Source organism: Mycobacterium sp. smrl_JER01, from assembly GCF_048513595.2.
In the GTDB taxonomy this organism is placed as follows: Bacteria; Actinomycetota; Actinomycetes; order Mycobacteriales; family Mycobacteriaceae; genus Mycobacterium.
Genome location: NZ_JBLXXK020000001.1, coordinates 5139546 through 5254888, shown reverse-complemented (window position 1 = coordinate 5254888; position 115343 = coordinate 5139546). Strand labels below are relative to the sequence as shown.

108 protein-coding genes, 1 tRNA gene, 2 pseudogenes and 1 riboswitch (2 of these 112 cut by a window edge) are annotated in these 115343 nt (G+C 67.4%); of the genes and pseudogenes, 65 read left to right on the top strand and 46 right to left on the bottom strand.

The annotated features are described in order from the left end of the window. The 3 genes from ACNUDN_RS24685 to ACNUDN_RS24675 all read left to right on the top strand — a co-directional run. On the top strand, positions 1-55 hold the 3' end of the coding sequence (locus tag ACNUDN_RS24685; protein ID WP_419124341.1) for a TadE family type IV pilus minor pilin. 257 nt of this gene lie to the left of the window's left edge; only the last 55 of its 312 coding nucleotides appear in the window; the start codon falls outside the window, past its left edge; the stop codon is at positions 53-55. A gap of 16 nt (positions 56-71) precedes the next feature. Continuing rightward, positions 72-452, top strand: a complete 381-nt coding sequence (locus ACNUDN_RS24680) for an Rv3654c family TadE-like protein (protein ID WP_419124340.1) — start codon at positions 72-74, stop codon at positions 450-452. Between the two features lie 90 nt (positions 453-542). Then, entirely contained in the window at positions 543-1808 is a 1266-nt protein-coding gene (locus tag ACNUDN_RS24675) for a serine/threonine-protein kinase (RefSeq protein ID WP_419124339.1), read from the top strand. On the opposite strand, the gene ACNUDN_RS24670 is transcribed toward ACNUDN_RS24675, so the two are convergent. Together ACNUDN_RS24670 and sftH are read right to left on the bottom strand one after the other, a co-directional pair. Next, on the bottom strand, positions 1809-2909 hold the full coding sequence (locus ACNUDN_RS24670) for a PAS domain-containing protein (RefSeq protein ID WP_419124338.1): 1101 nt from the start codon (positions 2907-2909) through the stop codon (positions 1809-1811). It lies immediately after the preceding gene. A 46-nt stretch (positions 2910-2955) separates the two neighbouring features. Further along, positions 2956-5304: a DEAD/DEAH box helicase gene (gene sftH, locus ACNUDN_RS24665; RefSeq protein ID WP_419124337.1), complete on the bottom strand. Its 2349-nt coding sequence runs from the start codon at positions 5302-5304 to the stop codon at positions 2956-2958. Positions 5305-5583: 279 nt separating this feature from the next. Between sftH and ACNUDN_RS24660 the strand changes: the two genes are divergently transcribed. From ACNUDN_RS24660 to topA, 3 genes are all read left to right on the top strand, one after another. Then, a complete protein-coding gene (locus tag ACNUDN_RS24660) occupies positions 5584-5787 on the top strand; it encodes a cold-shock protein (protein WP_003882601.1) in 204 nt (67 codons plus the stop codon). A gap of 159 nt (positions 5788-5946) precedes the next feature. Then, a complete protein-coding gene (locus ACNUDN_RS24655) occupies positions 5947-6537 on the top strand; it encodes a hypothetical protein (protein ID WP_419124336.1) in 591 nt (196 codons plus the stop codon). Between the two features lie 135 nt (positions 6538-6672). Further along, a complete protein-coding gene (topA, locus tag ACNUDN_RS24650; protein ID WP_419124335.1) occupies positions 6673-9513 on the top strand; it encodes a type I DNA topoisomerase in 2841 nt (946 codons plus the stop codon). Positions 9514-9520: 7 nt separating this feature from the next. Here topA and ACNUDN_RS24645 read toward each other — a convergent pair whose 3' ends face one another. Beyond that, entirely contained in the window at positions 9521-11224 is a 1704-nt protein-coding gene (locus tag ACNUDN_RS24645) for an adenylate/guanylate cyclase domain-containing protein (RefSeq protein WP_419125296.1), read from the bottom strand. Between ACNUDN_RS24645 and ACNUDN_RS24640 the strand changes: the two genes are divergently transcribed. Both ACNUDN_RS24640 and ACNUDN_RS24635 read left to right on the top strand, forming a co-directional pair. Continuing rightward, a complete protein-coding gene (locus tag ACNUDN_RS24640; protein ID WP_419124334.1) occupies positions 11223-12437 on the top strand; it encodes a DNA polymerase III subunit delta' in 1215 nt (404 codons plus the stop codon). The genes ACNUDN_RS24645 and ACNUDN_RS24640 overlap by 2 nt on opposite strands. A 74-nt stretch (positions 12438-12511) precedes the next feature. Beyond that, positions 12512-12587: transfer RNA gene (locus ACNUDN_RS24635), tRNA-Thr, on the top strand. Positions 12588-12621: 34 nt separating this feature from the next. Here the strand turns inward: ACNUDN_RS24635 and ACNUDN_RS24630 are convergent. The 5 genes from ACNUDN_RS24630 to ACNUDN_RS24610 are packed head-to-tail and all read right to left on the bottom strand — an operon-like array spanning position 12622 to position 21968. Then, positions 12622-14403, bottom strand: a complete 1782-nt coding sequence (locus tag ACNUDN_RS24630) for a hypothetical protein (protein ID WP_431961185.1) — start codon at positions 14401-14403, stop codon at positions 12622-12624. After that, positions 14400-15392, bottom strand: a complete 993-nt coding sequence (gene galE / locus ACNUDN_RS24625) for a UDP-glucose 4-epimerase GalE (protein WP_419124333.1) — start codon at positions 15390-15392, stop codon at positions 14400-14402. Before galE ends, ACNUDN_RS24630 begins: the two co-directional genes overlap by 4 nt. Then, on the bottom strand, positions 15389-16675 hold the full coding sequence (locus tag ACNUDN_RS24620) for a hypothetical protein (protein WP_419124332.1): 1287 nt from the start codon (positions 16673-16675) through the stop codon (positions 15389-15391). The genes galE and ACNUDN_RS24620 overlap by 4 nt, the downstream gene beginning before the upstream one ends. After that, positions 16672-18018, bottom strand: coding sequence for a M1 family metallopeptidase (locus ACNUDN_RS24615; protein WP_419124331.1), 1347 nt, complete (start codon positions 18016-18018; stop codon positions 16672-16674). The genes ACNUDN_RS24620 and ACNUDN_RS24615 overlap by 4 nt, the downstream gene beginning before the upstream one ends. Continuing rightward, positions 18015-21968, bottom strand: coding sequence for a Pls/PosA family non-ribosomal peptide synthetase (locus tag ACNUDN_RS24610; RefSeq protein WP_419124330.1), 3954 nt, complete (start codon positions 21966-21968; stop codon positions 18015-18017). Before ACNUDN_RS24610 ends, ACNUDN_RS24615 begins: the two co-directional genes overlap by 4 nt. Before the next feature lie 220 nt (positions 21969-22188). On the opposite strand from ACNUDN_RS24610, the gene ACNUDN_RS24605 reads away from it, so the two are divergent. Then, the gene (locus tag ACNUDN_RS24605; protein WP_419124329.1) at positions 22189-23226 is read left to right on the top strand and encodes a TerC family protein; all 1038 of its coding nucleotides are present in this window, start codon (positions 22189-22191) and stop codon (positions 23224-23226) included. Between the two features lie 70 nt (positions 23227-23296). After that, a complete protein-coding gene (locus tag ACNUDN_RS24600) occupies positions 23297-23716 on the top strand; it encodes a hypothetical protein (RefSeq protein WP_419124328.1) in 420 nt (139 codons plus the stop codon). Here the strand turns inward: ACNUDN_RS24600 and ACNUDN_RS24595 are convergent. The 4 genes from ACNUDN_RS24595 to ACNUDN_RS24580 all read right to left on the bottom strand — a co-directional run bounded on the left by ACNUDN_RS24595 (position 23698) and on the right by ACNUDN_RS24580 (position 27207). Further along, entirely contained in the window at positions 23698-24876 is a 1179-nt protein-coding gene (locus ACNUDN_RS24595) for a serine hydrolase domain-containing protein (RefSeq protein ID WP_419124327.1), read from the bottom strand. The two genes, ACNUDN_RS24600 and ACNUDN_RS24595, sit on opposite strands and share 19 nt — an antisense overlap. A 1-nt stretch (position 24877) precedes the next feature. Beyond that, positions 24878-25909 carry an allantoicase gene (alc, locus tag ACNUDN_RS24590; protein WP_431960808.1) on the bottom strand — a complete coding sequence of 344 codons (1032 nt, stop codon included), beginning with the start codon at positions 25907-25909 and terminating at the stop codon, positions 24878-24880. Positions 25910-25936: 27 nt separating this feature from the next. After that, on the bottom strand, positions 25937-26458 hold the full coding sequence (locus ACNUDN_RS24585) for a 2-oxo-4-hydroxy-4-carboxy-5-ureidoimidazoline decarboxylase (RefSeq protein ID WP_419124326.1): 522 nt from the start codon (positions 26456-26458) through the stop codon (positions 25937-25939). A 263-nt stretch (positions 26459-26721) separates the two neighbouring features. Next, positions 26722-27207 (bottom strand): inorganic diphosphatase, encoded by a 486-nt coding sequence (locus ACNUDN_RS24580; protein ID WP_419124325.1) that lies wholly within the window; start codon positions 27205-27207, stop codon positions 26722-26724. A gap of 118 nt (positions 27208-27325) precedes the next feature. On the opposite strand from ACNUDN_RS24580, the gene dacB reads away from it, so the two are divergent. From dacB to ACNUDN_RS24555, 5 genes are read left to right on the top strand one after another with little or no spacing between them, the layout of a single operon-like run. Beyond that, on the top strand, positions 27326-28708 hold the full coding sequence (dacB, locus tag ACNUDN_RS24575) for a D-alanyl-D-alanine carboxypeptidase/D-alanyl-D-alanine endopeptidase (RefSeq protein WP_419124324.1): 1383 nt from the start codon (positions 27326-27328) through the stop codon (positions 28706-28708). After that, the gene (locus ACNUDN_RS24570; RefSeq protein WP_419124323.1) at positions 28705-29772 is read left to right on the top strand and encodes an Rv3626c family coenzyme F420 biosynthesis-associated protein; all 1068 of its coding nucleotides are present in this window, start codon (positions 28705-28707) and stop codon (positions 29770-29772) included. Before dacB ends, ACNUDN_RS24570 begins: the two co-directional genes overlap by 4 nt. Then, positions 29751-30710: a tRNA lysidine(34) synthetase TilS gene (gene tilS, locus ACNUDN_RS24565; RefSeq protein ID WP_419124322.1), complete on the top strand. Its 960-nt coding sequence runs from the start codon at positions 29751-29753 to the stop codon at positions 30708-30710. The genes ACNUDN_RS24570 and tilS overlap by 22 nt, the downstream gene beginning before the upstream one ends. Positions 30711-30744: 34 nt before the next feature. Beyond that, a complete protein-coding gene (gene hpt / locus ACNUDN_RS24560) occupies positions 30745-31323 on the top strand; it encodes a hypoxanthine phosphoribosyltransferase (RefSeq protein WP_419124321.1) in 579 nt (192 codons plus the stop codon). A gap of 45 nt (positions 31324-31368) precedes the next feature. After that, positions 31369-33603 (top strand): molybdopterin-dependent oxidoreductase, encoded by a 2235-nt coding sequence (locus tag ACNUDN_RS24555; protein WP_419124320.1) that lies wholly within the window; start codon positions 31369-31371, stop codon positions 33601-33603. Between the two features lie 27 nt (positions 33604-33630). Here the strand turns inward: ACNUDN_RS24555 and ACNUDN_RS24550 are convergent, their stop codons facing one another. Both ACNUDN_RS24550 and ACNUDN_RS24545 read right to left on the bottom strand, forming a co-directional pair. Further along, the gene (locus tag ACNUDN_RS24550) at positions 33631-34368 is read right to left on the bottom strand and encodes an SIMPL domain-containing protein (RefSeq protein ID WP_419124319.1); all 738 of its coding nucleotides are present in this window, start codon (positions 34366-34368) and stop codon (positions 33631-33633) included. Between the two features lie 18 nt (positions 34369-34386). Then, positions 34387-35334, bottom strand: a complete 948-nt coding sequence (locus tag ACNUDN_RS24545) for an alpha/beta fold hydrolase (RefSeq protein ID WP_419124318.1) — start codon at positions 35332-35334, stop codon at positions 34387-34389. A gap of 284 nt (positions 35335-35618) precedes the next feature. On the opposite strand from ACNUDN_RS24545, the gene ftsH reads away from it, so the two are divergent. The 11 genes from ftsH (at position 35619) to ACNUDN_RS24490 (ending at position 45557) form a co-directional block, all read left to right on the top strand. Continuing rightward, on the top strand, positions 35619-38006 hold the full coding sequence (gene ftsH, locus ACNUDN_RS24540; protein WP_419124317.1) for an ATP-dependent zinc metalloprotease FtsH: 2388 nt from the start codon (positions 35619-35621) through the stop codon (positions 38004-38006). A gap of 19 nt (positions 38007-38025) precedes the next feature. Continuing rightward, positions 38026-38634, top strand: coding sequence for a GTP cyclohydrolase I FolE (gene folE, locus ACNUDN_RS24535; RefSeq protein WP_419124316.1), 609 nt, complete (start codon positions 38026-38028; stop codon positions 38632-38634). Positions 38635-38660: 26 nt separating this feature from the next. Next, complete coding sequence (gene folP / locus ACNUDN_RS24530; RefSeq protein WP_419124315.1) at positions 38661-39512, top strand: dihydropteroate synthase; 852 nt, start codon at positions 38661-38663, stop codon at positions 39510-39512. Beyond that, a complete protein-coding gene (folB, locus tag ACNUDN_RS24525; protein ID WP_419124314.1) occupies positions 39505-39888 on the top strand; it encodes a dihydroneopterin aldolase in 384 nt (127 codons plus the stop codon). The genes folP and folB overlap by 8 nt, the downstream gene beginning before the upstream one ends. After that, positions 39885-40448, top strand: a complete 564-nt coding sequence (folK, locus tag ACNUDN_RS24520) for a 2-amino-4-hydroxy-6-hydroxymethyldihydropteridine diphosphokinase (protein ID WP_419124313.1) — start codon at positions 39885-39887, stop codon at positions 40446-40448. Before folB ends, folK begins: the two co-directional genes overlap by 4 nt. After that, positions 40439-40915, top strand: a complete 477-nt coding sequence (locus ACNUDN_RS24515; RefSeq protein ID WP_419124312.1) for a DUF3180 domain-containing protein — start codon at positions 40439-40441, stop codon at positions 40913-40915. Before folK ends, ACNUDN_RS24515 begins: the two co-directional genes overlap by 10 nt. Before the next feature lie 75 nt (positions 40916-40990). Then, positions 40991-42385, top strand: coding sequence for a DUF6779 domain-containing protein (locus ACNUDN_RS24510; RefSeq protein WP_419124311.1), 1395 nt, complete (start codon positions 40991-40993; stop codon positions 42383-42385). A 77-nt stretch (positions 42386-42462) separates the two neighbouring features. Then, entirely contained in the window at positions 42463-43410 is a 948-nt protein-coding gene (locus ACNUDN_RS24505) for a Rossmann-like and DUF2520 domain-containing protein (RefSeq protein ID WP_419124310.1), read from the top strand. Next, complete coding sequence (gene panC / locus ACNUDN_RS24500) at positions 43407-44345, top strand: pantoate--beta-alanine ligase (protein WP_419124309.1); 939 nt, start codon at positions 43407-43409, stop codon at positions 44343-44345. The genes ACNUDN_RS24505 and panC overlap by 4 nt, the downstream gene beginning before the upstream one ends. Beyond that, the gene (gene panD / locus ACNUDN_RS24495) at positions 44345-44752 is read left to right on the top strand and encodes an aspartate 1-decarboxylase (protein ID WP_419124308.1); all 408 of its coding nucleotides are present in this window, start codon (positions 44345-44347) and stop codon (positions 44750-44752) included. The genes panC and panD overlap by 1 nt, the downstream gene beginning before the upstream one ends. Positions 44753-44756: 4 nt before the next feature. Further along, on the top strand, positions 44757-45557 hold the full coding sequence (locus ACNUDN_RS24490; RefSeq protein ID WP_419124307.1) for a type III pantothenate kinase: 801 nt from the start codon (positions 44757-44759) through the stop codon (positions 45555-45557). Positions 45558-45567: 10 nt separating this feature from the next. Here the strand turns inward: ACNUDN_RS24490 and ACNUDN_RS24485 are convergent, their stop codons facing one another. Then, positions 45568-46836 carry an amino acid deaminase gene (locus tag ACNUDN_RS24485; RefSeq protein WP_419124306.1) on the bottom strand — a complete coding sequence of 423 codons (1269 nt, stop codon included), beginning with the start codon at positions 46834-46836 and terminating at the stop codon, positions 45568-45570. Positions 46837-46859: 23 nt separating this feature from the next. Here ACNUDN_RS24485 and lysS point away from each other — a divergent pair, with 23 nt between their 5' ends. From lysS to clpC1, 3 genes are all read left to right on the top strand, one after another. Continuing rightward, on the top strand, positions 46860-48365 hold the full coding sequence (lysS, locus tag ACNUDN_RS24480) for a lysine--tRNA ligase (protein WP_419124305.1): 1506 nt from the start codon (positions 46860-46862) through the stop codon (positions 48363-48365). A gap of 107 nt (positions 48366-48472) precedes the next feature. Beyond that, positions 48473-48814 carry a histone-like nucleoid-structuring protein Lsr2 gene (gene lsr2 / locus ACNUDN_RS24475; RefSeq protein WP_419124304.1) on the top strand — a complete coding sequence of 114 codons (342 nt, stop codon included), beginning with the start codon at positions 48473-48475 and terminating at the stop codon, positions 48812-48814. 326 nt (positions 48815-49140) lie between these two features. Then, a complete protein-coding gene (gene clpC1, locus ACNUDN_RS24470) occupies positions 49141-51681 on the top strand; it encodes an ATP-dependent protease ATP-binding subunit ClpC (protein WP_419124303.1) in 2541 nt (846 codons plus the stop codon). A gap of 72 nt (positions 51682-51753) precedes the next feature. Here clpC1 and ACNUDN_RS24465 read toward each other — a convergent pair whose 3' ends face one another. From ACNUDN_RS24465 to mhuD, 6 genes are all read right to left on the bottom strand, one after another. Next, entirely contained in the window at positions 51754-52542 is a 789-nt protein-coding gene (locus ACNUDN_RS24465) for an energy-coupling factor ABC transporter ATP-binding protein (RefSeq protein WP_419124302.1), read from the bottom strand. Next, positions 52535-53281 (bottom strand): CbiQ family ECF transporter T component, encoded by a 747-nt coding sequence (locus ACNUDN_RS24460; RefSeq protein WP_419124301.1) that lies wholly within the window; start codon positions 53279-53281, stop codon positions 52535-52537. Before ACNUDN_RS24460 ends, ACNUDN_RS24465 begins: the two co-directional genes overlap by 8 nt. A gap of 9 nt (positions 53282-53290) precedes the next feature. Then, the gene (locus tag ACNUDN_RS24455) at positions 53291-53656 is read right to left on the bottom strand and encodes an energy-coupling factor ABC transporter substrate-binding protein (RefSeq protein WP_419124300.1); all 366 of its coding nucleotides are present in this window, start codon (positions 53654-53656) and stop codon (positions 53291-53293) included. Positions 53657-53710: 54 nt separating this feature from the next. Next, entirely contained in the window at positions 53711-54430 is a 720-nt protein-coding gene (locus ACNUDN_RS24450) for an energy-coupling factor ABC transporter permease (RefSeq protein ID WP_419124299.1), read from the bottom strand. A 41-nt stretch (positions 54431-54471) separates the two neighbouring features. Continuing rightward, a riboswitch (cobalamin riboswitch) is annotated at positions 54472-54673 on the bottom strand. Positions 54674-54697: 24 nt separating this feature from the next. Continuing rightward, positions 54698-56059: a serine hydrolase gene (locus ACNUDN_RS24445; protein WP_419124298.1), complete on the bottom strand. Its 1362-nt coding sequence runs from the start codon at positions 56057-56059 to the stop codon at positions 54698-54700. Continuing rightward, positions 56034-56363 carry a mycobilin-forming heme oxygenase MhuD gene (mhuD, locus tag ACNUDN_RS24440; RefSeq protein ID WP_419124297.1) on the bottom strand — a complete coding sequence of 110 codons (330 nt, stop codon included), beginning with the start codon at positions 56361-56363 and terminating at the stop codon, positions 56034-56036. The genes ACNUDN_RS24445 and mhuD overlap by 26 nt, the downstream gene beginning before the upstream one ends. 39 nt (positions 56364-56402) lie before the next feature. Here mhuD and ACNUDN_RS24435 point away from each other — a divergent pair, with 39 nt between their 5' ends. Then, complete coding sequence (locus ACNUDN_RS24435) at positions 56403-57167, top strand: alpha/beta fold hydrolase (RefSeq protein ID WP_419124296.1); 765 nt, start codon at positions 56403-56405, stop codon at positions 57165-57167. On the opposite strand, the gene ACNUDN_RS24430 is transcribed toward ACNUDN_RS24435, so the two are convergent. Next, positions 57141-57392 (bottom strand): hypothetical protein, encoded by a 252-nt coding sequence (locus ACNUDN_RS24430; protein WP_419124295.1) that lies wholly within the window; start codon positions 57390-57392, stop codon positions 57141-57143. The two genes, ACNUDN_RS24435 and ACNUDN_RS24430, sit on opposite strands and share 27 nt — an antisense overlap. Positions 57393-57464: 72 nt before the next feature. On the opposite strand from ACNUDN_RS24430, the gene ACNUDN_RS24425 reads away from it, so the two are divergent. From ACNUDN_RS24425 to sigJ, 3 genes are read left to right on the top strand one after another with little or no spacing between them, the layout of a single operon-like run. Beyond that, positions 57465-58445, top strand: a complete 981-nt coding sequence (locus ACNUDN_RS24425) for a GlxA family transcriptional regulator (RefSeq protein ID WP_419124294.1) — start codon at positions 57465-57467, stop codon at positions 58443-58445. Positions 58446-58503: 58 nt separating this feature from the next. After that, positions 58504-59691 (top strand): NAD(P)/FAD-dependent oxidoreductase, encoded by a 1188-nt coding sequence (locus ACNUDN_RS24420; protein ID WP_419124293.1) that lies wholly within the window; start codon positions 58504-58506, stop codon positions 59689-59691. Beyond that, entirely contained in the window at positions 59688-60590 is a 903-nt protein-coding gene (sigJ, locus tag ACNUDN_RS24415) for an RNA polymerase sigma factor SigJ (protein ID WP_419124292.1), read from the top strand. Before ACNUDN_RS24420 ends, sigJ begins: the two co-directional genes overlap by 4 nt. Here sigJ and ACNUDN_RS24410 read toward each other — a convergent pair whose 3' ends face one another. Further along, the gene (locus tag ACNUDN_RS24410; RefSeq protein WP_419124291.1) at positions 60591-61493 is read right to left on the bottom strand and encodes an iron-sulfur binding domain-containing protein; all 903 of its coding nucleotides are present in this window, start codon (positions 61491-61493) and stop codon (positions 60591-60593) included. Between ACNUDN_RS24410 and ACNUDN_RS24405 the strand changes: the two genes are divergently transcribed. Beyond that, positions 61492-62112 (top strand): carbonic anhydrase, encoded by a 621-nt coding sequence (locus tag ACNUDN_RS24405; RefSeq protein ID WP_419124290.1) that lies wholly within the window; start codon positions 61492-61494, stop codon positions 62110-62112. The two genes, ACNUDN_RS24410 and ACNUDN_RS24405, sit on opposite strands and share 2 nt — an antisense overlap. Before the next feature lie 59 nt (positions 62113-62171). Continuing rightward, a complete protein-coding gene (locus tag ACNUDN_RS24400; RefSeq protein WP_419124289.1) occupies positions 62172-62939 on the top strand; it encodes a hypothetical protein in 768 nt (255 codons plus the stop codon). A gap of 37 nt (positions 62940-62976) precedes the next feature. Here ACNUDN_RS24400 and disA read toward each other — a convergent pair whose 3' ends face one another. From disA to ACNUDN_RS24385, 3 genes are all read right to left on the bottom strand, one after another. Further along, positions 62977-64098, bottom strand: coding sequence for a DNA integrity scanning diadenylate cyclase DisA (gene disA, locus ACNUDN_RS24395; protein ID WP_419125295.1), 1122 nt, complete (start codon positions 64096-64098; stop codon positions 62977-62979). A 28-nt stretch (positions 64099-64126) separates the two neighbouring features. Then, the gene (gene radA / locus ACNUDN_RS24390; RefSeq protein WP_419124288.1) at positions 64127-65515 is read right to left on the bottom strand and encodes a DNA repair protein RadA; all 1389 of its coding nucleotides are present in this window, start codon (positions 65513-65515) and stop codon (positions 64127-64129) included. 63 nt (positions 65516-65578) lie between these two features. Continuing rightward, positions 65579-66169, bottom strand: coding sequence for a copper chaperone PCu(A)C domain-containing protein (locus tag ACNUDN_RS24385; protein WP_419124287.1), 591 nt, complete (start codon positions 66167-66169; stop codon positions 65579-65581). Positions 66170-66430: 261 nt separating this feature from the next. Here ACNUDN_RS24385 and carD point away from each other — a divergent pair, with 261 nt between their 5' ends. The 4 genes and pseudogenes from carD (at position 66431) to rlmB (ending at position 69917) form a co-directional block, all read left to right on the top strand. Further along, positions 66431-66919 carry an RNA polymerase-binding transcription factor CarD gene (gene carD / locus ACNUDN_RS24380; protein WP_011892341.1) on the top strand — a complete coding sequence of 163 codons (489 nt, stop codon included), beginning with the start codon at positions 66431-66433 and terminating at the stop codon, positions 66917-66919. A gap of 36 nt (positions 66920-66955) precedes the next feature. Continuing rightward, a pseudogene (gene ispF / locus ACNUDN_RS24375) lies at positions 66956-67408 on the top strand (2-C-methyl-D-erythritol 2,4-cyclodiphosphate synthase); the annotation flags it as partial. 163 nt (positions 67409-67571) lie between these two features. Further along, positions 67572-68975: a cysteine--tRNA ligase gene (cysS, locus tag ACNUDN_RS24370; RefSeq protein ID WP_419125294.1), complete on the top strand. Its 1404-nt coding sequence runs from the start codon at positions 67572-67574 to the stop codon at positions 68973-68975. After that, entirely contained in the window at positions 68976-69917 is a 942-nt protein-coding gene (gene rlmB, locus ACNUDN_RS24365) for a 23S rRNA (guanosine(2251)-2'-O)-methyltransferase RlmB (RefSeq protein ID WP_419124286.1), read from the top strand. Positions 69918-69921: 4 nt separating this feature from the next. Here rlmB and ACNUDN_RS24360 read toward each other — a convergent pair whose 3' ends face one another. Continuing rightward, positions 69922-71163 carry an SLC13 family permease gene (locus ACNUDN_RS24360; protein ID WP_419125293.1) on the bottom strand — a complete coding sequence of 414 codons (1242 nt, stop codon included), beginning with the start codon at positions 71161-71163 and terminating at the stop codon, positions 69922-69924. Then, the gene (locus tag ACNUDN_RS24355; RefSeq protein ID WP_419124285.1) at positions 71154-72068 is read right to left on the bottom strand and encodes an MBL fold metallo-hydrolase; all 915 of its coding nucleotides are present in this window, start codon (positions 72066-72068) and stop codon (positions 71154-71156) included. Before ACNUDN_RS24355 ends, ACNUDN_RS24360 begins: the two co-directional genes overlap by 10 nt. Positions 72069-72224: 156 nt before the next feature. Between ACNUDN_RS24355 and ACNUDN_RS24350 the strand changes: the two genes are divergently transcribed. Further along, positions 72225-72500: a type B 50S ribosomal protein L31 gene (locus ACNUDN_RS24350; RefSeq protein WP_419124284.1), complete on the top strand. Its 276-nt coding sequence runs from the start codon at positions 72225-72227 to the stop codon at positions 72498-72500. Here ACNUDN_RS24350 and mrf read toward each other — a convergent pair. The 3 genes from mrf to ACNUDN_RS24335 all read right to left on the bottom strand — a co-directional run bounded on the left by mrf (position 72487) and on the right by ACNUDN_RS24335 (position 75562). Further along, positions 72487-73746, bottom strand: coding sequence for a ribosome hibernation factor-recruiting GTPase MRF (mrf, locus tag ACNUDN_RS24345; protein ID WP_419124283.1), 1260 nt, complete (start codon positions 73744-73746; stop codon positions 72487-72489). The genes ACNUDN_RS24350 and mrf overlap by 14 nt on opposite strands. 86 nt (positions 73747-73832) lie before the next feature. Continuing rightward, positions 73833-74567, bottom strand: a complete 735-nt coding sequence (locus ACNUDN_RS24340; protein ID WP_419124282.1) for a TIGR03943 family putative permease subunit — start codon at positions 74565-74567, stop codon at positions 73833-73835. Continuing rightward, the gene (locus ACNUDN_RS24335; protein ID WP_419124281.1) at positions 74564-75562 is read right to left on the bottom strand and encodes a permease; all 999 of its coding nucleotides are present in this window, start codon (positions 75560-75562) and stop codon (positions 74564-74566) included. The genes ACNUDN_RS24340 and ACNUDN_RS24335 overlap by 4 nt, the downstream gene beginning before the upstream one ends. A gap of 65 nt (positions 75563-75627) precedes the next feature. On the opposite strand from ACNUDN_RS24335, the gene ACNUDN_RS24330 reads away from it, so the two are divergent. Together ACNUDN_RS24330 and ACNUDN_RS24325 are read left to right on the top strand one after the other, a co-directional pair. Continuing rightward, complete coding sequence (locus ACNUDN_RS24330) at positions 75628-75912, top strand: DUF1490 family protein (RefSeq protein WP_419124280.1); 285 nt, start codon at positions 75628-75630, stop codon at positions 75910-75912. 5 nt (positions 75913-75917) lie between these two features. Continuing rightward, complete coding sequence (locus tag ACNUDN_RS24325; RefSeq protein ID WP_419124279.1) at positions 75918-78065, top strand: heavy metal translocating P-type ATPase; 2148 nt, start codon at positions 75918-75920, stop codon at positions 78063-78065. Positions 78066-78102: 37 nt separating this feature from the next. On the opposite strand, the gene ACNUDN_RS24320 is transcribed toward ACNUDN_RS24325, so the two are convergent. Beyond that, entirely contained in the window at positions 78103-78867 is a 765-nt protein-coding gene (locus ACNUDN_RS24320; RefSeq protein ID WP_419124278.1) for a class I SAM-dependent methyltransferase, read from the bottom strand. 68 nt (positions 78868-78935) lie between these two features. On the opposite strand from ACNUDN_RS24320, the gene ACNUDN_RS24315 reads away from it, so the two are divergent. The 3 genes from ACNUDN_RS24315 to ACNUDN_RS24305 are packed head-to-tail and all read left to right on the top strand — an operon-like array spanning position 78936 to position 81834. Then, the gene (locus tag ACNUDN_RS24315; protein ID WP_419125292.1) at positions 78936-79973 is read left to right on the top strand and encodes an ABC transporter substrate-binding protein; all 1038 of its coding nucleotides are present in this window, start codon (positions 78936-78938) and stop codon (positions 79971-79973) included. Then, positions 79970-81061, top strand: a complete 1092-nt coding sequence (locus tag ACNUDN_RS24310; RefSeq protein ID WP_419124277.1) for a FecCD family ABC transporter permease — start codon at positions 79970-79972, stop codon at positions 81059-81061. The genes ACNUDN_RS24315 and ACNUDN_RS24310 overlap by 4 nt, the downstream gene beginning before the upstream one ends. Then, positions 81061-81834 (top strand): ABC transporter ATP-binding protein, encoded by a 774-nt coding sequence (locus tag ACNUDN_RS24305; RefSeq protein WP_419124276.1) that lies wholly within the window; start codon positions 81061-81063, stop codon positions 81832-81834. Before ACNUDN_RS24310 ends, ACNUDN_RS24305 begins: the two co-directional genes overlap by 1 nt. Positions 81835-81853: 19 nt before the next feature. Here ACNUDN_RS24305 and ACNUDN_RS24300 read toward each other — a convergent pair whose 3' ends face one another. Both ACNUDN_RS24300 and ACNUDN_RS24295 read right to left on the bottom strand, forming a co-directional pair. After that, positions 81854-82213, bottom strand: coding sequence for a hypothetical protein (locus tag ACNUDN_RS24300; protein ID WP_419124275.1), 360 nt, complete (start codon positions 82211-82213; stop codon positions 81854-81856). Between the two features lie 90 nt (positions 82214-82303). Then, positions 82304-83494, bottom strand: a complete 1191-nt coding sequence (locus tag ACNUDN_RS24295; RefSeq protein ID WP_419124274.1) for an MFS transporter — start codon at positions 83492-83494, stop codon at positions 82304-82306. Between the two features lie 100 nt (positions 83495-83594). Here ACNUDN_RS24295 and ACNUDN_RS24290 point away from each other — a divergent pair, with 100 nt between their 5' ends. Then, positions 83595-83927 (top strand): ArsR/SmtB family transcription factor, encoded by a 333-nt coding sequence (locus tag ACNUDN_RS24290; protein ID WP_419124273.1) that lies wholly within the window; start codon positions 83595-83597, stop codon positions 83925-83927. Here ACNUDN_RS24290 and ACNUDN_RS24285 read toward each other — a convergent pair. Then, on the bottom strand, positions 83924-84688 hold the full coding sequence (locus ACNUDN_RS24285) for a LamB/YcsF family protein (protein WP_419124272.1): 765 nt from the start codon (positions 84686-84688) through the stop codon (positions 83924-83926). The two genes, ACNUDN_RS24290 and ACNUDN_RS24285, sit on opposite strands and share 4 nt — an antisense overlap. A 180-nt stretch (positions 84689-84868) precedes the next feature. Continuing rightward, a complete protein-coding gene (locus ACNUDN_RS24280) occupies positions 84869-85489 on the bottom strand; it encodes a hypothetical protein (protein WP_498450167.1) in 621 nt (206 codons plus the stop codon). Between ACNUDN_RS24280 and ACNUDN_RS24275 the strand changes: the two genes are divergently transcribed. The 3 genes from ACNUDN_RS24275 (at position 85467) to ACNUDN_RS24265 (ending at position 89236) form a co-directional block, all read left to right on the top strand. After that, the gene (locus tag ACNUDN_RS24275; protein ID WP_498450166.1) at positions 85467-85724 is read left to right on the top strand and encodes a hypothetical protein; all 258 of its coding nucleotides are present in this window, start codon (positions 85467-85469) and stop codon (positions 85722-85724) included. The genes ACNUDN_RS24280 and ACNUDN_RS24275 overlap by 23 nt on opposite strands. Positions 85725-86788: 1064 nt before the next feature. Next, a complete protein-coding gene (locus ACNUDN_RS24270) occupies positions 86789-88513 on the top strand; it encodes a hypothetical protein (RefSeq protein ID WP_419124269.1) in 1725 nt (574 codons plus the stop codon). 336 nt (positions 88514-88849) lie between these two features. Next, positions 88850-89236 (top strand): hypothetical protein, encoded by a 387-nt coding sequence (locus tag ACNUDN_RS24265; RefSeq protein WP_419124268.1) that lies wholly within the window; start codon positions 88850-88852, stop codon positions 89234-89236. Between the two features lie 199 nt (positions 89237-89435). Here the strand turns inward: ACNUDN_RS24265 and ACNUDN_RS24260 are convergent. Next, positions 89436-90194 (bottom strand): annotated as a pseudogene (locus tag ACNUDN_RS24260) (class I SAM-dependent methyltransferase); the annotation flags it as partial. A 40-nt stretch (positions 90195-90234) separates the two neighbouring features. After that, complete coding sequence (gene aztA, locus ACNUDN_RS24255) at positions 90235-90891, bottom strand: zinc ABC transporter ATP-binding protein AztA (RefSeq protein WP_419124267.1); 657 nt, start codon at positions 90889-90891, stop codon at positions 90235-90237. A gap of 20 nt (positions 90892-90911) precedes the next feature. Between aztA and aztB the strand changes: the two genes are divergently transcribed. From aztB to ACNUDN_RS24235, 4 genes are all read left to right on the top strand, one after another. Continuing rightward, positions 90912-92909 (top strand): zinc ABC transporter permease AztB, encoded by a 1998-nt coding sequence (aztB, locus tag ACNUDN_RS24250; protein ID WP_419124266.1) that lies wholly within the window; start codon positions 90912-90914, stop codon positions 92907-92909. Continuing rightward, positions 92906-93817, top strand: a complete 912-nt coding sequence (aztC, locus tag ACNUDN_RS24245; RefSeq protein WP_419124265.1) for a zinc ABC transporter substrate-binding protein AztC — start codon at positions 92906-92908, stop codon at positions 93815-93817. Before aztB ends, aztC begins: the two co-directional genes overlap by 4 nt. A 378-nt stretch (positions 93818-94195) precedes the next feature. Further along, positions 94196-95392 carry a zinc metallochaperone AztD gene (gene aztD / locus ACNUDN_RS24240; RefSeq protein WP_419124264.1) on the top strand — a complete coding sequence of 399 codons (1197 nt, stop codon included), beginning with the start codon at positions 94196-94198 and terminating at the stop codon, positions 95390-95392. Positions 95393-95451: 59 nt separating this feature from the next. Next, on the top strand, positions 95452-96261 hold the full coding sequence (locus ACNUDN_RS24235; protein WP_419125291.1) for a sulfurtransferase: 810 nt from the start codon (positions 95452-95454) through the stop codon (positions 96259-96261). A 6-nt stretch (positions 96262-96267) separates the two neighbouring features. Here the strand turns inward: ACNUDN_RS24235 and ACNUDN_RS24230 are convergent, their stop codons facing one another. Then, entirely contained in the window at positions 96268-96651 is a 384-nt protein-coding gene (locus tag ACNUDN_RS24230; RefSeq protein WP_419124263.1) for a hypothetical protein, read from the bottom strand. A 107-nt stretch (positions 96652-96758) separates the two neighbouring features. On the opposite strand from ACNUDN_RS24230, the gene ACNUDN_RS24225 reads away from it, so the two are divergent. From ACNUDN_RS24225 to ACNUDN_RS24215, 3 genes are all read left to right on the top strand, one after another. Next, positions 96759-97619, top strand: a complete 861-nt coding sequence (locus tag ACNUDN_RS24225) for a mycofactocin-coupled SDR family oxidoreductase (protein WP_419124262.1) — start codon at positions 96759-96761, stop codon at positions 97617-97619. 296 nt (positions 97620-97915) lie between these two features. After that, positions 97916-98908, top strand: a complete 993-nt coding sequence (locus ACNUDN_RS24220; protein ID WP_498450165.1) for a CobW family GTP-binding protein — start codon at positions 97916-97918, stop codon at positions 98906-98908. Further along, on the top strand, positions 98905-99903 hold the full coding sequence (locus ACNUDN_RS24215; protein ID WP_419124260.1) for a WD40 repeat domain-containing protein: 999 nt from the start codon (positions 98905-98907) through the stop codon (positions 99901-99903). Before ACNUDN_RS24220 ends, ACNUDN_RS24215 begins: the two co-directional genes overlap by 4 nt. A 51-nt stretch (positions 99904-99954) precedes the next feature. Here the strand turns inward: ACNUDN_RS24215 and ACNUDN_RS24210 are convergent, their stop codons facing one another. Further along, entirely contained in the window at positions 99955-101100 is a 1146-nt protein-coding gene (locus ACNUDN_RS24210) for a GTP-binding protein (protein WP_419124259.1), read from the bottom strand. Positions 101101-101253: 153 nt separating this feature from the next. Between ACNUDN_RS24210 and ACNUDN_RS24205 the strand changes: the two genes are divergently transcribed. From ACNUDN_RS24205 to ACNUDN_RS24190, 4 genes are read left to right on the top strand one after another with little or no spacing between them, the layout of a single operon-like run. After that, positions 101254-102252 (top strand): metal ABC transporter solute-binding protein, Zn/Mn family, encoded by a 999-nt coding sequence (locus ACNUDN_RS24205; protein ID WP_419125290.1) that lies wholly within the window; start codon positions 101254-101256, stop codon positions 102250-102252. Further along, on the top strand, positions 102239-103012 hold the full coding sequence (locus tag ACNUDN_RS24200) for a metal ABC transporter ATP-binding protein (RefSeq protein WP_419124258.1): 774 nt from the start codon (positions 102239-102241) through the stop codon (positions 103010-103012). Before ACNUDN_RS24205 ends, ACNUDN_RS24200 begins: the two co-directional genes overlap by 14 nt. Continuing rightward, positions 103009-103875 carry a metal ABC transporter permease gene (locus tag ACNUDN_RS24195; protein WP_419124257.1) on the top strand — a complete coding sequence of 289 codons (867 nt, stop codon included), beginning with the start codon at positions 103009-103011 and terminating at the stop codon, positions 103873-103875. The genes ACNUDN_RS24200 and ACNUDN_RS24195 overlap by 4 nt, the downstream gene beginning before the upstream one ends. A gap of 54 nt (positions 103876-103929) precedes the next feature. Continuing rightward, the gene (locus tag ACNUDN_RS24190; protein WP_419124256.1) at positions 103930-105027 is read left to right on the top strand and encodes an Rv3575c family transcriptional regulator; all 1098 of its coding nucleotides are present in this window, start codon (positions 103930-103932) and stop codon (positions 105025-105027) included. Positions 105028-105040: 13 nt separating this feature from the next. Here the strand turns inward: ACNUDN_RS24190 and ACNUDN_RS24185 are convergent, their stop codons facing one another. From ACNUDN_RS24185 to kstR, 4 genes are all read right to left on the bottom strand, one after another. Continuing rightward, a complete protein-coding gene (locus tag ACNUDN_RS24185) occupies positions 105041-105337 on the bottom strand; it encodes a WhiB family transcriptional regulator (RefSeq protein WP_419124255.1) in 297 nt (98 codons plus the stop codon). A gap of 188 nt (positions 105338-105525) precedes the next feature. After that, positions 105526-106155: a class I SAM-dependent methyltransferase gene (locus ACNUDN_RS24180; protein ID WP_419124254.1), complete on the bottom strand. Its 630-nt coding sequence runs from the start codon at positions 106153-106155 to the stop codon at positions 105526-105528. Between the two features lie 48 nt (positions 106156-106203). Continuing rightward, positions 106204-106962 carry a trehalose-phosphatase gene (otsB, locus tag ACNUDN_RS24175; RefSeq protein WP_419124253.1) on the bottom strand — a complete coding sequence of 253 codons (759 nt, stop codon included), beginning with the start codon at positions 106960-106962 and terminating at the stop codon, positions 106204-106206. 2 nt (positions 106963-106964) lie between these two features. After that, positions 106965-107573, bottom strand: a complete 609-nt coding sequence (gene kstR / locus ACNUDN_RS24170) for a cholesterol catabolism transcriptional regulator KstR (protein WP_419125289.1) — start codon at positions 107571-107573, stop codon at positions 106965-106967. Positions 107574-107865: 292 nt separating this feature from the next. Here kstR and ACNUDN_RS24165 point away from each other — a divergent pair, with 292 nt between their 5' ends. After that, on the top strand, positions 107866-110001 hold the full coding sequence (locus ACNUDN_RS24165) for an acyl-CoA dehydrogenase family protein (RefSeq protein WP_431960775.1): 2136 nt from the start codon (positions 107866-107868) through the stop codon (positions 109999-110001). Positions 110002-110007: 6 nt separating this feature from the next. Here the strand turns inward: ACNUDN_RS24165 and ACNUDN_RS24160 are convergent, their stop codons facing one another. Then, the gene (locus tag ACNUDN_RS24160; protein WP_419124252.1) at positions 110008-110598 is read right to left on the bottom strand and encodes a hypothetical protein; all 591 of its coding nucleotides are present in this window, start codon (positions 110596-110598) and stop codon (positions 110008-110010) included. A 22-nt stretch (positions 110599-110620) separates the two neighbouring features. Then, positions 110621-111700, bottom strand: coding sequence for a 2Fe-2S iron-sulfur cluster-binding protein (locus tag ACNUDN_RS24155; RefSeq protein ID WP_419124251.1), 1080 nt, complete (start codon positions 111698-111700; stop codon positions 110621-110623). 162 nt (positions 111701-111862) lie between these two features. On the opposite strand from ACNUDN_RS24155, the gene hsaA reads away from it, so the two are divergent. The 4 genes in view from hsaA to hsaB are tightly spaced (at most 26 nt apart) and all read left to right on the top strand, a layout consistent with a single transcriptional unit that may run on beyond the window. Then, positions 111863-113047 (top strand): 3-hydroxy-9,10-secoandrosta-1,3,5(10)-triene-9,17-dione monooxygenase oxygenase subunit, encoded by a 1185-nt coding sequence (gene hsaA, locus ACNUDN_RS24150; RefSeq protein ID WP_419124250.1) that lies wholly within the window; start codon positions 111863-111865, stop codon positions 113045-113047. Then, positions 113048-113968, top strand: coding sequence for a 4,5:9,10-diseco-3-hydroxy-5,9,17-trioxoandrosta-1(10),2-diene-4-oate hydrolase (hsaD, locus tag ACNUDN_RS24145; protein ID WP_419124249.1), 921 nt, complete (start codon positions 113048-113050; stop codon positions 113966-113968). Next, positions 113965-114867, top strand: a complete 903-nt coding sequence (gene hsaC, locus ACNUDN_RS24140) for an iron-dependent extradiol dioxygenase HsaC (protein WP_419124248.1) — start codon at positions 113965-113967, stop codon at positions 114865-114867. The genes hsaD and hsaC overlap by 4 nt, the downstream gene beginning before the upstream one ends. Positions 114868-114893: 26 nt before the next feature. Next, on the top strand, positions 114894-115343 hold the 5' portion of the coding sequence (gene hsaB / locus ACNUDN_RS24135; protein WP_419125288.1) for a 3-hydroxy-9,10-secoandrosta-1,3,5(10)-triene-9,17-dione monooxygenase reductase subunit. It continues 117 nt past the right edge of the window; the window shows 450 of its 567 coding nt (coding positions 1-450); its start codon is at positions 114894-114896; its stop codon lies beyond the right edge, outside the window.

Genomic DNA, 115343 nt, shown 5'->3' with positions numbered 1-115343 from the left:
CGGCGTCGTCATCAGGGCTGAAGGGGTGTCCGCGGTGGAACCCGGCGTCGGCTGAGGGTGGCTCCGCCACCGTGGCCGCTGAGGGTGGCTCCGCCACCGTGGCCGCTGAGGGTGGCTCCGCCACCGTGGCCGCCATGCTGATGGTGCTCGTCCTGCTCGCGGTCACCTCGGCCGCAGCGGTGCTCGGTGCGGCTGTTTCGGCCCGGCACCGTGCGCAGGCAGCCGCCGATCTGGCCGCGCTCAGTGCCGCCCAGCGGGTGCCCTCCGGGCCGGCGGCGGCCTGCGAGACCGCCACCCACGTCGCCCGGTCGATGGGTGGGCAGCTGATCGAATGCGCCGTCGATGACCTCGACGTGATCGTCCGCGTCGGCGTCGCGCCGGCATTGGGCGGGACACTTCTGGCACCAGCCTCGGCCGTCGCTCGTGCCGGCCCCGCCGGCCCCGAGCACTGATGCGATCGGTGCATCACGAGACAATCGGCAGATGGACGCGTCGACCGCGGGTCTGGTTTACGTCCCCGCAAGGGCGGATACGCAGCCGGCATGACGGGCCGCGAGTTCCTTCTCGGCCGCTACGAGCTGCGTGGTCTGCTCGGCTGCGGCGGCATGGCCGAGGTGCGTGACGGCTGGGACACCCGCCTGCACCGCGCGGTCGCAGTCAAACTGCTGCATCCCAGCTTGAACGCCGACCCGGCGGCTCGGCTCAGATTTCACGACGAGGCCCGCGCGGCGGCCGCGCTGACGCACCCCAACATCGTTGCGGTGCACGACTTCGGAGAGCACGACGGCCGACCCTTCATCGTGATGGAGCGGCTGCCCGGACGCACCCTCGCCGATCTCATCGCCCAGGGGCCCCTGCCGCCGGCTCAGGTCAGGGCGATGCTCGACGACGTGCTCGCCGCGCTCGAGGTCGCCCACTCGGCCGGCGTCCTGCACCGGGACATCAAACCGGGAAACATCCTGCTCGCAGCCGCGGGCGACCGGATGCAGGTGGCGGACTTCGGGATAGCCAAGAGCGGCGGAACCGTCCACACCGCCACCGGGCAGATCGTGGGCACCATGTGCTACATGAGTCCCGAGCGGGTCGCCGGTGCGCCCGCCTCGGTGGCCGACGACCTCTACGCCGTCGGCGTCATGGGCTACGAAGCGCTGCTGGCGCGGCGCGCCTTCCCGCATGACAATCCGGCGGCGTTGGCCCGGGCCATCGTCGAGGCCCCGCCCCCGCCGTTGTCCGGGCTGTCCACGGGTGCCGACCCGGTCCTGGCGGCGGTTGTGGACCGTGCCATGAGCCGCCAGCCTGGTCTTCGATTCGGCAGCGCCGCCCAGATGCGTGCCGCGCTGGCCGGCGATGTCGGCGCATTGGCCGTCGGCGCCGTACCCGCCGCAGCGCGGCCGCAGACCAAAGTGCTCGCGCAGCCGCTACCTCCCTCGATGCACTTCCCGCCACCGCCGCCACGCCCTCGCTCAGGTTCCCGCAAGGTCCTGCTGGCCGCTGCGGCCGTGGTTGCATTCGCCGTTTCCGCACTCGCGCTGGCGCTGGAACCGTTCTCCTCGTCCACGCCGCTGGAAACGGTGAGCACCAGCACGACGGCCCCGCCCCCTACCGGTAAGACATTGACCTCAGCGCCGCCCTCGGTGACCCCTGCGACCCAACCGCCGCCGGTACCGCGCGCCGACGAGGGCCCGCCGAAGAAAGGCCCGCGAGACAACGCTCCACGAGAGAACGGTCCACGAGAGAACGGCCCGGACTTCGACGGGCCGCGCGGCGACGGCCGGGGTGATCGCGACCGGGGCGGTCCGGGACGATAGTTAGGTGCCGGTGGTTCTGTCCTTGCGGGACAGTGCTTTCAGTCGCCGCCCCGTTCGTTCTCCCGTGCCATCGCGTTCCGCTGTTTCGTCGAGTCCCGCTGCGGAGATCTCAGACGGGGCGGGTCGGCGCAGCGACACCAGTGCCGCGTCGACGCCCTTGCCGAGCTCCACACGATTGAGCGTCACGTGGGTCGGGGTCCAGCCGCCGTCGCGACCGACCATGCGCAGCACGCCGCTGGCGACACCTGCGGAGAACTGGGTGCCCATCGTCACGAGCGCGGCGCGGTCGTGCGGATGCACCGCCTGCTCGCTGATCATGTTGGCCCGCCAGTCCAGAAACGGCACCGGGTCGTCCAGCCACTTCAACAAGGTCCACTGCCGCGGGTCCACCAGTGCCCGATACACACCCGGTTGCCGCAGCCCGTCGACGATCCGCTGAGCCAGCAGGTCGTGCTGGATGCTCGCGCCCTCACGCACGCTACGCCAGTTCATGGCACGACAGATCAAGCGCTGCTTGCCGTCCGGCTGGATCTCGGGCAGCGACCGAGCCGCGAAACCCACCGTGATGGGCTGCCCGCGGTAATCCACGACATCCCAGGTGTCGCACAGTGTCACACCGGCTTCGGGCTTGATCACCATCCGCAGCACCTCGGCCTCGTTCGGGTTCAGATCGCGCCGCGGCAGGTCCTCGGCGAACGCCCGACCTTCGGTGGTCTGTTTGGCCGGGTCCCAGCCGCCGATCTGCAGGGACTCGGGCGTGTCAGTGGCCGTACCCGCGGTGAGATCCCACAGCAGCGGACCCACCAACGGGCGCTCCGGCGCAGACACGTCCGGCGCTCCGGACCAGAGTTGCACACCGTGGATCCGGCCGTCGGACATCTGCACCACCTCGGTCCGGATGACGCGGTCGTTTTTCGGGGTGATGCTGCTCAGTCCGCCTCCGGCCCGGACCGTCTCGCCGATCGCGGTCTGAATCGCCATGAGATGGGGGTTCCGTCGCAGGTAGGTGGCGACCGGAACCATGTTCTTCGTGTACGCACCGTGCGCGACCACGGCAGGTTCGGTGCCCAGGGTTTCCACGAGCAACCAGTCGTGGGTCATGCCGGTGATCCTACCGAGCGGCAGCCCCGACCCCCGGTGAGCGGGCTCAGCCGAATCGTTCGGCGAGTTGGCGTACGACCAGGCGCAACACCCGGACGGCACCGTCCTTGTCCAGGGGATCGTTTGCATTGCCGCACTTCGGGCTCTGCACGCAGGACGGGCATCCGGCGGGACACTCGCAGGACGAGATGGCCGCCGCCGTGGCTTCCCACCATTGGTGCATGGTGCGGAACCCGCGGGCGGCGAACCCCGCACCGCCGGGGTGACCGTCGTAGACGAAGATCGTCGGCAGGCCTCCGACCGGCCCCACCGCGGTGGACACCCCACCGATGTCGCCGCGGTCACAGCTGGCCATCAGCGGCAGCAGACCGATGGCCGCGTGCTCGGCGGCGTGCAACGAACCAGGGATCCTGAGTGGATCGATACCGTTGTGCTGCAGCGCTTCCGGTGTGATGGTGCACATCACCGCCATGGTCTGCAGCGTACGGGTGGGCATGTCGAGTTCGACGAAGTCGATGACTTCACCGCCCATGCCGCGCCGCAGGTACCCGGTGACGGTGTTGCTGACCGACACCGGTACCAGGCCCACCGTGACCGGCCCGTGTTCGGTGCGCTCACCCGGGCCGGTGACGTTGATGTCGGTCAGTTCCCGAGCGAAGGTCGTGTACCCGGGATCCTCGGCGTGGACGAATGCGACGCCGTCCTCGAAATCGAGGGAGTCGACCACGTAGTTGTCGCCCTGATGCAGGTAGACGGCGCCGGGATGCACCGAGGCCGGTGCCTGACCCGCACCCGTGCTGCCCAGCATCCGGCCGGTGCCGGCCTCCAGGATCGCGATCTGGCCACCGGTGGAGCCTCGGATGTCCACCGCGGGGTGCGGATCCACGCCCGGGGCGGGGAAATAGCCGCTCGGACGGCGCCGCAGCAGACCGTCGTCGACCAGGGACTCGGCCACCACCTCGGCGCCCCACATTCGGACCTCGGCCTCAGTCATCGGCAGTTCTGTTGCTGCGCAGAGCAGTTGGGGACCCAGCACGTACGGGTTGCCGGGATCGATGACCACACGCTCGATCGGCTTGTCCAACAGTGCAGCCGGATGGTGGACCAGGTAGGTGTCCAGCGGATCGTCGCGGGCGATGAGCACGATCAACGCGCCCTGCCCGCGCCGCCCCGCACGGCCGGCCTGTTGCCAGAACGACGCGACCGTACCCGGGAATCCGGCCAGCACAACGGCATCGAGGCCGGCGATGTCCACGCCGAGCTCGAGGGCATTGGTGGTGGCCACACCGCGAAGGTCCCCTTCGGCAAGCGCACGTTCCAGCGCGCGTCGGTCCTCGGCGAGATAGCCGGCGCGGTAGGAGGCCACCTGCGCGGCCAGCTCGGGCGCGGTGTCGGCCAGCCGGGCTCTGGCGCCCAGTGCGGCGAGCTCGGCGCCGCGCCGCGAGCGCACAAAAGTCAAGGTCCGGGCCCCTTCGGCGATCAGGTCGGCCATCACCCGCGCGGCCTCGGCGCCCGCCGAGCGGCGCACCGGCGCGCCGTTCTCCCCGACCAGATCGGTGATCAGCGCCGGTTCCCACAGCGCGACCGTGCGCGCGCCCTGCGGCGAACCGTCCTCGGTGACCTCCACCACTGTCTGCCCGATCAGTTCCGACGCCGTCGCCGCGGGCTGGGCGGTGGTGGCGCTGGCGAAAATGACCGTGGGTCCGGAGAAGTCCGATCCGGGTGCCGAGTACCGTGCGCACAACCGCAGCAGACGGCGCAACACCATCGCCACATTCGACCCGAAAATCCCCCGGTAGTAATGACATTCATCGACCACCAGGTACCGCAGATTGCGCAGGAAGACAGCCCAGCGGGCGTGGTTGCGCAACAGCGAAAGGTGGATCATGTCCGGGTTGGAGAAGATCCAACGGGAGCGCTCCCGCGCGAAACGGCGCACCTCGGTGGGGCTGTCCCCGTCGTAGGGGCTCGGCGCGACGTCCCCGAGGCCCGCCACGGTGGTGGTCAGGGCGGCGGCGGCGCGCAATTGGTCATGTCCCAGCGCCTTGGTGGGCGACAGGTACAGCGCCCGGGAGCGCCGATCTTCCTTCAGGCTCGTCAATATCGGCAGCTGGTAGGCCAGCGACTTGCCGGACGCCGTGCCGGTGCTCAGCACGACGTGGCGCCCGGTACGAGCCAGCTCGGCCGCCGCCAGCTGATGCGACCAGAGCGCCTCCACGCCGCGATCATGGAACGCCCGCACCACATCTGGGTCCGCCCAATGTGGCCAGGCCTGCGGCTGGGCCGGTCTGGGCGGCAGATCGGCGACATGACGCAGCGGACGCTCGTCGGCCGCGGTCCCGTCGAGCGCGCACGCGAGCAGCTCGCGACCGAAATTCGGCCCCGGATCTGTCACATCGGACCCTCCCGGTCAAGTCGTACGTGAATTGTTCACTACATGATCACGGCGAGACTGTCGCAGCAGGCCTGAACGTGATTGACTTACGGCGGTCGCAGCTTCTGTGTTCGTGTATCAGCACTCGCAGGAACGACGTTGCGATCGCGGTTCCTGCGAGGGTTGTAGGTCGGGTCGAGTTCCGAGCACTCCACGAAGGTATGGCGGTCGGAACGGGCCCGGTCTGCCGAAAGACGGCGGGCCGCACCCGGTGAAATATAGAGAAGGAAAGTACGAAAGATGCCACAGGGAACTGTGAAGTGGTTCAACGCGGAGAAGGGCTTCGGCTTTATCGCCCCCGAGGACGGCTCCGCTGACGTTTTTGTCCACTACACGGAGATTCAGGGTTCCGGCTTCCGCACCCTTGAAGAGAATCAGAAGGTCGAGTTCGAGGTCGGCCAGAGCCCCAAGGGGCCCCAGGCCACCGGCGTTCGCGCCATCTGAGCGGGCCACCAAGACCTCAAGACGCCCCCGCGCCGTCCACACCGGATGACGCGGGGGCGTTCTTCGCCGTTCTGTGCGCCGGGGGTCCGTCGGCGCACCGCACGCCCGCGGCGGCCCGGTAACCCGGCTGCGCGGCCGGGCTGGCCTAGGGTCTGGGGTGTGAGCCAGCTGTCCTTCTTCTCGGCGGAGTCGGTGCCTCCGGCGATCGCCGACCTGACGGGGATGCTGGCTGCGCCCGGACAGGTTGTCCTCGTCGGCGGTGCCGGGGAGCACGGCGCGCGCCTCTCGGTGGTGGTCGACGAGCTGTGGCGGGCCGAGGGTCTGGCCGAGATGATCGCCGACGCGGGCCTGGAACCTGAGATCGCGCGCACCGACGAGGACAGCCCGCTGGTGCGCACCGCGGTGGACGCCCGACTGGTCGGGATCGCCGCCGAGTGGACCAGGGGAGCGGTCAAGACGGTGCCCCCGCAGTGGCTGCCCGGACCGCGCGAACTGCGGGCCTGGACGCTGGCCGCGGGCCGGCCGGAAGACGACCGCTACCTGCTCGGCCTGGATCCGCACGCTCCCGACACACATTCGGCGCTTGCCTCGGCGCTGATGCGGGTCGGGATCGCGCCCACTTTGATCGGCACCAGAGGGTCGCATCCGGCTTTGCGAATCAGCGGCCGTCGACGGCTATCGCGCCTGGTAGAGAACGTGGGGGAACCGCCGCAGGGCGCCGCTGCGTTGTCGCAGTGGCCACGGATCTAGCCGGTGGCCGTCGCCGCACCGGCGGGGTGACGGTTTGCGTCGGCAGGCCCGGGGTGCGAAATTGTCAGTTGCCGGAGCGGGCCGCATGAGTAAATGCACTCCGTAGGCAGCTGAAGAAGTGGGAGCTGGACAAAGGTGGCTGACGAGGACCGCGACAGCGGCGGAGGCGGCTCTGCGCCGCGCACGCGTAGGGGGAACGGCTCGGTGCGGCGACTCGTCATTGTCGAGTCGCCGACCAAGGCGCGCAAAATCGCAGGCTATCTGGGGTCCAACTACATCGTCGAATCGTCGCGCGGGCACATCCGTGACCTGCCGCGTGCCGCCGCCGACGTCCCCGCGAAGTACAAATCGGAACCGTGGGCGCGTCTCGGCGTCAACGTCGACGCCGACTTCGAACCGCTCTACATCATCAGCCCCGAGAAGAAGAGCACCGTCGCCGAGCTCAAGGACAAGCTCAAGAACGTCGACGAGCTCTATCTGGCCACCGACGGCGACCGCGAGGGCGAGGCGATCGCCTGGCATCTGCTCGAGACCCTGAAACCGCGCATCCCGGTCAAGCGGATGGTGTTCCACGAGATCACCGAGCCGGCCATTCGCGCGGCCGCCGAGGACCCCCGCGACCTGGACAACGACCTGGTCGACGCGCAGGAGACGCGCCGCATCCTGGACCGGCTGTACGGCTACGAGGTCAGCCCGGTGCTGTGGAAGAAGGTTGCGCCCAAGCTGTCGGCGGGCCGCGTGCAATCGGTGGCCACCCGCATCATCGTCCAGCGCGAACGTGAGCGCATGGCGTTCCGCAGCGCGGGCTACTGGGATGTCACCGCCGAGCTCGATGCCAGCGTGTCCGACGCGCAGGCCAGCCCGCCGACCTTCACCGCCAAGCTCAACACCGTCGACGGGCGCCGGGTGGCCACCGGGCGCGACTTCGATTCCCTCGGTGCGGTCAAGAAGCCCGATGAGGTGCTCGTTCTCGACGAGGCAGCCGCCAACGCGCTGGCCACCGGTCTGCGCGGCGCGCAGCTGTCCGTCGCCTCGGTCGAGCACAAGCCGTACACCCGCAAGCCCTACGCCCCGTTCATGACCTCCACGCTGCAGCAGGAGGCCGGCCGTAAGCTGCGATTCTCGTCCGAGCGCACGATGAGCATCGCGCAACGGCTGTACGAGAACGGCTACATCACCTATATGCGTACCGACTCGACAACGCTGTCGCAGTCAGCCATCGATGCCGCCCGCAATCAGGCCCGCCAGCTCTACGGCGAGGAATACCTGCACCCGACGGCTCGCCAGTACACCCGCAAGGTCAAGAACGCCCAGGAAGCTCACGAGGCGATCCGTCCCGCCGGTGACGTGTTCCAGACCCCGGGCCAGTTGCACAGCCAGCTCGACACCGACGAATTCCGGCTCTACGAGCTGATCTGGCAGCGCACCGTCGCCTCGCAGATGGCCGACGCCCGCGGCACCACGCTGTCGCTGCGTATCGCCGGAGCCGCACGGACGGGTGAGCAGGTGGTGTTCAACGCCAGCGGCCGCACCCTGACCTTTCCGGGCTTCCTCAAGGCCTACGTGGAGAGCATCGACGACCTTGCCGGTGGCGAGGCCGATGACGCCGAGAGCCGGCTGCCGAACCTCACGCAGGGCCAGCGCGTCGATGCCAAGGACCTCACGGCCGACGGCCACAACACCTCACCACCAGCCCGTTACACCGAGGCCTCGCTGATCAAGGCCCTCGAAGACCTCGGAATTGGTCGGCCGTCGACCTACAGCTCGATCATCAAGACCATCCAGGACCGCGGCTACGTGCACAAGAAGGGCAGCGCCCTGGTGCCGTCCTGGGTGGCGTTCGCGGTCATCGGTTTGCTGGAACAGCATTTCGGTCGGCTCGTCGACTACGACTTCACCGCGGCCATGGAGGACGAGCTCGACGCGATCGCCGCGGGCAACGAGCGAAGGACCAACTGGCTCAACAACTTCTACTTCGGTGGCGAGCACGGCGTGGACGGTTCCATTGCCCGGGCGGGTGGCCTCAAGAAGCTCGTCGGCGGCAACCTGGAAGAGATCGACGCCCGAGAAGTCAACTCCATCAAGCTGTTCGACGATGCCGAAGGGCGCGCGGTCAATGTCCGCGTCGGTCGCAACGGCGCCTACCTCGAGCGGATGGTCGTTGATACTGAAGCTCCGGACGGCCCTTTGAAACCGCAGCGGGCCAACCTCAAAGATGAACTGACGCCCGACGAGCTGACCCTGGAGCTTGCCGAAAAGCTCTTCGCCACACCGCAAGAGGGCAGATCTCTGGGTGTGGACCCGGTGACCGGGCACGAGATCCTGGCCAAGGACGGACGGTACGGGCCCTACGTCACCGAGGTGCTGCCCGAGCCTCCGGATGACGGTGAGGCCGGGGCGACGGCGAAGAAGGGCAAGAAGCCCACCGGCCCCAAGCCGCGCACCGGATCGCTGCTGCGGTCGATGGACCTGGAGACGGTGACGCTGGAGGACGCGCTGCGCCTGCTGTCGCTGCCCCGAGTGGTCGGAGTCGACCCGGAGAACGGCGAGGAGATCACCGCGCAGAACGGCCGGTACGGGCCTTACCTGAAGCGCGGCACCGACTCCCGGTCGCTGGCCACCGAAGAGCAGATGTTCGATATCACCCTCGATGAGGCGCTGAAGATCTACGCCGAGCCCAAACGGCGCGGTCGGCAGGGCGCGGCCACCCCGCCGCTGCGTGAGCTCGGTGTCGACCCGGTGTCGGAGAAGCCGATGGTGATCAAGGACGGCCGGTTCGGCCCCTACGTCACCGACGGGGAGACCAACGCGAGCCTGCGCAAGGGTGACGACGTGCTGTCGATCACCGACGCCCGCGCCTCGGAGTTGCTGGCCGATCGCCGGGCTCGTGGCCCGGTGAAGAAGGCGGCGAAGAAGACTCCCGCCAAGAAGGCCGCCAAGAAGGCGCCGGCGAAGAAGGCGGCCAAGAAGGCCTGACCCGGGCTCAACCCCGGTCGCCAGCGACTTCCTGGTCGGCGGCGACTTCCTGGTCGGCGGCATCGCGGTGCGACATCAGGTTGACCGGGCGGGCCAGCTGTGTCGGCGCCGTGCGGCCCCGCAACTCGACGATCTCACCGACGTCCCAGCACAGGGCCTCGGCATCGAGCGCGTCGGCCACCGCGATGGACGAGGCCAGCACATGTCCCGGTTCGAGTTTGGCCAGCTCGGTCAAGCGGGCGGCCTCGTTGACCGGGTCCCCGATCACGGTGTACTCGAAGCGGGCCTGGGCCCCGATGTGTCCGGCGATGGCCCGGCCCGCCGATACGCCGATGCCGAATTCGGTCTCGCCGAGCACCCTGATGAGCTCGTCATGCAGCTCGCGGGAAGCCGCCAGCGCGGCCCCGGAGGCGTCGGGATGCTCGATCGGTGCGCCGAAGATGGCCAGCGCGGCGTCGCCCTGGAACTTGTTGACGAACCCGCCGTGCCGATTGACCGTGTCGACGACGACCCGGAAGAAGTCGTTGAGCAGGTTGACCACCTCGGCGGCCGGGATGGTCGCGGCGAGGCGGGTGGAGCCGACCAGGTCGACGAACAGCACCGCGACATCGCGTTCCTGACCGCCGAGCTCAGTTCCGCGTTCCAACGCCCGGCGTGCGACGTCTTCGCCCACGTAACGGCCGAACAGATCGCGGAGGCGTTGTCGTTCGGCCAGGTCGCGCACCATGTCGTTGAAGCCGGCCTGCAGCAGCCCGAGCTCGCTGGCGTCGTAGATCTGCATGTGCGCGTTGTAGTTGCCGCGCTGCACCTCGCCCAGGGCCCAGCGCAGCTGACGCAACGGGTCGGCGATGGACATCGCAACCAGCACCGTGCTGGTCAACCCGATCACCAGGCCCACGATCGCGAGCAGCAGGATCGTGGTGATCAGCCGGTCCGCCGGCGCGGTCAGCACTTCGAACTTGCTCGCGATCAGCGCCAGCAGAATCGCCAGCAGCGGTACCCCGGTGGCCAGTACCCACGTCAGCACCTGGCGCAGGATGACCCCGGGGGCGCGGAAGTTCTCCGGTACGCCGCCGCGCAGCGCCGCCACTGCCACCGGCCGCAGGACCCGCTCGGACTGCAGGTAGCCGATGATCGCGGTCGCGGTGGCGCCCAGGCCCGTGGCGACCGCCACCACCGGGGCCGACTTGCTGGCAACCGGCCAGCTGGCCACGATGAACACCACCGAACCGAGCAGCCAGTTCGTCGCGCTGATCAGCGACCGGTAGAACGGCATCTTGAGCGCCCGCATGCGGGCCACCTCGGTGTCGGCGGGGTCGCGGTCGCCCAGCAGCATGTCGCGGCGCTGCCAGCGCATGACCGGGATCAGCATGCGCAGGGTCAGATACGAGGCCACCGTGAACGACACGAACAGGTAGCCCAGGAAGATCGCCAGGTTGTAGGCGGGCAGATCCTGCAGCTGGATACGGTCCTCGGGAGGCAGACCGAACCGGAGGAAACCCAGGACCAGCAGGGCGCCGATGATGTCGGCCTGCAGCATGCCCAGCGTGAACACCGGCCACGGGGTGCGCGCGACCCAGCGGACGAATGCACTGATTCGTCCGATCTCGATCGGTTCGGCGGCCACCCGCTTACCGTATCGGGCTCCGCTGACGCGGAAGTGGCGTCTGGGACTGACGTGTCGGTTCGCAGCATTACTGTTATCGGCGATGGCCGGTGTTTTCTCGCGTCTGGTGGGGCAGGACGCAGTCGAGACGGAGTTGATCGCCGCCGCGCGCGCAGCCCGCGGTGATACGGCTCACAACGACGCCGACGGTGTAACAGGAACCATGACGCACGCCTGGCTGATCACCGGGCCGCCCGGGTCCGGACGCTCGGTCGCCGCACTGTGCTTCGCCGCCGCGCTGCAGTGCACGTCCGCGGGCCCGCCGGGGTGCGGTGAATGCCGGTCTTGTTCGACCACGATGGCGGGGACGCACGCCGACGTACGGCGCATCATCCCCGAGGGACTGTCGATCGGCGTCGATGCGATGCGGACCATCGTGCAGATCGCGTCGCGCCGACCCGGCACCGGCCGGTGGCAGATCGTGGTGATCGAGGACGCTGACCGGCTCACCGAAGGCGCGGCGAACGCCCTGCTGAAAGTCGTCGAGGAACCGCCCCCGTCCACGGTGTTCCTGCTGTGCGCGCCCTCGGTCGACCCTGAGGACATCGCGATCACGCTGCGTTCCCGCTGCCGCCACATCGCGCTTGTGACACCTCCGGTGGACGCCATCGCCCGGGTGCTGATGGAGGCCGACGGGTTGCCGGAGCGCGACGCGGTGTGGGCCGCCTCGGTCAGCGGCGGTCACGTCGGGCGGGCGCGCCGGCTAGCCACCGACGAACAGGCCAGAGAGCGGCGTCAACGTGCCCTCGGGCTGGCCCGGGACGCAGCCACACCGTCACGGGCGTACGCGGCCGCGGAGGAGTTGGTGGCCACCGCCGAAGCGGAGGCGAAGGCACTCACCGAGGGCCGAAACGAGGCCGAGGCCGATGAACTGCGCACCGCGTTGGGCGCCGGCGGTACCGGTAAGGGCACCGCGGGCACCATGCGTGGGGCCGCCGGTGCGCTCAAAGATCTGGAGAGGCGACAGAAATCCCGGCAGACGCGGGCGTCCCGGGACGCCTTGGACCGCGCGCTGATCGATCTCGCGACCTACTTCCGCGACGCCCTACTGGTGGCTTCCGGTGCCACCGATGTGGTGGCGAATCACCCGGATATGGCGGACAAGGTCGCGGCGATGGCGGCGCACGCGCCCCCGGACAAGCTGCTGCGCTGTATCGAGGCCGTGCTGGACTGCCGGGAGGCGCTCGCGGTCAACGTGAAGCCGAAGTTCGCGGTGGACGCGATGGTCGGCACCGTCGGGCAGGCCCTGCGCAGCTGAGGTTCGAGCGCAGCGACCGGGGTTCAACTTGGGCCGCTGGTGGGCCCTGCCGTAGACTCATGCCGCCCGACAGCGCCGCCTTAGCTCAGTCGGTAGAGCGATTCACTCGTAATGAATAGGTCGGGGGTTCGATTCCCCCAGGCGGCTCCACACGCTTTCCCGCGAATGTGGTCCGGCCACGTCGTCAACCCGGCTGCGGGGCAAGGAAACCGACCGGACCCGATGCCAGGCAGACCGACAGCGCGGCCGTGTTCGCGCTGACGGTGATCGCGTCGCCGGCCCCCGGCAGCCGGACGTAGACCCGGTTGAGGCCGGGGCGGACCGGAACCCTGACCTCGTCCCCCTCGGACAGCGCCACCGTCATCGAGCCGTCGCTGTTGCCCAGATAGTTCAGCTCCACCGTCCAATCCGCAGGCAGCAGCGGGCCGTCCAGCGGCATCCGAACCGGGAAATCGGGCTGCACCAGGTACCCGCATTGCGGGTCGGGTCCCTGGCGGATGCTGCGCACCCACGTCACCTGGGCGTCGACCACTTTGCCCGCGACGTCGAGCATGCGGAGATCTGTTGTGGAGGAGGAGAATTCGGGGCGGTCCGGGAGCAACGCAAACATGTGTGAGGCCAGATTCTCCGGCCACGCCACCCGCTGCAGCACCATCGGATCGACCTCCTGGTCGAGCATCGGGGCGTTGGAGGACGCATGCGCCTGCGCCAGCCCGACGCGGGCATTCGTCAGGTAGGGCTGCGCGGGGTTGTCCCGCCAACTGGTCAGGAACGTCGCGGTCGAATACAGGCTGGCGGCCACGAAAGCCACTCCGAGACAGCTGGTGGCCAACGCACGCCGGCGTGACGCGTCGAGCCAGCGGGTTCGCTGCCGATTCGGTGCGCACAACCCGACGGCGGCCAGCAGGGCCAGCACCACGACGAGGTCGGGTAGATAGCGCAACGTCTGTGCCAACTCCAACGCGGTGAATCGTGACGACCGCATCAGGTAGATCGGCACCTGGCAGGCCACTGCGTAGCCCAATGCCGCCAGCCACACCGCGGCGATGCGCTGCTTGCGCAGCACCGACACCGCCACGACGACTCCCAGCGCCATCCAGCCCAGAACCATCGCCGCCGCCGGCGGGGTCGCCCACGGCGATGCCGGGGCCCATCGCTGCCACTCCCAGGGTCCGCCCGCCAAACCGGGCACGATGCCGTGGGTGAACGAGCGGGACAGCAGATCCCACGTCATCGCGAGGTCGAAACTCCACCGCTGCTGATCGACCACCAGCAGGTAGACCCCGATCCACGCCGCCGTCACCGCCAGCGCGGCCGTCCACAGCCGCCGTCCCCGCCACCAGACCTGCCGCACGGTGAGCGTGCCGGTGACGTGGCCGTAGAGCGCCACCAGGGTGAATGCGACGAACGGGATGATCGCCGACTTCTCGAAGAACAGCAGGCCGCCGAAGAACACCAGCGCACCGGTCAGCGCGTACCGCTGGTTGCCGGTACGCACCAACAGCATCGCGTCGGCGCACACCCAGGCCATCGCGGCCAGCATCGGCAGTGAGTTCAGCGCGGCCGCCCACCAGGCGAACCCGGGCACCGCCAGCGGGGTGAAAAGCGCGAACGTCAAGGGCACCAACAGCACCGGACGCCAGCCGAGAAGCACATGGAGCGCGCGGAGCAGCGCGAGCGCGGCCAGCAACGTGAGGGCCACCAGGCTGATGGCCGGGCCGACCCAGTCCAGTGGCGCCAGCCGGGTGATCGACCCGGCGACCAGGAACGCCGCCGGCATCACATGTCCGTCGTGGTCGTCGAACAGATAGCCCGGTGACAGCAGTGGTTGGGTGCCTGCGCGGCCGACCAGGATGAGGTCGTCCCAGTAGAAATAGCCGCCGAAGGCCAATACGGCCCGGATCACCACATGCAGCGCGATCAGCGCCGCCGCAGTGCGGGCAACCCAGTTGCCGGCGCCTGTCAGGAGGCCGCCCCGACGGACGGGTAGGACTGACCGGCAGCCCGGCGCGCCGACCAGGCCGAGGCGACCATATCGGTCAACGTGTGCCGCATCCGCCAGTCCAGGTCCCGGGCCGCGAGATCGCCGGCGGCCACGATGCGCGCCGGGTCGCCGGGCCGGCGAGGCACGATCTCCGGTTCGAACTCGATGTCGGTCACAGCCCGCATGGTGGTCATGATCTCCCGCACCGAGGTGCCCGACCCGCTGCCCAGGTTGTAGACCGGTTCCAGATGCTGCCCCGCCTCGAGTCGGCGCGCGGCCGCGACGTGCGCCGCGGCGACATCGGCGACGTGGACATAGTCGCGCACACAGGTGCCGTCCGGGGTCGGATAGTCGTCGCCGTTGATCCGTGGAGTCTGCCCGCGGTAGAGCATGTCGAACACCTTCGGGAACAGGTTGAAGGGGCTGACGTCGAACACATCGTCAGAACCTGACCCGACGACGTTGAAATAGCGCAGGCTGGTGTGGTGAAACGGGCCGGCGGCACCGACATCACGCAGCAACCACTCGCCGATCAGCTTGCTCTCGCCGTAGGGAGATTCCGGGCGCGTCGCAGTTGATTCGTCGACGATCTCGGTGTCGGGGGTTCCGTAGGTGGCGGCACTGGAGGAGAACACGAACTTGTCGATTCCGGCCGCCGTCGCGGCGTCCAGCAGCGTGATCATCGCGGACACATTCTGTCGATAGGTGTGCAGCGGCCGCTTGACCGATTCGCCGGCGTATTTGTAGCCGGCGATGTGAATCACTCCGGCCACGTCGTGCGCGGTGAGCGTGGCGCTCACGGCGGCCGCGTCCAGCAGGTTGGCCTGCACGAACGTCACCCCGTCGGGAACGAACCGGGCCAGGCCGGTTGAGAGGTCGTCGATGACGACGATGCCCAGCCCGGCGTCGCGCAATGCGCGCACCACGTGGGCGCCGATGTAGCCGGCGCCGCCGGTCACCAACCAGGTCACGGTGTCTCCTTCGTCGTCGCGCGCGGCTCGGTGGAACCGACGGGTCGGTATGCCACCGTAACGAGTGCGGCCAGGTGCACCGCGATGCCCAGCAGCGGACCGCACAGCAATGCGACCACCGTGCGCACCTCGAGCTGCAGCGGCAGCAGCAGGAGCACAGTCGAGGCCACGGTCGCGATCACCCAGCCTGCGGCATAGGCGCGGTGCAGCGCCGCGGCGACCGTCGCGGCACCGGTCAGGGTCAGCAGCGCGATCGCCGCCGCCGCCGCGGTCAGCCAGGCCAGCAGCGCGCCGTCGGCGTGGTACTGCGGGCCGAACGCCTCGCGCAGCAGCCACGGCCCGAATGCCCAGGCCAGCGCGACTCCCGCCGCGCCGAGCGCACCGACCAGCGCAGCCGGTGTGATCAGCGCCCGGAGCCGGTGTTCGCGCTGATCGACGAAATGCGCGATCAGATTGCCCTGCATCGCGGTGAGCGGAACCAGCAGCGGAGCCCGGGTCAGGGTGACCGCCAGGATCACCACGCCACCGGTGGCGCCGAGGTCGCCGGAGGTGGCCTTCAGCAGCACCGGAAACCCCATCACCAGGACGGCGCTGGCACCCGCGGCGGCGATGGAGTGCCCGGCGCCGCGCAGGAAGGTCGCCGTGCCGCCGGGGGTCAGCAACCGGGCAGCCGCCCTGGTGGTCGGGGACACCAGCAGCATGAGCAGCCAACCGACGGCGCCCGCGACCGTCGCCCACAGGTAGCCACCCAGCCCCCAGCCGACGGTGAAGCTCATCGCGGCGACCGCGACCCGCAGCACGGCGTCGGTGACCATCAGTGCGCCGTACTCCGACCAGCGGTCCATCCCGGCCAGCGCCCCGAGCAGCGTGGTGTGCAGGCAGAATCCGGCCAGTCCGGCGGCGAGCAGGATCACGCTGAGGGTGCGGTACTGGGCGAACACGCCGCCCGCCCACACCGGCGAACTGATCACGATGGCAGCCGCCGCGACCAGCCCGACACCCGCGGCGACCCGCACCGGATGCGTGCGCCTGCCGTGCGGGTCAGCGGTCGGTGAGCGCACCTCGCGGGTGGTTTCCTGCAGCAGTCCGAATGCGGCGCCGCTGACCAGCCCGAACGCGCCCCAAAACACCCCGAACACCGAGAAGCCGGCCGGTTCGAGGTCGCGGGCTGCCAGGTAGAGCACCGCGTACCCGCACAACGCCGACATCGCTGTGGCGGCCCCGACCCGGACCACGCTGCCCCGGGTGACCGCACCCGACGGCCCCGCGGTCGCGTCGGTCATGGCCTGTCGTCCAGCGCGGGGACCCCCGGCGAGTACAGCCATGCCGCCCACAATGGGCGCAGCGAGTCGTCGGTGTGGCGAGCGGCCAATCCGATGAAATCGTCGGTGACGACGCTGGAATGCCGGTAGCGGTCTGTCCAATCCTGCAGCAGCGCAAAGAAATCGGAGTCGCCGAGGCGCTTTCGCAGCGCGTGCAGGGTGAGTGCGCCGCGCTTGTACACGCGGTCGTCGAACATGTCGCGCGGACCGGGATCGGCCAGCACCAGGTTCTGCGGTGAGTTCTTCAGCCGGGCGTGATAGTGGCGGGCCCACTGGTCGGCGCTGCGCTCTCCGCAATGCTCTGACCACAGCCACTCGGCATAGCAGGCGAATCCCTCGTGCAACCAAATGTGGCGCCACCGCTGCACGGTCACCGAATTGCCGAACCACTGATGTGCCAGTTCGTGGGCGATCAACCGCTCCGATGTCCGGCGTCCGTCGCAGTGGTTGGCGCCGAAGATGGAAATCCCTTGCGCCTCAAGAGGTATTTCCAGAGCGTCGTCGGTGACCACCACGGTGTACCCGGTGTTGAGCGGATAGGGGCCGAACAGCTTGATGAACAGTTTCATCATCTGCGGTTGTCGGCCGAAGTCGTAGTCGAACTCGTCGCGCAGCCGGCGCGGCAGCACCGCGAACATCTCGACGCCGTTCTTGGTCATCCGGTGCCGTTCGTACAGCCCGACCTGCAACGTGATCAGGTAGGTCGAGGTGGGTTCGGATTGTTCGTACACCCACGTGGTCATGCCGGCCCGGGCGCGGCGGCCCAGCAGCTTGCCGTTGGCGATCGCGAAATAGGGGCTCTCGGTGGCGATCTGGATGCGGAAGCTGGCCTTGGCGCTGGGATGGTCGTCGCACGGAAACCACGACGACGCTCCGTTGGGCTGACCGGCGACCAGTGCCCCGTCGGTGAGCTCCTCGAATCCCACCTCCCCCCACACGGATCGGGTGGGGCGGGGGGTGCCGCCGTAGCGCACCGCGACCGTCATCGCCGCACCTGCAGGTAGCCGCTCGGCCAGGGTGATGTGCAGTTTGCCGGCCGAAGCCCGGTAGTGCGCCGGGCGTTTCCCGTTCACGGTCACCTTCGCCACCGACAGCGCTGCGGACAGATCGAGCGTGAACGTCTTCAGTTCGGCCAGCGTGACGGCGGTGATGGTGGCCGCACCGGCGAGCCGGTTGATCGCGACCTTGTACTCCAACTCCAGCTCGTAGCGCGACACCCGGTACCCGAAGTTGCCGCAGGCCGGCAGATATGGATCGATGACGGGTACGGCGCTCTTCTTGGCGGCCCGTTTGCGTCCCGTCACGCGGCCGTGGGCTTCTTGGTTTTGGCCTCCGAGCCCTCGGATCGCTTCTTGCGCGACGGCAGCCACGGCGCGATCGGGTTGCCCTGCCACCGCGTCGACGGCGGCACCTCGTCGCCGCGCATCACCAGCGAAGCCGGCCCCACGGTGGCCCCTGCGCCGATCCGTGCGGCGGGCAGCGCCACACAATGCGGACCCAGTGTCGCACCCTGCTCCAGCACCACCGTGTCCATCCGCATGATCCGGTCGTGGAACAGATGCGTCTGCACCACGCACCCCCGGTTCACCGTGGCGCCTGCATCGAGGGTCACCAGATCCGCCTCGGGAAGCCAGTAGGTCTCACACCACACACCACGTCCGATCTTCGCGCCCAACGCCCGCAGCCACAGGTTCATCACCGGCGTACCCGATGCAGCGCGCGCGAACCACGGCGCGGCGACCGTCTCGACGAAAGTGTCCGACACCTCGTTACGCCAGACGAACGGTGACCACAGCGGGTGCTCCACGGCGGCGATACGGCCCACCACAAGCCATTTGGCGATAACGGCGACTGCCCCGGCGACCGCGCCCGCGGCCAGCAGGACCAACCCGGCCGTCAGTGCCGCCCAGAACCAGCCGAACGACGCGGCCAGCAACTGCAGCGTCAGCAATACCGCCACCCCGATCGCGAAAGTGACCACGACGGGCACGAACCGGAACGTCTCGACGACGGCGCGCAGCGCTTTCAGACGGCCGGACGGGTGGAAAGTGCGGAGTGCGTCGGCGGCGGTGGGTTGGCGACGCAGCCGGACCGGCGGGCTGCCCAGCCACGACGACCCGGCCTTGGCCTTGTACGGGGTGGCCGACAGCACGGCGACCAGGCCGTCGTCGGGGACGCGCCGCCCGGGTTGGGTGATGCCCGAGTTGCCCAGGAACGCGCGCTTGCCGATGGTGGCGCGCGCGACGTGGATCCATCCACCGCCGAGTTCGTAGGAGGCGACCATGGTGTCGTCGGCCAGGAACGCCCCGTCGTCGACGACGGTGAATTTCGGGATCAGCAGCGCGGTCGAGATCTCGGTTCCGGCACCGACTTTCGCGCCGAGCAGTCTCAGCCACCACGGTGTGAGCAGGCTCGCGTAGATCGGGAAGAGGTAGTTGCGGGCGGCATCCATCAGGCGTTCGGTCGCCCACAGCTGCCACCCGGCGCGGCTGCGCACCGGGTGGTAGCCCTCGTCGAGGCCGAGCGCGAGCAGCCGCACCCCGACCACCGTGACCAGCGCATAGACCAGCAGCGCCGCGGCGGTCGCGGGGATCAGCCACAGCAGGGCCGGCACGACTGCCGACGGCACCGAGGCGGTGTCGCGCACCCCCCAGCCGATCACGGCCAGGCCGGCGGCCAGCGCGGCCAGCGGGAGCGCGCCCAGCAGCACCGAGGTGACGCCGTACACGGCCACCCACACCGGCGCCCTGGGCGGGCGGTGATCCGGCCACGGGTGTTTGGCCTTACCGGATTTGGTCGCCGGTGAACCCTTCCAGTACTGGCCGTTCTTGACCTTGCCGATGACCGCCGAGCCGGGCGCGACATCAGCGTTCTTGCCGACGACGGCCCCGGGCAGCAGCGTGGTCCTGGCGCCCACGGTGGCGTCGTTGCCGACCGTGATCGCGCCGACGTGGAACAGGTCCCCGTCGACCCAGTGCCCGCTCAAGTCGACCTCGGGTTCGATGGAACAGCGATGGCCGAGCGTGAGCATCCCGGTCACCGGCGGGGCGGAGTGCAGATCGACGCCCTTGCCCACGCTGTTGCCCAGTGCGCGGGCGTAGTAGACCAGCCACGGCGCCCCGGCCATGTTCTCCGCGCCACTGGCCTCGGCGAGCCGCTCGGCCAGCCACACCCTCAGGTGCACCGAGCCGCCGCGCCGGTAGGTGCCGGGCGCCAGATCGCCGACCAGCACGCGCGCGCCGAACACCGCGATGCTCATGCGTCCCGGCGGCGTGACGAACAGCAGGAAGCCGGCGAGGATCCACCACCAGTTGACCGGTGTCGCCCATTGCACCAGCGACAGCGCCGCTGCCACGTTGTTGGCGACCGCGAGCCACACCACCCATTGCATTCCGGTGAGCATCGCCAGGGGCACCGTCAACGCGACCTGGACGGCCTGGGTCAGGCGCGACACCGGCCGCACCACCCGGGTCTCGACGGCCGGCGGCGGAGCCAGCTCGTCGAGATAACCGGCGAGCGAACCGAGCCGAGGATGGTCGTAGAGGTCGGCGACGGTGACCTGCGGGTAGCGCTGACGCAGCGCGGAGACCAGCTGCGCCGCCGACAACGACCCGCCACCGAGCGCGTAGAAGTCCGCCTCGGGTCCGTCCACCGGAGCCGCCAGCACCTCCCGCCACAGCCCGGCCAGCCACCCCAGCGTGCCGCCCAGATCGGCGCCCTCGTCGGTGTCGGCGCTGCCGACCGGCCACGGCAACGCATCGCGGTCCACCTTGCCCGAGGTGCGGGTGGGCAGTTCGTCGACGACGACCAGGCGGGGCACCAGTGCCGCGGGCAGTGACTCGGCCAGCCGGGTGCGCGCCTCGCCCAGGTCGAAGGTGCCTTCCAGGCCGGGCGCCACCGCGATGTACCCGACCAGCAGCGGGGTCCCCGACGCGGTGCGGCGCACCGCCGCCGCGCCGCCGCTGACTCCCGGCAGGTGCACCAGCGCGGTGTCCACCTCACCGAGCTCGATGCGCCGACCGCCGACCTTGACCTGGTCGTCGGCACGGCCGACGAAGTACAGGCCCTCGGGCTCCAGGCGCACGAGATCCCCGCTGCGGTAGGCCCGGTTCCACAGCGCCAGGGGGCTCGGATAGGGCAACGGAGCGTACTTCTCGGCGTCCTTGTCTGGGTCGAGATAGCGCGCCAGTCCCACCCCGCCGATGACGAGCTCGCCGACCTCACCGATGCCGACCGGGCAGCCCTCTTTGTCGACGACCGCGAGATCCCACCCGGGCAGCGGCCGCCCGATGCTGACCGCGCTGCGGCCGTCCAGGCGCGCCGCGCAGGCCACGACGGTCGCCTCGGTGGGTCCGTAGGTGTTCCAGACCTCCCGCCCGACCGAATCGGGCCCGGCGGCCAGGCGTTCGGCAAGTTCGGGCGGGCAGGCTTCGCCGCCGAAGATCAGCAGCCGCACCGCCTCCAACGCCTCGGCCGGCCACAGCGCCGCCAGGGTCGGCACGGTCGAGACCACCGTGATGTCCCTCGACACCAGCCACGGGCCGAGGTCCATGCCGCTGCGCACCAGCGATCGCGGCGCGGGAACGAGGCAGGCGCCGTGCCGCCACGCCAGCCACATCTCCTCGCAGGACGCGTCGAACGCCACCGACAGGCCGGCGAGCACGCGGTCCCCGGGGCCCAGCGGGTTCTCCCGCAGGAACATCTGTGCCTCCGCGTCGACGAACGCCGCCGCATTGCGATGCGTGACCGCCACCCCTTTGGGTGTGCCCGTCGATCCGGAGGTGAAGATGATCCACGCGTCGTCGCGGCTGAGCGGGGCCGTGGCACGCCATCCCCGTGACGATCCCGGCCCGCGCACCAGTCCGCGTTCGGTGATCACCGCGACGACGTCCGCCTCGTTGAACACCAGGTCCGCTCGCTCCTGCGGATCGTCGGCGTCGACCGGCACGTACGCCGCGCCGGTAGCGAGTGTCGCCAGTATTGCGACGTAGAGCGCGTAATTGCCCGACGGCATCCGGATCCCGATGCGGTCGCCCCGCCCGATTCCGCGGGCGCCGAGCCAGGCCACGCTGTCCTCGACGTCGGAGATCAACTCGGCGTAGGTGAGCTGCACGGTGCCGTCGTCGAGCGCAGGGGCGTCGGGGTAGCGGTGTGCGGTCTCGTAGAGGATGGCGATGAGGGTGCGCGGTGGCGGCGCGAACTCCGACAGCAGGTATTGAGAGGGGATCTCGGGGGATCGATCCGCGGCTGTCACGGGTACAAACTACTAAGCGTTGGGGGTCGCTTCGCGCCCTCGGGGCGCTCGTTTCGCGTGTCGGGCGACTGCCTGGCACAATGAGCGGCTTGGAGGGGAGTATTCCTTCGTCACGGCATCGCCATCACGTCATCCCGCCTGGGATGACCGGTGCTGTGGGCCTTCCGCCGTCGGCGGTGGCGGAAGAGACCTCCGGCGTTGAACGACGACCGGAGGTTTGATGAACGTCAGTGGACTCGAGTGGGCGATCACGCTCTCAGTCACGCTCGCGATCCTGCTGTTCGATGTGATCGTGATCGGGCGCCGCCCACACGAGCCGTCGCGCCGCGAGACCGCCACCGCGCTGACCTTCTATGTGGGGCTGGCCATCGCCTTCGGCGTGTGGACCTGGGCCTTCCACGGGCAGCAGTACGGTGTCGAGTTCTTCGCGGGCTGGCTCACCGAGTACAGCCTGTCGGTGGACAACCTGTTCATCTTCTTGATCATCATGGCGAGCTTCAAGGTTCCGCGGATCTATCAACAGCAGGCGCTGCTGGTCGGGATCATCCTGGCGCTGATCTTCCGCGGCATCTTCATCGCCCTCGGCGCGGTGGCCATCCAGCAGTTCTCCTGGGTGTTCTACATCTTCGGGGCGTTCCTGCTGTACACCGCCGTCAAGCTGGTCCGCGACACCGATCATGACGACGACGCCGACAACGCGGTGGTGCGCTTCGCGCAGAAGCGGATGAAGTTCACCGATCAGTGGGACGGCCTGCGGCTGTGGGTCAAGGAGAACGGGCAGCGGCTGATGACGCCGATGTTCCTGGTGATCGTCGCGCTGGGCACCACCGACCTGATCTTCGCGCTGGACTCGATCCCGGCCATCTACGGTCTCACCCGCGAGCCGTACCTGGTCTTCACCGCCAACGTGTTCGCCCTGATGGGATTGCGCCAGCTGTACTTCCTGCTCGGCGATCTGCTCAAGCGTCTGGTGTACCTGTCGCAGGGGCTGGCGTTCATCCTGTTCTACATCGGCGTCAAGCTGGTACTGCACGCGCTGCACGAGAACGAGGTGCCGTTCATCAACGGCGGCCAGCACGTCCCGGTCCCGGAGATCCCCACCCTGCTGAGCCTCGGCGTGATCATCGTCACGTTGTCGATCACCACGGCGGCCAGCCTGTACAAGACCCGGGTGCACGACGTCCGCAAAAACGGCACGTCAACCGGCACGACGGGGGAGAAGCCGGCGGTCGACCCGCACCACGATCCGACACGCTGACCGCTGGGGTGTTGCGCTCGCGCTGAGCGCAACACTCGGCGGAGCGCGGCGCTGCCGATAGCGTGATCTGATGCGGGTTTTCGTGGCGGACGACGGCGGTGTGCGCGAGCTGACGGGCGGCGACGAGCCGGTGGTTCGGGTCGCTGCGCCGGACTTACAACAGGCCAGGCGGGTGCGGGCCCGTATCCGTGCCGATTCCGGCGATGTCGCGGTGATTCTGGACCTTGCCGTCGCGGTCGGCGTCGATTTTCGATCGGCGCAGCAGATTCTCGGACCGGCGGATGCCGGCACGGTGCGTTACGTGGGCACCGTGGCCGGTCTGGCGGGCCTGATCAGCGACATCGCCTCGGCAGAGGTGGCCGACGGGGTCACGCTGATCCCGGCCGCTCCGCGGCAGGATCTCGCGACGGTGGGCCGCGATGTGCTGGCCCGGCTCGCCGACGCCCGTCAGATCGATCGACCGGGTATCGATCACCCGCGCGCATCCTGACGTTCGGCTCGCAGCGCCGACACCGCCGCGTCGATCAGTTTGGCGTAACGCACGGTGCGGGGGTTTCCGGTGGTGCCCCCGCCCATCTTGTTCATCACGTAGGCGAAGGTGGCGCGCCGGTCGGTGTCCATCACCACCAGCGACCCGCCCCAACCTCCCCACCAGCACACGCGTCCGTCCGGGACGGCGGGCACACTGGCCGGCGTGGGGAGGCCGAATCCGATGCCGAAGCGCAGCTCGGTGTTGAGCACCCGGTCCACACCGCGGGACTGCTCGGCGAAGATCAGATCGATGGTGCGCCCGTCGAGCAGCCGCCGCCCGTGGGCCCGGCCGCCCAGCGAGACGACCGACAGCGCCCGCACGAGTCCGCGGGCGTTGCCGTGACCGTTGGCGCCGCCGATGTCGGCGCGCCGCCACGCCTCGGTCTCGGCATGTGCCACGCCGTAGGCGCCCGGCGGGAACGCCGCGAAAGTCTTGACTGCGGGATGGTCGGCCGGTAGCCGATCGGTGCCGCGATCCGACGGCGGTGGGGCCACCAGTTCGGCGATGCGGCCCGAGTCGCCCGGTTGCGCGCCGATCTGGACGTCGGCGCCCAACGGGACGGCGATCTCGTCGCGGACGAAGTCCTTCAGTGAGGTCCCGGTGATGCGGCGGATCACCTCGCCGATGAGGTGGCCGTAGTTCATCGCGTGGTAGCCCGACGCGCTGCCAGGAGGCCACCATGGCTCCTGCGCGGCCAGACGCGTGGTGGCGACGTCCCAGTCGTAGATGTCCTCGACACCGAACGGGACCTGCCAGCCGGACACACCGGACGTGTGCGACAGCAGGTGGCGCACCTCGATGCGCTCCTTGCCCGCGGCGGCGAACTCGGGCCAGTACGCCGCGACGGGGGAGAACACGTCGAGTTCGCCGCGGTCGACGAGCAGAAGTGCGGCCAGCGCGGTCAGCGTCTTCGTGCACGACCAGAAGTTGACGATCGTATCCTGTTGCCAAGGAAGGGTTTTGGCACGGTCGGCGTGTCCTGCCCAGATGTCGGCGACGATCTCACCGTCAATGTCCACGGCGAGCGCCGCGCCGAGTTCCCCGCCGGACGAGACCTCCTCGGCCAATGCCTCGGCCAATCGGTCGAATTGGGAGTCCCAGCGGCCCTCGACGCTCATGTCAGTCGCCGGAGTTCCAGCGATCACACACGGTGCGCAGCCCGGCGGGGGTCAACGCACCGAACAGGCGCACCCGCGCCATCCCACCGTCCGGGTAGATATCGAGTCGTGCTTCGGTGACCGGCCTTTCGTCGTCGACCCGGAACCGGTGCCGGGTGTCGGGCAACAGATCGGTGGTCGGCAGGATCTCGAACCATTCCCCGTCCCCGTCACGGCCCGTCAGGCGGGCGGCGCCGGGTGCGTTGCCGACGAAGTACGAGGTGTCCAGTTCGACAGCGTTGAGCAGGCCCTGGCCGGCGAGCTTCATCTCCACCCAGTCGTTGCCGGCGTCGCGCCGGCGCGAGGTTTCCCATCCTTCGCCCATCGTGCGCGCCACACCGGGTAACAGCAGGTTGTTGGGGGAGCTGTAGTACATGTTCGAGCAGGCCGTGATCCGGCCGCCGTTGGCCATCGCAGCCAGGTCCAGCGTCATATTCTCGGCGAAGTCCGGGTCGAGCAGACCTTCGCCGTGCACCCGGAACCTGGCGACGCCACCGTCGGGATAGATCGACAGCCGGATGTGGGTCCACCTCCGAGTCGAGGTGGTCTGGAACGAATTGCGGGTGTCGCCGTCGACGGCGCTACGTCCGACGATCGTCGTCCACTCGGTGCCTTCGAGTAGATCCTGCACCGGCGGGTAGCCCTCCACGGCGGCTGCTTCGACCGAGATCTGCGGTGGGTAGTTGCCGGTGAACCACGCGGTGTCGACGACCACTCCGCGCACGATCGCCGGCACCGCCAGGCGGACGATGGCGCAGTCGCGGGAGTCCGCGGTGACGCCCCGGCGCCTGCGCGTCTCCCAGCCGTCGTAGACCTGACCTTTGTGCCCGAACGTCGCGGGCCGGAACTCGGCGGGCGCCGGGTTGATCAGGTTCTCCTTCTCGGCGAACAGATCGTCGTCGGCCCACAGCACGGCCCCGCCCGCGGATCGCGCGGCGAGGTCGGGCAATGCCAGGAAGTGGGAGTGGGCAGGTCTGGTCGGCGCAGTACTCACCCGCGAAAGCCTAGGCCAGCGGGCCGGTCACCAGTTGTCGTAGCCACCCTCGGGGCCCAGCATGCGCTCCAGTCGGGTCCGGTTGATCCGGGCCAACTCGTTGCGCACCACCTTGCGTTCGGTCTCGCGGTCGTTGTGCATCCGGTCGCGCATCGAGGCCAGCACCTCGTCGGCGCCGTAGCCGTTGACGAACATCACGAAACCGAACCCGAAATGATCCAGGTAGGACTTCGACGCCGCCGCCAATTCGGCCATCATGCCCGGGCGCTCGTCGGTGATCGCGCACTGTTCGGCCTGTGATTTCTCGCTGCCCGGTCGCTTCCCGACGTCCGGATAGGCCTGCAGGATCGAGTCGATCGATTCCTCGCTCAACCCGAACAACAGGGTGTCGGCGAAGCGGAACAGCCGATCATGGGTGTCGAACGGGCGGGCGCGGGCCAGGTCGGCGGCCAACGGCACGCTGTAGCAGCATTCGAAGACCGCGTGGACGGCGCGGCGCATGGGCAGGGCGTTGAACGCGTCCAACCCGATCCCCTGATGCAGCAACACAGGAGCCATGATCGGAGGCGCAGGGAACAGCGGCGTTACGCTGTGTTACGGCCACGCAAATTTGCGCGGTGACCCGCCTCTCAGCCCCGGAATCTCACCGATCCACCTTGTGCAGCGGCGTACTCGCACTTTCGCTGCACAACGTGGATCGGTGCACAACGTAGATCGGTGCACGACGTGGATCGGCGCCGAAGCTGTGGATCGGTGCCGAAGCTGTGGATCGGTGCCGAAGCTGTGGATCGGTGCCGAAGCGTACGGGTGTCCTAGTGTCCCTCGGCCTTGAACCGCTCGACGGACCGATTCACCTCGGCCTCGGCCTCTTCGCGGCCGACCCAGTCGGCGGCCTTGACGAACTTGCCCGGCTCCAAGTCCTTGTAGTGCACGAAGAAGTGCTTGATCGCGTCGAGTTCGAACTCCGACACGTCGCCGATGTCCTGGATGTGGTCCCAGCGCGGGTCGGCCAGCACACACAACACCTTGTCGTCGCCGCCCTTCTCGTCGGTCATCCGGAACATTCCGACCGGGCGCGCCTCCACGATGCACCCCGGGAACACCGGTTCGGGTAGCAGGACCAGCGCATCCAGCGGGTCACCGTCCTCGCCGAGGGTGTCCTCGATGTATCCGTAGTCGGTCGGGTAGCCGAACGCGGTGAACAAATAGCGGTCCAGTTTCACCTTGCCGCTGTCGTGGTCCACCTCGTACTTGTTGCGGGACCCCTTCTGGATCTCGATGAGGACATCGAATTGCACGCCGTACTCCTACTGTGCTCGGACGGGGCGTCTGGTGACGACGCGGGTCAACCCTAAACGAGGGATACCCTGCACTACAGGGGTGGCTCGGCTACTCGATATCGAGATCAGGAGAAACATGCGGCCGACTCGGTGGCGGCGGTCCACCTATCTGGTGGTGGGGGCATCGGTGCTGGCCCTGGTCGTGGTGCTGGTCGCCGCCGCAGCGCTGATCGCCACCCGGCAGTCCGCCGAGCAGGTGGCCGTCGATCCCGCGCCGGCCCCGGCGACCGCCAACCCCGGCGTGGTTCCGGTCCCGGATTCGGCGGACAGGCCGACACCGGACGGGCTGGCCCGGGCGCTGGCGGTGGCGTTGGCCGACCCGGATCTGGGAAAGTTCACCGGGCGCATCACCGACGCGCTGACCGGTGAGCAACTGTGGGCCCGGGACGCGACGGTCCCGATGCAGCCCGCCTCGACGAACAAGACGCTGACCGCCGCCGCGGCCCTGCTCACCCTGGATCGCGACGTCAGATTGACGACGCGGGTGCTGTCCACGTCCCCGGGCGTGGTGGTGCTCGTCGCCGGCGGTGACCAGACACTGTCGGCCGCCCCGCGCGGTGTGGACACCTGGTACCGCGACGCCGCACGGATCATCGACCTTGCCGACCAGATCCGGCGCAGCGGCACCGACGTCAGAACCGTCCAGGTCGACGTCAGCCTCTACCGCGGACCGTCCATGGCGGTCGGCTGGGATCCGCTGGACATCGACGGCGGCGATATCGCCCCGATCGAGCCGATCATGCTCGACGGCGGCCGTACCCAGCCGGTCAGTGTGGAGTCGCGCCGGTCCCGCACGCCCGCGCTGGACGCGGGGCGGGCCTTGGCGGCGGCGCTGCGGCTGGACCCGGCCACGGTGACGGTGGTGACGTCGCCGGCAGCGGGTGCCCGGGGGACCGAGATCGCGTCGGTGCAGTCACCGCCGCTGATGCAGCGCCTGCGCGACATGATGCACTTCTCCGACAACGTGATGGCCGAATCGATCGGGCGCGAGGTCGCCGCGGCGACCGGTCAGCCGCAGAGCTTCGACGGAGCGTCGCGCGCAGTGCTCACGGCGCTGCAGGACGCCGGCATCGACACCACGGGTGCCCGCCTGCTGGACTCCAGCGGGCTGTCGGTGGATGACCGCCTCACCGCCAAGACGCTCGACGAGGTGGTCCAGGCGGCTGCCGGTGATTCCATGCCCGAGTTACGGCCGCTGGTCGATCTGCTGCCCATCGCCGGTGGAAGTGGCACGCTGTCCAACCGCTATCTCGACACCGAGGACGGCCGCGCTGCCGCCGGCTACCTGCGGGCCAAGACCGGGTCACTGACCGGAACCAACTCGCTGGCCGGCATCGTGACCGACGAGAGCGGACGGGTGCTCACCTTCGCGTTGCTGTCCAATGACGCCGGCCCGACCGGGCGGACCGCGCTCGATGCGTTCGCGGCCACCCTGCGCTCCTGCGGGTGCCGGTCGTGAGCGCCGAATCCCGGGCCGGGCTCGCAGTGAGTCGGGCGGTGGACTGGAACCTGGCTGCCGCGCTCGGGGGCAAACTGGCCCGACCGGAACCTCCGGCCACCGAATACACCCGCAGGCAGGCGATCGACGAACTGTCCGAGGCGGCCCGCGCTTCGGAGATTCCGGTACGTGAGACCACCGGTTTGATCGAGGGCGGCGCGATTCAGGAGGCGCGGATCGTCAACCGCCCCGAGTGGATCAGCGCCGCCGCACAGTCCATGCGGGTGATGACCGGCGGCAGACACGCAGCCGAGGTCAAGCCGCGCGCCGTCACCGGGCGCATCGCCGGCGCCCAGACCGGGGCGGTCCTGGCCTTCGTCTCGTCGGGCATCCTGGGCCAGTACGACCCGTTCGCCCCCGACGGCGGCCAGCTGCTGCTGGTGTACCCGAACGTGATCGCTGTGGAGCGTCAACTTCGAGTGTCTCCCAAGGACTTCCGGATGTGGGTGTGCCTGCACGAAGTCACCCACAGGGTGCAGTTCAGGGCGAATCCGTGGTTGGCCGGTCACATGTCGAATGCGCTCGCGGTGCTGACCGAGGATGCCGGTGACGATCTGCCCCAGATGGTGGGCCGGCTCACCGACTATCTCCGGGACCGTCGAGCCGGAACGCGTGGAGAGCCGGAGCCGAATTCGGCGGGCGTGCTGGGGTTGCTGCGTGCGGTCCAGTCCGAGCCGCAGCGCGAAGCGCTGGACCGGTTGCTGGTGCTCGGCACCCTGCTCGAAGGGCACGCCGAACACGTGATGGACGCCGTCGGGCCGGCGGTGGTGCCCTCGGTGGCGTCCATCAGGCATCGGTTCGACCAACGCCGACAGCGCAAACAGCCACCGCTGCAACGGTTGTTGCGCGCTCTGCTGGGCGTCGACGCGAAGATGAGCCAGTACACCCGCGGTAAGGCGTTCGTCGACCAAGTGGTGGCCCAGGTCGGCATGCAGCGATTCAACGCCGTCTGGACCGATGCCGGAACATTGCCGCTGCCAACGGAAATCGACGAGCCGCAGCGATGGATCGATCGGGTGCTGTAGCCCAGCTGCGTGCTGCGCTGGCCGGCTTCGTCCGTACCCACCCCGACGTGTCCGGGCCGTGGTGCGTCGCGCTGTCCGGCGGACCGGACTCGCTGGCGCTGACAGCGGTCGCCGCCACACTGCGGCCCACCACGGCATTGATCGTCGACCACCGGCTGCAGTCGGAGTCCGCGCGAGTAGCCGCGACCGCGGCTGAGCAGGCGCTCGCAGTGGGATGCGTCGACGCGCAGGTCATCTCGGTTGACGTCGGCTGCCAGGGCGGTCCCGAGGCGGCCGCCCGCACGGCCCGATATCAAGCGCTGGAGCAGGCCCGCGCGGGCGCCGCGGTTCTGCTGGCCCACACCCTCGACGATCAGGCCGAGACGGTGCTGCTCGGGCTGGGCCGCGGCTCGGGTCCGCGCTCCATCGCCGGCATGCGGCCCTATGACGATCCGTGGTGCCGGCCGCTGCTGGGGGTTCGACGGGCGGTGACCCACCGCGCGTGCGTCGAGCTGGATCTGACTGCCTGGCAGGACCCGCACAACGCCGACCGCAGCTACACCCGTGTCCGGCTGCGTACCGAGGTGCTGCCGCTGCTCGAAGACGTGCTCGGCGGCGGGGTCGCCGAGGCGCTGGCCCGCACCGCCACCGCACTGCGCGAGGACACCGACGCCCTCGACGGCATCGCCGCACGGGCGGTCCCGGTGCCCGGCGGTGCGGGTCTCGACGTCGAGGCGCTGACCCCGTTGCCCGACGCGGTACGGCGACGGGTGATCAGAAGCTGGCTGCAGAGCGGGGGAGCGTCAGGTCTGACCGACAAACACATCCGCGCGGTCGACGCGCTGGTGACCGACTGGCACGGACAGGGCGGCGTCGCGGTGCCCGGAAACACGCCTCGGCGACGCCTGTTCGCCGGGCGCCGGCACGGTCTGCTGACGCTGTACCGCGAGCCCGTGTGACGGTGGCGCGGCGGTTTCCGATTAGTCTGTTGAGGTGCCTGCGCATGCTGCGGAGTTGTATCCCGGGGACATCAAGTCGGTCCTGCTGTCGGAAGAGCAGATCAAAGCCAAGACCGCCGAGCTGGCCGCGCAGATCGCCCAGGACTATCGGGCCGCGGAGTCGGGGCAGGACTTGTTGCTGATCACCGTGCTCAAGGGTGCGGTCATGTTCGTCACCGATCTGGCACGGGCCATTCCGGTGCCCACCCAGCTGGAGTTCATGGCCGTCAGCTCGTACGGGTCGTCGACGTCGTCGTCGGGAGTGGTGCGCATCCTCAAGGATCTGGACCGTGACATCAGCGACCGCGACGTCCTGATCGTCGAGGACATCGTGGATTCGGGCCTCACCCTGTCGTGGCTGCTGCGCAACCTCGCCACCCGTGGACCTCGTTCGTTACGGGTGTGCACGCTGCTGCGTAAACCCGAAGCCGTCCGGGCCGACGTGGACATCACCTACATCGGTTTCGACATCCCCAACGAGTTCGTGGTCGGCTACGGCCTCGACTACGCCGAGCGCTACCGCGACCTGCCCTACATCGGCACTCTCGACCCGAAGGTCTACGAGCAGTTCTAGCCGCGTGCCCTTCTCATCGACGTGGCGTCGGCGCATGATGCAGGCATGTCCGAAACGGCTCTGCGCATCTGCCCGTTCTGCGAGGCCACCTGCGGTCTGACATTGACCATCGAGGACGGCCGGGTGGTCGGTGCACGGGGCGACCGCGACGACGTGTTCTCCGCGGGCTTCATCTGTCCCAAGGGGGCCAGCTTCGCCGAACTCGACAACGATCCAGACCGGCTGACCGCCCCGCTGGTGCGCCGTGACGGCCTGTTGTCCGAAGCGACCTGGGACGAGGCGTTCGCCGCGGTCGCCGACGGGCTCGGCGCGGTGGTGCGCGAGCACGGTGGCGCATCGGTCGGGGTGTACCTGGGCAACCCCAACGCCCACACCGTCGCGGGCGCCTTGTACCCGCCGCTGCTCATCCGTGCGCTCGGGACCCAACAGGTGTACTCGGCGAGCACGCTCGATCAGATGCCCAAGCATGTGTCGCTGGGACTGATGTTCGGCAGTCCGGTGGCGTTCACGGTGCCGGATCTGGACCGCACCGATTATCTGGTCGTGATCGGCGCCAATCCCCTGGTGTCCAACGGCAGTCTGGCCACCGCCGCCGACTTTCCCGGCAAGCTGCGCGCGCTGCGGAAGCGGGGTGGCCGCCTCGTGGTCGTCGATCCGGCCCGCACCCGCACCGCGGAGCTCGCCGACCGTCACCTCGCGCCGCGGCCGGGCACCGATGCGGCGCTGTTGTTCGCGGTGGTTCATGTGCTGTTCGACGAGGGCCTCGTCGATCTGGGATCGGTTGCCGGGTACCTCGATGGTGTTGACGAGGTCCGCGCTCTGGCAGCGGATTTCGCGCCCGAGGAGGTGGCGGGGCACTGCGGTGTCGGCGCGGACGAGATCAGGACGCTGGCACGGGAACTCGCCGCTGCACCGACGGCGGCGGTGTACGGGCGGATGGGCACCTCGACGGTCGAGTTCGGGACACTGAGCAGCTGGCTGGTCGACGTCGTCAACATCCTCACCGGCAACCTGGACCGCCCGGGCGGGGTGATGTTCCCGCTGTCAGCGGTGGCACCCGCGCCCCGCGGTCACCGGCCCGGCCGGGGGTTTCGCACCGGCCGCTGGCACAGCCGGGTGTCGGGCCATCCCGAGGTGCTCTCGGAACTGCCCGTCGCTGCGTTGGCCGAAGAGATCGAGAGCCCGGGCGACGGTCAGATCAGGGCGATGATCACCATCGCGGGCAACCCGGTGCTGTCCGCGCCGGACGGGGATCGGCTCGATCGCGCACTGGACGGCGTCGATTTCATGCTGTCCGTCGACCCGTACCTCAACGAAACCACCCGACACGCCGACGTGGTGCTGCCGCCGCCACCACCGTCGAGCAGCCCGCATTTCGACTTCGCGCTCAACAACCTCGCGGTGCGCAACAATGCCCGGTACTCGCCGCCGGCGTTGCCGCTGAACGGCCGGCCCGACGAAGCCGAGATCCTGTCGCGGATCGTGCTGATGCTGTACGGGCTGGGTCACGACGCCGACCCTGCCCTGGTCGACGACCAGGTGATTGCGACGACCCTGACCAAGGAGACCTCCGACGTCGGCTCCCCGGTCGCTGGCCGCTCGGTGGACGAGCTGACCGCGATGCTGCCTGCCGGCCCCGGATACGAGCGTCGCCTGGACATGATGCTGCGTCTCGGCGCCTACGGTGACGCTTTCGGAAGCCGGCCGGACGGCCTGAACCTGGAACGCCTCAAGGCCGCCCCGCACGGTGTCGATCTGGGTCCGCTGACACCTCGGTTGGCGGAGGTGTTGCGCACGCCGTCCGGCAAGGTCGAGCTGGCGCCGCGCCAGCTGGTCGGCGATGCGGCCCGGCTGCGGGTGGCGGTGGGCCGGCGTGTCGAAGGGTACGTGCTGGTCGGCCGTCGGCATCTGCGCTCGAACAACAGTTGGATGCACAACCTGCCGGCGCTGGCCGGCGGGACCAACCGCTGCACCTTGCAGATGCACCCGGACGACGCCGCTGAACTCGGGGTCACCGATACGGCCGTCGTCAAGGGCGCCGGAGGTGAACTGGTGGTGCCGGTGGAGCTCACCGAGAACATCAGGCGCGGTGTGCTGTCCCTGCCACACGGCTGGGGGCACGACCGGGCAGGCACCGGGCAGCTGCTGGCGGCCGGACGGCCCGGCGTCAACGTCAACCAACTCAACGACGGGTCGTTGCTGGACCCGCTCTCGGGCACCGCCGTGCTCAACGGAATCCCGGTGCTGGTCGGCCCCGCCGCGCCAGAGATCTCGTGCTGAACCGCCTGCTCCCGAACCTGTGAGGGTCTAGTTCAGCTCCCAGATCACCGTCACCGAGAAGCCGACGGTCTGCTGGCCGGGCTCCAACGGGACCGCCGCTTCCAGCGCACGCGGCGCCTGAATCGGAATCGGTGGCGCCGACCCGCCGGACTCGGAGATCGAGAGGACCTTGCCCAGGCTCAACCCCGACAGTTCGGCGTACTGGGCGGCACGTTCCTTGGCGTCCTCGAACGCGCGGGCCCTGGCGTCGCGGACCAATTGTGAATCGTCCTCGATCGAATAGCTGATCGAGTTGATCCGGGTGGCGTTTCCGCCCGTTTCGACGATCATGCCGATCGCGTCGGAGGCGCGATCCAGGTCGCGGATGGTGACGTTGACGGAGTTGGTGGCCCGGTACGCCGCGATGGTGGTGCCGTCGGCGTCGTACTGCGGCTGCAGGTCGGCGGCGGTGGTGGCGATGTCCTGGCGGTCGATGCCCAGCCCGTCGAGGCCGTCGATCACCGCCTGCTGCCGTTCGTTGGTCTGATTCATCGCGGCGGTGGCGTCGGGCGCGAGGAACTCCATCGACGCGTTGAGCGTGAGGGTGTCGGGCGTGCCCTGCACCTGCCCGGCGCCGACCACCGTGACCTGCCGGGCATCGGCGCCCGGCTGCAGCGTGGGACCGCTCTGAGCGTCGCACCCCGTCAGTGCGGCAAAAGCCAGCCCTGCCGCCGAGGCGGCGATGAGCGTGGTCCTGATTGTGTTGACGCGTCCACGGATAGGCATGCCTGGCACCCTAAAGCGTCAGCGCAGGGATGTGAGGAACTCCAGCAGCACCCGGGACACGTCGTCGGGACGCTCCTCGGTCAACCAGTGCCCGGCCCCGTCGATCATCACCTCGCGGTAGTCGCCGGTGACGACCTCGCGGGCTCGGTGCCGCGGCGTGTAGGCCAGCGTCGCGTCCTCGCTGCCACCGACGAAAAGCGCGGGCACCTCGATCGTCGGTGCCGGCGGGTCGGCGGTCAGCTCCCAGTTCAGGTCGAAGCAGCGGTACCAGTTCAGCGGGCAGGTGAACCCGCCGCGGGTGAATTCGTCGACGTAGACCGCGAAATCGGCCGGGCTGATCCAGTCCGGAATCGCACCCGGATCTGGGATCCGGTCGAGGAACCCCGCGGGTCCCGGGTCGGTCATCCGGCGTGCGGCGCTCTCGTCGCCCAGCGACATCGCGAACAGGCGCCGGAACGTGGTGGCCGGGTCGCGGGCCAGTTCGGCATCAGCGGGGCCCTGCTGTTGGAAGTACAAAATGTAGAAAAACCGGTCGCCGAAGAGTCGGCGAAACGCCTGGGTGGTCGGCAGCCTGGGCCGGGGCACCGGCGGCAGGCTGAGTCCGGCGACAGCCGAGAAGCGTTCCGGCGCCAGCAGAGGAGCGCCCCAGGCCACCACCGCGCCGAAATCGTGCCCGACGAGCGTGGCCTGTTCGGCGCCGACATCGTCCAGCAATCCGACGACGTCGGCGGTCAGTTCGGCGATGCTGTAGGCGTCAACGGCCGCGGGCCGGTCGGAGCCGCCGTAACCGCGCTGGTCAGGGGCCAGCACGTGGTAGCCCGCGGCGGCCAGGGCCCGAATCTGGTGGCGCCAGGTAAAAGCCAGTTCGGGGAATCCGTGGCAGAGCACCACCACCGGCGCGCCGGGGTCACCGGCCTCGGTCACCTGCAATGTCACGCCGTTGGTCCCTACCCTGCGCGTGCGCACCCGACTCCTTGTCGTCGACTCTTCGTCCGGCTTGTTCCCCGATAGTGCACTCACGGTCGTGCAGAACGCGCCCACACGACTCCCAGTGCACCTTCGCGGACCTCCGTGAACTCCGGGCTCGGGCCTGACGGTTCCCTCCGGGAACTGCCAAACGTTGGTCTAGCGGTAGCCTTGACTATTCCAGCTGCACGTATTGGAAGGATTGGGCCCGTCGAACCGACGGCCGCACACAGTGATGAATCGGACACGATGAATCGGACACCCGACATGGACCGCACCGCCGCATGAACCGTAAAAATGTGATCCGCACACTCACGGTGATCGCCGTGGTGCTGCTGCTGGGTTGGTCCTTCTTCTATTTCAGCGATGACACCCGCGGTTACGAGCCCGTCGACACCTCGGTGGCGGTAGCCCAGATCGACGCGGACAACGTCAACAGCGCGCAGATCGACGACCGCGAGCAGCAGCTGCGGCTGGAGCTCAAGAGCGGCAACGCCGACACCGAGAACAGCGACAAGATCATCACCAAGTACCCCACCGGGTACGGGGTGACGCTGTTCGAGTCGCTGCAGGACAAGAACGCCAAGGTCAGCACCGTCGTCAACCAGAGCAGCGTGCTCGGCACGCTGTTGATCTACATGCTGCCGCTGCTGCTGCTGGTGTTCCTGTTCGTGATGTTCTCGCGCATGCAGGCCGGCGGGCGGATGGGCTTCGGCTTCGGCAAGTCCAAGGCCAAACAGCTGTCCAAGGACATGCCGAAGACCACGTTCGCCGACGTCGCGGGCGTCGACGAGGCGGTCGAAGAGCTCTACGAGATCAAGGACTTCCTGCAGAACCCCAGCCGATACCAGGCGCTGGGCGCCAAGATTCCGAAGGGCGTGCTGCTCTACGGTCCGCCCGGCACCGGCAAGACGCTGCTGGCCCGCGCCGTCGCCGGTGAGGCCGGCGTTCCGTTCTTCACGATCTCAGGTTCCGATTTCGTGGAGATGTTCGTCGGCGTCGGGGCTTCCCGGGTCCGGGACATGTTCGAGCAGGCCAAGCAGAACAGCCCGTGCATCATTTTCGTCGACGAGATCGACGCCGTGGGTCGTCAGCGCGGCGCCGGCATGGGCGGCGGGCACGACGAACGTGAGCAGACCCTCAACCAGCTGCTGGTCGAGATGGACGGCTTCGGCGACCGCCAGGGTGTCATCCTCATCGCGGCGACCAACCGCCCCGACATCCTCGACCCGGCGTTGCTGCGCCCCGGCCGCTTCGACCGTCAGATCCCGGTCTCGAGCCCGGACCTGGCCGGCCGGCGCGCGGTGCTCAAGGTGCACTCTGCGGGCAAGCCGATCGCCGACGACGCCGACCTGGACGGTCTCGCCAAGCGCACGGTCGGCATGTCGGGCGCGGATCTGGCCAACGTCATCAACGAGGCCGCTCTGCTGACCGCGCGTGAGAACGGCACCATCATCACCGCCCCCGCACTGGAGGAGGCTGTCGACCGGGTGGTCGGCGGGCCACGCCGCAAGGGCCGCATCATCAGCGAGCAGGAGAAGAAGATCACCGCCTACCACGAGGGCGGACATACCCTCGCGGCCTGGGCGATGCCCGACATCGAGCCGATCTACAAGGTCACCATCCTGGCCCGCGGCCGCACCGGCGGCCACGCCGTCGCGGTACCCGAGGACGACAAGGGGCTGATGACACGCTCGGAGATGATCGCCCGGTTGGTGTTCGCGATGGGCGGTCGCGCCGCTGAGGAACTGGTGTTCCGTGAGCCCACCACCGGTGCCTCCTCCGACATCGAGCAGGCCACCAAGATCGCCCGTGCGATGGTCACCGAGTACGGGATGAGCTCCAAACTGGGCGCAGTCCGCTACGGCTCCGAGCACGGCGACCCGTTCCTGGGGCGCACCATGGGGACCCAGGCCGACTACAGCCACGAGGTCGCGCAGATCATCGACGACGAGGTCCGCAAACTCATCGAGGCTGCGCACACCGAGGCATGGGAAATCCTGACCGAGTACCGCGACGTGCTCGACACCCTCGCCGGCGAGTTGCTGGAGAAGGAAACCCTGCACCGGGTGGAACTCGAAGCCATCTTCGGTGATGTGAAGAAGCGACCGCGGCTGACGATGTTCGACGACTTCGGGGGTCGGGTGCCGTCGGACAAACCACCGATCAAGACGCCCGGCGAGCTGGCCATCGAACGTGGTGAACCGTGGCCCAAACCGGTACCTGAGCCCGCTTTCAAGACCGCCATCGCCCAAGCCTCGAAGGCTGCGGCCGAGCAGGCGCACAAGAACGGCGGCAACGGTTCACAGGCTCCCAACGGCGCCCCGAACAACGGGCCGACCCGACCCGACTACGGTGCCCCGGCCGGTTGGCACGCGCCCGGCTGGCCGCCCCAGCACGGCGGGCCGCAACAGCCGCAGCAACCGCAACAGCCTCAGCATCAGCCGCCGCAGCATCAGCCGCAGGGCTACTGGTACCCGCCGCCCCCGTCCGGATGGCACGGCGGATCCTCGCCGCAGCAGGCCTACCCGGGATATCCGCCCTATCAGCCCCACCCGCAGCAGGGACAGCACGCTCCCCACGGTGGCGGGTCCGCGCAGGGCCCTGAGGAGTCCGCCGGCCGCGACAGCAGCGGGGAGAACGGGCGCAGCGCTCCGCCCTCCAACGGCTGACACTGAAATGGAGATTTCGATGACGCGGTCGCACAACGATTCGGCCACGCTCACCACCCCCACCTTCGACCAGGCCCGAGCCGAGGCCGCGGTGCGTGAGCTGCTCATCGCGGTCGGGGAAGATCCCGACCGGGAGGGACTGCGCGACACCCCTGCGCGGGTCGCCCGGGCGTACCGGGAGATCTTCGCGGGTTTGTACACCGACCCCGACGATGTCCTCAAGACGATGTTCGACGAGCAGCACGACGAACTCGTGCTGGTCAAGGACATCCCGATGTACTCGACCTGCGAACACCACCTGGTGTCGTTCCACGGGATGGCGCATGTCGGCTACATCCCCGGTAAGGACGGTCGTGTCACCGGCCTGTCGAAGCTGGCCCGGGTCGTCGACCTCTACGCCAAACGTCCGCAGGTGCAGGAACGGTTGACCGCCCAGGTCGCCGATGCGCTGATGCGCCGGCTGGACCCCCGCGGTGTCATCGTGGTCATGGAGGCCGAACACCTGTGCATGGCCATGCGAGGCATCCGCAAGCCCGGGGCAACGACCACCACCTCGGCGGTACGCGGACAGTTCAAGACCGACAAGGCCTCTCGCGCCGAAGCCCTGGATCTGATCCTGCGGAAGTGAGTCCCGTCAGCGTCTCACCTTCCGCGATGACGACCGTGCAGGTGATGGGGGTCGTCAACGTCACCGATGACTCGTTCTCCGACGGTGGGTTGTTCCTGGACCGGGACAGCGCCGTCGAGCACGGGGTCCAGTTGGTGCGTGACGGAGCCGCGGTTGTCGACGTCGGTGGTGAGTCGACGCGCCCGGGCGCAACCCGCATCGACCCCGAGGTGGAATCCGCGCGGGTGCTTCCGGTCGTCAAAGCGCTTGCGCAGCAGGGCATCACAGTCAGCATCGATACGATGCACTCCGCCGTGGCACGCGCGGCGCTGGAGAGCGGTGCGCAGATCGTCAACGACGTCTCCGGCGGCAGGGCAGATCCCGAGATGGCGAGGGTGGTCGCCGACGCCGGGGCGCCGTGGGTGCTGATGCACTGGCGATCCGTGGGCGGTGAGCGCCCGCACGAGGTGCCCACCTATCGAGATGTGGTCGACGAGGTGCGGGCCGAGTTGATGGTCTCCGTCGATGCGGCGGTGCGCGCCGGTGTGGACCCGGCAAAGCTGATCATCGATCCCGGCCTGGGTTTCGCCAAGACCGCCCAGCACAATTGGGCACTGCTCAATGCGCTGCCGCAGTTCGTCGCCACCGGGATACCGGTGCTCGTCGGTGCGTCGCGGAAGCGGTTTCTCGGCGCGCTCCTGGCCGCATCCGACGGGCAGTTGCGGCCGCCGGCCGGCCGTGAGACTGCCACCGCGGTGGTCTCCGCGCTTGCCGGCTGGCATCACGTCTGGGGGGTGCGGGTGCACGACGTACGCGCCACGGTCGACGCGCTGGCGGTGGCGGCGGCGTGGCAGGCAGGTGGCGGTGGTTCGACCCGGCGGCCCGACTCCGATGACTGATCGAATCGAATTGCGCGGCTTGAAGGTTCGCGGCTATCACGGAGTGTTCGCGCACGAGCGGCGAGACGGTCAGGACTTCGTCGTGGACATCACGGTGTGGCTGGACCTGGCCACGGCCGCGGCCAGTGACGATCTCCCCGACACCCTGGACTATGGCGTACTGGCCCAGCGCGCCGCCGACATCGTGGCGGGCCCGGCCAGACAGCTGATCGAGACGGTGGCTGCCGAGATCGTCGACGACGTGATGTGTGACGAACGCGTACACGCCGCCGAGGTGGTGGTGCACAAGCCGTCCGCGCCGATCCCACTGCAGTTCCACGACGTCGCGGTGGTGGCTCGGCGGTCGCGGCGGGGCGGCAGGGGCGCCGTGCCGTGACCAGCCGTGTCGTATTGTCCGTCGGATCCAACCTCGGCGACCGTGTCGCTCACCTGCAATCGGTGCTCGACGGTCTCGGTGACGCCGTTCGCGCGGTCTCCGCGGTCTACGAGACCGCGGCCTGGGGTGGCGTCGAGCAGGGGGCGTTCCTGAATGCCGTTGTGCTGGCCGAGGATCCGGACCTCGACGGGCACGGTTGGCTGCGGCGTGCTCAGGATCTGGAGGAAGCGGCCGGTCGAGTCCGGGAACGTCACTGGGGACCCAGGACGCTCGATGTGGACCTGGTGCAGTGCCATGGTCCCGGCAGCGGTCCCGGCGGCGGTCCCGGCGGCGAGGTGAGGCTGCAGGACGACGACCTCACCCTGCCGCACCCCTATGCGCACGTGCGTGCGTTCGTCCTGGTGCCCTGGCTGGAGGTGGAACCCGATGCGACCCTGACGGTGGGGGACCGCACCGATCCGATCGCGGTACATCTGGCCGCCGTCGACCCCGCCGAGCGAGCCGGTGTGCGCCGGACCGACTTGTCTCTGCGGTTACGGGACCGGAACCGATGGGACTGACCAGGAAGCGGGACCTGGTACTCGCCGCAGTCGTGACCGCGATCGTGGGCTACCTCGCCGTGCGCATCATCTACCGCTGGTTTCCGCCGATCGAGGTGTGGACCGGTGTTTCGCTACTCGGCGTCGCTGCGGCGGTCGCGGGTTGGGGCTTCTACGTGCGAGCCAGAATTAGCGATGGCGCTGTCGGGGTCGGCCAGGGCAGGTTGCACCCGCTGGCGGTGGCGCGGTCGGTGGTGATCGCGAAGGCCTCGGCGTGGATGGGCAGTGTCGTGCTCGGCTGGTGGGTCGCAGTGCTGGTGTATCTGCTGCCCCGCAGGAGCGCGTTGCGGGTGGCCGCCGAGGACACCACCGGCGCGGCGGTGGCCGGGCTGTGCGCGCTGGCTCTGGTCGTCGCGGCGATGTGGTTGCAGCATTGCTGCAAGTCACCCGAGGACCAGTCGCAGGGTGCCGACGCAGCGCCCGGTTGATCATTCGCGGGCAACCACGCCGAATCGCCGCAGAGGTCGACACGCGACATGACCTGTGGCGGGTACAGTCGCCCCATGACCGATCCGACCCGTGGCGCGCGCCTTCGGCGCGGTGGCCGCAGGCCGGGTTGGATGCTGATGACGGTGTTGCTGGTGCTCGCCATCGGAGCCAGTTCAGCGCTGGTTTTCACCGACCGCGTCGAATTGCTCAAGCTGGCGGTCATTCTGGCGCTGTGGGCCGCTGTGGTGGCCGCGTTCGTCTCGGTCATCTACCGCAGACAGAGCGACGCCGACCAGGCCAAGGTGCGCGATCTGAAGCTGGTGTACGACCTGCAGCTGGACCGGGAAATCTCCGCGCGCCGCGAGTACGAGCTGGCCGTCGAATCGCAGCTGCGCCGCGAGCTGGCGGCCGAGTTGCATGCCCAGTCCGCAGACGAGGTCGCGGCGCTGCGCGCCGAGCTCGCCGCGCTGCGAGCGAATCTGGAGTACCTCTTCGACGCCGATTTTTCGCACCGTCCCGCGCTTGAGACCGAACGCACGGCCGGCCGGGTCAGCAGCAGCCGCATCGACACCGAGGACGACTTCAGGGGCACCGCGGAGCCGGAGGTTCCGCATACCGACGAGAGCCCGATCATCGACGTGCCCGCCGAGCCTCATCTGCCCGAGCACGCGTGGGCTCCGCCCGGTGAACCCGGTGGGGCGCATCGACGTTCCGCCGAGCAGGCCGCCGGCCGCAGGCGCCGCGCCGACGACGCCGGGGCGACGCAGCCACCGCAGCCACCGCGGTCGCCGTGGACTCCACCGCCACCGCAGCAGACCCCACCACCGCAACCGCAGCCCCAGCCACGGCAGCCGGCAGCCCCGCAACCGCAACCGCGGCAGCCGGCGGCCCAGCAGCCGCCAGAGCAGCCGGCGCCGCAGTTCCCCTGGTTACCTCCGGCGCCTGCCCAGTCATCAGCCGCGTCATCAGCGCCGCGTCGGCGTGCGCCCGAACCTGCGCCCAGCTCCCAGTGGCGTCCAGCGCCCGCCGAGGGCGATTGGATCCCGGCGGGGCAACCGGGGAGCAACTGGGAGTCGGCTCCAGCCAATGGAGCGCGCAGCGAGGCCAATGGAGCGCGCAGCAAGGCCAACGGTGCGCACAGCGAGTATGTGGGACGACGCCGGGCACCCGACACCGACCCGGAGGCCGGGCCCGAATCTCGCGCGGAACCCGGAGGCGACGAACCGCCCCCTGGCAGGCATTCGGCGGCGGGCGGGGACCAACCGCAGCCGGCGCCCCCCGCTGAGCCCACCGAGCCCACCGAGCCCGCCGAGCCCGAAGTGTCCGAAGTGTCCGCCAAGTCCGAAGAGTCCGAGGACACCGACGGCGACGGCGGCGCCCACACCGGGGGTCAGTCGGTCGCCGAACTGCTGGCCCGGCTGCAGGCGACTCCGACCGGAGGTGGGAGGCGTAGGCGCCGCGAGGACTGAGTTAGGCTCTCAGCGACCGTCCGGTACCCGCCCCGCGGGACCGGAACGAAGCCCTGAGGATCACGAGGTCGACTGCGATGGTGCAGCCCCCCGCCGGCGGTGACATCCCGCTCGACGGACTTCGCCCGGCTCGGCTCACGATTGGCGTCATCTCCGCCGGCCGAGTCGGCACCGCGATGGGTGTCGCGCTCGAACGCGCCGAACATGTCGTCGTCGGATGCAGCGCGGTGTCATCCGCATCTCGTGCCCGCGCACACCGTTGGCTTCCCGATACCCCCGTCCTGCCGGTCGACGAGGTGGCGTCCCGGGCCGAATTGCTGCTGCTGGCCGTGCCCGACGCGGAGTTGCCGGCCGTGGTCGGCGGGTTGGCCGCCACCGGAGCGGTGCCGACCAACACGATCGTGGCGCACACCTCCGGCGCCAACGGCATCGGGATACTGGCGCCGCTGGCCGCTCGGGGTTGCATCACGTTGGCGATCCACCCGGCGATGACGTTCGCGGGTACCGACGAGGACGTCGACCGGCTGCGCGGCACATGCTTCGGGGTCACGGCCGCCGATGAGATCGGCTATGCGATCGCGCAGTCGCTGGTGCTGGAGATCGGCGGTGAGCCGTTCCGGGTCCGTGAGGACGCCAGGACGCTGTATCACGCGGCGCTGGCACACTCCAGCAATCACGTCGTCACCGTGCTGCTCGACGCGGTCGACGCGTTGCGCGCGGCGCTGTGGGGTCAGGAACTGCTCGGGCAGGAGTCGGTCGGCGATGCCCCGGGAGGACTGCCAGAACGGATCATCGGTCCGCTGGCGCGGGCAGCGCTCGACAATGCGTTGCAGCGCGGGCAGGCGGCCCTCACCGGTCCGGTGGCGCGCGGTGATGCGACGGCGGTGGCGGGCCATCTGCAAGCCCTTGGCGAGGTGGACCCCGCGTTGGAGCAGGCGTACCGGACCAATTCGTGGCGTACAGCTCAGCGGGCGCATGCCCCGCAGGAAGTCTTCGACGTACTGGCGGAAGCAGGACAGTCATGATCAGGCGTGATCTCCCCAAATACGCTGCGGGGCAGCTCAATGTGTACAACCGGCCGCGGGACGTATCAGCTGTCACGCAAGCGTTGCGGGCCACCGGCCGCCGGATCGTGCTGGTACCGACCATGGGCGCGCTGCACGACGGCCACCTGACCCTGATCCGTGCGGCCAGACGGGTGCAGGGTGCCGCGGTCGTGGTGTCGATCTTCGTCAACCCGCTGCAGTTCGCCGCGAACGAGGATCTCGGCGCGTATCCGCGCACACTCGAGGAGGACCTCGAGGCGTTGCGCGCCGAGGGTGTGGACATCGCGTTCACGCCGACCGCCGAGGACATGTACCCCAACGGTATGCGCACCACCGTGCATCCGGGTCCGCTGGGGGCTGAGCTCGAAGGAGCCTCTCGGCCGACTCATTTCGCCGGCGTGTTGACCGTGGTGCTGAAGCTGTTCAACACCGTGCATCCGGACCGGGCCTACTTCGGCGAGAAGGACTTTCAGCAACTGGCCCTGATCCGCCAGATGGTCACCGATCTCGATCTCGACGTCGAGATCCAGGGGGTGCCGATCGTGCGGGAGCCGGACGGTCTGGCGATGTCCTCGCGTAACCGATATCTGGACGCCGCCGAGCGGGAACAGGCGGGTGCGCTCTCGGCGGCATTGCTGGCCGGGATGTATGCCGCGTCCACCGGGGTGCCCGCCGCGCTGGATGCCGCCCGCGCCGTCCTCGACGAGGTTCCCGCGCTCGAACTGGACTATCTCGAGGTTCGAGACCCGATGCTGGGCCCGGCCCCCGCCGAGGGCGCCGGCCGGATGCTGATCGCCGCCAGGCTCGGCCGCACCCGTCTGCTGGACAACATCGCCGTCGACATCGGCGCCGGCATCGACGGCCACCCTGGCACCCCGTCCGGACAGAGTCACGAACTGCCTTGGAGAAATTGATGTTACGCACAATGCTGAAGTCCAAGATCCATCGCGCCACCGTGACACAGGCCGATCTGCACTACGTCGGTTCGGTGACCGTCGACGCCGACCTGATGGATGCTGCCGATCTGCTGGAAGGGGAGCAGGTCACGATCGTCGACGTCGACAACGGCGCCCGGCTGGTCACCTACGTGATCACCGGCGAGCGGGGTAGCGGCGTCATCGGCATCAACGGTGCCGCAGCCCATCTGGTACATCCGGGCGATCTGGTCATCCTGATCGCGTACGCGACGGTGGACGACGCGGAGGCCAGAACCTACCGGCCGCGGGTGGTCTTCGTCGACGCGGAGAATCGGGTGATCGATCTCGGCGCCGATCCGGCGTTCGCGCCAGCGGGGGCGGCCGAACTGCTGTCGCCGAGGTGACGCCGTGCTGTTAGCCGTCGATGTCCGCAACACCCACACGGTGGTCGGGCTGTTGTCGGGGACCGGAGCGCACGCCAAAGTCGTGCAGCACTGGCGCATTCGTACCGAATCCGAGGTCACCGCCGACGAGCTCGCGCTGACGCTGGACGGACTGATCGGCGATGACGCCGAACAGCTCACCGGTGCGGTGGGACTGTCCACCGTGCCCTCGGTGCTGCACGAGGTGCGGGTGATGCTCGACCAGTACTGGCCGTCCATCCCGCATGTGCTGATCGAACCCGGCGTGCGCACCGGCATCCCGCTTCTGGTTGACAACCCCAAGGAGGTCGGCGCCGACCGGATCGTGAACTGTCTTGCCGCGTATCACCGATTCGGCACCGCGGCGATCGTCGTCGATTTCGGCTCTTCGATCTGCGTCGACGTCGTTTCGGCGAAAGGCGAGTTTCTCGGCGGTGCGATCGCGCCCGGCGTGCAGGTGTCCTCCGATGCGGCTGCGGCGCGCTCGGCGGCACTGCGGCGCATCGAATTGACCCGGCCGCGTTCGGTGATCGGCAAGAACACCGTGGAATGCATGCAGGCGGGTGCCGTGTTCGGATTCGCCGGTCTGGTCGACGGTTTGGTCAGCCGGGTACGCGAAGATGTGGACGGTTTCGGCGGGGACGACGTGAACGTCGTCGCCACCGGCCATGGTGCGCCGCTGGTGCTTGACGATCTGCGAACCGTGCAGCACTACGAACGGCATCTGACCCTGGACGGTTTACGGCTGGTCTTCGAACGCAACCGGGCTCCCGGCGGGCGCAGGTGAAGCAGCCGGATCAGAAATAGGTCCGGATCAGGTCGAGCACCCGGTCCTCGGAGTCGAGCACCGGGATCAACCGCCATTTGTCGAAAACCGTGCACGGGTGCGAGATCCCGAATCGCAGCCATTGCCCGACCTCGACGGTGTCTGACGGCTCCAGGCGCAGATAGGCGTGCTGATCGTTGAGCTTGGTCACGGTGGCGGACCCCGGCGCCAACACCACGGGCAGGCCCTGGTCGGACGGCACGTCCCGGCGTCCCATGGTCACGATCGCCAGGCCGGGTTCGGGTCGCGACACCACCTGGGCGAGCACCTGTAGGGCCGGCTGCAGACCGTCGCGTCCGCCTCGGGTCAACGGCGACGTCCGTGCGTACAGGCCGTGGTCGTGAGTGATGTAACACCCGCTGCGCAGGATGGTGCGCACCGTGATCCCCGGTGGCCAACCGGTCAGAGCCTCGGCCACCTCGTCGAAGTAGGTGCTTCCACCGGCGCTGACGACAGCTTCGTCGGATTCGATCAGCCCGGACAATTGCTGCACCGCCGTCCGCAGGTCGGCGAGGTGCGCCGCGACAACCGCCCTGGCGTCGCCGGTGAGCTCCTGGGACACGGCGGCCTCATATCCGGCGACCCCGACCAGGCGCAACCGTGGCGATGCGACCGCCGCACGGGCCACCTCGACCGCGGCGGCCACCGAACGGCAGCCGGCCCGTCCCCCGGGCGGCCCCACTTCGACGCACACGTCGACCGGGCGGTCGGCGCCGGCCAGCGCATGCGTCATCAGCTCCACCCCACGCACCGAGTCCACCCAACACATGAACCGCAGATCAGGATCGCGGTCCAGCTCGGCCGCCAGCCAGCGCAGCCCCGCCGGGTCGACCAGTTCGTTGGCCAGCACCAGTGCGGACACACCGAATGCCCGGTACACCGCAGCCTGGCCGATGGTCGCGACCGTGATCGCGTAGGCACCCGCGGTCAGCTGGCGGGCCGCGAGTTGCGGCGACATGTGGGTTTTGCCGTGCGGCGCGAGCTCGACGCCACGCTCGTGGCACCAGCGGGCCATGGTCTGCACGTTGTGCGTCAGCGCATCGTCATAGATCACACACACCGGCCCGATGGGTCCCGCATCGAACAGCCGCGGCCGCTGCGCGATCACCTGCGCCGGGGTGCTGCCCCACCACCGGGCCGGAATTCCCTTGAAGCTCCAGTCCAGCGGTTCGTCGGACAGTGCGTGCAAGCGGTCGTGGAAGACGGTGCCGTCGATCGGCGCGCTGGCGGGCATGCTCATTTGTTCATTTAAGCTGGCACGTCGTGACGTCCCCCGATTCTGTTGACGACATCCCTGAGCAGTTCCGTATCCGGCAAGGCAAGCGCGACCGGCTGCTCGCCGAGGGACGTGACCCGTACCCGGTCCAGGTCGACCGCACCCACACGCTCGCGGAGTTGCGTGCCGCCTATCCGAACCTGGCCGCGGACACCAAGACCGGTGAGCACGTCGGGGTGGCCGGGCGGGTGATCTTCGCCCGTAACTCGGGCAAGCTCTGCTTCGCCACCCTGCAGGAGGGGGACGGCACCCACCTGCAGGCGATGATCAGCCTCGACCAGGTGGGCCGGGAATCTCTGGACGCCTGGAAAACCGATGTCGATCTCGGCGACATCGTGTTCGTCCATGGTGAGGTGATCAGCTCGCGGCGCGGCGAACTCTCTGTGCTCGCAGACTCCTGGCAAATAGCCTCCAAGGCGCTGCGGCCGCTCCCGGTGGCGCACAAGGAGATGAGCGAAGAGTCCAGGGTCCGTCAGCGCTACGTCGACCTGATCGTGCGGCCGGAGGCGCGCGCGATCGCCCGCCAGCGGGTCGCCGTGGTGCGTGCGGTGCGGTCGGCCATGGAGCGGCGCGGATTCCTCGAGGTCGAGACGCCGATGCTGCAGACCCTCGCCGGCGGGGCCGCGGCCCGTCCATTTGTGACGCACTCCAATGCGCTCGATGCCGACCTATACCTGCGTATCGCCCCGGAACTGTTTCTGAAGCGCTGCGTGGTGGGTGGATTCGACCGCGTCTTCGAGTTGAATCGAAACTTCAGAAACGAGGGGGCGGATTCCACCCATTCTCCGGAATTCGCGATGCTGGAGACATACCAGGCCTACGGAACCTATGACGATTCGGCGATCGTGACGCGTGAACTTATTCAGGAGGTCGCCGACGAGGCCATCGGCACCCGCCAGGTGCCGCTGGCCGATGGCTCGGTCTACGACCTTGACGGTGAATGGGACACCATTCAAATGTATCCGTCATTGTCCGAGGCCCTCGGTGAAGAGATCAGCCCGCAGACCGGCGTGCAGCGGCTTTGGGAGATTGCCGACGGTTTGGGGGTCGAGATTGCCCGCGACCGTGGTTATGGGCACGGAAAATTGGTCGAAGAACTGTGGGAATTCACGGTCGGCGACAAGTTGTGGGCGCCGACGTTCGTGCGGGACTTCCCGGTCGAGACGACACCGCTGACACGGCCGCACCGCAGAATCGACGGAGTGACGGAGAAATGGGATCTTTACGTTCGCAACTTTGAACTCGCGACCGGATACTCCGAGTTGATCGATCCGGTCATTCAACGCGAGCGTTTCCTGGCCCAGGCGCGTCTCGCCGCCGCCGGAGATGACGAGGCAATGGCACTCGACGAGGACTTTCTGGCGGCTCTTGAGTACGGCATGCCGCCCACCACCGGGACGGGAATGGGCATCGACCGGTTGTTGATGGCGTTGACAGGACTGTCGATTAGGGAGACGGTTTTGTTCCCGATTGTTCGCCGACACGGCAACTGAACTGCTCCGAATCGAGCGTTGTTGAATGGCCCGCCGCGTTATGGCAGATTGGTGGCCGGAGATGGGGGCTTATCCGCCCGTCTGAATCGTGGGAAAGGCAGTAGGTAATGGCGAAAAAAGTCACCGTCACGTTGGTCGACGATTTTGACGGTGAGGGCGCCGCCGACGAGACGGTCGAATTCGGTCTCGATGGTGTCAGCTATGAGATCGATCTTTCCGCCAAGAACGCCGCAAAGCTCCGCAATGATCTGAAGCAGTGGGTCGACGCCGGGCGCCGCGTCGGCGGTCGGCGGCGCGGCCGTGCGGTCGCCACCGCCCGGGGGCGCGGGTCGATCGACCGTGAGCAGAGCGCCGCCATCCGGGACTGGGCCAGGCGTAACGGACACAATGTGTCCACCCGCGGCAGGATCCCCGCCGACGTCATCGACGCGTTTCACGCCGCCACCTAGCGCAGCGCGTTTCCCGTTGCCACCTGCGCAGCAACGTGGCGGCTGATTGCCGGGTGACGTCACCTCGGTGCATCGCCTGCCGGTTGTTCGCTGCGGGCGAACCGCAGTCCGCCCGGATCGGGAAACGAATCCGCACCCCGTCGCGTTGGTCATGGCAGCGTCGGGTACTCGACCTTTCCGATTGCTGTCGTCCCTCCGTTCAGGGCCGACAGGCGGGGCACCCGAAGCCGCCGACCATTAGAGTGGACGGCGTAGGTGCACAGCACCGGTTCATGTCGCCGGGCGTGCGGTGCACTACCTATGCGATGGAGAGCAGGTAACCACGGATGTTCGAAAGATTCACCGACCGTGCGCGTCGGGTTGTCGTCCTGGCTCAGGAAGAGGCCCGGATGCTCAACCACAACTACATCGGCACCGAGCACATCCTGCTGGGACTCATTCACGAGGGTGAGGGCGTGGCCGCCAAATCACTCGAATCGCTGGGCATCTCCCTGGAGGGCGTGCGCAGCCAGGTCGAGGAGATCATCGGTCAGGGCCAGCAGGCGCCGTCGGGCCACATCCCGTTCACCCCGCGCGCCAAGAAGGTGCTGGAACTGAGCCTGCGCGAGGCGCTGCAGCTCGGCCACAACTACATCGGCACCGAGCACATCCTGCTCGGCCTGATCCGTGAAGGCGAGGGCGTCGCGGCCCAGGTGCTGGTCAAGCTCGGCGCCGAGCTCACGCGGGTGCGCCAGCAGGTCATCCAGCTGCTGAGCGGCTACCAGGGCAAGGAAACCGCCGAAGCCGGCACCGGAGGACGCGGCGGCGAGGCGGGCAATCCGTCCACGTCGTTGGTGCTCGACCAGTTCGGCCGCAACCTGACTGCAGCGGCCATGGAGGGCAAGCTCGATCCGGTCATCGGCCGTGAGAAGGAAATCGAGCGGGTCATGCAGGTGTTGAGCCGCCGCACCAAGAACAACCCGGTGCTGATCGGTGAGCCCGGCGTCGGTAAAACCGCCGTCGTCGAGGGCCTGGCGCAGGCCATCGTGCACGGGGAGGTCCCCGAGACGCTCAAGGACAAGCAGCTCTACACCCTGGACCTGGGTTCGTTGGTGGCAGGCAGCCGCTACCGCGGTGACTTCGAGGAGCGCCTGAAGAAGGTGCTCAAGGAGATCAACACCCGTGGCGACATCATCCTGTTCATCGACGAGCTGCACACCCTGGTCGGTGCGGGTGCGGCCGAGGGTGCGATCGATGCCGCCAGCATCCTGAAACCGAAGCTGGCCCGCGGCGAGTTGCAGACCATCGGCGCCACCACGCTCGACGAGTACCGCAAGTACATCGAGAAGGACGCCGCGCTGGAGCGCCGGTTCCAGCCGGTGCAGGTCGGTGAACCGACGGTCGAGCACACCATCGAGATCCTCAAGGGTCTGCGGGACCGTTACGAGGCGCACCACCGTGTCTCGATCACCGACTCCGCGTTGGTTGCGGCCGCCACGTTGGCCGACCGCTACATCAACGACCGGTTCCTGCCGGACAAAGCGATCGACCTGATCGACGAGGCCGGCGCCCGGATGCGTATCCGCCGTATGACGGCTCCGCCGGACCTGCGCGAGTTCGACGAGAAGATCGCCGACGCGCGACGGGAGAAGGAGTCCGCGATCGACGCGCAGGACTTCGAGAAGGCAGCCAGCCTCCGCGACAAGGAGAAGCAGCTGGTCGCGCAGCGTGCTGAGCGTGAGAAGCAGTGGCGCTCAGGCGATCTCGATGTCGTGGCCGAGGTCGACGACGAGCAGATCGCCGAGGTGCTGGGCAACTGGACCGGCATCCCGGTGTTCAAGCTGACCGAGGAGGAGACCACCCGTCTGCTCCGCATGGAAGACGAGCTGCACAAGCGGATCATCGGCCAGGAGGACGCGGTCAAGGCGGTCTCCAAGGCCATCCGCCGCACCCGTGCCGGACTCAAGGACCCCAAGCGTCCGTCCGGTTCGTTCATCTTCGCCGGCCCGTCCGGTGTCGGTAAGACCGAGCTATCCAAGGCACTGGCGAACTTCCTGTTCGGCGACGACGATGCGCTCATCCAGATCGACATGGGCGAGTTCCACGACCGCTTCACCGCGTCGCGGCTGTTCGGTGCGCCTCCGGGATACGTCGGCTACGAGGAGGGCGGCCAGCTCACCGAGAAGGTGCGCCGCAAGCCGTTCTCCGTGGTGCTGTTCGACGAGATCGAGAAGGCTCATCAGGAGATCTACAACAGCCTTCTGCAGGTCCTCGAGGACGGCCGGTTGACCGACGGTCAGGGCCGCACGGTCGACTTCAAGAACACGGTGCTGATCTTCACCTCGAACCTGGGCACCAGCGACATCAGCAAGGCGGTCGGCCTCGGCTTCACCCAGGGTGGCGGCGAGAACAACTACGAGCGGATGAAGCAGAAGGTTCACGACGAGCTCAAGAAGCATTTCCGTCCGGAGTTCCTCAACCGCATCGACGACATCATCGTGTTCCACCAGCTGACGCAGGACGAGATCGTCCAGATGGTGGAACTGATGATCGGCCGCGTCGGCAATCAGCTCCGCGCCAAGGACATGACGATGGAGCTGACCGACAAGGCCAAGTCGTTGCTGGCCAAGCGTGGCTTCGATCCGGTGCTGGGTGCGCGGCCACTGCGTCGCACCATCCAGCGCGAGATCGAGGATCAGCTGTCGGAGAAGATCCTCTTCGAGGAGGTCGGTCCGGGTCAGCTGGTCACGGTCGACGTCGAGGGCTGGGACGGCGAGGGCGCCGGCGAGGACGCGGTGTTCACCTTCACCGGTTCCCGCAAGCCGGTCGCGGCCGAGCCGGACCTCGCCCAGGCCGGTGCGGCAGGAGCGCCGAGCGCGGCCGAATAACGTCGCGACAACGCCGATGGCGGGTGGTCACCTTCGGGTGGCCACCCGTTGTCGTCAGGTCGCGATGGGTGATCAGATCTCCTCGGGACGTAGCACGGTCCGGTTCAGTCTGCGCGAGACGGCGGCCCCCCACGGCGTGCCCAGGCGGGCGTTGGTGAGCACCTCGTCGGCGGTCAGCAGCTCCTCGGTAGGTCCGCGACGCACGGTTGCGCCGGCGAGGATGAGCGTCTCCTGCGACCACGTCCACGCCACATCGACGTCATGGGTTGCCAGCACGACCGCGGTGCCCGACGCAGCCAGCGCGGTCAGCGTGCCCAGCAGATCGTCGACCGCCCTGGGGTCGAGTCCGGCCGTGGCTTCGTCGAGCAGCAGCACGCGCGGGCGCATGGCCAGGGCACCGGCCAGGGCGACCCGCTTGCGCTGCCCGAACGACAGATGGTTCGGCGGGCGGTCGGCGAGGTCGGTGATGTTCAGGGCGGTCATCGCCTCGTCGACCCGAGCCATCACCTCTGACCGGTCCAGGCCGAGGTTCGTCGGCCCGAACGACACGTCCGCCCGAACCGTCGCGCCGACGATCTGGTCGTCAGGCTCCTGCAGCACCAGTTGCACCCCGGTCCGCAGCCGGGTGCGGTCCGCGCGGGAATGCTGCAGGACCGTCCCGTCCAGCCGCACCGTTCCGGTCGTCGGCCTCGCCAGCCCCACGAGTATGCGCAGCAGTGTCGTCTTGCCAGAGCCGTTGGCGCCGAGCAACGCGATGCGCTGCCGCGGCCGCAGTGACAGGTTCACCCCGTCGAGGACCGGTGGTCTGCGCGGATAGGCGAAGCCGACATCCCGCAGTCCGAGGAGTTCGTCGTCAGCCACCGTTCCAGATCCTCCATGTCAGCACGGATGTGGCGACGACCGCCCCGAGCACCGCGGCGGTGACCGCCAGTCGCGCAGGACGCACCGGCCGGTCGGTGGTGAGCACCGCGGTCTGGCCCGGTTCGGCCCGCAGCGACATGGCCTCCGACATCGCGCGGGCGCGATCAATCGCGCGGACGAAGACCAGCGCGGACTGGGCTCCGATCACGGCGATCGCCTCCCGCGGGTTGCGCAGGCCCAACCGCAGCCCGATCGCCTCCCGGGAGGTGCGCGCCGACCGGATCAGGATGCCGACCAGCCGGTACGTCAGGTCCGCGACATGGCACAGCGGGGCCGGCACCCCGGCCCGTCGGGCCAGATCGAGCAGATCCGCCATCAGGGTCGTCATCGCCAGACCGATGGTCGCCGCCGATGCGGCGATGGCCCGAAGTGAGGTGTCGACTGCGAGGTCGACCCCGCCGGGCTCCAGGTGGGGCCCACCGCGGAATCCGATGGCGATCGGCAGCGAGCCAAGCACGATGAAGACGGCAGGCCCCAGTAGGGCGAGGGTGAACAGCCGAACCTGCACCCGGGCCACTACCAGAGTCGCCACCGCCACTGTGACCAGGACCAGCGGCGCACCGGTGCGCGGCGGCAGAACCATCGCGCACAGCAGCAAGCCCCCGAACAACCAGACTTTTTCGGCAGCTGGATCGGTCGACCACCGATTCTGCGCCGCACTGAGGTCGAGCGGATTCACGTGGGCGACTCAGTCGCCGACATGCGTCCCGTCTGCCGACCCACCCGTAGGTGCGCCGTCCGCCTGACCGCCCCCCACCGTGGCGGTGAGCGCCTCGGTACGTCCACGCTTGCGTCCGGCGTACCAGCCGACCGCGCTGCCCAGGACGATGCCGCCCAGGCCCGCCTGCAGTGCGAACAGACCGGACTCGACCTCACCGGGGAGCTCGCCGACCAGTGGCGAGAACCACGGCTGGTAGTCCTCGTGGATTTCGGTGATCACTTCTTCGGCCTGGCCGTCGGCACCGCCGAACTCTGCCTCGGAATCGGCGGCATACCCGTACAACAGCGATCCGACCGCGATGGCACCTGCGATGGCGAGCAATACGACGGCCATCACGATGACAGAACGTCGGCCCGATTCTGGGTTTTCGTTACGCGGAACCATCTGCTAGACCCCCGTCCGATCGCTGCTGGGCACCTCGTCGGCGGCGCTGGCCGGAACATCCTTGCGCTTCAGGAAGCCCAGGTTCAGCAGTTCCGAGGACGCAACCTGGATCAGCACCCGGACGATGACGACCGTGATGAGGCCTTCGACGATGGCCAGCGGCACCTGGGTGACCGCGAAGACACCCATGAACTCGGCGAGACTTTCGACGAACCCGCCCTCGACGGAGGGGAACGCCAGCGCCAATTGAATGCTGGTGACGACGTAGGTGACCAGGTCGGCGACGAAGGCCAACGCGAACACCGACGGCAGGATTCCGATCCCGGCCTTGCGGAGGGCGACGAAAACCGCGAAGCCGGCCCATGGCCCGGCGATCGCCATCGAGAAGGCGTTGGCTCCGAGCGTGGTGATTCCGCCGTGCGCGAGCAGCAGCGCCTGGAACAGCAAGACGATCGTGCCCAGAAACGCCATCACCGGTGGCCTGAATATCGCTGTGCCGAGTCCGGTTCCGGTGGGATGGGAACTCGACCCCGTCACCGACGGCAGCTTGATTGCGGACATGACGAACGAGAACGCGCCGACCGCGGCCAACAGCGGGCCTGCTGACGGCTGCCGCCTGACCGTCAGGACCACCTGTCTGGCCCCGTGGACGACGAACGGCGCCGCGACGATGGTCCACGCCACGGCGTGCGCCGGTGGGAGGAACCCCTCTGCAATGTGCATGATCTACTCGTTGAGCCTTTCTGCCCCGCACCTCGAGGGCATTCGATGTGGTCGCTGCGGCCGGTCTCCTGGCTCATGGGTTCACCGGACCACACAGAGTGGCCCGGAGTGCCGGCGTCCACCTTCCCACCCGCGCGAAAGCGCAGGCAGTGGCTACTTCGGTCACCGACTTCCCATTCACAGTGGCGAGGGCCGCCCCGGTCTCACACCGGGTTCCCGTACACCGCAGCAAAGGGAGCGTACCTCCTGGGCGGCTTCGGGTCGTGCTCAGTTCGGGATCAGGTCGAACGTCTGCCTGGCGATCGACATCAGCCAGGCCGCGGCGGTCTGACTGCGGAACTCCGGCCAGTTGGACTGCAGGCTGACCACCCACGGCTGGCCCGAGCGGTCGACGGCGTACCAGCTGAACGTCAGATCACCGGGTAGGTTGCCCGCCTTGGCGCCGATGTAGGGCCATTCGGCACGATCGAGATCGATCCCGGGCAGAAACGACAGGATGTCCTTGACCGGGGCCGCCTCGCCGACCGCGCCCTGCTGCAGTGCGGCGTGCAACCGGCAGATGTCGGCCGCGCTGCCATACCACTCTGCGCCGATGTCGGATGCCGGCATGTGGGCGCGTTTCGGATCCGGTTCGTAGGGGCGGGAATTGGTCTGTTGAAGCAGCTGCGCGCGACCCTCCCGGGTGGCCTGCTTCCACTGCTCACGAATGTCGGGGGTGCCCCAGCCGACAGAGAACAGTTCGTGCATCGTGGGGAACGGGGTCATGCTGGCCGGGTCGTGATGGCCGGCGTCGGCCAGGGCCCGCTCGATCGCTCCCGGTCCGAGCCGTTCGATCAGCAGGTCGGTGGCCATGTTGTCGCTGGCCGAGATCATCTGCTGTGCGGCGTCGCGCACGGAAACCGTTGCGCCGGGCGCGAGTTCGTCGAACCCCGAGGAGCCCACGGCCTTGGCCGCCGCGGTGATCGTCAGGGTGTCGCTCCACTCCAGCGTGTTCGCCTTGACCGCTTCGGCAACCGCGAACAACACGTAGAGCTTGAAGATCGATGCCAGCGGCAGCGACATGTCGGTGTTGGTGCCCGCGACCTTGACGCACCGGCCGTCGGTCACCTTGGCGACCTGATAGGAGTACCGCGCACCCGATTGGGTCAGCTGTTCGTCGATGTCGGACCAGGTGTCGATGCTGGGCGCGACGAGTTGCACGTCGAACCGGTCGACCATGCCGGCATCGTCGGTCCGCAGGTCGATGGTCTGGGCCACGCCATAGGAGTTGGTGATGGCGAGTTTCGCATGGCCCGCGCCGATGTCGACTCCGGTGACGGTGAAGGGGCGGTCCCACCACATCCGGTCCATCGTCACCCCGGCATGCTCGGCGACCTCGGGGGCCGCCAGGGTACGCACCCCGACCTCACCGATCGGCCAGTCGCTGTTGAGCATGTCCATGGTCTGCTTGGCCCGCAGACCCTGGGGCGTGTTGAGCTGGATGGGCACGCCGTAGGCGGCGTCGGCCGGCGCCGGTCGTGTGGCGGCACATCCGCAGGCCAGGGACACGACGCAGAGCAGTGCGATCACACAGCTGGCCACCCTGCGCCGGGCCCGGCCTGCCTCAGGCCTTGGTGTCAGTCCCCGCAACGTCGAGTACAACCTCGAATTCGAGCAGTGACGCGCCTTTGGCCACCGGGTTGGCGCGCTCACCTGCGTGTGCCTCGATCGCCGGGCCGCTGGCCCAGGCCTGGAATGCTTCTTCGGACTCCCACTGGGTGACGACGAAGTAGCGGTCCTCACCCTTCACCGGACGCAGCAGCTGAAAGCCCAGGAAACCGGGCTGGTTGTCGACGGCGTGGGCGCGGTGGGCGAACCGTTTCTCCAGTTCCGGACCGGCATCCGGCGGGACTTCGATCGCGTTGATCTTCACCACGGGCGTGTTGGTGGACATGGCGATCAGGCTACCGCGCCGGGTCGGCATGATGGCCTGATGGACTTCCTCACCGCTCGGGGTGGCAGCGGGCGGCCGCTGGTCCTGGTGCACGGGTTGATGGGCCGGGGCAGCACCTGGTCGAGGCAGCTGCCGTGGCTGACCAGGTGGGGGCGGGTCTACACCTATGATGCGCCGTGGCATCGGGGACGGGACGTCGCTGATGTGCATCCGATCTGTACCGAGCGGTTCGTCGACGACCTCGCAGATGCGGTCGCTCAGCTTGGTGAGCCCGCGGTTCTGGTGGGCCATTCGATGGGGGCGCTGCACTCCTGGTGCCTGGCAGCGGCACGGCCCGCGCTGGTTGCGGCGGTGGTGGTCGAGGACATGGCCCCCGACTTCCGGGGCCGGACCACCGGTCCGTGGGAACCGTGGGTGCATGCGCTTCCGGTCGAGTTCGGCTCGGCTGAGCAGGTGTTCGCCGAGTTCGGGCCGGTCGCGGGCCGGTACTTTCTGGAGGCGTTCGACCGGACGGCGACCGGCTGGCGCCTGCACGGTCATCCCGACAAGTGGATCGAGATCGCCGCCGAGTGGGGCACCCGTGATTACTGGGAGCAGTGGCGGGCGGTGTCGGTGCCGACGTTGCTGCTGGAGGCCGACGGTTCGGTCGCGCCGGAAGGGCAGATGCGAGCGATGGCCGACATGGCCCCCGGATCGACCTATCTGCGCGTGCCCGGCGCCGGCCATCTCATCCACGACGACGCGCCGAGGAAATACCGGGACGCGGTCGAAGCGTTTCTAACGTCGTTCGCTGGATGCACCTGACGAGGGCCAGTTGGGGTGTTCCTCGAACCGGGTGCGGATGGCGTCGACGTCGTGTCGCACCCGGTATGAGTCGCGGTCGTCGAACAGTGGGCCGGTCATCGGGGCCGCCCACCTGAACTGGTCGAGGCGCACGCGCAGCGTGCCGGACCGGTGGGCCGCCCAACCGAGGACACCGGCCACGGCGAACGGGGCGAGAAGGATCAGGAAGGCAGATACGATGCTCATGGCAGCAATGGTGCGTTCAGGCAATATCCGGCCAACAGTGGCAGAAGAGACAACTCTCGCTAAGATGCTGCCATGACGATAAAGACGGTCGCTGCGCTGGTGCTGGACAACCTCGCGGTGTTCGAGTTCGGCGTCATCTGCGAGGTCTTCGGCATCGACCGCTCCGCCGACGGCGTGCCCAACTTCGACTTCAAGGTCTGCGGGCCGCAGCCGGGTCTACCGTTGCGGACCTCAGTCGGCGCGACGATCACGCCGGATCACGGACTCGCCGACCTCGCGGGAGCCGATCTGGTGGCCATTCCGGCGATCGGGGGCCTCGACTACCTGCCCGAGGCGCTCGAGGCGGTGCGCCGCGCCGCCGAATCCGGATCGATCATCTTGACCGTGTGCTCGGGGGCGTTCGTCGCCGGCGCCGCCGGCCTGCTCGACGGACGTCCGTGCACGACGCACTGGATGCACGCCGACAAGCTGGCTCGCATGTATCCGACCGCCAAGGTCGACCGCAACGTGCTCTTCGTCGACGACGGCAACCTCATCACCAGCGCTGGCACCGCGGCCGGCATCGACGCCTGCCTGCACCTGGTGCGCCGCGAGCTCGGCAGCGAGGTGACCAACAAGATCGCCCGCCGGATGGTGGTACCGCCCCAGCGCGACGGGGGGCAACGGCAGTACATCGACCAGCCGATACCGGTGAAGTGTTCGGAGCGGTTCGCGCCGCACCTCGACTGGATCCTGGCCAACCTCGACAAACCGCACACCGTCACGACCCTGGCGCGGCGGGCGCACATGTCCGGCCGCACCTTCGCGCGCCGCTTCGTCGAGGAGACCGGTCGCACCCCGATGCAGTGGGTCACAGATCAACGGGTGCTCTACGCACGCCGCATGCTCGAAGAGACCACACTGGATGTCGACAGCATCGCCGAGCAGACCGGCTTCGGCACGGCGACGCTGCTGCGCCATCATTTCCGGCGCGTCATCGGCGTGACTCCGTCGGACTACCGGAAACGCTTCAACGCCGCGGAGGCCGAGTCCAAGGTCGCGGTCATCGCGTAGGAAACGTGACTCAGGTCACTATTCGTCACGCGACCGTGCCGGGCGGTGTCTAGAGGGCATGACTGTTCACCACGCACCCACCAAGGTCGTCGTCATCGGCGGCGGTTACGCCGGAACGCTGGCGGCCAACCACCTCCGGCTGTGCTCCGACGTCGACATCACGCTGGTCAACCCGCGTCCGAAGTTCGTCGAACGTATCCGGCTGCATCAGCTGGCAGCTGCAGGGCGCGACGCGACCGTCGACTACGGGACGCTGCTCGGCGAGGGCGTCCGGCTCGTCGTCGACACCGCTTCGCGTATCGACACCGCCGGCCGTAAGGTGCGGCTCGCGTCGGGCGCGCAGCTGGAGTACGACTACGTCATCTATGCCGTCGGCAGCACCGGCGCGCTACCGGAGACGGTTTCCGGCGCGACCGAATTCGCCTACCCGGTGGCCGAACTCGAACAGGCCGACCGGTTGCGAGCCGAGCTCGACAACCTGCATCCCGCAGCGCCGGTGACCGTGGTCGGAGCCGGACTCACCGGTACCGAAACCGCTGCCGAACTCGCCGAGCGGGGCCGCAACGTGACCTTGGTCTGCGGCGGCGGGCTGCTCCCGGCCTTTTCGGAAGCGGGCCGGAGATCGGCAGCGAGATGGCTGCGGCGCCGCGGAGTCGCTGTACTCGAGCAAGACACGGTCGCCGAGGTCCGCGCCGGGGCTGTGGTCTTCGCCGACGGGGCGGTGCGCCCGAGCGCCCTGACCATCTGGGCCACCGGGTTCGGTGTGCCGGACTTGGCATCCGTCAGCGGGCTGGCCACCGACGAGATCGGCCGGCTGCTCACCGATGAAACGCTGACCAGCGTCGACGACCCTCGAGTGGTGGCTGCCGGCGACTGTGCGGCACCCTCGGGCGAGCCGCTGCGGATGTGCTGCGCATCGGCCTCGCAGCTCGCCCCGCAGGCGGCCAACACCGTGCTGAGCAGCATCGCCGGGCAGAGACCGGCGGACATCGAATACGCATTCGCGGGATCCTGCATCAGCCTGGGCAGAAGCTCCGGGATCCTTCAGTTCGCCCGCAAGGACGACGCGCCGGTGCCGGTCTACATCGGTGGACGCGTGGGCGCCGCGCTGAAGGAGGGGATCTGCAAGGGCACGCTGTGGGGCCTGCGCCGCGGGGCCCGCAAGCCGGGTTCAGCGATCTGGTTCAAGGGTGGCCCACGTCCGGGGCGGCCCACGGTGCGCTCTAGGACGTTCGCGCAACCATGAGCACCGCAACGGAGGAACATGCCGACCGGTTCACCGTCCTGCGGCCTCTGCTGTTCACAATCGCCTACGAGATCCTAGGTAGTGCAACCGAATCCGAAGACGTGCTGCAGGACAGCTTTTTGCGGTGGTCCGATGTGGATCTCTCCACCGTGCGCGACACGAAGTCATATCTGGGGCAGCTGGTCACCCGCGAGGCTCTCAACGCCCTGCGTACTAGGTCGCGTCGGCGGGAGGAGTACGTCGGGCCATGGCTGCCGGAGCCTTTGCTGTTCCAGGAGCGTGACGCGTCCGCCGACGTCGTGCTGGCTGAGTCGGTTTCGATGGCGATGCTGGTTCTGCTGGAGACGCTCACACCCGACGAGCGGGCAGTGTTCGTGCTGCGTGAGGTGTTCGGCTTCGACTACGTCGAGATCGCGGGAGCAGTCGGTGGATCGGTGGCTGCGGTACGCCAGACCGCGCACCGGGCGAGGGAACACGTTCACGCGCGGCGCAAGCGATTCGGTCCCGTGGACTCGCGCAGGACTGCGCAGATTACCGAGAAGTTCCTGACCGCGGCCGCCACCGGCGACATGGAGGACCTGGTGTCAATGCTGGCGCCCGGGGCCACGTGGATCGTGGACCACGGCGGAAAGGCCACCGCCGTCCGCAGACCCGTGGTCGGGGCGCGCAGGGTGGCGGCGATCATGGCACGTGCGTTCCAGGTGGCCAGGAACACGCCGCAGATGCGTTTCGAAAGAGCTGTGTACAACAGCGCGCCCGCGATCGTCGTCTACACCGACGACCACATCGAAGGAGTCGTGTTGTTCGAGGTCGTTGAGGACAAGATCGCCAATCTCTACGCGATGCGGAACCCGGACAAACTGACGGGCGTCACCATTCCGAGGAAGATCACCAGGTAGTCAGGCGCCCGTCTCCCCGCACAGCGCGAACCGGCCGTCGGCGGTCTGCTCGACCAGCCCGTCGACCAGCAGCGAGTCCAGGGCGCGGTCGCGCTGGGCGGTGTCGGTCGTCCACGCCAGATCGAGTTGCTCTCGGGTCACCGGAATGTCGCTGCCCCGCAACACATCCAGCAATCGGCCCCGCACCTGACGGTCGGTGCCCGCATACTTCTGCGCGCGCCGGACCGGTCCGGTGCCCGGTGGGAAACCGCGCGACCGCCATGCGCACCGTCGCAACGGGCACATCCCGCATTTCGGTGACCGCGCCGTGCACACCGTCGCGCCGAATTCCATCAGGGCCACCGAGAACCGCGGGGCGCTGTCGTCGTGGGGCAGCATCGCATCCACATCGCCGAGGTCACGCGTGGACGGAGACCCGGCGTCGGCAAGCCCGTGCGCCGCGCGCGCCACCACCCGGCGCACGTTGGTGTCCACTACCGGGACCCGCCGACCGTAGGCAAAGCACGCGACCGCGCGGGCAGTGTAGGTACCGATCCCCGGCAGCGCCAGCAGCGTCTCGACGTCGTCGGGCACGACGTCGTCGTGTTCGTTGGCGATCACGGTGGCGCATTCGTGCAGGCGCTTCGCGCGCCGCGGATAGCCGAGCTTGCCCCACGCGCGCAGCACCTCGGCCGCGCCGGCGGCCGCGGTGGCCGACGGGGTCGGCCACCGCGCGACCCACGCCGACCAGATCGGTTCCACCCGTGCCACCGGTGTCTGCTGCAGCATGAACTCGCTGACCAGGATCTGCCACGCCGAGACGCCCGGACGCCGCCAAGGCAGGTCGCGCTGGGCGCGGGTATACCAGTCGATCAGCTCCTCCGGATCGATCATCGCCATAGGCTCAGGCAGAATGTCCGCCATGCCGAACACGAATCCGTTGACCGCCTGGAAAGCACTCAAGGAGGGTAACGAGCGCTTTGTCGCCGGCAAGCCCGAGCATCCCAGCCAGAGCATCGAGTACCGGGCCAAGCTCGCAGCCGCCCAGAAACCGACGGCCGTGGTGTTCGGCTGCGCGGACAGCCGGGTGGCCGCCGAGATCATCTTCGACCAGGGCCTGGGCGACATGTTCGTGGTCCGCACCGCCGGCCACGTCATCGACGCCGCGGTCCTGGGATCGATCGAATACGCCGTGACCGTGCTCAACGTCCCGTTGATCGTTGTGCTCGGGCACGACAGCTGCGGAGCCGTCGGTGCAACGCTGGCGGCGCTCGACGACGGTGTGGTGCCGGGTGGATACGTCCGGGACGTGGTGGAAAGGGTGACGCCCTCGATCCTGGTGGGCCGCCGCGACGGATTGACGCGGGTGGACGAGTTCGAGGCGCGCCACGTCGTCGAGACCGGCCAGCAGCTGCGGAACCGGTCCACCGCGATCGCCGATGCGGTACGTGACGGTCGGCTGGCCATCGTGGGGCTGACCTACCAACTCGCCGACGGCCAGGTGGTGTTGCGCGACCATATCGGTGACATCGGCGAGGCCTGAGACGCGACACGCCGGGCAACGTCGGACGAGGCGGCGTGACCTGGGCTTACCGTGATGATGTGCTGGATCTAGAACCACATGGGCCGCTGCCCAGGCAGATTTACTGGCGTCGCCGGGCGCTCGCCCTCGGTATCGCCGTGCTGGTCATCGGCATCATCGCGGCGGTGGTCGCCGTCGTCGCCATGAACAGCACGAGCAACGAGCAGCCGACCGCCAACGAGTCGCCGGCGGCTGAAGCGGCGCCGCCGCCGTTGCCCGGGGAGAACCCGGAGGTAAAGTCGCCGATCCAGCCGCCGGCGCAGCAGGCTCCGCCACCCACCCCGACGCCGACCGCCGCGGTCGTGCCGCCGCGCATCCTCCAGGAGGGCGACGACTGCCCGGATTCCACACTGGCGGTCAAGGGCATCACGAACCAGCCGCAGTTCATCGTCGGGGATCAGCCGAAGTTCACCATGGTGGTCACCAACATCGGCCTTGTCGCCTGCCAGCGTGACGTGGGCGCGGCGGTACTGGCAGCGTATGTGTATTCGCTGGACAACGAGCGGCTCTGGTCCAACCTCGACTGTGCGCCGTCGAACGAGACGCTGATCAAGACCTTCCAGCCAGGCGAGCAGGTGACCACCGAGGTCACCTGGACCGGGATGGGTTCGGCGCCCAACTGCCCGCTGCCACGTCAGCCGATCGGTCCGGGAACCTACAACCTGGTGGTCCAGCTCGGGAATCTGAGATCGGCGACGGTGCCGTTCATCCTCGCCCCGTCCGCTGACGCCATACCGCCGCCCGTTGACGGCGCACCGCATCTGCCGGCCCCTGGGCCGGTCGGCTGAGCCGACTGAGTTGGTGGGTCGGCAGAGCCGACCACAACTAGGCGAGCCGGTCGGCGATCGTGGACTCGGCCAGCTGGGACAGGCCTTCCCTGATGTGGCGTGCCCACATCGAGCCGATCCCGTCCACCGACTGCAGGTCGCTGGCGCTTGCAGCGAGCAGGCCCTGCAGCGAACCGAAGTTGCGAACCAGCAGATCGACGTGGGCGAACTGCAGCCGGGGGATGCCGGCCATCGCGCGGTAACCGCGCGAACTCATCGCCGAGTCCTGCGCCTCGGCTGTCGACGGGTAGCCGAAAACCCTTGCCAGCGTGGTGAAATCGAGAAGTTCGTTGTCGGACAACCCGTCGAGTTCCTCCAGCGTCGCAGTCACCTGAGCCGAGGTCGGCGGGTCGGGGTTGGCGTGGTAGTCGCGCACGATCAGCTCACGGTCGGTGTCGTTGTCGCCGACGAGCTCGTCGAGTTGCAGCTTGAGCTGACGCCCGTCGGTGCCCAGTTCGACGACGTCGGAGTCGATCTCCAAGCTGATGCGGCGCACCATCTCGAGGCGCTGGACCACGGTCATCACGTCCCGCAACGTCACGAAGTCCTCGATCTCGGCGGTCGAGAGCTGTCTGCTGACCTCGTCGAGGCGGGTCTTGTAGCGCTCCAGGGTGTCGATGGTCTGGTTGGCCCGCGACAGGATGGTCGCCGATTCGGGCACCACGTGCCGTTCACCGGCCACATACACCGTGACGATGCTCATCGAATGGCTCACCGAGATCACCGGATAACCGGTCTGGATCGCGGTTCGCTCTGCCGACCGATGCCGGGTCCCGGATTCCTCGGTCGGGATGGACGGATCGGGCACCAGCTGGACGTTGGCACGCAGGATTCGGCTGCCGTCGCTGGAGAGCACCACCGCTCCGTCCATCTTCGACAGCTCACGCAGGCGGGTGGGCGCATAGCGCACGTCGAGGGAGAAACCGCCGTCGCAGATGGCCTCCACGCTGTCGTCGTAGCCGATGACTATCAGGGCGCCGGTGCGGCCCCGCAGAATGCGCTCCAGGCCGTCGCGCAGCGGCGTCCCCGGCGCCAGCCGGGCGATTGTTTCCCGCAACGTCGGGCGCGCCAACGGCACGATCGTGCGTACAGTCCGTCCGGTCGACGACTTCACGGCCACCTCTTCCCGCGGTCTGCCCGGAGTTGCCTCAGTTCGCGCCATTCTGGCTGATTCGCCGCAGCACCTGCAATGCCGAGGTGATGTTGTCGGCGGGGACCGCGCGCAGGCCGGGCGGCGCCGACGTCACTCCTGCCGGTACCACGGCGCAGGTGAACCCGAGTCGTGCCGCCTCGGCCAGGCGGCGCTCCATACCCGTCACCCGACGCAGGTCACCCGCGAGTCCGACCTCGCCGATGGCGATCGCGGTGGTAGGTAGTGCCAGGTCGGTGTAGGCCGACGCGATCGCCAACGCGACGGCCAGATCGGACGACGAATCGGTCAGTCGCATACCGCCCACCGTCGACAGGTAGATGTCGTTGGTGCCGACCGGCAGTCTGGCCCGCTTCTCCAGCACCGCGGTGATCATCGCTGCGCGCGAGGAGTCGATCCCGCTGACCGCACGACGCGGACTGCCGCTGGCCGGTGAGCCGATCAACGCCTGCACCTCACCGATCATCGGGCGCTTGCCGTCCAGCGTGACAGTGACCGCAGTGCCCGATACCGGCTTGGGCCGCTGATCGAGGAACAGTCCGGAGGGGTCCGAGACACACTCGATCCCGTTTTCGTGCAGCAGGAAGCAGCCCACCTCGTCGGCGGCACCGAACCGGTTCTTGATGCCGCGCACCATCCGCAGCGATGACGCCCGGTCGCCCTCGAAATGCAACACCACGTCGACGAGGTGTTCCAGCGACCTCGGTCCGGCGATCGCCCCGTCCTTGGTGACATGTCCGACCAGCAGCATCGCGACGCCGGTGGTCTTGGCGGTCATGGTGAGAGCCGTGGTGACGGCTCGGACCTGGGTGACACCACCGGTTACTCCGTCAGCCTCGGTTGTCGACATGGTCTGCACCGAGTCGACGACGACGAGGCTGGGCTGTACCGCCTCGATATGTCCGAGCGCGGTCTGCAGGTCGGATTCGGCGGCGAGATACACCTCGTCGTGCGCGCACGCGGTCCGCTCCGCCCGCAGCCGGATCTGACCCGCCGACTCCTCGCCGGACAGGTAGAGCGCGCGGCGGCCGGTCGTCGCCCAGCGGTGCGCGACCTCCAGCAGCAGGGTCGACTTCCCGACCCCGGGATCACCGGCCAACAGGGTCACCGAACCGGGCACCAGGCCACCGCCGAGGACGCGATCCAACTCGCTCACGCCGGTGTGGAAATGCCGGGTGTTACCCGGATCGATGGAGCTGATCGGTACGGCGGGCGAGGCCGGGGCCACGGCGCGGCGGGTCCCCGCACCGCCGATCGCGGTCAGCGCGACTTCGTCGACGGTTCCCCAGGTGCCGCAGTCAGGGCAGCGACCCACCCATTTGGGTGTGACGTGATGACACTCAGAACAACGGTATTGCGAACGTATTTTCGAAGTTGTCCGGGCCACGCGCTGACGGTAACCGCCTAGACCGACATCACGCCGACGGCGCGGCGGCCGTGTCGCGGTCGGTCAGTGGCCTCCGCCCGAGGAATGTCCGCCCGAACCGTCTCCGAGAGGCCAGTCGCGGCGCGGTTCTTCGCCGGCGGAGACCGGTACCGCGACGGTCGTCTCTCCGCCGTTCTGGAAGGCGAAGGTGAAATCGTAGGTGAGTCCGTTGGTGATGGGCTCGCTGAGCGCCACCGTGGCTTCTGCGGCATCCACCGGCTCGACTTCCTGCAGCGCCTGGATCTGGCCGTCCGGGGTCCCGAACATCAGCGAGCCGTTCACCGGGATATCGCTGGCGCCGGTCATCGTCACCTCGCCGATGTCAGAGGTGATCGACACGATTCGGTCGGGCCGGTCTGCCGAGTTGTTCACCGCGACGAAAATGAGGTCGACCTCGGTTCCGGGCTGCACGTAGTCGGTGGTCTGGCTGGCGCGAAGGTGAATATTGCGCAAAGCGATGTCGCCGACGTTGCCGGCGGTGCCGTTGATGGCGGCCTCCTGCGTCGCGGTCTGGGAGACCTGACCGGCGCTGCAGCCGCTCACCACGACGGCCATGGCCGCGCCACAGGTCGCCAGCGCTGTGACGACAGAAGAGCGCCGATTGAAGGGATTCACTGGTGGCCTCCTGCTCAGCCGGCGAGGGGGCTTCCCCACCGCGCACCGTCGTTCGACTATGCACAGTAGTAGGTGTTGTTTTGGTGCGGTAGCCGAGGTCGGGACCGATCCCGGTGGGGCTTTCCCGGAGCCCTCGCGATGCACGGATTGGCCGGTGTGTCAACCCCTAGTGTTCACCGTCTGTGCCCCTGACCTGCATCGTTGATCCGCACCCGGTAGCGGCGCGTGTTAACATCGAGGGGTGAAAGGGGCTCGAAACTGATGATTTTTAAGGTCGGAGACACCGTTGTCTATCCACACCACGGTGCTGCGTTGATCGAGGCGATCGAAACCCGGACCATCAAAGGCGAGCAGAAGGAGTACCTCGTCTTGAAGGTCGCCCAGGGCGATCTCACCGTTCGAGTACCCGCAGACAATGCCGAGTATGTGGGCGTGCGCGATGTCGTCGGACAGGAGGGCCTCGACAAGGTCTTCCAGGTGCTGCGCGCCCCGCATACCGAGGAGCCGACCAACTGGTCGCGGCGGTACAAGGCCAATCTCGAGAAGCTCGCTTCCGGTGACGTGAACAAGGTCGCCGAGGTTGTTCGTGATCTGTGGCGCCGGGACCAGGAACGTGGGCTGTCCGCGGGCGAAAAGCGCATGTTGGCCAAGGCTCGGCAGATTTTGGTGGGCGAGCTCGCGCTCGCCGAGAACACCGATGACGCCAAGGCGTCGACGATTCTCGACGAAGTTCTCGCTGCAGCGTCCTAGCCGCTCCCGGTGGATGCGGCTGTGACACCGCCGGATATCCGCGTCGGTCTGGGTACCGACGTCCATCCCATCGAAACCGGTCGTCCATGCTGGTTGCTGTGCCTGCTGTTCGAAGATGCAGACGGGTGTGCCGGTCACTCCGACGGCGACGTCGCGGCACATGCGCTGTGTGACGCACTATTGTCGGCGGCCGGTATGGGCGACATCGGTGAGGTTTTCGGCACCGGTCTGCCGCAATGGCAGGGTGTAAGCGGAGCCGACATGCTTCGGCACGTCCGTTCCCTGTTGTCCGTCGCTGGCCTGCGCGTCGGCAACGCCGCCGTGCAGGTCGTCGGTAACCGCCCCAAGGTGGGTCCGCGACGCGCGGAGGCGCAGCGGGCATTGTCCGAGATTCTGGGTGCTCCGGTCTCGGTGTCGGCGACGACCACCGATGGTCTCGGATTGACCGGGCGGGGCGAGGGCCTGGCGGCGGTCGCGACGGCCCTGGTTTTCACCGACGAGCGCTTGCGCGAGGAGCCGGCTGGCACCGACGAGCGCTTGCGCGAGGAGCCGGCTGGGACCGACGAGCGCGTGCGCGAGGAGCCGGCGATGAGGGCAAAGCGTTAACCGGCCGGTAAGCTGGCCCGTCGTGACCGAAAGCCCCGCAGCTGTCATGCGGCTCTATGACACCTTGTCTGGCGGTGTGCGCGATTTCGTGCCGCTGCGGCCCGGTCACGTCTCCATCTACCTGTGCGGCGCCACGGTGCAGGGTCTGCCGCATATCGGGCATGTCCGCAGCGGTGTGGCTTTTGACGTGTTGCGTCGCTGGCTGACAGCCAAGGGCTTCGACGTGGCGTTCATCCGCAACGTCACCGACATCGACGACAAAATCCTGAACAAGGCGGCCGATGCGGGCCGCCCGTGGTGGGAGTGGGCGGCTACCTACGAACGTGCGTTCACGGCCGCCTACGACGCCCTGGGCGTGTTGCCGCCGTCGGCCGAACCGCGGGCCACCGGGCACATCACCCAAATGGTCGAGTTGATCGAGCGGCTCATCGAGCGAGGCCATGCCTACCGTGCCGATCAGGTTGGCAACGGCGACGTGTATTTCGACGTCTCGACCTTGTCGGACTACGGCAAGCTGTCCGGCCACCGCATCGACGACGTCCACCAGGGGGAGGGTGTCGCGACCGGCAAACGTGACCAGCGTGATTTCACGCTGTGGAAGGGCGCCAAGCCGGGCGAGCCGTCCTGGCCCACCCCGTGGGGCCGGGGCCGCCCGGGCTGGCACACCGAATGCGTGGCGATGTGTGAGTCTTATCTGGGGGCCGAGTTCGACATCCACGCCGGCGGTATGGATCTGGTGTTCCCGCATCACGAGAACGAGATCGCCCAGGCCGAGGCCGCCGGCGACGGGTTTGCCCGGTTCTGGCTGCACAACGGCTGGGTCACCATGGGTGGCGAGAAGATGAGCAAATCGCTGGGCAATGTGCTCGCCATTCCCGCTGTGCTGCAACGTGTTCGGGCTGCCGAGCTGCGCTACTACCTGGGTAGTGCGCACTACCGATCGATGCTGGAGTTCTCCGAGACGGCGCTTCAGGACGCGGCGAAGGCATACACCGGTATCGAGGATTTCCTGCATCGGGTGCGCAGCCGGGTCGGTGCGGTGGTTCCGGGGGAGTGGACCCCGAAGTTCGGCGCCGCACTCGATGACGACCTGGCCGTGCCTGCCGCGCTGGCCGAGGTGCATGCCGCGCGCGCCGAAGGTAACCGGGCATTGGACGCCGGTGATCACGACGGCGCGCTGGCACACGCCATGTCGGTCCGCGCGATGATGGGCATCTTGGGCGCCGACCCACTCGACGAGCGCTGGGAATCCCGGGACGAGACGTCCGCGGCCTTGGCGGCCGTGGACGTGCTGGTGCAGGCGGAGGTGCGGCGCCGTGGGGAGGCCAGGGCCCGCCGCGACTGGGCTGAAGCCGATGCCATTCGCGACCGCCTCAAGGAGGCGGGTATCGAGGTGACCGACACCGCCGACGGTCCCCAGTGGTCCCTGCTGGACGGAATGGACAAGTAGATGGCGGGTAACTCCCAGCGCCGCGGCGCGGTGCGCAAGGCCGGAACCAAGAAGGGCCCGACGGTCGGGTCCGGCGGCAATCGCCGCCGGGGGCTGGAAGGCAAGGGCGCGACACCGCCGGCGCACCAGCGGCCGCATCACCCAGCGGGTAAGCGGGCCGCCAAGGCGGCGCGGCAGGCCCAGGGGCGGCACAAGAAGACCGACGACACCGAGATCGTGCTGGGCCGCAATCCGGTTCTGGAGTGTCTGCGTGCCGGGGTGCCGGCCACGGCGTTGTATGTGGCACTGGGGGCGGACTCCGACGAGCGCCTCACCGAGTCCGTGCAGATCGCCGCGGACAAAGGTATCTCGATCCTGGAGGTGCCCCGCCACGACCTGGACCGGATCGCGGCCAACGGGCTGCACCAGGGGCTGGCACTTCAAGTGCCGCCCTACGATTATGCCCACCCCGACGACCTGCTCGCGCAGGCGAAAGCCGATGCAGCGCCTGCGCTGATGGTCGCATTGGACAACATCTCCGATCCGCGAAACCTGGGCGCCATCGTGCGTTCGGTGGCCGCGTTCGGCGGTCACGGGGTGCTGATCCCGCAGCGCCGTTCGGCATCGGTGACCGCGGTGGCGTGGCGGACCAGCGCCGGCGCCGCCGCCCGGCTGCCGGTGGCACGGGCGACCAACCTGAACCGCGCACTCAAGCAGTGGGCCGATGCCGGTCTTCAGGTCGTCGGGCTCGATGCCGGCGGTGACACCACGATCGACCAGCTCCAGGCCGACGGTCCGATCGTGGTGGTGGTCGGCTCGGAGGGTAAGGGGTTGTCCCGGCTGGTGCGGGAAAACTGCGACACGATCGTCTCTATTCCGATGGCCGGGCCCACCGAGTCGCTCAACGCGTCGGTCGCCGCGGGTGTGGTCCTGGCCGAGATCGCCAGGCAGCGTCGCGGCTAGTCGTTCAGAGCCCGAAAAGCTCGATCCACGCCCAGAGGCCGAGCACCGCCGCGATCAGCGTCAGCGGGGTGGTGCACAGGCCGATGCGGCTGAATTCGGCGAATCCTGCTTTCATGTCCCGTCGTACCACGCTGCGCCACAACAGGTTGGCCAACGATCCGACGTAGGTCATGTTGGGGCCGATGTTGACCCCGATGAGTACCGCCAGCACAGCGGCGGGTCCGGCGGGGGTCACGAGGGGAAGCAGTACCAGCACCGCAGGCAGGTTGTTGACGAGGTTGGACAGCACTGCGGCCACCGCGGCCAGTCCGAGCAGGGTCGTCAGACCGTGGCCGCCGGGAATCACGTGGCGCATTGCTGTTTCGAGACCGTTGCGCATGACCGCATCGACGACGACGCCCAAACACAGCACGAACGCCAGGAACGGGATGTCGACCGCTTTGACGATTGTGGCCGCGGTGGTGCGGTGGGTGGCCAGCGCGCGCGCTCCCAGGACGATCGCCCCGGCCAGCGCCGCCCACGCCGGCGAGAATCCCAGCAGCGACGTTCCTGCGAAACCCAGCAGCGTCAGACCCACGACCACCAGTGCGAACAACGGCACTTCGACAGGTTCGGTGGGTGCACTGCGCTGGGGGACCACGGCGAGGTCCTTGGCGAAAATCCAACGTAGCAGCACGAATTCGACGACGATGGCAGCCACCCAGGGTAGCGACATCGCAGCGGCGAAGTGCAGAAAGGACAGTCCGGCCGCGCTGAAGGCCAGCAGGTTGGTCAGGTTCGACACCGGCAGCAGCAGTGATGCGCTGTTGGCCAGATGTGCGGTGGCATAGGCATGAGGTCGGGCCGGTACGGCCAGCATGCGTGAGGTGGCCAGCACGACCGGTGTCAACAACACCACGGTGGCATCCAGGCTCAGGATCGCGGTGACAGCGGCGGCGATGGCGAAAACCGTTGCCAGCAAACGAGTCTGACCGCCGGAGGTGGCGCGTGCCATCAACGTGCCCGCAGCGTCGAACAGGCCGACGTCGGCACACAGCCGCGCCAGCACCAGCACGGCGGCGAGGAAGCCCACCACCGGTGCCAGGCGGCCGACCTCTGCGGCGGCGTCGTCCCACGAGATGGCGCCGACCGCGATGACCAGTCCTGCGGCCGGTACCGCGACGACGGCCTCGGGCCAGCGGTGTGGACGCAGCAACGCAAATCCCAGCACCGCGGTGAGCGCCGCGATGGACAGGCTCAGCTCCACGGGGCCGCCGGCTGCCACAGGGTCGGTAGGTGCAATCCGACACCGTCCTCGGCGGCCAGCCGGGACAGCACGTGCATGGAGAAGTCGAGGTCGTCGGCGGCGAACGGCAAGGCGCGCAAGGGCTTGTGCAGTGGTCGGAAGAAGTCATCCCAGTGGATGAGGATCACTTGGCGCGCACCGACGGCCCGGACCGTGTGCGCCCAGTAGTCGCACAGGTAGCTCTGCGGCTGCAGCCCCAGTTGTCCGACACCGAGGTAGACGACATCGGCACGGCGGCCGTCCAGTGCACCGGGCGCGAAGCCGGCGCTGCCCGCCACCAGCAGGGTGGCACCGGTCGGGCGGTGGTGTACCAGCGTCGTCCACGCCTCCCCACATCGGTAGGCCGACGCGCGGACCGGGGGAATGACCGGCGCCGTGATGGTCCCGGGGAATCGGTCCGGTGGGCAGTGGGTGCCCTCGATCAGGGTGATGTCGTAGTTGCCTGCGGTGACCGTCTGCCCCGAGTCGACCACCTCGACCCGCTGGAGCCCGTGGCCGCGGCCGATCTGGGCTGCCGAGGTGCCGCCGATCAGCCTGGCTCCGGTGAGCCCGGCCACCACGGCCGAATCCATGGCATGGTCGAAATGGGTGTGGACCGGGGTCACGGCGTCGAGTCCTCGTACGCCGAGACGGTACAGCGCCGCGTCGATCTGAGTGCGTGACGGTGTCAGCGGTCGGGTGGCGACTGTGAGAAGGCTTGGACGGGTGAAGAAACCGTCGGTCATCACGGCCGACTCGCCGTCGTCGACCAACAGGGTGGTGACCCCGGCCCAGGTCACTGTCAGCGGCGACGCCGCTGCCGCCCGCGGCAGGTCGAAATACGCGGAATGGACCCCCAGATCGGGCCGCCCGAGCTTGAGGCGCATCAGGCCACCCTATGCCGGTGCACTACCGGACGACGGCGGTGCCGAGTCCGGTTTCAGGGGGCGGGATTGGGCCCCGAACAACTCACCCCAGAAGCCGATGTACGCTCGACACCGATAATGGAAACGGTTTTCATTAGTGTGTGATGGAGGTTCGTCATGAAGCCAGGAATCCACCCCGATTACCATCCGGTCGTCTTCCAGGATGCGAACACCGGTAAGCAGTTCCTCACCCGGTCGACGCTGACCAGCTCGCGAACCGTCGAATGGGAAACACCGGACGGTGTCCGCGAGTATCCGCTGGTGGTCGTCGAAGTGACATCGGACTCGCACCCGTTCTGGACCGGCAGCCGTCGTATCGTCGACGCCGCCGGGCAGGTCGAGAAGTTCCGTCGGCGTTACGGCTCGCGCACGTCGGCCGTCAGCTCCGACTGAATCCGGTCGGGCCGCCGTCGTCGGAGCGGTCCCCGGCGCCGGCTGCCCCGGTCCTGTCGAGGTCCGGCGTGTCGAGTTCGGCCCCGTCCAGTTCGGCCCCGAGAATCTCGCAGGGGTCCTCATGCCACTCCCCGAATGGATCGTCCCAATGCGTCCAATCCTCGGGCCGGGACAGTTCGTCGTCGGTGAGCAGTGCGGCCGACAGCGCGGCGGTGATGACGTCGGGGTCGGCTCCGCAGACCAACGCGGTCAGCGCGACGTGACGGTCGCCGAAGCGCTCGTCCCACCGCAGGCTGGCCATTGCCACGCGTTCCGGATCCGGGTCGGAGGGTGCATCCCCCTCAGGGGCTGCGAGCCACTCCCCGGCATGGCCGACGCGCAGGCCACCGCCTGCCGACTCGATCCACACGACGGTGTCAGGTTGGCTCGCCAGCCAAGCGCGCCCACGCAAGCGAACCACACCCTCGAGCAGATCGTCGACCGCTGTGTGCAGGCGGAGCGGGTGAAAAGGCCGGACTGCGTGAAATTCCACCAGCTGTACCCCATGCTCGGAAACCAGCGGCGGCTCACCGGACAGCAGCGGCGCGTGCGGATCGTGGTCGCGGCCGCGGCGTGCGTTCGCCTTCAGGGCGGCCAGCGCGGCGTCCATTCGCTCGGTGCCGACCACGATCTGCGCCCGCGGTGCGAGCCGGCGCAGCACTGCCTCGGTCGTGCTGTCGGGTGCGGCCATTACCAGCACGTCGGCGAACTCGGCCTGGCCCACCACCACCTGGGCGACGGTCCGGTCGTCGTCGAGGACATCGGCGCTCAGGGCATCGGTCAGCCACTGTCCGGTGGACACCGCGGTAACCACTGCCTCGATGCGAACATCCCGAGCGGCGGGTCCGTCGATGTACCCGGGGCCCACCACGACGTCGACGTTGTTGATGTCCCAGCACAGCGGCTCTGTCTCCAGCCACGGTGGCAGGTGCACGACGATGCGGCTCACATCGTCACGACGGTGCAGCCGGCGCAACAGGATGAGCAGGTCGTTTCGGATCGTGCAGTCGACGCAGCAGTTCATCAGCTCGATCGGCCACTGCGAGGTGTGCGGCTGGTCGCCGCGGCGGATGCAGACCGACCGCACGACAACCTGTCCGTCGAAGTGGTGGCTGACGGTCAGGGTGCCGGGCGTGAGTAGCAGCGCTTCGCTGATCTGATCCGTCTTGTCCTGGCCCGCGACGATGAGCACCGGTGTCCGCTTCACTACCTCACACCCTAACGAAAATCGTTTTCATTAACACCTCGGGTGCAGCGTACGCCCGCCCGGCGCCCGGGCGAAACCGGAGGCGCTCAGTAGCTGTAGGTGTTCTCCGGTGGATCGATCTGGACGACGGAGGTGACATCGAGCTGCGGGATGAACCGGCGCGACGAATCACCTTGTCCGGCAGGAACTTTTCCCTCCACTCGGACCCACGTGCCGTCCGGAAGGTGCGCAGCTGCAGCGGTCGCCGCTCCGCCGAGGACGATCCTGGCCAACTGCGCGTCGGCGGCGCAGCACAGTATGACCACCCTCCCGAGGTCGGTACGGTCACCGTCTTTGATGGTGAACCCGGTGACGGTGACCAGCCGATCGTCGAGCGTTCCCGCCGAGTCCTGGGCGATGCGGATGAGCAGGTCGGGAAGCGACACCTCCGGTGCCGGACCGTCCGGCAGCGGCGGAAACGGCCGTCGGAGCACATCGCTGGAGATCGTCGTGACCGAAGGCCGCGCAGTCAGCGGACCGATGGCCGGCGGTACGACGAACGCCAACAATGCCACCGGCACCAGGAGTAACCAGACGATTCCCGACCGGTGCTGGTGGCCGCCGGCTCCGTGATGGCCGCCGGGTTCAGTCTCTCGGCCCCCGGCCCGGCGGACGTCGCGGACGATCGAGATGACCGCCAGCGCGATGAGCAGGCCTGCCGAGGCCAACAGCCACGGTTCCAAGGAAGGCTTCACGTAGCGGGTGAAGGCACCGCTGAGGGTGATGATCGCGGTGCTCACGCCGACGAGCAGGAGCAGGGCGTTCTCCGTTTCCCGGTTCATCGATTGCCCAGTACGACAAGGCCGACGACGGTCGCGGTCACGGTCGCGACGAGGAACGTCACCGGGGCGAACCGGACGGCGAAGGGGCGGCCGAACATTCCCGCCTGCATCGCGAAAAGCTTGATGTCGACCGCGGGTCCGACCACCAGGAACACCAGCCGCGGCAGCAGCGGGAGCATCGAGAGGCTGGCTGCCACGAACGCGTCAGCCTCCGAACACAAGGCCAGGATCACCGCGAGCAGAGCCATCACCGCGATACCGAGCAGCAGCTGGCCGGCGAGATGGTCGAACACCCAGTCCGGGACCAGCACGTGCAGCGCAGCTGCGGCGGCCGCACCCACGACCAGGAACGAACTGGCTTGCAGGAAGTCGTGGCGGGCTGCCTCGGAGAACGCCGTCCAGCGGGATCCGCCGGACGAATACTCGTGCGGGACCCGACGGGTGATCCAGTTCGGGCGCCCGAAACGTGCCCACAGCCCACCCATGATCAGCGCGGTGATCAGCGAGGCGAGGCAGCGCGCCACCACCATCGCAGGCTCGCCCGGGAAAGCGACCGCGGTGGCCACCAGGACGACCGGATTGATGGCCGGCGCGGCCAGCATGAACGTCAACGCCGCGGCGCCGACGGTGCCCTCACCGAACAATCGGCGCGCGATCGGTACCGAGCCGCATTCACACCCCGGTAGCGCCACGCCGCCGACCCCCGCGGTCAGAATGGCCGCCGACGGCCGCTTGGGCAGCCATCGTGCCAACCGGTCCGGGGTGACCAGCGCTGCCACCGCGCCGCTGATCACGACGCCCAGTGCCAGAAAGGGCACGGCCTGAACGAAGATTCCGCAGAACACGGTCGCCGCGGTGGCGACACCGGGTGTGCCCGCGACGAATTCGCGCATTGCTCCGCCGATGAGAGCGAGTCCGACCACGGCGATGACAAGAACGTGCATCGAGCTGAGTCGGCGGCGCGTTGACGGTGTCCCGACGGCCACGGCGGCCATTGTGCCACCGGGGTGGCACCGCGAGGACACATGGCGGCGGCGAGTTCGCCAGCTAAGGTGGTCGGATGGTCCTACATGCGTTTCTGGCAAAAGCGGCGTCGACCGTGGTCACGGGTGCAGTCGGGGTCGCGGCTTATCAAGGAGTGCGCAAGGCGATCGCGAAGGCTCCGATCCGGGAAGCGTCGGTGACCGCCACCGCGTGGGCGTTACGCGGTGTCCGCAAGGCCGAGGAGGGCGCCGAGTCGGCCCGGCTCAAGGCCGCCGACGTGGTCGCCGAGGCGCGCGAACGCATCGGTGAGGAGAGTCCGCCGCCCGCGGTCGCCGACATCGCGCACGATCACGACCACTGAACGTGGTGGCCCTGACCGTCGTTTCCGATGCCGCGGGCCGAATGCGCTTGCAGGCTCCGTGGTTCCGTAACGACGCTGTCCGCGCAGTCGCGATCGAGGATGCCGTCGAGCAGGTGCCCGGTGTGCGGGCGGTGCACGCCTATCCGCGTACAGCTTCGGTGGTGGTGTGGTACTCGCCGAAACGCTGTGAGCACGCCGCGGTGCTGGAGGCCATCGACTCGGCATCTGAGGTGAGTAAAGACCTGGTGCCCAAGCGCGCGCCACGGTCGGCGGATGTCACCAACGCCGATGTGCTGCGGATGGCGGTCGGCGGAACCGCGCTGGTGCTGCTCGGAGTGCGGCGCTACGTCTTCGCCCGTCCACCCTTGCTCGGGCCGACCAGTCGTGTTGCCGCGACCGGCGTGACGATCTTCACCGGCTATCCGTTCCTGCGTGGCGCCCTGCGCACATTGCGCGGCGGGCGGTCGGCGGGGACCGACGTCCTGGTCAGCGCCGCGACGATCGCGAGCCTGGTGCTGCGGGAGAACGTCGTCGCACTGACCGTCCTGTGGTTGCTCAACATCGGCGAGTATCTGCAGGATCTGACGCTGCGGCGTACCCGCCGTGCGATCGCGAACCTGTTGCAGGGAAACCAGGACACGGCATGGGTGCGGCTGGCCGATGGTACCGAGGTGGAGGTGGCCACCGACGAACTGCGGATCGGCGACGAGGTGGTGATCCACGATCAGGTGGCGCTCCCCGTCGACGGCCTGGTCGTCGACGGCGAGGCGATCGTCGATCAGTCGGCGATCACCGGTGAGAACCTGCCGGTGGCGGTGACGTCGCAGGCGCGGGTCTTCGCGGGTTCGGTGGTGGTCCGTGGTCGCCTGGTGGTGCGGGCCGAGGCCGTCGGCCGCGATACCACGATCGGTCGGATCATCTCGCGCGTCGAAGAGGCTCAGCAGCACCGGGCGCCGATCCAGACGGTGGGTGAGAGTTTCTCCCGCCGCTTCGTGCCGGCCTCATTCCTCTTGTCGGCGGCGACGCTGCTCGTCACCCGCGACGTGCGTCGCGCCATGACGATGTTGCTCGTCGCCTGCCCTTGTGCGGTCGGGCTGTCCACTCCCACCGCGATCAGTGCGGCGATCGGAAATGGCGCGCGGCGTGGCATTCTCATCAAGGGCGGGTCGCATCTGGAACAGGCCGGGCGAGTCGATGCGGTGGTGTTCGACAAGACCGGAACCCTGACTCTGGGTCGACCGGTCGTCACGAATCTCGTCGCCTTCCATAAGGACTGGGAGCCGGAGCAGGTATTGGCCTATGCGGCGAGTTCGGAGATCCACTCGCGGCACCCGTTGGCCGAAGCGGTGATTCGTTCCACCAAAGAGCGGCATATCGAGATCCCGCCGCACGAAGAGTGCGAGGTGCTCGTCGGGCTCGGCATGCGGACCTGGGCCGACGGGCGCACACTGCTGCTGGGCAGCCCGTCGTTGCTGCGCCAGGAGAAGGTGCGGGTGACCAAGAAGGCCACCGAGTGGGTCGAGAATCTGCGCAAACAGTCCGAGACGCCACTGCTGCTGGCAGTGGACGGCAAGCTCATCGGTCTGATCAGCCTGCGGGACGAGATCCGCCCGGAGGCGGCGTCGGTGCTTCATCAGCTGCGGGCCAACGGCGTTCGCCGCATCGTGATGCTCACCGGCGATCATCCCGACGCCGCCGCAGCAGTCGCCGAGCAACTCGGGATCACCGAGTGGCGGGCTGAGGTTCTCCCGGAAGACAAGCTGGCCGCCGTCCGCGAATTGCGCGATCAGGGCCATACCGTGGCGATGGTGGGCGACGGTGTCAATGATGCTCCGGCCCTGGCGGAGGCCGACATCGGAATCGCCATGGGCCTCGGCGGCACCGACGTCGCGGTCGAGACCGCCGATGTGGCGCTGGCCAGCGATGATCTGCAACGTCTGCTTGATGTGCGCGATCTGGGTGGTCGCGCGGTGGACGTGATCCGGCAGAACTATGCGATGTCGATCGCCGTCAACGCGATCGGGCTGCTGATCGGGGCGGGCGGTGCGCTGTCCCCGGTGTTGGCGGCGGTGCTGCACAATGCGTCGTCGGTGGCCGTGGTGGCCAACAGTTCCCGCTTGATCCGCTATGAGCTCGTCGAGGACGGGCGCTAGCACCGCCTCCCGGGTCCGCGGTCGAATGGAACGCCGGCTACTTCACGCCGTAAACGACATAGTCGTCGAGGTACTGCCACAGGGTGCCGGTCTCGGTGAATCCCGCAACCCGTAGCGCCTCTGTGTGCAACGCCGCTGTGGTGTCCAGGTTTTCGGGCGCGTCGCCGAACCGGCGGTCACGTTCGGCGACCAGTTCGGCGAATCCAGCGAGGCCCCGCAAGGTGTTCCACCAACCATCCCAGTCGGCGACGCCCTGACCGAAGGCTGCCTGCTGGTGCTCGTGGTCGTCTCGCGTGCTCACCGCGTGCAGGACCGCACCCACCGGATGCGACAGATGATCGGCGTTGAAAAACAGTCCGCGTGTGTCGAGCACGGTGGCCAGGGTTTGATAGAGACGAATCAGGTCCGGTGTGGGTAGCCAGTGCAGGGCGGTGCTGGAGACCACGATATCGGGCTTCGCGATACCGAGCGCGTCCGGCCAGGACGGGTCACGCAGGTCGGCTTCGATGACAGACAGGCGATCGGAGTAGTCCCGCAGGTTGTGTCGAGCCAACTCCAGAAGTGCCGGGTCGTAGTCCAGGGCGATGACGTTCACCTCGGGGAAGCGCTGCAGGATGAGCTTCGAAAATGAGCCCAGTCCCGCGCCGATGTCGAGGACGGTGGTCAGGTCCGGACGCGCATAGGCCGTCGTGTCCAGGATGACATCGAACCGCTGAGAGCGATTCCGGACGTATGCGCTCTGCTGTCGCTCCCACGCATCGATGAGCTCGTCGATGAGCTGTTCTGACACTACCGCGCTCACAGGGCGTCCTTTCGTCGTGGGCTCCCGCCACCTGCGGAGCCCGACTGGGCTACTCTCATGCCGTGGCCATGATAATGAAAATCATTACCATCAGTGCTACCGGTGTGCTCGCCCTCGGTGCGACCAGCTGCGCCGCCGACGGTACCGAGGCTGCAGCACCTGAGGCGCAGAGCGCGCAGGGGGCACAAGGTGAAGGAATCGTGGATTACCCGCTGAGCCTGGAGAACTGCGGTGTCGAGGTGACGTACCCGGCGCCACCGCAGCGCGCCGTGACACTGAATCAGACGGCGGCCGAGATTCTCCTACGCCTCGGCGTAGGGGACCGTGTGGTCGGAACGGGATACGAGATCGAAGAGATCAGCGAGGACATCGCTCCGCAGTATGACGCGATTCCACAGCTCTCGGCGCACGGTCAGGAGATCAAACACGAGGCCCTGTTGAATGCACAGCCCGACTTCGTCTACTCGTCGTTCGCGAGTTTCCTCACGGCCGAGCAATCGGGAAGCCGGGAGGAACTGCATCGTCTCGGCGTGCCGACGTACCTTACGGAGTTCGACTGCTCCTATCACGTGGCTGTACCCAACGCGAGCTTCGAGCTGCTTTTCGACGAGTACCGCGACATGGCCCGAATCTTCGACGTACCCACCCGAGGTGAGCAGCTGGTAGCAGATCAACAGGCGGTCATCGATCGCGGAGTCGATACCGCTCGGGGGATCGAAGGCAGCCCCACGGTGATGTGGTTCTACTCCACCTTCGGTGGTACGCCGTACGCGGCCGGGCCAGGAGGCCTGCCGCAGTATGTGTCGGAGCTTGTCGGGGTGAAGAACATTTTCGATGACGCGTCTACGAAATGGCCGGAGGTCAGTTGGGACGAGGTCGCGGCGCGAAATCCCGACGTCATGGTGCTGGCAGATTTGACCCGCGGTGAACCCGGCGACACCGCGCAGGAGAAGATTGAGCTCCTCAAATCCGATCCGCTGACCAGAGAACTGCCGGCGGTCCGAAACGACCAGTTCGTGGTGATACCGGGCAGCTACATGGATCCCGGCTATAACAGCGCATATGCAGTCCCGGCTCTGGCTGAGGGCATCGTCGGGCTCCGATGACCGACGTGACACTCGAAGCCGCGTCAGGCCGGCCGCGAGCACCGGCGGGGTCGACATTCCGACGTGCCGGGTCGGCAAAGACGATCGTCGGACTCATCACTGCCGTTGTCGTACTTGTGTTCTCGGTGGTCGCGGCATCGATGGTCGGCACCGCAGACGTTACCCCCCTGCAGGTGCTCTCGACGATCCTGCGGCACCTCGGATTGGGCGCTCTCGCCCCGACTGAACCACTTCCGCCACTACTTGACGCCCTCGTATGGCAGTCGCGAGTGCCGCGGGTGCTCCTCGCGGGGGTCGTCGGTGTCGCGCTGACCGTCTCGGGTGCCGTACTGCAGTCGGTGACTCGCAACCCGCTGGCCGATCCGTATCTGCTCGGCGTCTCATCCGGTGCATCCACCGGAGCCGTCGCGGTGCTTCTGCTCGGGATCGGCGGTGGACTGACACTGTCGGCGGGCGCTTTCGTCGGAGCCCTGGCGTCCTTCGGTGTGCTGCTCGCCCTGATCGGCGGCGGCCGGGTGGCCAATCCGGCCCGGGTGGTCCTGACCGGGGTGCTGGTCTCTCAGTTCTTCGCCGCGGTGACATCGGTGATCCTCATGGTCAGCGGCGATGCCAATTCGACCCGAGGCTTCACCTATTGGCTGCTTGGGTCGTTGGCAGGAGCACGGTGGGAGCCGGTGGCGCTGGCAAGCATCACGGTCATTGTCGGCGTGGTGGCGATCTACTTCTTCGCTCCCGCACTCGATGCGTTCACTTTCGGTTGGGACGCTGCCGGAGCCCTCGGGGTCAACGTGGTCACCGCTCGGTTCTGGCTGATGATCCTCAGCGCGTTGGTGACCGCCGCGGCCGTGGCAGCCTCTGGCGCAATCGGTTTCATCGGCCTGCTCATACCGCACGTGGTACGCATCCTGATCGGGCCGATGCATCGCAGCCTACTGCCGATGTCCGCCGTGGTCGGCGCGGTGTTCCTGATCTGGGTGGATACGTTTGCTCGAACGGCATTCTCGCCCCACGAACTGCCGGTCGGTGTCATCACCGCGCTGTTGGGGGCACCTGCCTTCGCCATCGTGCTGCGCAGGGTGAGTTCCTGATGGGAGTCATTGTCGCGCGCGGAGTCTCGCTGACCGTCAAAGGCAGTCGCATCCTCTCGGACGTCAACCTGGAAGCGCGCTCGGGTCAACTCGTCGGCCTGCTCGGGCCGAATGGATCTGGCAAGACGACGTTGCTTCGAGTTCTTGCCGGACTGATGGTCCCGCAATCCGGCACGGTGCGCCACGACGGTCACGATCTGCGCAGCCTGCGGCGCCGCGACATTGCGACCCGGCTCGCGGTGGTCGAACAGGACTCGGTCGCCCATGTCGACCTGACCGTCAGACAGGTGGTCGAGCTCGGCCGCATCCCGTTTCGAGGACGATTCGACGCTCTGACGGCCAAAGACAACGAGATGGTCGATGATGCGCTCGCCAAGGTCGATGTCGCGGGGATCCAGCACCGCAGCTGGCACACTCTGTCCGGTGGTGAGAGACAGCGTGCGCAACTGGCCCGTGCGCTCGCTCAAACCCCGAAAGAGATTCTTCTCGACGAGCCCACAAACCACCTCGACATCCGGCACCAGATCGAGCTGTTGGAGCTGCTGAACTCGATCGAAGCGACGTGCGTGATCGCACTCCACGATCTCAATCTGGCAGCACGCTACTGTGACCATCTCGTGGTGCTCGACGGTGGCCGCGTCGCAGCGGAAGGTCCCCCGGAAGACGTGCTGACTGTCGAGCTGATGGCGCGGGTGTACGAAGTCGAGGCGTCCATCGACGATGACAGCGCATCGGGCGCAGTTCGGGTTTCCTTCCTGCGGGCGAGGACGTAGACATGCCGCACTCGTATCGCTAGCTGGTGACGGAGAGGGGGAGGCTCAGCGATCCCTGGTGTGTGGCGATCGAGAAAACGTAGTCACCGTCGACGGGCACGGGCAGACGGATTGGTGCGCAGAAGAAGCCGATCCGACCGCCGAGACTGTTCTGGGGAACATCGAGAACTAATCGGTGCGGCTCTCCGGCGGGCGTGCTGATGGTGACGTCGACGACGGGGGCCTGGTCGAACGGTTGGGGCTGAAGAAGAACAACCAGTGTGACCATGGCGATCCGGTCGGGCCGCGCGATGAATCTGTCGACGACTCCTCCGCGGACGTCAAGCTTGTTGTTGACAACCGAGGCGGTTTCGGCGAGAAAGGCACCTGTGACGATCACGAGCCCACGGTAACAAGGAGCGAAGCCAACCCACCGGCGCACGTCTGGATTCAGTGATCAACAGCGGTCGTCAGGGATGCACGCAATGCCTCAAGCTCGGATACTGCGCATGCCCGCGATCGCAGCCCCGATGCAGGCGGCGGCGACAGTTACTGCGAACCAGGGAAATACGGCCGCAAGCTCCCACTGTGTGGCGGCCCAGCCGGCGATGAGCGTGGGCACCGCCATTGCCGAATAGGCGAGCAGATAGAACGCCGACATCGTCTCGCCGCGTCGCCCCGCGGGGACCACGTCAGACAGATGACGCAACGATCCGCCGAAACCGAGACCGAACGTCGTTCCGAGGAGTGCCGCGGCGACGAACACCAATTGCCATTGGTGGGTGAGCAACACTGGGATGGTGAGCAGCAGTGACACCGCCATCCCGGCGTCACCGATGATGGCGGCGTACCTCGCCGGGATTCGGGTCGCTGCCAGTTGCGCGAGCGCCGCGGCGAACGCGGTGGTGCCGACGACTGCGCCTCCGAAGACGAGGTTGTCGATGTGGGTCTGATGCGCGGCCAATGACGGATAGAGGGACAACAGCACGCCGAGCACCGACCACGAGGCCATCGCGCCCAGCGCGGAGAACCAGAAGTCGCCACGGATCTCCAGAGGCACTGCGGGCCTGGCGATTCTGATGGGGCCGCGGGTGCGCGCCGTGTGCGGTTCGCGCAAGGCCAGCAAACCCACGCCGACGATCAGACAGATCACCGCAACGACCGCGTACGGCGTGCGCAGGGGGTGCGGCGCGTACTGCGCCAACAGTGCCGACCCGAGGATCGCTACGGTCATTCCGATGTTGAAACTGACGCCGCTGAGCTGCCCGGCCCGCACGCCGTGGTCGGGCCGCAGATCCAACAATGCGGCAGCGCCGGCCACCACGATCGAGCCCACGGCCGCGCCATGGATGGTGCGGGCGAGCAGCAGCGTGGCCATACTGTCGGCGACCAGAAACACTCCGAGTCCGATCAACAGAGCAACCAGAGCGCCGATGAGCACTGGCTTACGGCCGACGACATCGGAGATCCTGCCCGCCACGAGCACCGCCGCCAGTGCGGCGACGGCATATACCGCGAACACGATGGTGGTGGCCAGGGGGGAGAGGTGCCAGTTCGACTCGTAGATCCCGTACAACGGCGCCGGCAGCCCGGACACGCCCAGAGCGACGCCGCTGAGAACGAGCAGCAGCGGATACGCCCACCGCTGCGGCTGGACGATCGTGCTGTCGAGTGCTACCACTGCGGGTTCACCTCCGGGGGCGGTTTGACGGACATCGAACCCAGTTGACGGTACGCTCGGTTCGACAGAGATCAAACTACGCAGGCCGAAAGATATTCCCGTGACCGAGAAGGTCCTCTCCGCAGCATCCGTCGTGCAGCCGGTCGGGCCGGTGCAGCAGGTGCTCGCCGCGGTGCACGACCCGGTGCGCCTGGAGATCATCCGGCGGCTGCGTAATGCCGGGACACCGCTGCAATGCGGTGCGCTCTACGACGGCATCAACAAGTCGACGGCGACCCACCACTTCAAGATCTTGCGAGAGGCGGGCCTCACCGAGCGTCTTGTCGTCGATGGCCTGATCTATCAGCGGCTGCGCAGCGACGAGGTGGAGGCTGCGTTGCCCGGCTTGCTTGACAGCATCGTGGGTGCCGCCAACAGGGAAGCCGGCGGCTAAGTGAACGGCGTGAGCTGCACGCCGGTATTGAGCAGTCGTTCCCGTACCACGGTGGCGATGTGCACGGCACCGGGTGTGTCTCCGTGGACGCAGACCGATTTCACGGTGACCGGCACGGTCGAACCGTCGACCGCGGTCACCCGGCCGGCGGTCACCATGGAGACGACGCGGTCGGCGATCTCGTCCACATCGTGGAGCACCGCATGTCGTTCCCGGCGCGACACCAGCTGCCCGTCAGGACGATAGGCCCGGTCAGCGAATGCCTCGGGTACGGTCTGTAGTCCCAACTCATCGGCCGAGGCGAAGAACGCCGATCCCGCGAGGCCGAGGACCGGTAGGTCGGGATTGACCGCCTGCACCGCTTGCGCGACAGCATGTGCCTGCGCCCGGTTGGTGACGATCGAGTTGTAAAGAGCACCATGCGGTTTGACGTAGGAGACCGTTGAGCCGGCCACCGCCGCGAGGGTGGACAGAGCCCCGATCTGATACATCACGTCCGCCATCAGGTCTTCGCTGCTGACGTCGATGAAGCGCCGGCCGAAGCCCGCCAGATCGCGGTAGCTGACCTGAGCGCCGATCCGTACGCCGCGTGCGGCGGCCGCCCGACACACTTTCATCAGCGTGGTGGGGTCGCCCGCGTGAAATCCGCATGCCACGTTGGCAGACGTGACGATGTCGAGCATCGCGTTGTCGTCGCCGAGGGTCCACACGCCGAATCCCTCACCGAGGTCTGCGTTGAGATCGACGCGGGTTGCGGACACGACGCCAGCCTAGTTCGCGGGTCCCGCTCGCCACTCGGGACCGTGCTCTCTGGTCTGCGTGGTGGTCGACCCAGTTGCTAATGAATATCATTTTCATTAGTGTCTGGCGCACAGCTCTTACACAGATTGGGAACGGGGTTTGGCGTGCGCGGACGGCATCGGTTGATTTGGGCGGCGTCCTCAGCGGCTGTACTCGCGGGAGCATATGTCTCTCCCGGTGGTGTGATCGGCGAAATCCATTCTCCTGCAAGTATTTTTGTTGCTGTGCGCGAGCTCCCGCCTGGGCAGCCGTTGGTCAAACTGATGAGTGTGCAGCGTCCGATGGTCCCGTTGAGTTCGGGCGGCACCGATTCCACGGACAAAGCAGGCGGCGTCGACTCCCGCCGTTCTGGCGGTGCCCCAACCGGCAGCAGGAGCAAGTCTGCGGTAGGCCGGGACGCCAGCGAATCCGACGCCGGCCCGCGAGCCGTCGCCCGCCGCGATCGCGACGATGACGTCGCAAGCCGCTCGACAGTCACCGGCGCAGGCCGCAATACCGTTTCGCAGAACGACCGCGACCGCGACCGCGACGATCACGATCATGACCATGGTGGGGATGATGATCACGATCATGACCATGGTGGGGATGATGATCACGATCATGACCATGGTGGGGATGATGATCATGACCATGGTGGGGATGATGATCACGATCATGACCATGGTGGGGATGATGATCACGACCATGGTGGGGATGATGATCACGATCATGACCATGGTGGGGATGATGATCATGACCATGACCATGGCGGCGGTGGCCACGATCATGACCATGGCGGCGGTGGCCACGATCATGACCATGGCGGCGGTGGCCACGATCATGACCATGGCGGCGGTGGCCACGATCATGACCATGGCGGCGGTGGCCATGACCATGCGCACGGTCTTGGTGGACATGATCATGAGCACGGTGCGGCGGGGCATGACCATGCGCACGGTCTTGGTGGACATGATCATGAGCACGGTGCGGCGGGGCATGACCATGCGCACGGTCTAGGCGATCACGATCATGACCACAGTCATGGCCACAGCCATGACCATGACCACGAGCACGGAGCCGTCGCGGATCGCGCCCAGGGCTTCCCTACGTCGCAACCGGCTGTGGAACCGACCTCTTGGACAACGCCATTGGTGTGGAGCGGTCTCGTAGCTCTGCTCGCTGCGCTGGCGCTGGCCGGCCGTTGGTTTGTCGGCACTGCCGGAGCGGCGTCGGGTGTGATGGGCAGGTTGTGGCGCGGTCGCCGCTAAGCGGCTTTTCCCGTCCGAGTTTCCCAATTGTGCTGTAGCTATTCGTATTTCGGGAACTGGCTCGTCCGGGAGTGTCGGTGGTCAGCGGCTCGCGCTGATGGTAAGGGATGTTTGGGGCAGAGAACCGCTCAGCGATAAACCTTACCCACGGGCTCTGGATGGTAGCGGCCCCAGAGGTGTCTCGCGCGATCCGTTAATGACACGTTGAAGAATGGACCGAACCGCGGCGCCGCGGCCTGACCGTGGGGTTCGTGAACAATGGCGAGAGCTGTCTGACATGTCGTAACGGCGGTGTCGGATCAGCGTAAAGCGCTGTTGCATAGCGATATTCGACTATTCCGATGGGTAAGCTGCGCTCGCCGATCCCAGGACGGGCGCACTGTGATATTAGTCATAAACGTGCCCAGGTCAGTTCAAATTGACTGGTGAACAACGCTACTCGCAACGACTGACGGTACCTATCGCGAACTCCAAATATTAACGGCCGAGCAGGTGTGTAACCAGGGCTCATAGCGAAAGGGGCATGTGTGAAATCGGGGGAGCTCGGTTGAATTTGCATGAGAAGTGCTGCATGTGAAGATATTTCGACCTGCGCAAGCGTCCTGATCACCGAGGTGTCGCATCTGCTTATGGGTAGGAACAGCGGGACTCAGCTGCTACCTTCCCAAATCTGGGGAGCCCAGGAGTCGCACAATGTTTAGCGAGGGAACTACGCAGATGTCCAAGTATCGCCAGGGTATGGCCGAGGGGCAGGCAGTAAGCGGGGGAATTCGGGTTTGGCCCGTAATGCCCTTCATGCTAGGCGGAATCGCCGTGGTCGGAACTGCAGCCATGATGTTGGCCCATTCCGACGCCTTCGTGCCCGACCCGTCACAATCGTTCGACCGCGGTCCGCAACCCAAGACGATCGTCTATACCTTGACGACGGATCAGAAACCGCTGTCGGAGAACGCGGAAAGCGTAGCTACGAAGCCGTGGCAGCCGCCGATCGTCTATCCGTCCTTGTGGAACTACGAAGGCAACGGAAACAAGAACACGCCGTCGATGTTCGCGGGCGCTGCTCTCGACGCTCCGACGACGGTCGCGGACTGGCTCCTCAACATGGACGCGCGGCAGACCTTCGGGATGATCGGCAAGGGCGGCTGGCTTCTCGGCAACGGCGTCGACGGAACCGACGCGTACATCGGGGTCGATGGTCTGGTCGTCCAAGCGACCAAAGGCGGTAACGGCGGCCTATTCGGCGGAAATGGCGGGAACGGCGGCAAGGGACTCGACGCCGGCTACTACGTCAAGAACGAGACGAGCGGAAGGTGGGAGCCGCTCGACCATGACCATGACCATGACCATGACCACGACCATGACCATGACCACGACCACGACCACGATCACGGCGGCACGTTCTTCGCCGCATCCAACGGTGCCAAAGGCGGCAACGCGATGTTCGCCATCGGAACAGGCGGTAACGGTGGCGCGGGTGGAATCGGCGTCAGCAGTCAGGAGCATCCGGACGCACCGGTCATCGGCGGTGCCGGCGGCGCCGGTGGACGTGGCGGTGCTCTGGCCGGTGGCGGCGGGATCGGCGGAAACGGCGGCTGGGCCAACGCCGATAGCGGTGCCGCGACAGGTGGGGTGGGCGGAGCAGGCGGCCGCGCCGGCATGTTTGGCGACGGCGGTGCGGGCGGTCTGGGAGGCAGTGCGTCGACGGCGAGCGTTTACCTGGTCGTCGACGGCCAGATGGTCGGTGTCGGCGCGGTTGGCGGTCGGGGCGGTGACGGCGGCGGCGCCTTCTTCGGTGAGGGAGGCAACGGCGGAGCCGGCGGGGTTGCCGATGTCATCCACAGTCATGACCACGAGCACGAGCACGAGCAGACTGCGACCGCCGAGCCGGCGGTGGAAGTGCAATTCCCCGAGGATGTTTCGTCGTTAGGCCGGACAGTCAGCGGAAGCGGGGGTAGGGGTGGCAACTCCGTGTTCGGCAACGGCGGCAACGGTGGCGACGGTGGTGGAGCGTATGAAGGCGAGATCGACGACTCCGGCATCCCCGGCTCGTTCGGTGTCGGCTCCGCGACCGGCGGCCGCGGCGGAGATGCCGGCGAGACCGCGTGGGGCGAGGGAGGTGAAGGTGGCCGCGGAAGCGGTGCTTTTGCCTGGCACGGCGATGCCACGGCCGGCGACGGTGGTGCGGGCGGTGGGTCGTCGGTCCACGGGGTTGCCGGCGAAGGTGGCCGCGGAGGGGACGCCGAGGCGCCAGAAGGCACTGCCAAAGGTGGAGCCGGTGGCCGCGGTGGCAACGGCGGGATCACCAGCGTCGGCGGTCGCGGTGGTAAGGGTGGCGACGCCGAGGGCATCGATGATGCGAACTCGCTGCCGGGTGCAGACGGCGAAGCCGGGCGCGACGCCATCTTCGCGCACGATCACGATCACGATCACGATCACGGCGACGATGATGACGACGATCGCGATGACGATGGCGATGGCGATGGCGATGGCGGCCATGACCACGATCACAGCCATTCCAGCAGTGCCGACGAGAGCTGACGCCGGTATAGAACCAGAGCAGTGGTAGCCCGGCGCGGGCGTCGACATCGGACTCAGTTGACGCCCGCGTTGTGGTGTCCCGGCCAGTGCAGTAGTTGGCAAGTGTGTAGCAATCGAATTCGAAGGTGAGTGAATCCCGTGACTGACAACAGTGTTGAGGCCCAGAGATATTCGGATATCGAAGACAGCACTGCTGCTCCCGGTACTGCGCCCCCGGGCGGCAACAATAGCGCCCATCGAAGCCCCGTCGCCCTCCTGGCTATGGCGCTTGCGCTCGTAGCGGTGGCTCTCTCGGCTTGGGCGGCGTTCCGTCCGTCGCCTACAGAGAACGCTGCTGTGGGCGCCCCAGCCCAGATCACCGACGAATCGCGTGGCGTCGCGCGACAGAGTGTCTGCGACGCCTTCGACACCGTACGTCGAGGCATCACGATCAACACCAACGCCAGCGCGCCGGGAGGACCAGGAGATGTGGCCGGTGGTATGGCCGTAGCCGCCAACGCTCGGCTAGCCCTACTCGGCGGCGGGGAGTACCTGCTGTCGAAGCTCGAACCGGCAGTGCCGACCGACCTCGGGGACGCGACGCGTACATTCGCCACGACCCTGCTCGACATCGGTGCCCTGTCGATCGCTGGAATTCCGACGACTGATCCCGCACAGACTGACCGGATGCGGTCTGCCGACGCCCTAAGTGCTGAGATCGCGGGTCTGTGCGGTAGTGCCTGAGCCGGGTCGCGGTTGCGTTCGCGCACGGGCGGGGGACCTTGACAACAGCACACCGATACTGAGGACCATCCCATCGCATCCGGCGCCGCAGAGCTGATCGGTCTCAGGAGGACGGCGTGGTAGATCACCCGATGCCTGCGCCGAGGACGTCGTTGAGGTTGCGGTCGACCGAACCGCAGTCGTGACCCCTGGGCAATTGTTACATCGGCTCGGCGGCAATGACGTAGTCGTAGCCGTGGCGGAGTCCGTTGTTGTCCTCTGCCGATTGAAGGGCGCGGGCACGAAGGTCTTCGACATAGCGACGCATCGATTCGCCGAGGCTAGCGTCGGAGAAGCGTTTGAGGCGGTCTAGGCACATGTCGAGCTGGCCGTTGATGAAGCGGGCTCGATAGCGGATGGGAAAGCGGCGCGCTTCCAACGTCCGGAAGCCGGATTTCCCCAGTGAGCGCTGAATCCACTCCATCGGGAATTCACGGTAGGTCCGTTCTCCGGCCAACAACAAGCACGCGTCGCGTACACGGCCGATCTCCCAGATGATCCTTCCGCTTTCGGTCTCCGGCCGGAACGGCACATAAGGCTCAAGGCCGATGATGTACATGCGGCCGTCCGCGTTCATCAACGGCCGCAGGCGTTCGAAAACTCGGTCCTGCCAGTACGGGGCAAACCCTTCGACGGCGCCGACGAGGTAGTCCACCAGCAGCGTGTCGAACTTCTCTCCGGTGAGCAGGCTGTCATTGACCCAGTTGCCGACCAGCACGCGATCCTGAGGACGGGCCTGGGTGTCGAGGACGTCGCGGATCTTGTCCGCCATGTTCTGCGATGCGGTCACCGCGGTCCATCGATCGCTGGGCAGCGTCACGATCCACTCAAGGGATTTGACGCCGGTTCCGGCGTCGAGGAGGCTGCCCCAGCGTCGCGGCCGCTGCAGATCTTCGATAAAGCGGAACAGGGAGGAGATCTCGATGGTCTCGGTCACAGGGCGGGTCACTTTCGTCGTGTCACGACTGACTGTTCGAGTCGAGGTCGATGCGATCGTCGGCGAGGTTGATCACGCGGTCGTCGTGCGTTGCAGCGACGACGGTGGTTCCGGTTTCGGTCATTCTTGCCAGTTGTGCGAGTACGACTTCTGTCGTCGCGCCATCGAGTCCGGTGGTCGGCTCGTCGAGCAGGAGCAAAGACGCTTCCTGCGCGAAAGCCTGTGCCAGAAGTGCTTTTTGGCGCTGTCCTCCAGAGAGTTCACCCAGTGTTCGGCGACGTAGATGAGCAAGGCCGAGTTCGGCCAGCCAGTGTTCGACCACGTCATGGTCGCGCCGTCGAGGTCTTCGCAGTAGCCCGAGTCGACGCCAACGGCCCATCATGACCGCCTCGGCGACGGTGATCGGGAACCGGTCGGTGACGGCGCTACGTTGCACAGCGAAGGCGATGTTGTCGGTGTGAACGGTGACCTGACCTCGGTCGGGACGCAGTACGCCGGCGAGCAGGCTGAGTAACGTCGACTTTCCAGACCCGTTGGAGCCGACCACTGCGGTCAGCGCACCCAGGCGTGGGTGCAGGGTGAGATCGCGGAACACCGCATTGCGCTGGTAGGCAAAGTCGACGCCGGAGACCATAATCCCAGGCGTCACCGTCGTCGCCTTGTTGATAATGAGTTTCATTACTGCTAAGAGTGTACGGCATGGCGCATTGGCTGACTGAGCCGTTCCACGCGGACGTGATCCTGCGGGCGCTACTCGCCGGGGTGATCGCCGCATGCCTATGCTCCCTCGTCGGATGCTGGGTGCTGTTGCGCCGCAACGTCTTTTTGGGAGAAGCGATGACTCATGGCATGCTTCCCGGCGTCGCCATCGCTGCTCTGCTGGGCATCAGCCTGATGGTCGGTGGGCTGGTGGCGGCCCTGATCATGGCGGTAGGCGTGGCCGCCATCGGTCGATCGTCGAAGTTGTCGTCCGATACCAGCATCGGACTACTGCTCGTCGGAATGCTGGCGCTCGGCGTTATCATCGTGTCTCGTTCGCAGAGCTTCGCAGTTGACCTCACCGGTTTCCTGTTCGGTGACGTGTTCGCGGTACGTACGGCCGATCTGGTGGTTTTGGCTGTGGCGCTGGCCCTGACTCTCGTCGCGACCGTCGTGGGTCATCGTGCGTTCGTCGCAGTGACGTTCGATCCGCGCAAGGCGGCGACGCTGGGTCTGCGCCCGCAGTTGGCCATTCCCGTTCTGACCGTGTTGATGGCCGTGGCCATGGTGGCGTCCTTTCACGTTGTCGGCACACTTCTGGTGCTGGGTCTGCTCGTCGCACCACCGGCAGCAGCTTTGGCTTGGGCGAAGTCAATTCCGCGGATCATGGCGCTGTCGGCCGTGATTGGTTCAGTCTCGGTGTATCTGGGGCTGCTCGTCTCCTGGCATGCGGGCACCGCTGGCGGCGCGACTATCGCGGCCGTGGCGGTATTACTCTTCTTTGCCTCGGCGGCACTCGCACCGCTGCGCAATCGGTGGAGGCAGCTGTCAGCGGTGGCGGCATCAGCGATCGTCGCCGTAGGGTGCTCCACCGGGGGCGAGCAGCCGGCTGCGCCGGCGACAACGTCGGCCGCCACCGGCGATGGCGTGGCGATCGAAGACGGAGCCCGCGAAATCGCAAGCGCGCTGACCAAGCTGGTTCTCGTCGATCCCGCGACAGGCGATACGTCGGTATACGACGCTGTGGACGAAGTCGAAACCCGTGTCGGTTCGTATGGACCGGTGACCAAGTTGGTCGGCGACGGGCGCTTCGCATACCTGCGGACCGACGACGGCACCACCGTCATTGACGGCGGAGCGTGGACTTTCGACCACGGCGACCACTACCACTATTTCGCCACCGATCCGGCCCAGGTCGCGACAGTTGACGTCCCAGTCGCTTCGGTCAGTGCCAGCAACCACGTCGTGGCGCTGCGATCCGAATCGGGTGAGGTCGAACTCATCGACCGCGAGAAACTCGGCACTCGGACGGTCGAGGCGCCCGAGGGTCTGACAGTGCCACCGGGCGCCGCGGCGGTAGTTCCGTACGGGGCTCGACTACTGACGGTGACCGCAGCGGGCCAGATCCAGGTCACCGGGGACGGTGCGACGACGGAGGTCGCCGGCGAATGCCGGAACCCCTCGTGGGCGATACCCACCCGTAGAGCTGTCGTTTTCGGGTGCGACAGTGGCGCCGTCCGGGTCACCGGCGGGGCCCAGGATCTGACCGCAACCCCTATGCCGTATCCGACCGACGCGCCGCCGCAGCGTCCCACTCAGATGGATCATCGGGACCGTGCGGATGTCTTCGCAGGCACGGCTGAGGGCACGGTGTGGGTGCTCGACAGCCGCCAGCGCCTGTGGACATCGATCTCAGTCCCGGACGCGGTGGCTGCCAACACCGCCGGAGACGGGACCGTGCTGGTGCTGCGCCGTGACGGAACACTGAGCGCATTCGACGTCAACACTCGCAGCGAGACAGTACGAGTACCGCTGATCGGTGACGGCGTTCCCACTGACGGGCCGCAGCCGGTGATCGACATCGATTCTGACCGCGCCTACGTCAACAACGCCACTGCGCGCGAGATCTATGAGATCGACTATGCCGACGGGCTGCGCATAGCGCGGACTCTGCGCACCGAAATCGTGCCGGGGCTGATGGTGGAGACCGGTCGGTGAGGCGCTGGCACTCGCTGGTCTGCGTACTCGGACTCGTTGCCACGTTCGTCACGTCGTGCGGAAGCGGCAGTTCGGACAGCAGCCAAATTGTCGTCACCACCAACATCCTGGGTGACGTAGTCCGCAATGTGGTGGGTGACGCTGCCGAGGTTCTGGTATTGATGCAGCCCAACGCCGATCCACACTCGTTCGGAATCTCGGCACAGGACGCCGCGGCGATGAACAGCGCCGGCCTGGTGATCTACAACGGTCTCGGCTTGGAAGAGAACGTCACGCGCAACGTAGAAAGTGCTGCCGAACAAGGCATCCCGACGCTTGCGGTTGGTGACCGGATCGACCCCATTCAGTACACGGAGGGCGACAGCGCGGGCATGCCCGATCCGCACTTCTGGACCGACCCCGAGCGGATGATCACCGCCGTGGATGTCATCGAAGAGACGATCCGCACCGAGGTCGACGGTATCGATGCCCATGCAGTCACCCGCAACGCGGAGAACTACCGCGCGCAACTGCGTGAACTTGACACCTCGATGGTCGAGAACCTCGACACGATCCCTGTCCAACGCCGCAAGTTGGTGACCAACCACCACGTCTTGGGGTATTTCGCCCAGCGCTTCGGCTTCACTGTGGTCGGGGCTCTCGTGCCGAGCGGCACGACGCTGGCGGCGCCTAGCGCGTCTGATCTGCAGTCGCTCGTCGGGGCTATCCAATCTACCGGCGTGCCCGCGATATTCATTGACTCCTCACAGCCCGACCGGCTGGCGCGAGTGCTCGCCGAACAGGCCGGAGTACAGGTCAAGATCGTGCCCTTGTACAGCGAATCCCTCAGCCCACCGGGCACTCCCGGTGACACCTATCTCGGGATGATGCGGGCCAACGCCGATGCCATCGTCACCGGCCTGCGGTAACAGCAGGAACCTCATCAGCTCGGAAGGGAGTCAATATCAACAATCCGCAATGGCGGTATCGCGTGGGAGGGTTGTTCTGCGCGACGGCCGGTGACCGGTGCGCAGGTCAAAGGCCATCGACGTGACCGGCGACTGGACCGAGCCCGAGGACTGGCATCAGCCGCGGCCCACTGTCTTCACGCGTGAACGGGCCGGTTACGTTTCGGCCCGGCAACCACACAGATCCACCTCGTGGACCTGACGGCAGGAACTGCGGCTGAGTCGGTGACGCTGGACCAGGCGCCGAACGCACTGCGCGGCGCGGTCGTTCGCCACCACTGAGAAGAGCACGGTCTGCGGGCGTCGCAGACCGTCGACAACAAGCGAGAAGGAGCGAAGATGTCTGATCCGCGGTGGATGTACCGCGTTGGAGTGCTGTCGTGTGCGGCGGCGGCGCTGACCGCGTGCTCGTCTGGCAATGACAATGCCCAAGGAGCTGAGACCACCCAGCCGAGCGTTCCAGCGCAGAGTGCCCCGATCCCGGAACCGTTGGTGGCCACCTACGATGGTGGGCTTTACGTCCTCGACGGTGAGACTTTGGAGGTGAGGCAGGACATTCCCCTCGACGGGTTCCTGCGTGTCAACCCGGCCGGCGACGACGCGCACGTGCTGGTGACGACCAGTGAGGGTTTCCGGATTCTCGACGCGGCGTCTGGTCAGCTCACCGATGAGACGTTCCCGGCCGATGATGCGGGACACGTTGTGCCGCACGGGGAGACCACGGTGCTGTTCGCAGACGGCTCCGGTGAGATCACCACGTTCGACCCACACGCTCTGGCGGACGGCATGCCTCAGACCCAGATGTTCACCACGCCACAACCGCACCACGGGGTGGCCGTGGTCCTGTCCGACGGGACCCTGGTGCACAGCCTCGGAGATTCCGAAGGCCGCACCGGTGCCGTCGCGTTGCAAGGCGATCGTGAGATTGCGCGTACCGAGGACTGCCCGGGCCTACACGGCGAAACTGTCGTCGCCGATGAGGAGGTGGTGCTCGGCTGCGAGGATGGAGCGCTGATCTTCGCCAACGGTCAGTTCACCAAGGTGCCCAGCCCCACCCCTTACGGTCGGATCGGCAACATCAAAGGCCACGATGACTCCCCGGTCGCGTTGGGGGACATGAAGATCGATCCGGATGCCGAACTGGAACGACCCGAACAGTTCGCGTTGATCGACACCACCACCGACCAGATCAGAATCGTGCAGATGCCGCCCTCGGTGAGCTACTCGTTCCGTTCATTGGCCAGGGGGCCGCAGGCGGAGGCCTTGATGCTGGGAACTGACGGCAAGCTGTATGTGTTCGATCCGGTGACGGGTGCGCAGATCAAGTCCATCGATGTGACTGGTGCGTGGACCGAGCCCGAGGACTGGCAGGACCCGCGGCCGACCGTCTTCACCCGTGAAGACGCCGTCTACGTCACCGATCCGGCAACCAAGCAGATCCACCTGGTCGACCTGCAGAGCGGCACGGTGACCCTGTCCACGACCCTCGACCAGGAACCGAACGAGCTGAGTGGGGCTGTCGGCCACCATCACTGAGATGGTGCGACGATGGGTGTGTGACACGTGCTGACACTCTCATCGCCGCGCCGGAACTGATGCGCCTGATCGACGAAGGGGCATCTGTGAGCGTCCTCGACGTCCGCTGGGAACTGACCCAACCGGACGGATGGGAGGCGTACATCCGTGGGCATGTGCCCGGCGCGGTGTACGTCTCCCTCGAGGAGGACCTCACCGACCACTCGGTCACCGGTCGCGGTCGCCATCCTCTTCCCTCGGGCGACGCAGTCCAGACCGCGGCGCGGCGGTGGGGGCTGCGAACCGGCGTCCCGACCGTCGTCTACGACGACTGGAACCGGGCCGGCTCGGCACGCGCGTGGTGGGTGCTGACAGCGGCCGGCATCGACGGTGTGCGGATCCTTGACGGCGGTCTGGCGGCCTGGACTGCCGCCGGGGGTGAACTTGAAATCGCGCCGCCCACAACGACACCCGGTGATGTGTCGGTTGAGTACCGGGACCTGTATCGAGGCGCGCTGCCGACGTTGACCGTCGACGAGGTTGCTGAGTTTCCCGGTGTGCTGCTGGATGCCCGCGCGCCGCAACGGTTCCGCGGTGAGAGTGAACCGGTGGACCCGGTGGCCGGCCACATCCCCGGCGCCCGAAACGCGCCGAGTACCGAGATTCTCTCGGGAGACGGTCGTTTTGTTTCCGAGGAGGGCCTGCGGCGTTACTTTGCCGGGTTTCCGGCGGACCGACCAGGCGGGGTGGGCGTCTACTGTGGGTCAGGTGTGACTGCGGCGGTGATCGTCGCGGCCCTGCGGACGACTGGCGTGGATGCCAAACTGTTCGCCGGATCCTGGTCGCAGTGGAGCGCAGACGTCACCCGGCCTGTCGCCACCGGGGAATAGCGCATCTCAGTTCAGCCGGCTGGCTCTTGCAAGGTTCACGTCGGCCCGTAGCGCCAACGGCAGGGCGGTCGGATCCCAGTTGCCGGCGGCGATCCACTCGCAGACCGTCTGTGCCTCGGACTCGGTCCGCACGGGTCCGATCCACTGAACAGAAGCCACCGGCACCCGTTCGGCGGTGCACGGCTGCAGGAGCAGCATTACCCCTCGATCGCCGCTTCGGCCGGCACAGGTGAGCCGGCCCAGCAGGCACTGCGTCATCACCAGCACCGCGTGCGGGCAACTGCGAACCACGGCTCGCAGTGTGCCCATCACGTCGGCGGTGTCGGTTGTGCATGCGGCGCAGGCTGCGATGGTGAACGGACGATCGGTGTAGCGGGCTTCGGCTCGCACGGCGACTCTCGATGCTTATCGGCAATGGTTTTCAATAACTCCGGTTCACGATACAGTGCACGCGCAAGGTTGTCGAAAATCATTTTCATTTAGGTGGAGGGTTCTTCATGGGTCGGATGACCGGCAAGGTCGCGTTCGTCACCGGTGCGGCGCGTGGACAGGGCCGTAGCCACGCGGTTCATCTGGCCGACGAAGGCGCCGACCTGGTGATTGTCGATATCGGGAGCGATATCGCCACCAACGCCTATCCGTTGGCGTCGTCCGCCGACCTGGACGAGACGGTGAGCCTGGTCGAGAAGGCGGGGCGCCGAGTGATCTCCGCCCAGGTCGACGTTCGTGACCGGGTAGGACTCAAGAAGGTGCTCGATGACGCGGTGGCCGAGCTGGGAGGCTTGCACGTTGTCGTGGCCAATGCCGGAATCTGCCCGCTGGGCAAGGACGTTCCGGTGCAGGGTTTTGCCGACGCGTTCGATGTCGACTTCGTCGGTGTGGTGAACACGGTCCATGTCGCGCTGGCTCACCTGCACGCCGGTGCTTCGGTGATCATCACCGGTTCGGTGGCGGGTCTGGTTCCGCAGGCCGGTGGTGTCAACGGCATGGGAGGGCTGCAGGGGCCCGGAGGTGACGGGTATGGCCTGGCCAAGAAGATGGTGCGGGATTACACCCGGTCGCTGGCGCTGACGATGGGTCCCAGTCAGGTTCGGGTCAACGCGATCCATCCCACGAACGTCAACACCGACATGCTGCAGAACTCGGCGATGTACAAGACTTTCCGGCCGGATATTCCGGAACCGACCCGTGAGGATGCGGAACTGACCTTCCCGTTCATGCAGGCCATGCCGATTCCGTACATCGAGCCATCGGATATCTCGCACGCGGTCGTGTACCTGGCCTCCGATGAATCCCGTTATGTGACAGGCCAGCAGCTCTTCGTCGACGCCGGCGCGTCGTTGAAGCTGGGGCTCTGACCGGCGCGCTGCGATGGCATTGGTCAATCCCGGTGGCAGAGCCCCGGCCGAAAGGGCGTCCGGCTCGCATCTCGGTCTCCTGAAGGGCATCGTCCGGGCGACGTTGGCCCTCGGCGAGTCCGACGCGATCGTCGTCCAGCAACTCGCGTGCGCCGAGCCTGGCTGTCCACCGGTGGAGACGGTGGTCGCGGTCCTGGCGGCACCGCGTCGCACCTGGAAGTTTCCCTGTACCGCAGATGAACTCACGCCAGACCAGCTGCGGCGAGAGCTTCGGCACTTTCCGAAAGGACGTGAACATGACCACAGTTGACCAACGGGTGCCCGTCACGGTGATCACAGGATTCCTGGGCGCAGGTAAGACAACACTGGTCAATCGCATTCTCACCGAACAGCACGGTCGCCGGATCGCGGTGATCGAGAACGAATTCGGTGAAGTCGGGATCGATGACGCACTCGTGCTCGACGCCGAAGAAGAAATCTTCGAGATGAACAACGGCTGCATCTGTTGCACTGTGCGCGGCGATCTCATCAGGATCCTGGGAGCTTTGATGCGACGCCGAGATCGCTTCGATCAGATCCTGATCGAGACAACCGGTCTGGCGGATCCTGCACCGGTCGCTCAGACCTTCTTCGTCGACGATGAGATGCGGGAGCGACTTCGTCTCGACGCCATCGTGACGGTGGTCGATGCGGCGCATGTACTCGAGCACCTCGATGAGGTCAAACCTGCTGGTGTCGAGAATGAGGCGGTGGAGCAGGTCGCCTTCGCCGACCGGATGATCCTGAACAAGGTCGACCTCGTTGATGAGGAGCGGCTTGCAACGGTCGAAGCGCGGCTGCGGGGAATCAACCGGGGCGCCGAGATCGTGCATAGCCAGAATGCAAATGTGGAGCTACACAAGGTTCTCGACATCGGTGCGTTCGATCTGCAGCGCGTTCTCGACGACGACCCCGCGTTCCTTGACCAGGGCGACCATCAGCACGACCAGACAGTGACTTCGGTGGGTTTCCAGTTCGAGGGGGAGATCGATGTCGATCGACTCAACGAGTGGCTCGGTCAGTTGCTCGCCGGCAAGGGCGTGGACATCTTCAGAAGCAAAGGCATTCTGGCTCTGGCGGGTCAAGACCGGCAGTACGTCTTCCAAGGGGTGCACATGCTTTTCGACGGGACCGAGGGGCGTCCCTGGGGAATCGGCGAGCCCCGGTCGAATCGCTTCGTTTTCATCGGCCGGAACTTGGACCGCGGGGAACTCGAAGCAGCCTTTCGCCGCTGCCTGGTGACTACATGACCGCTGCTGTCGCCGGATCCACGCTGTGGTGCGCAGACATCGACGACGCCGTTGTCGCGCTCGACGAAGCCCCCGACGGCCGGATCGCCGTCGCGGGGGCCGAGGGCTCCTTGACGCTCCTCTCGGTCGACGGGGTTCTCATTCGCAGACAACAGATCTCTGCCGGGTGCCTCGCGGTGTCATGGTCGCCGGCAGGCGACCGGATGGCCGTGGGATCGGTTGACGGTGTGGCGATCCTCGATCAGGACGGTGCTGCGCTGAGCCGCCGACGAGGGGGTTGGTGTGCGGCGCTGGCGTGGAGCTTCGACGGTGCACGACTGGCGGCCGGCGTCGGGAGATCGACCGTGGTGTTGACTGCTGACGGCGCTGAGCTGGTCAGTCGGGACCGCAGTAGCACGGTCACCGCGGTGGACTGGATCAACCGGCGGGTCGCGTCTGCGGCCTATGGCGGAGTTCATGTTCAGCACGTCTCGCCGGGCGCCGCAGAGGACATCCTGCCCTTCACCGGCTCGTTGTTGGCAATGGCGATCAGTCCAGATCGACGTTGGGCGGCAAGCGGGAACCAGGACGCCACGTTGCATGTCTGGCGGGTTGGCAAGCGTGGCGAAGAGCTACAGATGTCGGGGTATCCGACCAAGATCACGACACTGGGCTTCTCGCCGGACTCCAGGCTGCTGGCTTCCGGTGGCGGAACGAATGTGACGGTGTGGAGTTTCGCCGGTGCCGGCCCGCGCGGCAGCACGCCGCGGATCCTGGCCGCACATGACGAGACCGTCGCGGCCTTGGCATGGTCACGCGACGGGCGTTACCTCGCCGCTGTGGCCGACGACGGCCGGCTCGCGGTGTGGGAACCCGCCGCGGCGATTCCCGGACGTGCGCATGCGGCCGTCGACGCGCTACGTCGGGATTCGCCTGCGGCGTCAGTCCGGTGGGATCGCCGGGGTCGGATCCTGGCGGGTTGGTCCGACGGCGTCGTCCTCGCCCGCGCACTGTAGAGGCTTCTCCGACCCGCCGGTCGATGCGTCCTTCGACGCCGTCGTCATGCGTCAGTGCGCGTGACTGTGCGTCACGCCCCACGTCGGAAGCGGGTCGGGATAGTCCGTCCACACCTGCTCTCCGTCGGCGAGTTCGGCATCCGTCAGCAGGGCGGCTTCGAGCAGTCGCCGCACCTTGTCCCGGTCGAGTTTCACGCCGATGAAGACGATTTCCTGGCCCGCCGCGATCTCCGTCGACGACCAGTACTGCGCCGGCTCGATCACCAGGTTCGGTCCCGCCTGGGACCAGATCGCGGCGATCGTCGGGCGGCTGGCGATCCAGCAGAAACCCTTGCTGCGCAGGATTCGCGTCATCTGTCCGAGGGACTCGGCCAACCGCTGCGGATGGAACGGCCGGTCTGATCGGAACGTCATCGAGCTGATGCCGTATTCCTCGGTCTCGGGGGTGTGGCCCTCGGCGATCTCCTCGTCCCAGCCCGGTGCCTCGGCCGCGGCGATGGGATCGAACAGTCCGGTGTCGAGCACCTCGGAGATGTCGACGATGCCGTGATCGGTCCGAATCAGCTTCGCCGTCGGATTGAGGCGGCGCACCAGCGTCTCCACCGTCCCGAGCGTGGCCGCGCTGACCAGATCCGTCTTGTTCAGCAGGATGACGTCGGCGAACTCGACCTGGTCGACCAGCAGGTCAGAGATGCTGCGGGCATCGCCCTCGCCGGCGCTCATGTCGCGGTCGGCGAGCGCTTCACCGCGGGCGATCTCGGTGAGGAAGGTCGAAGCGTCGACAACGGTCACCAGGGTGTCCAGACGCGCGAGCTGTCCGAGGCTGGTGCCGTCTTCGAACTCCCAGCTGAACGTGGCGGCAACCGGCATCGGCTCGGAGATCCCGGTGGATTCGATGACCAGTTGGTCGAATCGCCGCTGCCGTGCCAGGGCGCCCACCGCCTCGATGAGATCTTCGCGCAATGTGCAGCAGATGCAGCCGTTGGTCAGCTCGACGAGCTTCTCCTGGGTGCGATCGAGATGCCCCTGGCCGGCGACCAGTGCAGCATCGATGTTCACCTCGCTCATATCGTTGACGATCACCGCAACTCGCCGACCCTCGCGGTTGGCCAGGATGTGATTGAGCAGTGTGGTCTTCCCGGCTCCGAGAAAGCCGGAGAGGACGGTGACGGGCAGCAGCGTGGGCGCGGAAGGCATGCTTAATGATAATCATTTTCATTAAGAAATTTCCACTCGGGCTCCACCTTCGCGATCAGCAATGAAAACGGTTATCGTTACATCGTGAATCAATCTTCTCGGCGTCGGTCCCGCATCCTCGTCGGTTCGCTCGCTGTCGCGCTGCCTCTGGCGTTGTCGGCCTGTTCGGGCGATCAACAGTCCGCGGACCCCACCGCGGCGGCGCCGGGCGGGGAATGTCCGGCCGACCCGGTGAATGTGGTCGTCAGCGTGGACCAGTGGGGCGACATCGTGTCGCAGCTCGGTGGCGCCTGTGCGAATGTGACCACCGTGTTGGCGGGTTCGTCGGTCGATCCCCACGATTACGAACCGGCTCCCTCTGATGCGGCGGCCTTTGACGGCGCGCAGCTGGTGGTCGTCAACGGAGGTCACTACGACGAATGGGCCACCAAGCTGGCGGCCAGTTCGGCTCCCGATGCGCCGGTCATCAACGCGCTCGTTGCGAGTGGAGCCGACGATCACGAGCACGCCGGGGAAAGCCATGACCATGCCGGGGAGGGCCATGACCATGCCGGCGAAGACCACGACCACGCCGGCGAAGACCACGACCACGCCGGAGATGGTCACGATCACGCCGGCGAACCCAATCCGCACGTCTGGTACAACCCCACCGCCGTGACCGCTGTCAGCGACGCCGTCACGGCCGAGTTGGAGAAGTTATCGCCCGATGCTGCCGACTATTTCGATCAGCGTCACGAGGCATTCGTCGAGTCGCTCAAGCCCTACGACGACGCCATCGCGTCCCTCCAGGCCGGGGCCGCCGGCAGGACCTACGCGGCGACCGAGAGCGTGTTCGATGACATGGCAAGCGCGATCGGGCTCCAGAATCGCACGCCGGCGGGCTACCAGGTGTCCTCGGCGAATGAAACCGATCCGTCACCGGCGGATCTGGACGCTTTCCTGCGACTACTCGGAGACCGCGGGGTCGACGTCCTGATCTACAACTCCCAGACCGAAGGATCGATGCCGCAACAGATTCGCGCCGCGGCCGAGCAGGCAGGGGTTCCGGTCGTAGAGGTGACCGAGACCGTCCCGCCGGGGGTCGACTCGTTCGAGACGTGGCAGGTGGGCCAACTCGACGCGCTTGCCGAGGCGCTGGGTGTTGGTTCCTGAACCAGCGCTGACGTTTCGTGACGTCAGCGTCAGTCGGGGCGGTCGCACCGTATGGTCGCGGGCGTCGTTTGATGTGCCCGCCGGCGGCGTGGTGGCCGTCATCGGTCCGAACGGATCGGGCAAGACGACGCTATTGCAGGTCGTGCTGGGGCTGCTCCCGTGCGCAACCGGCAGCGTGGAGGTTTTCGGTCATCGTCCCGGTTCGATGAACGGCGAAATCGGTTATGTTCCACAGAATTACACTGCGACCGCGGGTGAAGCCATCCGGGCGTACGATGCCGTCGCATTGGGGCTGACCGGGCACCGATGGGGATTCGGCCGGACGGATCGGCGCCAGCGCGAACAGGTCGAGCACGCCCTCGCCGCCGTCGATGCCACGGCGATTGCCGACAAGCGGTTGTCCCAGCTGTCGGGAGGTCAGCGACAGCGGGTCGCTTTGGCCGAGGCTTTGGTGAGTCACCCGAAGTTGCTGATCCTCGACGAGCCACTGGCCTCGTTGGACATCAGGAGCCAGCACGAGTTGGTGGCGCTCATCAAGCGGATCAACGCCGATCTGGGTGTCACGGTTCTGCTCGTCGCCCACGACCTCAACCCACTGCTGTCCATCCTCAGCGGGGCCATCTATCTGCTCGACGGGCATCCTCGCTTCGACTCGGTCGACGGTGTCGTCGACACCGCCCTGCTCAGCCTCCTCTACGGAACCGCGGTAGAAGTGGTGAACACGCCCCAGGGTGACCTCTACGTCCGGAAGCCGTCGTGACCACGTCACTGGTCGCCCTCGGCTATCAGGACAACTGGCCACAGATTCTGGCCTCCACGTTCATGCGCAACGCGTTGATCGGTGGAACCATCGTCGCCTTGGCGGCAGGTCTGATCGGGTACTTCGTGGTGGTCCGCAACACCGCGTTCGCGGCCCACGCGCTGGCGCACATCGGTCTGCCCGGAGCCACCGGGGCGGTGTTGGTGGGACTGCCGGTGGCGGTGGGTCTCGGCGCGTTCTGCATCGGCGGTGCGCTGGTCATCGGCGCATTGGGCAAGCGTGCGGCCGACCGAGAGGTCGCCACCGGCACCGTCCTGGCGATGGCGACCGGTCTCGGCCTGCTGTTCAACTCGCTCGCGACACGTAGTTCGAGCACGATGACCAACGTGCTGTTCGGGAACCTGCTCGCGATCACCCAGGAGCAGATCCTCTCGTTCGCAGCTCTGCTCGCCGTGCTGGCCGTCAGCGTCGCGATCATCTACCGGCCGTTGTTGTTCACCTCGGTCAACGCGCAGGTCGCGGAGGCGAAGGGGGTCCCGGTGCGCGGCTTGGCGATCGTGTTCATGATCCTGTTGGGGCTCACCGTCACCATGGCGGTGCAGGCAGTGGGAACCTTGCTGCTCTTCGCCCTTGTCGTCACCCCTGCGGCCGCGGCGATCATGCTGACACCCCGACCGGCCCTTGCCATCGGGATCACCATGGTCATCAACGTGATTGCGGTCTGGCTGGGCCTCGGCCTGTCAGCGATGTTCAATGCGCCGCCGAGTTTTGTCATCGTCACCATCGCGTGCGGCGTGTGGGCGGTGATCTGGGCCGCCGAGCGCGGTTTCCGTTCGTCGTCGGATCGCGTGCTCGTCACCTGAGACGCGACGCCGGGGCGCGCACGGACAGCCGGACGCTTCCGTTAACGTCAAATCATGCCCAGGAGTCCCGCTCCGAGGAGACACACCACCTTGGCCTCGCTGGCCGCGGAGCTGAAGGTGTCTCGCACCACGATCTCCAATGCCTACAACAGACCCGATCAGTTGTCGGCAGAGCTGCGTGAGCGGATCTTCTCGGCTGCGAAGCGGCTGGGTTACCCGGGGCCCGACCCGGTCGCCCGTTCGCTTCGGACCCGCCGCGCCGGCGCGGTCGGCCTGATGATCACCGAGCCGCTGAACTACTCCTTCAGCGATCCGGCTGCGCTGGATTTTGTCGCCGGTCTTGCCGAGTCCTGCGAGGAGGCCGGTCAGGGTTTGCTTCTGGTGGCGATCGGACCAAGCCGGACTGTCGAAGACGGCACGGCAGCCGTGCTCGCCGCCGGCGTCGACGGCTTCGTGGTCTATTCGGCGAGCGACGACGATCCGTATCTGCCGGTGGTATTGCAGCGACATCTCCCGGTGGTGGTGGTCGACCAACCCAAGAACGTCGCAGGCACGTCCTGGGTGGGCATCGACGACCGCGCTGCCATGCGTCGCCTCGCCGACCACGTGATCGGCCTCGGACACCGGGAGATCGCGGTGCTGACCATGCGGTTGGCTCGGGACAAGCCGGGCGACGCCGACTGCTCGGTCGTTGCGCCGGACCGCCGCCGGACTCCGCGTTTCCATGTACAGCAGGAACGCGTCGGGGGTGTCGAAGATGCGATGGCGGCGGCGGGCCTCGACCCCGATTCGTTGACGGTCGTGGAGAGCTATCAGCATCTGCCGACATCCGGAGGTGCGGCCGCTGAGGTCGCACTCACGGCGAACCCACGGCTCACGGCGTTGATGTGCACTGCTGATGTCCTGGCGCTCTCGGCGATGGACTATCTGCGGGGCCGTGGTGTCTACGTGCCCGGGCAGGTGACCGTCACCGGTTTCGACGGTATCCCCGAAGCGCTGCGCCGAGGACTGACGACGGTGGCCCAGCCCAGTGTGGAGAAGGGGCGACGAGCGGGTCGCCTCCTGCACACCCCGCCACGCCATGGGCTGCCGGTGGTAGAGATGGTGGACACCGAACTCACGAGGGGGCGCACGTCGGGGCCACCCGCCTGAACGCGGTTGGTAACTACGCGGATTGATCGTCGTGCCGAGCGAGTATGGCTTCCCGCTCGTGCGCAGTCAGTCCGCCCCACACGCCGAACGCCTCCCGTGCCTCCAGCGCGTAGGACAGGCACTCGTCCCGGACGACGCAGGATTGGCAGAACAGTTTGGCCTGCTGGACCCGGGCCCGTCTCTCGTCTCGGCTCTCACGATCGGAGGGAAAGAACAACTCGGTATCGGAGCCGTGGCAACGGCCGTACTGCTGCCAGTCCCAGAATGTGCAGAGGGGGCGTCGAGTGCGCTGACCGGCCGACTGCGGCACCGAATTTCGCCTCCTCCGTACGTGATCCGGGTGTGTCCTAGATCCGGGTTGTCCTAGATCCGGGTTGTGCTCGTCCCGCGGTCACGGTACCGGCCGGAGTGGACCTTGTCGACAATGATTTTCAATAAGCCTGGTGGGGGGTGAAAACGCGCGACACGTCAATGGCGTGGATTGGCGTCGGTGGGGTGTCAGCCTCGACGTGCCACGACGACGTCGTCGTGGGTGTGCTGGCCTTCGATGCCGGCGGGGACCTCGCGGGGGCGTCGCCGCTCAACGGTGACCTGCCACTCCTCACCGAGCAGTTCGACGACGTCGTCGTGACTGAGGTAATCGGCCGGGTCGAACCCGTACGACTTCGCCTTCTCCACATCGACGTCGGCATGGTGTACCACCAGCAGCGTCCCGCCGGTGGCGACGGCGCCCAGTAGGGCCCGCTGGGCATCCCATCCCGGTGAGTGCAACAGAGCCGGGTAGTGCGCGACGACGAGGTCGAATCCGCCCTCGGGCGGATCGAAGTCCTCGAGGCGGGAGCAGACCCAGTTGACGCTGACATCGTGGTGTGCTGCCCGGGTCGCTGCGCGGTCCAGGGCCACCTGGGAGACGTCCAGTCCGGTGGCGTTCCACCCCTGTGTGGCAAGCCATATGGCGTCTGAACCGAGGCCGCAGCCGATATCCAGCGCCGTCCCCGGCGCCAGTTGCCGTGCCACCTGGATCAGCACCGCATCAGGGGCGCTGTCGGGGATCTGATCGGCCAGGTCGGTATAACGCCCGTCCCACTCGGCAGAGAGTGCGGCAGCAGAGTCCGGTGAACCAGTCATGGTACGAGGGTGGTTCGTGCCTGATCCGAGTGCAAACAGTATTGCCGATCAGGCAAAGGGGCGACGGCGTGAGTCGGCCAGGTGTGCCAGCGCCGTGGCGACGTCGTCGGGGGAGTCGATCCGGTAGGTCGCGGCGGTCTCCCCGGGGCCGACCTTCACGCCGATGTCGGTGCCGAGCAAGCGTGTGAAGGCCTTCTCATCGGTGACATCGTCACCGAAGAACACCACTGCGGTGGCTCGGTGTTCGGCGCGCAGGATGTCGATCGCTTCCCCCTTGTCGGTCGAAATGACGGCGAACTCGAGTACCGCTTTACCCGTCGTCACGTGTGCGTCCCATTCCGCCGATGCCTCCCAGGCGGCGGCCAGGGCGGCATCACCGTCGGCCGGCGAGGCGTTGCGGACGTGCAGTGCCACACTGGCCGGTTTGGTTTCCACCGTCACGCCGGGTTTGTCCGAGGCGATGCGCTGGAGCCGTTCGGTGATCCGCCCGAGCCGGTCGCGGTCGATGTCATGGGAGAAGCCGGAATCGAACTCCGCGCCGTGGCTTCCGACCAGGTGCACGGCAGGCGGCATGGCCGACAGTAGCCGGAGTGTCTCCAGCGCCCTACCGGAGATCAAAGCCGTAGTCGTAGCAGGCAATTCGGCGAGTGCGGTCAGGGCCTGTGCCGCGGCGGGAAGCGGTCGCGCATCGGCGGGGTTGCTGACGATCGGCGCCAGGGTGCCGTCGAAGTCAGAGGTGACCAGTAGGCGGTCCGTGGCGGCCGCCGAATTCAGCGCGGTGATCAGGTCCGGCGGTAGGACGCTCATCGCTAGATCTTAGGCTGTTCGCCGTCCCCGATGAGCAGGCGCACGGCCAGGTCCAGCCGCTTGGCCACGTCGGTCGCCGACGCGCGTCGGGTGAGCCAGGCAAGCAGGTTCGACAGCCACACGTCGGAGATCACGCGTGCGATGTGGTACTGATCCTCGGTGGGCTCGCCGTCGCTCATCGCGCGGGCGAACATGGAGTCCATCAACTTGCCGACATGGTCGACCTCACCCGCGGCGGATGCGTCGGCGAACACGAAAGCCCGTGTCATCGCCTCGGTGAGCAGTGGGTTGCGCTGCATGGCCCGGTTGAGCTTCCCGACCATGATGTTGAGTCGCTGGTAGGCGGTGTCTCCGGCGGAGAGCGCGGCCCGGTCGGTCTTGGCGTCGATGCGCTCGAACTCGCGGCCCAGCGCAGAGACCAACAGGTGAACTTTGGACGGGAAGTACCGGTACAGCGTTCCGACCGCGACATCGGCCCGCTCGGCGACCGCACGCATCTGTACGGCTTCGTAGCCGCCCTTCGAGGCGATGGCCAGAGTGGCATCCAGGATGCGCTTGCGGCGCTCGCGTTGGGCTTCGGAACCGAGTTCAGATTCGGCCAGCACCGCCACGTTCATCACCTGGCGGGGGCGGGTGTCCGAACCGGCGTTCGACGGGGCGCGCGAGGTCTGCGACTTATCAGCTGACAACTCCGACGTCCCAGACATGCGGTGAGTGGCTCCTTCGTGATGCGTTTCCGGTGAAAACGATACGCATGCCGGTCCCGTTTTTCTCATCTCCCTGCGTGGCGCACATCGTCGTGCCCTGCGGTGATGGCGGTCGACTTGACGGTCGAACGCTGTCACTATTAGAACACGTTCTAGTGAGAAGCACTGTCTTCTCGCCCAATCGCTAGGAGACACGGTGTCGGCATCCACGTCCGCTCCCACCACCGACGACCAGTCCGCCGCCCGAGAGCTGGTACGGACCTGGGCCGCCGCGTCGCGCGCGCTCGAGGCGGTCCGCGACGTCGAGCAGGGTGACGCGGATGCCTGGCGCGGACCCTACGCCGGTCTGGCCGAGCTGGGGATCTTCGGTGTGGCGTTGTCCGAGGAGCACGGCGGGGCCGACGGGACGGTGTCGGATCTGGTTGCGATGCTCGACGAGGCGGCCGCGGCGCTGGTGCCCGGCCCGGTGGTGACCACCGCCCTGGGCACGTTGGTGCTGGGCGACACGCATGCCGAGCTGCTCGAACAGCTCGCCACGGGGCAACGCACCGCAGCTTTCACGCTGGCCGCCGAGCTCGCGTACGGCGACGGCCGGGTTTCGGGGGTCGCGCCCTTCGTGCTGGGCGCAGACTCGGCGGGGGTGCTGCTGGTGCCCGCGGGTGATACCTGGCTGCTGGTCGACGGCGCCGCCCAGGGGGTGACGATCGAGCCGCTGAAAGCGACGGACTTCTCCCGCCCGCTGGCGCGCGTGGCGCTCGACGGGGCCAGCGCCGAGGCGCTGGACGTGCCGGCCCAACGCGTGGTCGATCTGGCCGCGACGCTGTCGGCTGCCGAGGCGGCTGGGCTGGCGCGCCGACTGCTGCAGACCGCGACCGAGTACGCCAAGGTGCGCGAGCAGTTCGGGAAGCCGATCGGCAGTTTCCAGGCCGTCAAACACATGTGTGCCGAGATGCTGTTGCGCGCCGAGCAGGCGTCGGTGGCCGCCGCCGACGCCGCCCGGGCGGCCGGCGAGTCGGATACCGATCAGCTGTCGATCGCCGCGGCGCTGGCGGCGTCGGTGGGCATCGAGGCAGCGAAAGCCAACGCCAAGGATTGCATCCAGGTGCTGGGTGGGATCGGCATCACCTGGGAACACGACGCGCACCTGTATCTACGGCGCGCGTACGGCATCGGCCAATTCCTGGGCGGCACGTCGCGCTGGCTGCGTCGGGTGGCGGCGCTGACCCAGCAGGGGGTGCGCAGGGAACTGCACATCGACCTGGCCTCGGTGGCCGATCTGCGACCCGAGATCGCCGCGGCGGTGGCCGAGGTGGCGGCCGCGCCGGACAGCGAACGGCAGGTCGCGCTGGCCGAGTCGGGACTGCTGGCGCCGCACTGGCCGCGGCCGCACGGCCGTGCCGCAGGTCCGGCCGAGCAGTTGCTGATCGATCAGGAACTCGCCGGGGCCGGTGTGGTTCGTCCCGATCTGGTGATCGGGTGGTGGGCGGTGCCGACCATTTTGGAGCACGGCAGCCCCGAACAGGTCGAGCAATTCGTCCCGCCGACACTGCGCGGGGAACTGACGTGGTGCCAGCTGTTCAGTGAGCCGGGCGCGGGTTCGGATCTGGCGGCGCTGCGGATGAAGGCAGTCCGGGCCGACGGTCCGTCGGGCTCCGGGTGGAAGCTCACCGGACAGAAGGTCTGGACCTCGGCGGCGCAGAAGGCGCACTGGGGGGTCTGTCTGGCAAGAACGGACTCTAACGCACCGAAACACAAGGGCATCACCTACTTCCTGATCGACATGAAGAGCCCCGGCATCGTGATCCGGCCACTGCGGGAGATCACCGGTGACGAACTGTTCAACGAGGTGTTCTTCGACGACGTCTTCGTCCCTGACGAGATGGTGGTTGGTCAGGTCAACGACGGGTGGCGCCTGGCGCGCACCACACTGGCCAATGAACGGGTCGCGATGGCGCAGGGCACCGCGCTGGGCAATCCGATGGAGGAGCTGCTCCAGGTCATCTCCCGACTGGAAGTCGATGGTGCTCAACAAGATCGGCTCGGGCAGCTGATCGTCACCGCTCAGGTCGGATCACTGCTCGATCAGCGCATCGCCCAACTGGCCGTCGAAGGGCAGGACCCCGGCCCACAGGCCAGTGCCCGCAAGCTGATCGGGGTTCGGTACCGGCAGGCGCTCGCGGAGTTCCGGATGGAGCTGTCCGACGGGGCCGGCGCTGTCGAAACCGGCCAGGTCCACGACTTCCTCAACACCCGGTGCCTGACGATCGCCGGCGGCACCGAGCAGATCCTGCTCACCATGGCCGGCGAGCGGCTGCTGGGCCTGCCGCGCTGAGCAGCGTCAGGCGAAAGTGGTCTGAGCGCACGCACTCGGCGTGGTGAGGTTCACCCCGCCGTAGACCACCTGGATCTGTGAGCACACGATGAACTCCGACCCCTTGGCCGGTTGTCCGGTGGTCCACGCGGTGGGAACCGAGTCACCGTCGGTGGTGAACCGTTGGATCGGTCCGCCACCGAAGTACGTCACCGACACCTCGACGTCGCGCAGCGATTTGAGCATGCGGGACAGCACATTGTTGTGGTTGGCGCCCTTGAGTTCTCGCGGGGTGCCCGCGGGCGCGCTGTACCAGGCCTCCTGCCAGACGTCCTGAGAGTTGCTGCGCAATGTCACGGTCTGCCGGGCCCAGGTGTCGTCCGGGAAGCCGGTCGGGCCGCCGGGGGTCAGCAGATTGGCCGACGTGTTGTAGAAGCACCGGGCGGCATCGCAGTTCGCGGTGACGTGCATCTGGATCTGGGTGGTGGGGTCGACGTGGATCGAAGACATCGCGGTGTTCGACGCGGCGCCGGCCGTCGGTGCGGCGGTGACTCCGAGGAGCGCCGCGAGCACCATCGGGGTCACTGCCGCCACACTTGCCGCTGCGAGCCGGTTCATCGTGATGAAGGTAATCCCCCTGCTACTCGTCATAGGTGACTTCGACCGAATCCGACAGCGGATGGGCTTGGCATGCCAGGATCAGCCCTTCGTCGAGGTCCTGTTGTTCGAGGACATCGTTGATCTCCATCTCCGTCTGGCCGGACTTCGTGAGCACGGCGCACGCGCCGCAGTGCCCCTCGCGGCACGAGAACGGTGCGTCGAGGCCCTTGTCCAGCAGCACGTCGAGCAGTTTCGCGCGCCGCGGCCAGGACACCTCGTGGGTCTGGCCGTCCAGCGTCACGATCGCGGTCGCCGGACCCGCGTCGCTGTCGTCGGGGTCGTCCGAAGGAATCGTCACGCGTGCGAACGGATCCGACTCCAGCGACCTGAAGATCTCGATGTGGATGCGGTCGGCGGGCAGTCCGGCGGCCTTGAGCGCTGCCTCGGCGGCGGCCATGAACGGACCCGGCCCGCAGATGAACGCCTCCCGCGCACCGTACGGGGCGAACAGCTCGGACAGGGTGGACACGCTCGGCAGGCCCTGCACCGACTCCAGCCAGTGGATCACGGTCAGCCGGTCCGGGTATTCGGCTGCCAGATCGCGCAGCGTCTCGGCGAAGATCACCGACTTCTCGTCGCGATTGGCGTAGACGAGGGTGACCTTGCCGGTGCCCTCCGAGAGCGCCGATTTCAGGATCGCGAGCATCGGGGTGATGCCGCTGCCTGCGGCAAGCAGCAGGAAATCGGTATCGAGCGTCGTGGGGACGAATGTGCCCGACGGCGCCAGGACATGGATCCGCATGCCGGCGTGCGCGTTGTCGCACAACCAGTTCGACGCGTACCCGTCCGCGGTGCGTTTGACCGTGACCGTCAGGGGATCGCCTGTGAACGGTGAACTACACAGTGAGTAGCAGCGCGCCACCGATCCGGTGCGCTCACTGGGCACCCGCAGGGTGAGGAACTGACCCGGCGCGTAGCGCAGTTTCTCCGGCGGGACGGGGGCGTCGGTGGGGGAGGTGAACACCAGGGAGCGTGCGTCGTGCGTCTCGTCGATCACCTTGGCGATCTCCAACTCGAGCACGTGCGTACCCAGGGGTTCGTCGGCGGCTACGTCGGTCACAAGATGAGCCCTCTCTTCACGCCGCGGCTGGTCATAACTAGAACAGGTTACAGAAATGCATGTCCGCAGGTCCAGCTGCCACAGGGCAGCGCTACTCGACACAAATCGTAACGTGTTCTAATCTCATCTCAGGTTACTTCGCACGCCTCGGGAGGCACACCAGTGACGTCCATTGAACAGCGCGACGCGCAGTCGGTTCTCGCCGGTATCGACGACCTGCTGCCGCTGATCGCCAAGCGCTCGCAAGCCGCCGAAGAACTGCGCAAACTGCCCGACGAGACCGTGGCCGAGCTCGATGAGGTCGGTTTCTTCAAGCTGCTCCAGCCTGAGCAGTGGGGCGGCCTCCAGTGCGATCCGACTCTCTTCTACGAGGCCGTGCGCCGCATCGCCAGCGCCTGCGGTTCCACCGGTTGGGTGTCGTCGATCATCGGAGTGCACAACTGGCACCTGGCGCTGTTCGATCAGCAGGCCCAGGAGGACGTCTGGGGCAGCGACTCGACGGTGCGGGTCTCGTCGTCGTACGCCCCGATGGGCGCGGGGACCGTGGTCGACGGCGGCTACCTGGTCAGCGGTGCGTGGCAGTGGTCGTCGGGATGTGACCACGCCACCTGGGCGTTCCTCGGGGGCCCGGTGATCAAGGACGGTAAGCCGGTGGACTTCGGCAGTTTCCTGATCCCGCGCACCGACTACCGCATCGACGACGTCTGGAATGTCGTCGGCCTCAAGGCCACCGGTAGCAATACCGTGGTGGTCAAGGACGTGTTCGTCCCGCGCCACCGATTCCTGTCCTACAAGGCGATGAACGACGGCACCGCGGGCGGTTACCAGACCAACACCGCGCCGGTCTACAAGATGCCCTGGGGCACCATGCATCCCACCACGATCAGCGCCCCCATCATGGGGATGGCCTACGGCGCCTACGATGCTCACGTCGAGCATCAGGGCAAGCGCGTCCGCGCAGCCTTCGCGGGCGAGAAGTCCAAGGAAGACCCGTTCGCCAAGATCCGCATCGCCGAGGCGGCCAGCGACATCGACGCCGGCTGGCGGCAGCTGATCGGCAATGTCCGTGACGAGTACCAGCTGTTGCAGGCCGGCAAGGAGATCCCGTTCTCGCTGCGCGCCGCCGCCCGCCGCGACCAGGTGCGGGCCACCGCACGTGCGATCGCCTCGATCGACCTGCTGTTCGAGGCGTCCGGCGCGACGGCGTTGCAGCTGGAGCAGCCGGTGCAGCGATTCTGGCGTGACGCGCATGCCGGCCGCGTGCACGCCGCCAACGAGCCCGAGCGCGCCTACCTGATCTTCGGTAACGACGCGTTCGGTCTGCCACCCCAGGACACGATGGTCTAGATGACTTCCTTTGCCGCAGAAGCTGCCCAGCAGCAGGAGATCACGTTCGAGTCGACCTCGCGCTTCGCGCAGGTGCATACCGGGGCCGGCGAAGCAACGGGGAATGCCCGGGACATGCGTCTGCACTACCACGAAGCCGGGGTGGGGAACCCCGAAACCGTGGTGCTGCTGCACGGCGGCGGCCCCGGCGCGTCGAGCTGGTCGAACTTCGGGAAGAACATTCCGGTGCTGGCCCGTCACTTCCACGTGCTGGCCGTCGACCAGCCGGGGTACGGGCACTCCGACAAGCACACCGAGCACGAGCAGTACAACCGCTACAGTGCCACCGCGTTGCTGGGTCTGTTCGACCATCTCGGCATCGAACGCGCCGCGCTGGTGGGCAACTCGCTCGGTGGTGGTACCGCGGTGCGGTTCGCGCTGGACAACCCCAAGCGCGCCGGACGCCTGGTCCTCATGGGTCCGGGCGGTCTGAGCGTCAATCTGTTCTCGCCGGATCCGACCGAGGGCGTGAAGCTGCTCGGCAGGTTCGCGGCCGAACCGACGCGGGCGAACATCGAGAAGTTCTTGCGCATCATGGTGTGGGATCAGAGCCTGATCACTCCGGAGCTGGTGGAGGAGAGATTCCAGATCGCCAGTACGCCGGAGTCGCTCGCGGCGACCAAAGCGATGGGCAAGTCCTTCGCGGGGGCCGATTTCGAGCTCGGGATGATGTGGCGTGACGTATACAAGCTGCGTCAGCGGGTACTGCTGATCTGGGGTCGCGAAGACCGGGTGAACCCGCTCGACGGGGCGCTGGTCGCCCTCAAGCAGATTCCGCGAGTCCAGTTGCACGTGTTCGGCCAGTGTGGCCACTGGGCGCAGCTGGAGAAGTTCGACGAGTTCAACAAGTTGACCATCGATTTTCTCGGAGGTTCATCGTGAGCATCCGTTCACTGGGTTACCTGCGGATCGAAACCACCGACATCGCGGCCTGGCGTGAGTACGGGCTGAAGGTGCTGGGCATGGTCGAGGGGTCGGGAAATGCCGACGGTGCGCTGTATCTAAGGATGGACGAGTTCCCGGCCAGGCTGGTGATCGTGCCGGGTGAGCACGACCGGCTGCTGGTGTCCGGCTGGGAAACGGCGAACGCCGCGCAGTTGCAGGACATTCGCAAACGCCTCGAGGTCGAGGGCACCCCGTACAAGGAGGCCACCGCGGCCGAGCTCGCGGAGCGGCGAGTCGACGAGATGATCATCTTCGACGACCCGTCCGGAAACACCCTGGAGGTGTTCCACGGTGTCGCGTTGGAGCATCGCCGGGTGGTGAGTCCCTACGGGCACAAGTTCGTCACCGAGGAGCAGGGCCTCGGCCACGTCGTGCTCACCACCCGTGACGACGCCGAGACGCTGCACTTCTACCGCGATGTCCTGGGCTTCTACCTGCGTGACTCCATGCGGTTGCCGCCGCAGCTGGTGGGCCGGCCCGCGGACGGGCCGCCGGCGTGGCTGCGCTTCCTCGGGGTGAATCCCCGCCATCACAGCCTTGCCTTCATGCCCGGCGAAACCCCCAGCGGCATAGTGCATCTGATGGTCGAGGTGGAGAATGCCGACGACGTCGGCCTGTGCCTGGATCGCGCTCTGCGGCGCAAGGTGAAGATGTCGGCCACGCTGGGACGGCACGTCAATGACAAGATGCTGTCCTTCTACATGAAGACCCCGGGCGGCTTCGACATCGAATTCGGCTGTGAAGGACTCGAGGTCGACGACGAGAACTGGGTCGCGCGCGAGAGCACCGCGGTGTCGCTGTGGGGTCACGATTTCAGCGTGGGCTTCAAGTCGTAGTGTCCTCCGCTGTGCCCCAGTCTCCGATGTCCCAGCCCCCGATCGACCCACGCACGTTCCGGAATGTGCTGGGCCAGTTCTGTACCGGTATCACGGTCATCACCACGACGCACGAAGGCGCCCCGGTGGGGTTCGCCTGCCAGTCGTTCGCCGCGCTGTCGCTGGAGCCGCCGCTGGTGTTGTTCTGCCCGACGAAGGTGTCTCGGTCCTGGGCGGCCATCGAAGCCAGCGGCACGTTCTGCGTGAACGTCCTGCACGAGAACCAGCAGCATGTCTCGGCGAGGTTCGGGTCTCGCGAGCCGGACAAGTTCGCCGGCATCGACTGGACGCCGTCGAAGCTGGGCTCGCCGATCATCGAGGGCACGCTGGCGCACATCGACTGCACCGTGCATTCGGTGTACGACGGTGGCGATCATTACGTGGTGTTCGGTGCGGTGCATTCGCTGTCCGACGTGCCGCGAAAGAAGCCCCGGCCG

Bases quoted from the DNA above. Each gene is read 5' to 3' on its own strand.
- ACNUDN_RS24675 (WP_419124339.1), top strand. From the start codon at position 543: ATGACGGGCCGCGAGTTCCTTCTCGGCCGCTACGAGCTGCGTGGTCTG.
- ACNUDN_RS24670 (WP_419124338.1), bottom strand. From the start codon at position 2,909: ATGACCCACGACTGGTTGCTCGTGGAAACCCTGGGCACCGAACCTGCC.
- ACNUDN_RS24660 (WP_003882601.1), top strand. From the start codon at position 5,584: ATGCCACAGGGAACTGTGAAGTGGTTCAACGCGGAGAAGGGCTTCGGC.
- ACNUDN_RS24640 (WP_419124334.1), top strand. From the start codon at position 11,223: ATGGCCGGTGTTTTCTCGCGTCTGGTGGGGCAGGACGCAGTCGAGACG.
- ACNUDN_RS24620 (WP_419124332.1), bottom strand. From the start codon at position 16,675: ATGACCGACGCGACCGCGGGGCCGTCGGGTGCGGTCACCCGGGGCAGC.
- ACNUDN_RS24605 (WP_419124329.1), top strand. From the start codon at position 22,189: ATGAACGTCAGTGGACTCGAGTGGGCGATCACGCTCTCAGTCACGCTC.
- ACNUDN_RS24600 (WP_419124328.1), top strand. From the start codon at position 23,297: ATGCGGGTTTTCGTGGCGGACGACGGCGGTGTGCGCGAGCTGACGGGC.
- ACNUDN_RS24595 (WP_419124327.1), bottom strand. From the start codon at position 24,876: ATGAGCGTCGAGGGCCGCTGGGACTCCCAATTCGACCGATTGGCCGAG.
- dacB (WP_419124324.1), top strand. From the start codon at position 27,326: ATGCGGCCGACTCGGTGGCGGCGGTCCACCTATCTGGTGGTGGGGGCA.
- tilS (WP_419124322.1), top strand. From the start codon at position 29,751: ATGGATCGATCGGGTGCTGTAGCCCAGCTGCGTGCTGCGCTGGCCGGC.
- ACNUDN_RS24555 (WP_419124320.1), top strand. From the start codon at position 31,369: ATGTCCGAAACGGCTCTGCGCATCTGCCCGTTCTGCGAGGCCACCTGC.
- ACNUDN_RS24550 (WP_419124319.1), bottom strand. From the start codon at position 34,368: ATGCCTATCCGTGGACGCGTCAACACAATCAGGACCACGCTCATCGCC.
- ftsH (WP_419124317.1), top strand. From the start codon at position 35,619: ATGAACCGTAAAAATGTGATCCGCACACTCACGGTGATCGCCGTGGTG.
- folE (WP_419124316.1), top strand. From the start codon at position 38,026: ATGACGCGGTCGCACAACGATTCGGCCACGCTCACCACCCCCACCTTC.
- folP (WP_419124315.1), top strand. From the start codon at position 38,661: ATGACGACCGTGCAGGTGATGGGGGTCGTCAACGTCACCGATGACTCG.
- folB (WP_419124314.1), top strand. From the start codon at position 39,505: ATGACTGATCGAATCGAATTGCGCGGCTTGAAGGTTCGCGGCTATCAC.
- ACNUDN_RS24515 (WP_419124312.1), top strand. From the start codon at position 40,439: ATGGGACTGACCAGGAAGCGGGACCTGGTACTCGCCGCAGTCGTGACC.
- ACNUDN_RS24510 (WP_419124311.1), top strand. From the start codon at position 40,991: ATGACCGATCCGACCCGTGGCGCGCGCCTTCGGCGCGGTGGCCGCAGG.
- ACNUDN_RS24505 (WP_419124310.1), top strand. From the start codon at position 42,463: ATGGTGCAGCCCCCCGCCGGCGGTGACATCCCGCTCGACGGACTTCGC.
- panC (WP_419124309.1), top strand. From the start codon at position 43,407: ATGATCAGGCGTGATCTCCCCAAATACGCTGCGGGGCAGCTCAATGTG.
- panD (WP_419124308.1), top strand. From the start codon at position 44,345: ATGTTACGCACAATGCTGAAGTCCAAGATCCATCGCGCCACCGTGACA.
- ACNUDN_RS24485 (WP_419124306.1), bottom strand. From the start codon at position 46,836: ATGAGCATGCCCGCCAGCGCGCCGATCGACGGCACCGTCTTCCACGAC.
- lsr2 (WP_419124304.1), top strand. From the start codon at position 48,473: ATGGCGAAAAAAGTCACCGTCACGTTGGTCGACGATTTTGACGGTGAG.
- clpC1 (WP_419124303.1), top strand. From the start codon at position 49,141: ATGTTCGAAAGATTCACCGACCGTGCGCGTCGGGTTGTCGTCCTGGCT.
- ACNUDN_RS24455 (WP_419124300.1), bottom strand. From the start codon at position 53,656: ATGGCCGTCGTATTGCTCGCCATCGCAGGTGCCATCGCGGTCGGATCG.
- ACNUDN_RS24450 (WP_419124299.1), bottom strand. From the start codon at position 54,430: ATGCACATTGCAGAGGGGTTCCTCCCACCGGCGCACGCCGTGGCGTGG.
- mhuD (WP_419124297.1), bottom strand. From the start codon at position 56,363: ATGTCCACCAACACGCCCGTGGTGAAGATCAACGCGATCGAAGTCCCG.
- ACNUDN_RS24435 (WP_419124296.1), top strand. From the start codon at position 56,403: ATGGACTTCCTCACCGCTCGGGGTGGCAGCGGGCGGCCGCTGGTCCTG.
- ACNUDN_RS24430 (WP_419124295.1), bottom strand. From the start codon at position 57,392: ATGAGCATCGTATCTGCCTTCCTGATCCTTCTCGCCCCGTTCGCCGTG.
- ACNUDN_RS24425 (WP_419124294.1), top strand. From the start codon at position 57,465: ATGACGATAAAGACGGTCGCTGCGCTGGTGCTGGACAACCTCGCGGTG.
- ACNUDN_RS24420 (WP_419124293.1), top strand. From the start codon at position 58,504: ATGACTGTTCACCACGCACCCACCAAGGTCGTCGTCATCGGCGGCGGT.
- sigJ (WP_419124292.1), top strand. From the start codon at position 59,688: ATGAGCACCGCAACGGAGGAACATGCCGACCGGTTCACCGTCCTGCGG.
- ACNUDN_RS24405 (WP_419124290.1), top strand. From the start codon at position 61,492: ATGCCGAACACGAATCCGTTGACCGCCTGGAAAGCACTCAAGGAGGGT.
- ACNUDN_RS24410 (WP_419124291.1), bottom strand. From the start codon at position 61,493: ATGGCGGACATTCTGCCTGAGCCTATGGCGATGATCGATCCGGAGGAG.
- carD (WP_011892341.1), top strand. From the start codon at position 66,431: ATGATTTTTAAGGTCGGAGACACCGTTGTCTATCCACACCACGGTGCT.
- cysS (WP_419125294.1), top strand. From the start codon at position 67,572: ATGCGGCTCTATGACACCTTGTCTGGCGGTGTGCGCGATTTCGTGCCG.
- rlmB (WP_419124286.1), top strand. From the start codon at position 68,976: ATGGCGGGTAACTCCCAGCGCCGCGGCGCGGTGCGCAAGGCCGGAACC.
- ACNUDN_RS24355 (WP_419124285.1), bottom strand. From the start codon at position 72,068: ATGCGCCTCAAGCTCGGGCGGCCCGATCTGGGGGTCCATTCCGCGTAT.
- ACNUDN_RS24350 (WP_419124284.1), top strand. From the start codon at position 72,225: ATGAAGCCAGGAATCCACCCCGATTACCATCCGGTCGTCTTCCAGGAT.
- ACNUDN_RS24340 (WP_419124282.1), bottom strand. From the start codon at position 74,567: ATGAACCGGGAAACGGAGAACGCCCTGCTCCTGCTCGTCGGCGTGAGC.
- ACNUDN_RS24335 (WP_419124281.1), bottom strand. From the start codon at position 75,562: ATGGCCGCCGTGGCCGTCGGGACACCGTCAACGCGCCGCCGACTCAGC.
- ACNUDN_RS24330 (WP_419124280.1), top strand. From the start codon at position 75,628: ATGGTCCTACATGCGTTTCTGGCAAAAGCGGCGTCGACCGTGGTCACG.
- ACNUDN_RS24315 (WP_419125292.1), top strand. From the start codon at position 78,936: ATGATAATGAAAATCATTACCATCAGTGCTACCGGTGTGCTCGCCCTC.
- ACNUDN_RS24310 (WP_419124277.1), top strand. From the start codon at position 79,970: ATGACCGACGTGACACTCGAAGCCGCGTCAGGCCGGCCGCGAGCACCG.
- ACNUDN_RS24305 (WP_419124276.1), top strand. From the start codon at position 81,061: ATGGGAGTCATTGTCGCGCGCGGAGTCTCGCTGACCGTCAAAGGCAGT.
- ACNUDN_RS24275 (WP_498450166.1), top strand. From the start codon at position 85,467: ATGACCATGGCGGCGGTGGCCACGATCATGACCATGGCGGCGGTGGCC.
- aztA (WP_419124267.1), bottom strand. From the start codon at position 90,891: ATGAAACTCATTATCAACAAGGCGACGACGGTGACGCCTGGGATTATG.
- aztB (WP_419124266.1), top strand. From the start codon at position 90,912: ATGGCGCATTGGCTGACTGAGCCGTTCCACGCGGACGTGATCCTGCGG.
- aztD (WP_419124264.1), top strand. From the start codon at position 94,196: ATGTCTGATCCGCGGTGGATGTACCGCGTTGGAGTGCTGTCGTGTGCG.
- ACNUDN_RS24235 (WP_419125291.1), top strand. From the start codon at position 95,452: ATGCGCCTGATCGACGAAGGGGCATCTGTGAGCGTCCTCGACGTCCGC.
- ACNUDN_RS24225 (WP_419124262.1), top strand. From the start codon at position 96,759: ATGGGTCGGATGACCGGCAAGGTCGCGTTCGTCACCGGTGCGGCGCGT.
- ACNUDN_RS24220 (WP_498450165.1), top strand. From the start codon at position 97,916: ATGACCACAGTTGACCAACGGGTGCCCGTCACGGTGATCACAGGATTC.
- ACNUDN_RS24215 (WP_419124260.1), top strand. From the start codon at position 98,905: ATGACCGCTGCTGTCGCCGGATCCACGCTGTGGTGCGCAGACATCGAC.
- ACNUDN_RS24210 (WP_419124259.1), bottom strand. From the start codon at position 101,100: ATGCCTTCCGCGCCCACGCTGCTGCCCGTCACCGTCCTCTCCGGCTTT.
- ACNUDN_RS24190 (WP_419124256.1), top strand. From the start codon at position 103,930: ATGCCCAGGAGTCCCGCTCCGAGGAGACACACCACCTTGGCCTCGCTG.
- ACNUDN_RS24180 (WP_419124254.1), bottom strand. From the start codon at position 106,155: ATGACTGGTTCACCGGACTCTGCTGCCGCACTCTCTGCCGAGTGGGAC.
- otsB (WP_419124253.1), bottom strand. From the start codon at position 106,962: ATGAGCGTCCTACCGCCGGACCTGATCACCGCGCTGAATTCGGCGGCC.
- ACNUDN_RS24160 (WP_419124252.1), bottom strand. From the start codon at position 110,598: ATGAACCGGCTCGCAGCGGCAAGTGTGGCGGCAGTGACCCCGATGGTG.
- hsaD (WP_419124249.1), top strand. From the start codon at position 113,048: ATGACTTCCTTTGCCGCAGAAGCTGCCCAGCAGCAGGAGATCACGTTC.